Here is an 89,142-nt window from a genome sequence, read left to right as displayed (position 1 = left end):
CCCCAACGTGGATTTGGTCTGGCACCGCCGGGGGGCCCCGCCTAAACGTTTCGGCGGGCCCCTCCTGCGTTCCTCGTCAGTGCTGAACCGGGATGATCCCCGTCAGCCACTTGAAGACCTCGGGAAGCATGTTGCTCCAGACGTCCGTGGTGTGCGGGCCCGTCATCTCCTGGACGGTGACCGTGGTCGGCGCCTTGGCGGCGGCCTTCACCGCGAGACCGGACTCGTAGCCGTCACCCTTGTTGCCGGCCAGGAACAGCGCGACCTTCGGCGGGGTGGCGGCGGTCTTCAGGATGTTCAGCGGGTTGGAGATCTCGCGCAGGTGGGGGTCCTTCGCGGTGAGCGAGGCGTCCTCGGCGGCCGGGTCGTTGTACCCGGAGAGGCTGATGCCGGCGCGGTACCGGTTGGGGTGCGCCACCGCCAGCTTCTCGGCGCAGTGGCCGCCGGCGGAGTAGCCCGCCACGGCCCAGCGGTCGGCGGAGTCGTCCACCCGGAAGTTGTCCAGGACCATCTGCGGGACGTCCCGGGTGAGCCAGGTCTCCGCGTTGACCTTGCCGGGGACGTCGGCGCAGCCGGTGTCGGTGGTGTTGCCGAGCAGCAGGGTGCGCGGGGAGACCAGGATGAACGGGGAGACCTGGCCGTTCTGCATCAGCGGCTTCAGCTTGGTGGTGACGTGCAGCGAGCCGTACCAGGTGGAGGAGGAGCCCGGCCAGCCCGGCAGCAGTTCGACGACCGGGAACTTCTTGTCCTTGTACGCCGGGTCGTCGTACTGCGGCGGGGTCCAGACGACGACCTCGCCGTCCACGCCGGACACCTGGCCCTTCAGGTCGGTGGTCTTGACGTCCTTGGGGACCTTCGGGTCGTCGACCGACTTGAACTGCTGGATGACCTTGGGCCGGTCCTTGGCCGTCTGGTCCGGAGCCCCGTTCGGGTCCTCCTTCGGCACCGTCGGCACGGCCCGGATGTGGTTGCCGGTGCCGAGCAGGTCGTCCCAGCTGCCGTAGATCAGGTTGGCGTTGTTGACCATCACGAAGACCATCAGCACGGCCGTGATCTGGGTGAAAAGAATCATGATCAGCCGGGTCAGGAACTGCAGCGGCTTGGGTCCGCGCACCCGCCCCCAGAGCAGCATGGCAACCGCGATCGAGATCGGCACGAGGATGATCGTGAGGATCAGAAATGGCTTACCAGTTAGTTGCATCTACTTCTCGTATCCGGGTTGCAGGCTGACCGGGCTCCGCTAGCCCGGCACGCTCTCCGATGGGATCAGACGGTCTCGAACGGGAGATCAGTTCTTCTTAAACCTGGTGGAAAGCTGAGAGGAACGTCACATTTTGCTGGGAACCGGCTTGGTGCGGGGACAAGTCTGCCATTCGCCAGTACCGGTACGTCTAACGGGTCCTGGCCTCACCGGGCACCGCGCGGACTTGGCGCACCGTCACCCGCGCGGCGGTCCGGCGGCGGTGCGCGCGTGACGACCCGGCCGCCGCCCCCCGACACTGGTAGGCATGCCACGAACCGTAATGACGCTCCTCGCCCTCACCCTGCTGGCCGCCGGGTGCAGCAGTACCGGCGGTCTGCGCGCCGAACAGGCCCGCAACCGGGAGGCGAGCAAGGCGGGCGGCGCGGTCGACACCCCTCGCTGGACGGTCGCTATGGTCACGCACGCCGGCGCGGGTGACTCCTTCTGGGACACCGTCCGCAAGGGTGCCGAGCAGGCCGCGGCCAAGGACAACATCACCTTCCTCTACTCCAACGACGCGCAGACCCAGGGCCAGGTCCAGCTGGTCGACGCGGCGATCGACCAGAAGGTCGACGGACTGCTGGTCTCGCTGGCCAAGGGCGAGGCGATGGCCGCCCCGCTGGCCCGGGCGAAGGCCGCGGGCATCCCGGTGATCAGCATCAACTCCGGCCAGGAGTTCTCGGCCCGCTTCGGCGCCCTCACCCACATCGGCCAGGACGAGACCACGGCCGGCCAGGCCGCCGGGACGGCGCTGGGCACCCGGGGCCGCAAGGACGTCCTCTGCGTGATCCACGAGCAGGGCAACGTCGGCCAGGAGCAGCGCTGCTCCGGCGCCAAGAGCTCCTTCGGCGGGCAGCTCCAGACCCTGTACGTGGACGGCGTCAACCTGCCCGACGCCAAGGCCGCCATCGCCGCCAAGCTCCAGGCCGACCCGGCCCTGGACACCGTCCTCACCCTCAGCGCCCCGCTCGCCGCCACCGGGCTGCAGGCGATCCAGGACGCCCGGCGCGGCGTCGAGCTGGACACCTTCGACCTCAGCACCCAGGTGGTGAGCGGCCTCCAGGCCGGCACGATCGGCTTCGCCGTGGACCAGCAGCCCTACCTCCAGGGCTACGAGGGCGTCGACCTGCTCTGGCTGTACCGCTACAACCTGGACGCCCTCGGCGGCGGGAAACCGGTGCTCACCGGACCGCAGGTGCTCACCAAGGACGACGCGAGCGCCCTGGCCCAGTACGTCGCCCGGGGTACCCGGTGAACACTGAGGTGCTCGCCCACGAGCGGCCGCTGCGGCGGCACCACTCCCGGCCGGAGCTCGGCGCGCTGCTCGCCGCCGCCGTGGTCTTCGTCTTCTTCTCCGTGGTGGCGGAGAGCTTCCTGCGGCCCGCCTCGATCGGCACCGTGCTCTACGCCGCCTCGACGATCGGGATCATGGCGGTCCCGGTGGCCCTGCTGATGATCGGCGGCGAGTTCGACCTCTCAGCCGGGGTCGCGGTGACCACCGCCGCGCTGACCTCCTCGATGGTCTCCTACCAGTTCACCGCGATCACCTGGGTCGGGTCGCTGGTCTCGCTGGCGGTGGCCCTGGGGGTCGGCGCACTGAATGGCTGGCTGCTGTCCCGGACCGGCCTGCCCAGCTTCATCGTCACGCTGGGCACCTTCCTGATGCTCACCGGCGCCAACCTGGGCGTCACCAAGCTGGTCTCGGGCACGGTCTCCACCAAGTCGATCGCCGACATGCAGGGCTTCGCCTCCTGCCACTGGCTGTTCGCCTCCCAGTTCACCGTGGGTGGACTCACCGTGAAGGCCACGGTCTGGTGGTGGCTCGGCCTGGTGCTGCTCGGCAGCTGGATCCTGCTGCGCACCCGCTTCGGCAACTGGATCTTCGCGGTCGGCGGAGACGCGGCGGCCGCCCGGGCGGTCGGGGTGCCGGTGGCCCGCACCAAGACCTGCCTCTACCTGGGCGTCGGCTTCTGCGCCTGGGTGCTCGGGCAGCACCTGTTGTTCTCCTTCGACACCGTGCAGTCGGGGGAGGGCGTGGGCAACGAGCTGATCTACATCGTGGCGGCGGTGATCGGCGGCTGTCTGATCACCGGTGGCTACGGCTCGGTGGTCGGCTCGGCGCTCGGCGCACTGATCTTCGGGATGACCAGCAAGGGCATCGTCTACGCCCAGTGGAACCCGGACTGGTTCAAGTTCTTCCTCGGCGCGATGCTGCTGCTGGCCGCGCTGCTCAACTCCTGGGTGAAGCGACGGGCGGAACGGGGGCCGGGCCGGTGACACTGCTCGAACTGACCGAGGTCGGCAAGAACTACGGGGCGGTCCGCGCTTTGGAGGGCGTCTCGCTGGCGGTCGAGGCGGGGAAGATCAGCTGCGTGCTGGGTGACAACGGCGCGGGCAAGTCCACTCTGATCAAGATCATCGCCGGGCTGCACCAGCACGACGAGGGCCGCTACGCCATCGCCGGAGAGGAGGTCCGGCTCGGTTCGCCCCGGCAGGCGCTGGACCGGGGGATCGCGACGGTCTACCAGGACCTCGCCGTGGTGCCGCTGATGCCGGTCTGGCGGAACTTCTTCCTCGGGGCCGAACTCGGCAGGTTCCGCCTCGACGTCCCCAGGATGCGGGCCGTCACCCGCGAGGCCCTGGCCCGGATGGGCATCGACCTGCCCGACGTGGACCGGGCGATCGGCACCCTCTCCGGCGGACAGCGCCAGTGCGTGGCGATCGCGAGGGCCGTCCACTTCGGTGCGAAGGCGCTGATCCTGGACGAGCCGACCGCCGCGCTCGGCGTCAAGCAGTCGGGCGTGGTGCTCAAGTACGTGGCCGCCGCCCGGGACGCCGGGCTCGGGGTGGTGCTGATCACCCACAACCCCCACCACGCCCATCTGGTGGGCGACCACTTCACCCTGCTGAAACGAGGGAGGATGGCGGGTAGCCATCCGCGCTCGGAGATCAGCCTCGAACAGCTCACCACCGAGATGGCGGGCGGATCCGACCTGGCCGAACTCTCCCACGAGCTCGGCCGTACCGACCCGAAGGAGCGTCCGCCGACGTGACCGTGATCCCGAGCGGCACCGCCAGGCCGCCAGTGCTGCCCACCCTCTTCGGCCTCGGCCCGCGCAACGCCGACCGGCGGCGCCGGGCCCTGCCCGCGAGCGTGCTGCGCCTGCCCACCATCGGCGTGGACATCGGCGGCACCAAGGTGGTCGCCGGAGTGGTCGACGGTGAGGGCAAGGTGATCGACCGGCTGCGCACCGAGACCCCGGACAAGAGCAAGAGTGCCAAGGTGGTCGAGGACGTCATCGTCGAACTGGTCCTGGAGCTGGCCGACCGGCACGACGTGCACGCGGTCGGCATCGGCGCGGCGGGCTGGGTGGACGCGGACCGCTCGCGGGTCCTGTTCGCCCCGCACCTGAACTGGCGCAACGAACCGCTGCAGGAAGCCCTCAGCGAGCGGTTCCGCTTCCCGGTGATCGTGGAGAACGACGCCAACGCCGCCGCCTGGGCCGAGTGGCGCTTCGGGGCAGGCCGGGGCGAGGACCACATGGTCATGATCACCCTGGGCACGGGCATCGGCGGCGCGGTCGTCCGGGACGGCTTCGTCGACCGCGGAAAGTCCGGCCTGGCGGGCGAGTTCGGCCACATGCAGGTGGTGCCGGGCGGACACCGCTGCCCCTGCGGGAACCGGGGCTGCTGGGAGCAGTACTCCTCCGGCAACGCCCTGGTCCGGGAGGCCCGCTCGCTGGTCGAGGAGGAGTCGCCGGTGGTCGAACCGCTGCTCGCCCGCGCGGGCGGCTCCCGGGACGGGATCACCGGACCGCTGGTCACCGAGGCGGCCCGGGCGGGTGACCCGGTCGCGATCGAGTTGCTCTACGACATCGGCAACTGGCTCGGCGTCGGTATCGCCAACCTGGCCGCCGCGCTGGACCCCGGACGCTTCGTCATCGGCGGCGGTGTTTCGGACGCGGGCGACCTGCTGCTCGGCCCGGCCCAGGAGGCGTTCCGCCGCACCCTCACCGGACGCGGATTCCGCCCCGAGGCCCAGATCGTGCACGCGGCCCTCGGCAACGAGGCGGGACTGGTCGGCGCCGCCGACCTGGCCCGCCAGGTCGCGCGGCGCTTCCGCACCATCAAGCGCCGCCGCTCCGAGCGGGCACACCTCGGCTGAGCTGCGGAGGATCCGGGCTGCTGGTGCGGCTGCGGCTGTGGGTACGGGTGTGTGCCGGAGCGGACTGCCGGGGTGCGTGGAGCCCGGAGGTCCGCTCCAGCCGGTGCCGGTGCCGGTGGTGCCGAGTGAGCCGGTGTCGAGCCGGCCGCGCGGGCCCGGGGCGAGCCGGCTGGTGGAGCCGCTGACGGCAGGTCGGTCGTGGGATGGTCGTCGTAGCCGTCCCGGAGCTGCGGCCCGTAGTGGACGGGCAGGCCGCGGTCGATGCCGTCGACGGTGCCCCGAGGTGGTGGTCGAGCCCGGGCCCGGGTGTCCGGCCGGACGCCGTCGGGCAGTTGGGCGATGTCGGTAATCTCGCCGGTGACGTGGCCGCCGGGCGCGGCCCAAGGCACTCCGATTAGGTCAACTTCTGCTGGAGGCAGGTGAGTTGGCCCGGCGGGAGGATGCTCTCGCTCCCGGCTCCGACGCTTGGTGGCCCGGGCGTGCCGTCCCGCCCCGGATGAGTGGGTGCTGTCGAAGCAAACCCGTCGACGGGGTCGCGGAGCGACCGCGACCGTACCGGCCGGTAGTGGCGCAAAGGCGTCCCGATGCGGCGTTGTGGCGACCGCTCTCCGTGTGAAAGAACGGGGACTTGACGCTGCCTCAGGAGGCCCGCATGAGAGCTCTGGTCCGATTCGTCCCAACGCTCGCGCTGAGCACGGCCCTGATCTGTTCGGCCGTCGCCCCCGCGCAGGCCGAGGGTGCCGCACCGCCGAAGACGCCGGAGGCGGTCGGGTACGGCGGCGCCGTCGCCAGCGTGGACGCCGATGCCACGGCGGCCGGGATCGAGGTGCTGCGCCGGGGCGGCAACGCGGTGGACGCGGCCGTCGCCACGGCAGCCGCCCTCGGCGTCACCGAGCCCTACTCGACCGGTATCGGCGGTGGCGGCTACTTCGTCTACTACGACGCGCACACCGGAAGGGTCTCCACCATCGACGGCCGGGAGACCGCCTCCCGGAGCGCCGACTCCTCGCTCTTCCTGGAGAACGGCAAGCCACTGGCCTTCGCGGACGCCGTGACCAGCGGCCTCTCGGTGGGTGTCCCCGGCACCGCCGCGACCTGGCAGCGCGCCCTGGACCTCTGGGGCAGCCGCTCCCTCGCCGAGGCACTGAAGCCCGCCGAGCGGATCGCCGACCACGGCTTCCTGGTCGACCAGACGTTCCAGGACCAGACCGCGCTCAACCAGGACCGGTTCAAGGACTTCCCCGACACCCGGAAGCTCTTCCTGCCCGGCGGCCGACTTCCGGTCATCGGAAGCACGTTCCGCAATCCGGACCTCGCCGCCACCTACCGCGAGCTGGGCCGCGAGGGTGTGGACGCGCTCTACCGGGGCGATCTGGGCGCCGACATCGTCAAGACCCTCCAGCACCCGCCGGTGGACCCGGCCTCCGGACGCACCGCCCGTCCCGGGAAGGTGGACGCGGCCGACCTGGCGGCCTACCGGGTCGACCGCCGGCAGCCGACCCACGTCGACTACCGGGGCTACGACGTCTACGGCATCGCGCCGTCCTCCTCCGGGGGCACCACGGTCGGCGAGGCACTCGGCATCCTCTCGCACAGCGACCTCGCCTCGCTGAGCAGCACCCAGTACTACCACCGCTTCCTGGAGGCCAGCCGGATCGCCTTCGCCGACCGCAACCGCTGGGTCGGCGACCCGGGCTTCTCGGACGTGCCGACCCGGCAGCTGCTCTCACCGCAGTTCGCCGCCGCGCGAGCCTGCCTGGTCAGCCCCGACCACGCGCTGACCAGCCCGCTCGCCCCCGGCGACCCGCGCCACCCGGCGGCCTGCGCGAGCAGCGGCCCGGCCGTGCCGGAGACGTACGAGGGCCAGAGCACCTCGCACCTGACCGTCGCGGACCGCTGGGGCAACGTGGTCTCCTACACCCTGACGATCGAGCAGACCGGCGGCAGCGGCATCACCGTCCCGGGACGCGGCTTCCTGCTCAACAACGAGCTGACCGACTTCTCCTTCACCCCCGTCACCCCCGGCGTGCCCGACCCCAACCTGCCGGGCCCCGCCAAGCGGCCGCGGTCGTCCATCTCGCCGACCATCGTGCTCCGTGACGGCAAGCCGTTCTTCGCCACCGGTTCGCCGGGGGGCGCGACCATCATCACCACCGCGCTCCAGGTGCTGCTCGGCCGGATCGACCGCGGACTGACCCTGGAACAGGCCATCGCCGCACCACGGGCCAGCCAGCGCAACACCGCGCTCACCTATGCCGAGCCGGCGTTCCTGGCGCTGCCCGAGCGGACCGCCCTGGAGGCGCTCGGGCAGAGCTTCACCGACGGCGGCGAGATCGGCGCGGCGACCGGTGTCGAACGGCTGCCCGACGGTCGCTGGATCGCGGCGGCCGAACCCGTCCGGCGCGGCGGCGGTGCCGCGGCGGTGGTCCGGCCCAGCCACTGAGCACCGGGCCGGCCCGACGGGGCGCGGGAGGCTTCCAGCCGGTGCGCCGGACTCCTCCCGCGCCCCCGGGAGCTCCCGCACAGCCCCGGGCCCGCCCGGATCCGTGCCGGGCCCGGGCGTGCGGGGCCCCCGCTGCGGCCGGCCTGTCGGTGGCGGGCGGTATGTTCGGGGTGGGAGCCTCCTGGGGTTCTCCGTCCGTCGTCCGCACCAGCTCCGCACGCCCGGGAAGGCCGCCCGTGACCGTCCGAATCGCCACCTGGAACATCAACTCCGTCACCGCCCGGCTGCCCAAACTGCTGGAGTGGCTCGACGGTGCCAAGCCCGACGTGCTCTGCCTGCAGGAGCTCAAGTGCGCCACGGACAGCTTCCCCGCCGAGGCCGTCCGCGAGCTCGGCTACGAGGCCGCCGCCCACGGCACCGGCCGGTGGAACGGCGTCGCGATCCTCTCCAGGATCGGCCTGGACGACGTCGTCCGCGACCTGCCCGGGCAGCCCGGCTACCTGGCCGACGACGCGCTGCTGCCCGAGACCGAGCCGCGCGCCGTCGCGGCGACCTGCGGCCCGGTCCGGGTCTGGTCGGTGTACGTGCCCAACGGCCGCGAGGTCGACCACGCGCACTACCGCTACAAGCTGGAGTGGCTGGAGACGCTGCGCCGGGCCGTCCTGGAGGACGCCGCCGGGGCCCGCCCGTTCGCCGTCCTCGGCGACTTCAACGTCGCCCCGACCGACGAGGACGTCTACGACCGCGCCGCCTTCGAGGGCCAGACCCATGTCACCGAGCCCGAGCGCGCCGCCCTCGCCGCCCTCCAGGCGGTCGGCCTGCAGGACGTCGTGCCGCGCCCGCTGAAGTACGACCGCCCGTACACCTACTGGGACTACCGCCAGCTCTGCTTCCCCAAGAACCGCGGCATGCGGATCGACCTCACCTACGGCAACAAGCCCTTCGTCGAGGCCGTCAGCGACAGCTACGTCGACCGCGAGGCGCGCAAGGGCAAGGGCACCTCGGACCACGCGCCCGTGGTGGTCGACCTGGCGCTGTGACCGGGGCTCCGGCCGTCGCCGCCGGGCCCGTGGCCTACCCGAACGGGCCCGTGCGGTGGCCGTCGGTGTCGGCGCTGCCTAGCGTCGGGGGCGACAGGGCGTAGTCGTTCGACCACGTGGACGACCAAGTCCCCGGCTGCGCCCGAGAAGCTGGAGGTACGGGCATGCGCATTTCGCGTACCGCCGCAGCTCTGCTGGGAGGCTCGGCTCTGGTCGCGGTCGCGGTCCCGGCTGCACTCAGTTCCGCGGCGCCCGAGACGCCGGCCAAGGAGGCCGAACAGGCCCTGGTCAGCCCGGCCGCGGCGGCCCCCGGGGAATCGGTCACGGTCAGTGTCGCCTGCGGGAACAACGCCGAGAAGAGCGTCACCGCCAACTCACAGGCGTTCGCGACCGGCAAGGCGACCCTGAACGCCGACTCGGACGGGAAGTACAGCGGCACCGTGCGGCTGGCCTCCAAGGACGAGTTCACCAAGTTCGCGGCGGCCAAGTCCGGCAAGGACGCGGACGACTGGGGCGTCGACGGCAAGTGCCCCGACGGCAGCGGCTTCGCCGGGGCCGTCCAGGTCGCGCTGGCCGCCGCCGGTCCGAACGCGGGCCCGAACTCCGGCCCGAACGCCGCCCCCGGGTCCGGTTCGGGCGACAACGGCGGCGGCCACGACAACGGATCCGGTCGCGACAACGGGGCGGGCCGCGGCAGCGGCGAGTTCGGGGGCAAGTCGGGCGGGGCGGGTCGCGACAACGGCGGCGGCCACGAGAACGGCGGCGGCCACGAGAACGGGTCCGGCCACGAGAACGGGTCGGGCCGCGACAACGGCGGCGGCCACGAGAACGGCGGCGGCCACGAGAACGGGTCCGGCCACGAGAACGGGTCGGGCCGCGAGAACGGGTCGGGCCGCGACAACGGCGGCGGCCACGACAACGGGTCAGGCCGGGACAACGGCGGCGGCCGTGACAACGGGTCGGGCCATGGCGGCGGTCACGGCCACGACAGTGAGTCCGGGCGCTACCCGCACGGCGGAATGGGCACCGGCCTCGGTGGTTCGATCGCCACCGACCCGCGGCAGCTGGCCGCCGGCGGCGCCCTGGTCGCGGCCGGGATCGGCGGCTTCTGGCTGCTGCGCCGCCGCACCAACGCCTCCGACCAGGACGGGGCTCAGCGCTGAGCGGCTGGGTGCAGGCCTGCACCAGGCGCGGGCCGCCTGACGCAGGCCTGCACCCAGCCTCCGGTGATCCGTCGGTGGACCTTCGTGCTCAGCGCCCCGTGGAGTGGACCGGGGCGCTGAGCGGCGTCCGGGCTCCGTGCGGGCCTGCCTCCGCCGCCGTGCCGTCCGCGGCCCCCGCGGCCTTCGGGGAGTCGGCCGACTGGGCGCGCAGGGTGCCGACGGCCAGCAGGTACTGGGCCGCGATGTAGGTCGCCATGATCCAGAACTCGTGTCCGGGAAGCTCGCGCCAGCCCGCCAGCTGAGTGGCGATCAGGGTGTCCGAGAGCAGGAACAGCGCCCCGCCCAGACCGGTCCGCCAGCCGAGGCCGGAGGAGGTCACGGCGGTGGAGGCGAGCAGCAGGCTGTACAGCGCGACCGGGATCTTCAGATCGCCGAGGCCGGGCCAGAGCTGACTCACCATGGCCGCCCAGGCCGCCGCGTACGCCGCCGCGATCAGCGCGGTGCGCCGGCGGTCGTCCAGCGCGCCCTGCTTGACGAACATCGTCACGTAGCAGACGTGCGCGGCCGCGAAGGAGCCCATCCCGGCCAGGAAGGCGGTGTCGCCACCGACCTGGAGCAGGACGTCGCCGCCGGTGCTGGCCGCCAGCGCCGAGGTGAGCAGCCTGGGCGTCCGCTCGGCCCTGGCCAGGGTGTGCGCGGCGAGCAGCGGCATCAGCGCGGGCTTGGTGGCGAGCTGCAGGGCGCTCGCGCCGGTGGCGATGGCGCCGAGATGGGCGGCGGAGGTGGCGGCGAGTCCGCCCAGCAGGCCGCGGGCGGTGCGCAGGCGTCGGGTGATGGTCATGCGGCGGTGCCCTCCGGGCGGTCGGTCGGGGTCGGCTTCCAGCCGGGGCCCTTGGTGAGGTGGCGGACCCGGTCACCCCAGGTCTCGGCCTTGGCGAGGTCCCGGGCGATCGAGACGTACTCGTGGGTGGCCACCCGGAGCGGGTTGAAGGAGTTCAGGTCCTTCGTCAGTCCGAAGACCGGCCTGGTGGTCTCCGGGGTGAAGCTGCCGAACAGCCGGTCCCAGACGATCAGGATGCCGCCGAAGTTGCGGTCCAGGTAGCCGCCCTGGGAGGCGTGGTGCACCCGGTGGTGGGACGGCGTGTTGAAGACGTACTCGATCGGGCGCGGCAGCCGGTCGATCCGCTCGGTGTGGATCCAGAACTGGTAGACCAGGTTGGCCGAGGAGCAGAAGGCCAGCGCGGCCGGGTGGACGCCGGCCAGGATCATCGGCACGTAGAAGGGCCAGACGGTGGCGCTGGTCCAGGGCTGGCGGAGCGCGGTGGAGAAGTTGTAGTGCTTGCTGGAGTGGTGCACCACGTGGCAGGCCCAGAGGATCCGGATCACGTGGTGGCCCCGGTGCGACCAGTAGTAGCAGAAGTCCTGGGCCAGCAGCATCAGCGGCACGGTCCACCAGAGCACCGGGACCCGCAGCGGCGTCAGCTCGTAGAGCACGGAGTAGATCGCCACGATGGGGATCTTCCACCCGGCGTCGAAGAGCAGGCTGCCGAGACCCATGGTGAGGCTGGTCGCGGTGTCCTTGACTCCGTAGCCCTGCTCGTCCTCGTCCGGATGGAACCGGAGCGAGACGATCTCCAGGACGGTGAGCAGGACGAAGGCCGGTATCGACCACAGCACCACGTTGGGCAGGTTCGGCATGACCTGGACGATAGGCGACGTGGGCGGCCTGCGGAAGGGGTTGTTACCGGTGCGTAGGATATTGCGTTCGAGAGTGCCGTCCGGTGCCCGCGGTGAAATCCCCGACCGGGCCGGATGGTGCCACCGGCGAGCTCACCCACCGTCTAGTCTGGTGTGCGACATGGAGCAGTACGAGTACGCGACCGGCGCCGGGGAGGTGGCCGGCGGCGTGGCAGGCGGGCGCGGGGTGGGAGCGGGGCAGCTCACCGCCGACGCGCGGGTCGACGTACCCGGCGGGACGGGCACCGGTGTCCTGGTCGAGGCCGAGGTGTCCGACGGCGGCCGGACGGCGGTGCCCGGTGGGATCGGGGACGTCGGGGCGGAGCGGCTCGCGGAGCGGCTCGCGGCGGCCGAACCGGGTGTCGCGCACGACCTCTTCGCGGCGGCCTTCGGCCTCTACGGGGCGCGGCACTTCGGCGGGGTGCTGGACTCCGGGCAGGCCGCGGCGGCCGGGACCAGTTGGTGGCACGGGCCGAGCGTGCGGCTTCCGTCCGGGCTCAGGTCCCGTGCGGGACGTCCGGTGCAAGGTCCGCGCCGGGCCCGCCGGGTCGCTGCCGACGTGCTGCCGGGCGCGGTCCCGGCCACGCGCGGCCGCCATCGCAAGCCCGAGCGTTCGCCCGGTGCCACCCCGCAGCAGATCGCGATCGAACGGCGCACCGCCGCACGGCTGTTGGTGGCGCACCCGGTGGTGACCGCAACCGGGCCGCACGGGGCGGGGTTCCCGCTGGTCCGTCGGCACGCGGACTGGCTGGCGGAACGGTTCCTCACGGTGCTCGGCTACCCCCTGACGATCGGTCACTCGTACGCCCGGCTGCACAAGGCCGGGCTGCCGGGCCGGGGGCTGACCGGGTTCGAGCCCGCCGGGTACGCCTGCCTGGTGCGGGCGCTGGCGGCGCTGGCCGACGGGCAGCCGGCCGGCGTGGACGAGCCGGCGGTCCGGCAACTGCTGGACGAGTGGCAGGTGTTGACCTGGAGCGAGGACGGCCGACCGGTGGTCGACCGCGAACTCGCCCGCGCCCTCGGCCCGCTGGCCGCCCCGCCCGCGGCCGGCCCGGCCCTCTCCGTGCGGCGGCGGCTCGCCGAGGCGCCCGTGGTCCTGCTGGACGAACTAGGCCCCAAGGAGCGCGGCTGGCTGCTGGAGCACCAGCACACCGAGGCCGAGCTGTTCGCCGACTTCCTCGGGCTGGAGGCGGAGATCAGGAGTGAGGGCGTCGCCCTTCTCGACCCGGCCGACGAGCTCACCGACCTCGCCCTGCCCGGCACCGGCACGCTCGCGCAGGCCGCCCTGCTGCTGGTCGAGCGGCTGGTGGAGGACCTGCGCCCGCTGCCCGAGGAGTCGGCGCCCCCGGCGGTGCTGATCCCGGACGCGCTGATAGACGGCGCGCTCGGCGACATCACCGACGAGTACGGACTGGCGGCGGGTTGGCGCCGCGACTACCTGGCGGACCTGACGGCCTTCCGGCGCGACGCGCTCGACCTGCTCCACCGGATGCAGCTGATCGCTCCGGCGGGGCGGGCCTGGCTGCTGCGCGCCCCGGCCGCGCGCTATGCGCCGCCGCTGGAGGTGCACCGGGCGCCGGGCTCGGGGCGGCACTCCCGGCCGGGGTCGGGGGCCCAGCAGGAGCTGTCGGCCTGAGGACGGCCGTGTGCGGCTGCGGCCGCCGGGCCGAGCAGGCGTTTCGGGGTGCCTGCCCGCAGGGGTGCGGGTGGTGTCCGCAGGCCCGTGCGCCGCTCGGGTACCGCCCGGGGCTGCGGGCCGGGCGGCTCAGCGGGCCGGGGCGCTGACGGCGAGGGTGTCCTGGCGGACGGACTCGACCGTGGCGGCGACGCCGAGGCTGCCCAGGGCGATCGAGGCGGCGACGGCGGCGCAGGCGAGGACGCGGCGATGCCGCTGGGGGAGCGGGAACCGGTCCGGAGGAAGGGCCTGCGGGGCCGAGGTCGGCTGAGCGTTCATGTCAGAGAGCATTCCAGGAGGGTGTTAAACGGTGACTACGTCCGGGTGAAGTCTGGGCGGGGGCTCGGCGTCGGGACATCTGTGCAGGTGGCGGGCGGGTGCGCGGCCGGTGGACGGGGTGTGCGGCGCCGCCGGCCGGGGCCGCGCGGGGTGCGCCGTCCGTTCGGGGCGTGAAGGCGGCGGCCCCGGTGGCGGCCGCGCCGGGTGCGTGAGCCGTCGGGCCCGTACGGGATGCGGCTGCCGCGTCGGTCGCGGGCGCGGAGCAACCGGGGGACACATGCGGCCAGCAGTTGCTGGGTCATGCCGTAGAAGAAGATCGGCAGCAGCACGGCCGGGTGGCTGCCGAACTGGCTGCCCGCCAGGGCGGCGGCCGCCGTGGTGTTGTTCAGGCCGGTGGCCAGGGTGAGCGCGGCGGTGGAGTCCCGTTCGATGTGGGCCCGGCGTGCGGTGAGCCAGCCGACCAGGAAGGGGAGGGCGCACACCGCGCCGCCCGCGAGCAGGGCGAGGGCGACCAGGCGGGGCTCGGGCCGGCGGTCGATCTCGCCGAAGACCCCGGCGGCGTTGAGGTAGGTCAGCCCGAGCGCGTTGAGCAGTCCGAGCAGCCGCAGCCAGGGCAGGACGGCGGCGCGGAACCGTCCGCCGGCCAGGCCCCGGGTGAGCCGTCGGGCGGCGAGTCCGGCCAGGCAGGGGACGGCCACCCAGAGCGCCATGAACCCGCAGGTGGCGTCGGATCTGGCGAGCGCGTCCAGTACCTGGCGCGGGCCGCCGGTCTCCGGCTCCCCGGCGAGGACCAGCCCGAGCGGCACGGTGAGCGGGCTGAGCAGGGTGGTCGCCAGCACCAGGCCGAGGCCGAGGGGTGCGTTGGCCCGGGCCTTGGCGCCCCAGGTCTGGGTGGCCCCGGCGACCGGCATGGTGGCGGTCAGGGAGAGCCCGACCACCAGCCAGAGCGCCTCGTGCCGGTCGGGCCAGCAGCCTGCGGCCCGCTCGGCGCCGAGCAGGACGAGCATCCGCAGCACCAGTGCCACCCCGAGCCCGGCCAGCAGCAGTCCGGGGCGCAGCAGCGCGCGGGCGACGTCCGCCGCACGGACCTCGAAGCCGCCGATGAACATCGCGGCGAGCAGCATCAGCATCGGCGGACTGGCCCCGGGCACCGGGTGGCAGTGCCTGATCAGGGCGGCGGCCCCGGGGAGCGCGAGGCCGAGGGCGCAGGCCGCGACGGTGGCGACGGCCAGGTGGGCGCGGACGGCCCGGTCGGTGGTTGCGGCCCGGCGGCCGGGCAGGGGTGCGCGCAGTGCCGCGGGTACGCGCGCGGGGTCGGCCGGAGCCGGGTGTCCGGCTGCGTGCGAGGGGCCCGTCGGGCGGGTCGAGCGCGGCAGTACGGACGCTCGTAAGGACATCGTGCGGGCCTTCTCGGCAGCTCGGGCGGGTGGTGCGTCGGCCAGCATGCCACTGATCTGACTGTCTGTAATGCTGGGTTGCGGTCGGTGACCGGACGGAAGTGCCCCGTCCGGTCCGCTTCGGCCGGACGGGGCACGGGAACCGCGGCATCCGGCAGCTCGTGGGCGGGTGCCCGGATTTCACCCGGACGGGGGACGCCGGGCGCTGTGCCGTTCGGCCACCGCCTCGCCTCGCCTCGCCTCGCCGACCGCGACCCGGACGGCGTCCCGCAGGCCGTGGGTCGGATGCGGTCGGAAGGGACCGGCGGCCGGGTCGGTGCGCAGTTCCCTGGCCGGGGCCGGGCGGAGCGCCGGCGTCACCACCGCGAACGGCAGCGCACGCCCGGTTCGCTCCCCGTCCTCCGCCCCGGCACGCCGTGAGGGCCGCACCTCGCGGGAGGTGCGGCCCCTGCGGCGCCGGTCGGCGAACGCTCAGGCCGCGTACGGGACGGCGGCCGGGCGGGCCGTCGCCAGGTACCCGGCCAGCGCGTCGCGGCTCCGGGTGAGGGTGTCGATCCGGCCGTCCAGGTCGGCCAGTTCGGCGTGCAGGGTCGCCAGCAGGTCGGGGCAGGCCTCCAGGGCGGGCAGCGGCCCGGTGGCGCACGGGAGGATCTCGGCGATCACCCTGGTGGAGAGGCCGGCCGCGAGCAGGCCGCGGATCTGACGGACCCGAACCTGGGCGTCGGCGCCGTACTCCCGGTACCCGCCGGAGGTGCGCTCCGAGCGGAGCAGGCCCTGCTGCTCGTAGTACCGCAGCAGGCGGGTGGAGACGTCGGTCAGCTTGGCGAGTTCCCCGATGCGCATGGGTGGGCCAACGCGGCCGTGCGTCCGGTTGTTCCAGGTGAACGGCGAGGTCACCGGTGCTGCTCGGCGAGGAAGTCCCGGAGGGCGGCCAGCAGTTCGGGGCCGCGTTCGACGGCGACCAGGTGGCCGGAGGCGAGTTCGAGCAGCCGGGCGCCGGGAATGCCCTCGGCGAACGTCCGGTGCTGGGCCGGGACGGAGAGGGTGTCCTCGGTGGTGCTGATCACCAGGGTCGGTGCCGTGATCCGGGCCAGGTCGCCGGTGACGTCCACGGTGCGGACCAGCTCGAACTGCCGGCGCAGGCCGAGCGGGGTGCTCGCGACCATCACCTCGGTCAGCAGGGCGAGTTCGCCCATGGAGTGCCGGTCGATCCACTCCGCGCTGAACGCGAACGGGATGTTGAACCTGGCCCGCAGCTCCGGGCTGAGCCGCTCCGCCTCCAGCAGCGAGTCGACCAGCAGCCGGATGTGCGAACCGGTCCTGGCGACCCCGGCTATCAGCACCAGCGAGCGCACCCGCTCCGGGTGCCGGACCGCGGCCCGGACCGAGACCGCCGAGCCGAGCGAGAAGCCGACCAGGTCGAAGGTCTCGTGTCCCTCCTCGACGGCCGCCCCGACCAGGCGGTCCGCCAGGTCGTCCAGGGTGAGCGGGCCGGGTTCGAGCGGAGTGCCGCCGGAGCCCGGGTAGTCCGGCGCCACCACGGAGTAGTGCTCGGCGAGCGGTCCGATCAGCGCACCCCAGTTCGCCTCGGCGCCGCCGCCCGCGCCGTGCGCGAGGACGAGGCCGGGGCCGGAGCCCTTGGTGATCCGGGAGAGCGGGCGGGACGTCATGGTGTGCTCCTCGATGGGTCGTCGGGTGCGCAGGCCGGGACTGCCGGTGCGCGGTGCCTTCACTGAGGACGGTAGAGGTTGACACCCGTGTCAGGGTCAAGCCGTCCGCTGTCGGAGCCCTCCGGATCCGCCCTATCATCCGGAGCATGACAGGGCGGCGCCGAGCCCCCAACCACCCTCCGGGTGCTCGTGATCGCGCCGTCTCCCATCCGGGGTTCCCGTCCCACCCAGACCGGAATGGATGCGAGCGATGAACGAGTTCGAGTACGACCGTGAGCAGCGGGCGGCGCAGACGGCTTCCCGCGGTGGACTTCCCACCGGCAGCGGGCTCCCCTCCGGCGGCGTGGAGTCGTCCGCCCCGGTGGCCGGGATCGTCAAGCCGCTGCCGCCCGAGTGGTTCGTCCCGCACGAGACCAACGCCGAGATGCGCTGGGACACCCTGCGCGAGAGCTGTACCGGCTTCCACGTCCCCACCGAGCGGTTCTTCGTCCGCAACCACACCAGCACCCCGGTGATCGACCCGGACACCTGGCGGCTCACCGTCACCGGCGACGGACTGCGCGGACCCGCGGTCAGGTTCGGCCTCGCGGAACTCAGGCGACTGCCGGTCACCTCGTTCAGCTCGGCCGTCGAGTGCGCGGGCAACGGTCGCAGCTTCTTCGCCACCCAGCAGGGGCACGGCGTCCCCGGTACCCCCTGGGCACTCGGCGGCATCGGGGTCGCGAGCTGGCGCGGCGTGCGGCTGGCCGAGGTGCTGCGGGTGGCCGGACTGCGCCCCGAGGCGGTGGACGTGATGCCGGTCGGGCTCGACCCCGACTACGTCACCTCCGACGGCCGGAACCTGGGCCACGTCCGCCGCCCGCTGCCGATCGGCAAGGCACTGGACGACGTCCTGCTGGCGTACGAGATGAACGGCGAGCCGCTGACCCCCGATCACGGCGCGCCGGTGCGGCTGGTGGTGCCGGGCTGGGTCGGGATCGCCTGGATCAAGTGGGTCGGCACCATCGAGGTCGCCGCCGAGCCGCTCCACTCGCCCTGGAACACCGAGTTCTACCGGATGTTCGGCCCCGACTACCCGCGGGAGGGCGGTGCGCCGCTCGCCGGTCAGGTGGTGAAGAGCGCCTTCGAGCTCGCCCGGGGCGCCGAGCTCGCCGTCGGCGAGTGCCACCGGCTGCACGGCCGCTCCTGGTCCGGTGCGGCGACGATCCGTCAAGTCGAGGTGAGCACGGACGGTGGTCGCGGCTGGCAGCCCGCGCGGCTGCTGGACCGGCCGGACGCCGGCACCTGGACCCGTTGGAGCTTCGACTGGCGGCCCGCGTACCCGGGCCCGTACACGCTGCTGGCGCGCGCCGGTGACCAGGAGGGAAACACTCAGCCCCGACGGTCCCCCAACAATCGCGAGGGCTACCTGTTCGACGCCGTGGTGCTGCACCCCGTGATTGTTGTCTAGACCACATGCGGTGAGCTGGCCACTACTCCTGGTAGGGTGCCGGGCTGACGCGTTCTCAATCTGTGAGCAGTCCTTAACGTCGATGAGACTTTGATGAACAGGGGCCTTTCGGGTGCGGATCGGTACAGAACTGCGTCTAGCCTCGGCTGCGGGGCAACTGGCCGTGTACGGTCCGTAGCCGCCTTTGGAAGATCCGCAGTCCACGAGACCGAAGAGCAGGTTGATGGAATCACGTGAAGTAGCGGACTTGAGTCTGCCGCAGCTCGGGACCACACCCGGGCTGGCGGGCGGGGCGCTGTGGCCGGTGACCCCGGCCGCCCCCGCACGGACCCTGATCGACGTGATCGAGGCCGCCGCCCAGGCGCACCCGGGCGCCCCCGCGCTGGACGCGGGAGCCGTGGTACTCGACTACCGGACGCTGCTGGAGCAGGTCGACGCGCTCACCGGACGCCTCGCGTCCCTCGGCATCGGCCGGGGAGACCGGGTCGGTGTGCGCGTCCCCTCCGGGACAGCCGACCTCTACGTCGCGATCCTCGCGACACTGCGCACCGGCGCGGCCTACGTGCCCGTCGACGCCGACGACCCCGACGAGCGGGCCGCGATGGTGTGGGCGGACGCCGGAGTCTGCGCCGTGCTGGGCGCGGAGCTGGTCATCACGACCGACTCCTGCAGACCCGCCGGCGGCCGACCCGGCGCGCCGACCCCGGACGACGACGCCTGGATCATATTCACCTCCGGAACCACCGGACGCCCCAAGGGCGTTGCGGTCAGCCACCGCTCCGCGGCGGCGTTCGTCGACGCCGAGGCCCGACTGTTCCTGCGCGGCCGTCCGCTCGCCCCCGGCGACCGGGTGCTCGCCGGGCTCTCGGTCGCCTTCGACGCCTCCTGCGAGGAGATGTGGCTCGCCTGGCGGCACGCCGCCTGCCTGGTCCCCGCCCCGCGCTCGCTGGTGCGGGCCGGTGCCGACCTCGGGCCGTGGCTGGTCGAGCGACGGATCACGGTGGTCTCCACCGTGCCCACCCTGGTCGCGCTCTGGCCGACCGAGTACCTGGAGCAGGTCCGGCTGCTGATCCTCGGCGGCGAGGCGTGCCCGGAGGAGCTGGTCGGCCGACTGGCCGCCCCGCACCGCGAGTTGTGGAACACCTACGGTCCGACCGAGACCACGGTGGTCGCCTGCGCCGCGCTGATGACGCCGGGTGAACCGGTACGGATCGGCGCACCGCTGGACGGCTGGGAGCTCGCGGTCGTCGACGAGCAGGGCAAGCCGGTCGCCTGGAACGAGACCGGCGAGCTGCTGATCGGCGGCGTCGGCACCGCGCGCTACCTGGACCGGGCCAAGGACGCCGAGAAGTTCGTCTCCAGCCCGTACCTGCAGAGCACCCGCGTCTACCGCAGCGGCGACCTGGTCCGGGCCGAACCCGAGGGGCTGGTCTTCGTCGGCCGGGCCGACGAGCAGGTCAAGCTCTCCGGGCGCCGGATCGAACTCGGCGAGGTCGACGCCGCCCTGCAGGCGCTGCCGGGCGTCCGCGCCGCCGCCGCGGCGGTCCGCAACACTCCGGCCGGCGGACAGGTGCTGGTCGGCTACCTGGTTCCCGACGGGGCCCCCGGCACGCCGTTCGACACCGCCGCCGCCCGGCTGGCACTGCTCGACCGGCTGCCCCAGTCGCTGGTCCCGGTGCTCGCCCTGGTGGACGACCTCCCGACCAAGACCTCCGGCAAGGTCGACCGCAACGCCCTGCCCTGGCCGCTGGCCGACATCGCCCCGACGGCGCCCACCGGCCCCGCCCTGACCGGTACGGCCGGCTGGCTGGCCGGGAAGTGGCAGGAGCTGCTGGGTCTGCCGGTGGCCGGGGACAGCGACTTCTTCTCGCTCGGCGGGACCAGCATCGCGGCCGCCAAGCTGGTCTCGGTGCTGCGCACCCGTCACCCCGGCGTCTCCGTCGCCGACGTGTACGCCCACCCCACCCTGCTCGCCCAGGCCGCCAGGCTCGACGAGCTCGGCGGGCCGCTCGGCCACACGCGCCTGGTGCGGCCCACCCCCCGGCGGGCGGGTGTGGTGCAACTGGCCGTCCTCACTATGCTGTTCACGGTCAGCGGCCTGCGCTGGGTGCTGGCCCTGGCCGCGCTCGACAACCTGGCCGTGCTCGGCAACCTGACCGGACGGACGCTGGCCTGGGCCCCGTACACGCCGTGGTGGCTGATCATCGCCGGCTGGCTGGTGCTGTACAGCGCGGCCGGGCGGCTGGTGATCGGGGCGAGCGCGGCCCGGCTGCTCACCGCAGGGCTGCGGCCGGGCAGTTACCCCCGGGGCGGCGCGGTCCACCTCAGGCTCTGGGCCGCCGAACGCGCGGTGGCCTCCTTCAACGTCGCCTCGGTGATCGGCACCCCCTGGGCCCGCCGCTACGCGCGGATCCTCGGCTGCCAGGTCGGCGAGGACGTGCACCTGCACGCGATGCCGCCGGTGACCGGACTCGCCCGGTTCGGCGACGGCTCCAGCATCGAGCCGGAGGTCGACCTGGCCGGCTGGTGGCTGGACGGCGACGTGCTGCACCTGGGCGGTGTCGAGATCGGCACGGGCGCCCGGGTCGGCACCCGCAGCACGCTGATGCCCGGCGCCCGGGTGGGCGACTGGGCTGACGTCGCCGCCGGCAGCTGCGTCCTCGGCGAGGTCGCCGCAGGTCAGCACTGGCACGGCTCCCCGGCCCGCCCGACGGCGGACCTGGGCCCGGCGGGCACCGGCTGGCCGCTGCCCCGGCACCGCCGCTCCCGGCTCTGGAACGCCGCGTACGGGGTGGGGCTGATCGGCTTCGGGCTGATGCCGCTGATCGCCGCACTGCCCGCGCTGGTCCTGCTGCTCTCGCTGCTCGACCGGGAGCGCACCCTGGCCACCGCGATGGTCCAGCTGCTGATCGCCACGCCGCTGGCGGTGCTGCTCTCGATGGTCTGCTACGCACTGCTGCTGGTCGGCACGGTCCGGCTGTGCAGCCTGGCGATCAAGCCGGGGCACCACCCGTCGCTCGGCCGGGTGGCCTTCTCCGTCTGGGTCGTCACCCGTCTGATGGACACGGCCCGCAGGTCGCTGTTCCCCCTCTACGCCAGTCTGTTCACCCCGGTCTGGCTCCGGCTGCTCGGCGCCCGGATCGGCCGGCGGGTGGAGGCCTCCACGGTGCTGGCCCTGCCCGGTCTGATGAAGGTGGACGACGGGGCGTTCCTCGCCGACGACACCCTGGTGGCGCCGTTCGAGGTGCGCGGCGGCTGGCTGCGGCTCGGGCCCTCGCAGGTCGGCCGGCGGAGCTTCGTCGGCAACTCCGGCATCGTCGGACCGGGTCGCACGCTCCCTGACAACTCCCTGGTCGGGGTGCTCTCCGACGCGCCCCCGCAGGCCGAGGCCGGGTCCTCCTGGCTGGGACGCCCCGGCTTCTCGCTGCCCCGGGTGGCCCGTACCGACGACCCCGGCCACACCTACGACCCGCCCCGGCGGCTGATCGTCGCCCGGGGGGCGGTGGAGCTGTGCCGGTTCGTGCCGGTGGTGCTCGTCGCGCTCCTCGGCGACCTGGCCTTCGGGGCGCTCCAGGAGCTGATCGACCACGACGGCCGGGCCGCGGCCGCCGCGTGCGCCGGGCTCATCCTGATAGGAGCCGGGCTGGCCGCGCTGATCACCACGACGGTGGCGAAGTGGGTGCTGATCGGCCGCTTCAAGACCGGTGAACACCCGCTCTGGTCCAACTTCGTGTGGCGCAACGAGCTGTACGACACCTTCGTCGAGGAGCTGGCGATGCCCTGGCTCGGCCAGGCCATCATCGGCACGCCGTTCCTCAACGTCTGGCTCCGCTCGCTCGGCACCCGGGTCGGGCGCGGGGTGTGGTGCGAGACGCACTGGCTGCCGGAGACCGACCTGATCACCATCGAGGCCGGCGCGAGCATCAACCGTGGGACGGTGCTGCAGACGCACCTGTTCCACGACCGGGTGATGCGGCTGGACACCGTGCACGTCGGCGCGGGTGCCACCACCGGCCCGCACTCCATCACACTGCCGGGCTCGAACCTCGGTACCGGGGTGTCGGTGGGGGCCGCGTCGCTGGTGATGAGCGGTGAGTCGATGCCGGACGGCACCCGCTGGCTCGGTAACCCGGTCGCCGCCTGGCCGGAGCCGGTGGCCGCGGGTGGTGCGTCCCGGCTGGTCGGCAGCGGCTCGGGCCGGGGCCGCGCACGCTCCCGGGGTCAACGGGGCACCGAGCGGCGGCAGGTGGGCAGCGGCGTCTGACGGCGCCTGACGGTGCAGTACCGGTTGCCGCCGGAGTCTGACGGTGCGGCACCGGTTGCCGACGGCGGGTGGGGCTTTCGGGCCCCGCCCGCCGTTCTGTCGGGGGCACCATGCGCCGCGGGTCGCCCGCGAGCCTTGCCCGCACGCCTTTGACCTGGTGGTCGCCGAATGCACGCGGTCGGCCGGGCGGAATCCCCGTGTTCCCCGGGGGCCACGGGACCGCTCCGTACCGTCAGACCGCCACCGTCAGACCGCCTCGTACGGGGTGAGCACCAGGCGGACCACGTCCTCCAGGCGGCGTCGGGCGTCGTCCAGCGTGGTGCGACCCGTCACCCAGGCGGTCAGTTCGCCCTGCCAGGCGTGGCCGACGATGTGCCGGACCACGTCGCCCGCACCGGGCGGGACCTGGGCCATCACGGCGTTCAGCGCGGCGTCGTCGGCCCGGACCAGACCCTGCAGCGCCTCGCTCGCGAACGGGTCGGTGGAGGCCGCGACCGACACCCGCAGCCGGGCGAGCTGGGGCTGCCGCTGGTAGGCCCGCATCCCGTGCCGGACGAACCGCACCACCCGGTCGGTGCCGGTGGGACCGCCGCGCGGGCCGCGCAGTTCGGCCACCAGGTCGGCCAGCAGCAGGCGGTGCCAGTCGGCGATCGCGGCGGCCAGCAGGTGGTCCTTGGAGGAGAAGTACCGGTACGCGGTACCGAGCGCGACCCCTGAGCGCTCGGAGACCTGCTTCATCTGCAGGCGTTCGACCCCGGTCTCGTTCACCAGCGCGAGGGCGGCCGAGAGCAGATTCCGGCGGCGTTCGAGCTGACGGGGCGACATCGCCTCGATCGGGCGTGGTGACAGGTCAACCTTGGTCACCCGCACCATGATACGGGGCGGCCACCCGGGAGCGAACGACGCCTGATCAGCGCACTGCCCGCGCGAGCGGGCCGCAGGCCCCGGCCGGGGCCGTGCCCGGCCGGCCGCGGACCCGGGCTACGGCTGTGCGGGGCGCGGCTGCAGCTCGCGGACCAGGGCCTCCTGCACCGCGGAGGCGACCAGTTCGCCGTCCCGGTTGTAGAACTCGCCGAGGGTCAGACCGCGCCCGTCGGAGGCGGACGGGCTGCGCTGTGCGAACAGCAGCCAGTCGTCCGCGCGGAACGGACGGTGGAACCACATCGCGTGGTCCAGCGAGGCCAGCATGATCCGGGCCGGCTCGGAGCGCTGCATCCGGGGCGGCTGGACGTGCAGCGCGGCCGTCGAGGCGAGCGTCAGGTCGGAGAGATAGGTGAGCGCGCAGACCTGGACCAGCGGGTCGTCGGCCGGCAGCGGGGTGCCCGCCCGGAGCCAGACGAACTGCTGCGGCACACCCGGGAGTTCCGCCGGCACACCGGGTGCGTCGGCGGGGACGAAGCGCATGTCGAGGGCGCGGAAGCCGCTGCTGCGGGCGTAGTCCTCCGGGGACTTCGCGGCCCAGAGCGGGAACGGGTCCGGCAGCTCCTCGGGCCCCGGCACCGGAGGCATGGTGCGCTGCCGGGTACCGGCCTCCTCGGGCAGTTTGAAGGAGGCGGAGAGGGTGAAGATCGCCTCGCCCCGCTGCACCGCGGTGACCCGCCGGGTGGCGTAGGAGAATCCGTCGCGGGCCCGGTCCACCTCGTACTCGATCGGGCGCTGCGGGTCGCCGGGCCGCAGGAAGTAGCCGTGCAGGGAGTGCACCGTCCGGGCGGGGTCCACCGTCCGCCCGGCGGCGGTGAGGGCCTGTGCCGCCACCTGGCCGCCGAAGGTCCGGGTGGGCGCTCCGGCATGGCAGCTGCCCCGGAACAGGTTCTTGTCCAGCTGCTCGATCCGGAGCAGCTCGATGAACGAACCCACGGTGCCGCGGTCCGGGGCTTCCTGGCTGATGGCGTCGGTCACCTGCCCATAGTGGCAGACGAGGGCCGTCCGGCGGTGTGACCTGGGTTACCCGGATTCCCATTTCAGGCGGTGGAACGGGTTCCAGAAATGCCGGGTGACCGGTGTCCGGCTCCGACACTGCGGAGCGCTGTCGGCGCGGTCGGGTCGCCGGGCTGCGCGGCCGCGGGGTATCGACCCCGCCGCTGCGGCGCGGTGCCCGGCGGTCCGTCCTGGGCCGGGGCGGCACCCGGTGGTCAGACCGTGACCTCGTCGTCCTCGACCTGGTGCCCGGTGACCGGGGTGGCGAGGTCCGGTACCAGTGGTTCGGCTCCCCTGGGCACCGCCGCGACCGCGCGCCACCAGAGCCGGAGGGCGGGTGCCTCGGCGGGTTCGAACGGCCGGCCGGGTACGGGCACGGCGAGCCGGGCACCGAGCGCGTGGGCGGCCGCGACCGTGCGTTCGGCGGGTTCCTCCCAGGGGTGCGGGGCGAGGTTGAAGGTGCACCAGTGGATCGGGAGCATCAGCTGTCCGCCCAGGTCCAGGTGGGCCCGGACGCCTTCCTCCGGAGTCATGTGCACCTCGGGCCAGAAGTCGCTGTAGGCGCCGATCTGCACCATGGTCGCGTCGAACGGACCGAGCTCCTCGCCGATCCCGGCGAAGCCGGGGAAGTAGCCGGTGTCCCCGCTGTGGAAGACCCGGTGGTCGGGCCCGGCGACCGCCCAGGAGGCCCAGAGCAGGTGCGGGCTGGTCCTCGGCCCCCGGCTGCAGTAGTGCCGGGCGGGTGCGGCGGTCAGCGTGAGCCCCGCCACCTCGGCCGACTCCCACCAGTCCAGCTCGACGATCCGGTCGGCCGGCACGCCCCAGTGCTCCAGGTGCGCGCCGACGCCGAGCGGGACGGCGAAGACCGCGGCGGAGCGGGCCAGGGCCCGGACGGTGGCCATGTCGAGATGGTCGTAGTGGTCGTGCGAGATCACCACCACGTCCACCGGGCCCAGCTTGGCCAGCGGGACCGGGACCGGGTGCAGCCGCCTGGGGCCGGTCCAGGCGAACGGGGAGCAGCGCTCGCCCCAGACCGGGTCGAACAGCACTCGGCGGCCGTCCAGCTCGGCCAGGACGGTGGCGTGGCCCAGCCAGGTCAGCCGCAGGCCGGAGGCGGGCGGTTCGGCCAGTTCGACCGGCTGCAACCGGTGCACCGGGATGGCGGCGGCCGGCACCCGGCGTGGCCGGTTGGCGGTCAGCTGGGAGTGGGTGAGCTCCAGCGGTGAGCGGTCGTAGACCAGCCGCCGGGTCGGTACGGGGTTCTGGAAGGCGCCGTCCGCGAAGTTCGGCGAGGCGAGGACCCGGGCCAGCCGGTCGCCGGCCGGCTCCGCGCCGAACGCGTCGGCACGGACCTTGCGCCAGGTGTGCCGCGGCAGGTCGCGGAGCGGTGGGAGGCCGGGACCGAGGCCGGTGGCGGTGCCGAGCTGCGTGGTCAGAGTGGTGAACCGGGAGATCCAGGAGACGGAGCTGGGCACAGCACCTCCATGGGCACGCAACAACGCGCGAACGCAGCGGCACGGACGCGCGGGACGACGCGTACGGGCGGGTAGGGGACCCACCGCCGTACGACGTGCATCTGACCGGACCTTACCGTTCCGGCGGCGGTCGAACCCGGTGAACGGGGTACCGAGCACGCCGTTCGGTGGACCGTGCGCGCGGCCGGGCACAGGCGCCAACTGCCGCCGTCGAGCGGGCGTGCGCGCCTGCGGCGGTGGTGTCCGCCGCGGGCGCGCACGGGGTGCACGCGGGGGCGCGTGGGCCGGGCCGAACCGCTCGTCGGCCAGCCAGGTCTGCAGCAGGTGCACGCGGGGGCGCGTGGGCCGGGCGTGCGGTGGCAGAGTGCACGTGGTGGGTCGGGTGGTACGCCCGGCGTGCCGGCTCAGGCCGCGTAGAACCGGGTGATGGTCTCGGCCACGCAGTGCGGCTTGGGGCCGGTCTCGCTGCCGATGGTGAAGCGGACCACCGCCTGGACGCCGCCGGTGACCTCGGTGGCCGAGAGCAGCTCGGCCGTGGCCCTCACCGCCGTGCCGACCGGCAGCGGGGCGGGGAAACGGACCTTCTCCGAACCGTAGTTGAGGGCCATCCGGACGCCTTCGACGCCGTAGCACTCCTTGGCCAGGACCGGGATCAGCGAGAGCGTCAGATAGCCGTGCGCGATGGTGCCGCCGAAGGGGCTGTCCTTGGCGCGGTCGGGGTCGACGTGGATCCACTGGTGGTCGCCGGTCGCCTCCGCGAACAGGTTCACCCGGTCCTGGTCGATGATGTGCCACTCGCTGGTGCCGAGTTCGGTGCCGACGGCTGCGGTCAGGTCGGCGAGCGAGGCGAAGGTCGTCACAACGTGCTCCTGAGGGGTGCTGCTGGCTGGACTCCGGTTCCGCAGAGTATGCCTACTCGGGAGTCACCTGTCAGGAGGTGCGTTCCGGACGGGCTCCCCGGGCCGGCCGGTGAGGAGACCAGGGCGGCTCGGCCGGTCAGGAGAGCCGGACGGCTCGCCCGGCGGGGAGCAGCAGTCGGCCGCTGACCAGCTCGGGCGTGATCAGCACGAACAGCTGCTCCTGGCCGCTCACCCAGGGGCGCGGACCGGTGCGCAGCAGGTGCTCGTGCAGGCCGGGGTCGCGGACCGGCTCGGCGTGGCCGTGGACCAGGACGGACCAGCCGCTCCTGTTCACCGGGTCGAGCTGGTCGGCCTGGAAGGCGGCCACCGTGCCGTCGAGTGCGCGGGTGACGGTGGTCCCGGCGCGCAGGGCCAGCACCAGCCGTCCGTCGGACCCGACCTCGAAGGCCACCGGGAGCACGGCGGGCAGCGCCTGCTCGGTGTACACCACGCGTCCGATGGGCACGGTGCCGAGCAGGCGCAGACACTCGGCCTCGCTCAGGGTCTCCACGCGGTTGTCACGGTCCATGGCACCGATCGTGCCGCCCCCTCCGTTGTCCCACCAGGGCCCATGGTCCCTGAGCTGCGTCGATTCCCGGCCGTGGACGGCGGTGGCGGCTCGTGCGGGCGATGGCACCGGTTCGCGGGCGCCGCGGCGGTAGCTTGTCGGCGGTAGGCCGGGTAGTCCGCGGCCGTCGCGGGGCAGATCGGCACCGAGGGGTCGCGGCGACGGCGGGCGGGCGAGCCGGGTGCGCGGGTCGGCGTTGTGGGGGAGGGGGCGGTGCGGATGGGCGGCGGCATCGAACTGGTGGTGATCGGTGCGGACGGCGGGCCCGAGCGCGCCCACGGAGGATCCGCGCGGGCGGCCCGGGGGGCGGCGCTGCTCGCCGAGGTGCTGCCCGGACGCTGCTTCGACACCGGCACCAAGGGCTGCCGGGTGACCCTGGTGCCCCCGCACGCGGACGCCAACGCCATGCTCACCGCCCTGCGGTCGGCGGCCCAGAGACCCGCCCGCTGGCTGGTGGTCTGCCTGCTCGGCCAGCTGGTGGTCGATCCGCGCGGCCGGCGGCTGGCGCTGGTCGCCGGCGGCAGCACCGCCGACAACGCCTACCGGCGCGGGCTGGCCTGGGACTGGGTGGTCAGCACCATGGTCCACGGCGAGGCCGAGGACACCCTGCTGCTGGTGGACGCGGTGGCGGACCGGGAGGCGTGGGCCGCACTGGAGCGCGGCGGGGAGGACGGTGCGGGAGAGCTGCTCGCGCACTCGCGGGTGCCGCTGTGGGGGCGGGTCGGACGGTTCGTCACCGGGCGGCGCGGACGGGACGCCGTACTGCCGGGCGGGGAGGGATCGTTCGCGTGGGCGCTCGCCCGGGTGCTGGAGCACGGCCTACCGGGAGCGCCCGCGGCCGTCGGGCCCGCCGAGCTCCAGCCCGCGGTGGAGGCCGAATTGGGCCCCGGGCCGGGGCCGACCGGTGCCCGACTGCTCGTTCCCGGCCAGAACGGGCGGCTGCTGATGCGCAATCGGGCCGCCGTGCGGGGTGCATTGGCCGGATTGTCGCTTTCCGAGGAACTGTTGGCAGTTCTGTGGCGGGAAAGTGCCCCAACGGATCCGCCTTCCGCGTAAGGTCAGGGGGCCCGAGGTGTTGCCGGGAAGGGGCGGGTGGCGAAGAATCGATGCCCCGGAGCAGCACTGCGGGACGGCGGAAATCTTCTGGCGGCCATCGCAACGGATGGGGTCGGCCGCGATGAGGTGGGGCGATGCGGCAGCGCGGAAATGTGTTGCGCCCTGGGGTGGTTGGGATCGGTGGCATGGTTCTGCTGACGGTACTCGCCGCGTGCAGCGGTGGGGGATCGGCGGGTTCCACGGACCGGCTCGCCAGCCCTGGGGCCAGTGTTGCGACTGTGGCTCCGGTAACTCCTTCGGGTGGTTCGGGTCCGGAGACGATCGCACCGACCGAAGGTCCCGAAGGAGCGGTCGGCCGAGTGGTTCTGAGGACGTATCAGAGTTGGTGGGACGCCAAGGTCGATGCTTTCGGGCGACTCGATTCGGACGGGGCTCAACTCAGCGTGTACTCGGGCGGACAGGCGCTCAGCGACTCGATGGCAAGTCTGCATCAGCTGCACGAGGCCAAAATGGTGATGATCGGTCTGCCGCGAACTTCTCCCCGGGTGAGCCAAGTCGATCTGAAAGCCAATCCCCAGGCCGCCGTGGTGGAGGACTGCCTGGACGTGTCCGAATGGCACCAGGCCGACGCGGTGAGCGGCGCGACGAAAGATCCGCAGCAACGCCTGTCCCGCTATCTGGCAGTGACCAAGCTGCGAAAGTCCGGTAACAGCTGGCTCATTGTGGAAGTCACTCGTGAGGTGGGACGGACATGCTGAGGCCCCTTTGGCGTCTTCTCGTTGCCGCGGTTGTCCTTTTAGGGCTTGCGGCAGCGCTCAACCCGGTAGCGACGGCCGACCCGTCCGGTGACCCCAGCGGTGGTGTTACCGGATGCAAGAACCTGTACATCTGCATCGTCGTCACCGAACCCGGCGGGGGAACGCCCGGCGGTGGCGGCGGTAGCGGGGGCGGGAGCACCGGGGGTGGTGGCGGCGGGGTGCAGATGTGCAGCTGGAACGGGCAGCAGTGGCCCTGCTGGGACGACGATCTCGGGTGGTTCAGCTCCTCGGACGGGTGCTACTACCACCGGATGAACCAGCAGCCGCCCGCCGGTGCCAAGGAGTGGGGCGGCCACGACCCGTCCGAGGGGGCGGTGTACGAGGTCAACTGCCGGGGGGTCGACGGGCAGTTGACGCCGAAGGACCCGATGTTCTTCGCGCAGCCGCCCGGCGGGGAGCCCCCGCCGGACCGGCCGTACGACCTGGGTCTGAAGGCGTTGAAGACGATCCGGCTGGCCGCGCCCGTGCTGCACGCCGCCCCGACCGGCACCGCGGTGGTCGGCGTCCCGGTGTGGCTCTGGTACGACCGGGACGCCGCCACCACGGGCCCGCTGAGCGCCACGGCCAAGGGGCGGCAGATCAGCGTCACCGCCACCGTCACGCTGGTCGGCGTGCACTGGGACACCGGCGACGGTGCGGGCGTGGACTGCACCTCGGCCGGTACCCCGTACCACGCCGACGCCGGGGGCTCGCCCTCGCCCGACTGCGGCCACCTCTACACGACCGGCTCGGCCGGGCAGCAGGACGGCAGGTACTACCTGACCGCCACCCTGGACTGGAAGGTCACGGCGGTGGTCAGCGGGACCGGCGAGAAGGTGTTCGCCTTCGACTTCCCGGTCACCAGCGACCAGCCGCTCCCGCTGCGGGTCGGCGAGGTCCAGGTCCTCAACTGACCGTCGGCACCCGACCGCGCCCCACAGACAGCCCCCCGTACGAAAGGCCGTAGCCCGGTGGAGAACCGAACCTTCGCGTCGCCGAGCCCCGGCACCGCCACCCTCGTGCCCGAACCGGCGCGGGCGGTGCCGCACACCCCGCCGCGCACCCTGCGGGCCCGGCGCCGCAGGCCGGCCGTGCTGGCCATGGCGGTGGCGCTGATCGCGGCGGGCGGACTCGGCGGCGCTGTGCTCTACAACAGCACCGGCCAGCGGATCGCCGTACTGGCGCTGGCCCGTGACGTCCCGATGGGACAGGCGCTGACCGCCGACGACGTGGTGGTCGCCCGGATCGCCGGGGACCCGGCCTTGCGTCCGCTGGACGCCAGGGACCGGGAGCGCACCGTCGGGCTGCGCGCCACCACCGACCTGCGCCGGGGCGCGCTGCTGGTCAAGGCCGACGTCACCGCGGACCCGGCGGTGGAGCCCGGTCAGCAGATCGTCGGCGTCGCGGCCAAACGCACCCAACTGCCCGCCACCAGGCTGCAACCCGGGCTGAGGGTCCTGGTCGTCGCGACCCCGGACCAGAGCCAGGGCGGAACCACCCGGACACCGGACACGATGGCCGCCACCGTGGTCACGGTCGGCCGGGTGGACTCGGACGGCGGCCAGGTGGTCGACGTCGCCGTGCCGCCCGCGGACGGCCCCCGGCTGGCGGCCTGGGTGTCCACCGGCAGGTTCCAGGTGATCCTGGCACCGCGGACAGCCGGTGCCGGCGCTCCCGGCCCGTCCGGCGCCGCGCCCGGCACCCCCTCGTCCGGTGTCTCCACCGCGCCCTCCAGCGGCGCGTCACCGAGCCCGAGCGGCGCCGGCGGAGGTGGCAACTGATGGCCGTCGTCGCCGTCGTCGGCGGACCGGGCGCACCGGGCGCCACCACCGGCGCGCTCGCGCTGCTGCTGGCCTGGCCGCTCCAGCCCGGCCGCCGGGTCCTGCTGGTCGAGTGCGACCCGGACGGCGGCGCCGTGCTGGCCGGTGCCCTGGAGGGCCGGGTCGAGGCCGTGTACGGGCTGCGCAACCTGGCCGTCGCCGACCGGCGCGGCCTGCTCGCCCAGAGCCTCTGGGAGCAGCTGATCGACCTCTCGCCGGCCGGCAACGGCGAGCGGCTGCTGCTCCCCGGACTGACCGACCCCGCGCAGGCGCCCGGCCTGGCGTACACCTGGGAACCGCTGGTCGAGACGCTGCACGCGCTCGAACCGCAGGGCTACGACGTCATCCTGGACCTCGGCCGCTCCGGCGCTGCCGGGGCCGGGGCGGTGCTCGCCCGCCGGGCCGACGTGGTCGCCGTCACGCTGCGCAGCACGCTGCGCGGACTGAGCAGCGCCCGTCCCCGGCTGGCCGCGCTCCGCGAGGAGCTGGACGCCTCCGGCACCGGTGCGGACGCGCTGGGACTGCTGCTGGTGGCCGAAGGCCCTTACCCGGCGGCCGAGGTGTCCCGGCAGTTCGCGCTGCCCGTCCTCGGACTGCTCCCGTACGCCCCGCGCTTCGCGCGGGTGCTCTCCGACGGCGGTGACACCACCGACCGGCGGTTCGTCCGCTCGGAGCTGATGCGCACCGCCCGGTCGGCCGCCGACCAGATCCAGTTGCTCGTCCGGCGCCGCCGTCAGCGGCTCGCCCCGGCCCAGGACCCGGCCCCGCTCGGCCCGCCGGTGCAACCGGGCTGGTCCGCGCCGGTCCAGCCCGCGCCGTCGGGCCGGCCCGGCACGCCCTACCAGCAGCCGGGACAGCCGCCGGTACCCGCCCCGGACGCCGTCGCCGCGCCGCAGCCCGAGGTGCATCCGCTGGCCTACCCCGGTCCCGCGCCGGCCCCCGCGCCGTACGTGCCGCAGCCGCCCGCCCCCGCGCCGTTCCAGCCGCAGCCCCCGCAGCAGACGGCGTACGGGGAGGTGCTCCGTGCGCGGTAGCCCCCTGCACAAGGGTCCGGGCGGCACGGTGGACCCGGCCGCGCTGCCCTGGGCCACCGTCCAGCCGGTGGTCGCACCGCCGGCTCCGGGGACGCCCCCGCCCGTGCGGCCGGCCGCCGTGCCCGGCGGCTCCTTCACCCCGGGACCGGTCCGCGGCACGGGCGCGCCCGCACTCCAGCCCGTCCCGGCCAAGCCCGCGGTGGACCCGCGGGTCGCCCGCGAGCTCAAGCGCCAGGTCGCGGCCGAACTGCACCAGCAGCTCTCCCGGCTGGCCGACGGATCCGGCCTGGAGGCCGACCGGGCGACCCGGCGCCAGCGCGGCCGCGCGCTGATCGAGGAGGCGGTCGCCCGCTGGTCCGACGCGTACGCCCAGACCCACGGCATCCCGCCCACCAGGGACCAGGACCGGGCGCTCGCCGAGGCCGTCTACGACCTGCTGTTCCGGGCCGGGCGGCTCCAGCCCTACCTGGACGACCCCGAGATCGAGAACATCCTGATCAACGGCTGCGACGACGTCTGGGTCTCCCGGGTGCACCAGCCGCTGCGCCAGGTGCCGCCGGTGGCCGACACCGACGAGGAACTGGTCGAGCTGCTCCAGGACCTGGCCCGCCAGCACGGCGGCGGCGAGCGCAGCCTCTCCACCGCCAGCCCGACGCTCGCGCTGCGCCTGGAGGGCGGGATGCGCCTGCAGGCGCTGACCGAGGTCACCCCCCGCCCGTACGTCGCGATCCGGCGCCACCGGGTCGCCTCGGCCACGCTCGCCGACCTGGTCCAACTCGGCACCGTGGACGCCACCCTGGCCGCCTTCCTGGCCTCGGCGATCCGGGCCAGGAAGAACGTGATGATCACCGGTACCCAGGGCGTCGGCAAGACCAGCCTGCTGCGTGCGATGGCCGCCGAGATCCCGCCCGACGAGCGGATCGGCACCCTGGAGTCGGAGTTCGAGCTCTGGCTGCACACCCTCGGCCACCTGCGCCAGGTGGTCCCGATGGAGGCCCGGGAGGGCAACGGCGAGCGCGTGGACGGCCGGATCGCGGGCGAGCTGACGATCGGCGAGCTGATCCCGGCCGCCCTGCGGATGACGCTGTCGCGGATCATCGTCGGTGAGGTCCGCTCCGGCGAGGTCGTCCCGATGCTGCGGGTGATGACCAACGGCGAGGGCGGTTCGATGTGCACCCTGCACGCGCGCGGCCCGCACATGGTGGTGGACCGGATCGCCGAACTCTGCCTGGAGTACGGCGCCCACATGACCGACAGCCTCGCCTACCGCCTCACCGCCAACGCCGTGGACCTGATCGTGCACGTCGCCATGGTCGACGAGACCGCCGTCGGCGGCCGCCGCCACCGCTTCGTCTCGCACGTCCTGGAGGTCACCGGCCTCGGCGAGAACGGCCGGCCCGCGATGAACACCGTCTTCGGGCCGCGTCCCGAGCACGGCGAGCCCCGGGCCGTCCCGCACACCCCGCCGAGCTGCGTCGACGACCTGCGCCGGGCCGGCTTCGACGCGGCGCTGCTCCAGAACCCGTACGGGAGCTGGGGCGCACCGCTGTCGCTGCGGATCGGCGGCCTGCGGTGATGCTCCTCTTCGTGCTCTGCGGCCTGCTGGTGGCGGGCGGCGCGGTCGCGCTGGTGGCCGGTCTGCTCGGCGGGCCGCCCGGGGAGCCCGACCGCAACCCGATGAGCGGGCGGCTGCACACCTTCTGGTACGGCGCGCCGGGCAGCCCGACGGCCCAGGTCGCCCGGCTGCGCCGGATCCAGACCGGGCTGGCCCTGGCCGGGGCGCCGACCGCCTGGCTGTTCACCGGCGTCCCGCTCACCGCCGTGCTGGTCCCGCTCGCCGTCTTCGGTCTGCCCTGGCTCTTCGACGCCACCCGCTCCGACACCCGCCGGATCGAGCGTCTGGAGGCGCTCTCCGAGTGGACCCAGCGCCTCGCCGACGTGCTGCTGCTCGGCGTCGGCCTCAACCAGGCGATCCTGACCAGCCGTCGTACCGCCCCGCCCGCCCTGGAGAGTGAGATCGCCGAGCTCGCCGCCAGGTTGCAGTCCCGCTGGCGCCCCGAGGACGCGCTGCGCGCCTTCGCGGACAGCCTCGCCGACGCCACCGCCGACAAGGTGCTGGCCGCGCTGCTGCTGCGGGCCGGGGACAGCGGTCCCGGGCTCGCCCGTGCGCTGGCCGACCTGGCCGAGTCGGTCCGCGAGGAGGTGCGCCAGCGCCGGGCGATCGAGGCCGACCGGGCCAAGCACCGCACCACCATCCGCTGGCTGGTCACCATCATCGTGAGCGTGCTGGCGGTCGGCTCGTTCAACAGCCACTACACGGCGCCGTACGGGACGTTCGTCGGCCAGGTGGTGCTCGGCGTGGTCGCCGCCGCCTTCGTCCTGGTGATCGCCTGGATGCGTTCGCTCGCCCGCCACACTCCGCCGCCCCGCCTGCTGGAGGTGGACCGGCGCAGCAAGGCCGGCCGGCTGCCCGGCGCCGAACCGGAGGAGTCCCCCGACCCGTTGCTGAAGGAGGCGCGGTGATCTCGCCCTGGGCCGTGCTGGCCGGCGCCGTCGCGGCCGGCGGCATCGCGCTGCTCGCCGCCGAACTCCGCCCGTCCCCGCCGGATCTGGGCCAGGCGCTGGACCGGCTGCACCGGGTGCCGTCCGAGCAGGCGGTGGACGGTGAGGACCGGCAGTCCTGGTACGACCGCGTCGGGGAGCGCTCGCTCGGTCTGCCCGGTACCCGGATCCCGCACCAGCAGCTGGCGTTGATCGGTCGTACCCCGGCCCGCTTCATGGCGCACAAGCTGCTGTTCGCGCTGATCGGCCTGCTGCTGCCCGGGTACCTGGCGGCGATGGCGCTGGTGGTCGGGTTCGGCCTGCCGGTGGCGGTGCCGCTGCTGCTCGGACCGGCGCTGGCACTGCTCGGCTGGCTGGTGCCCGACGCGATCGTGGCCGGTGAGGCGAAGGAGGCCAGGACCGAGTACCTGCACGGTCTGGTCGCCTACCTCGAACTCGTGGCGCTGGAACGGGCCGCGGACTGCGGTCCGGCCGAGGCGCTGCGGCGGGCGGCGTCGGTCGGCCGGGGCACCGTCTTCCGCCGGATCCGTGACGCGCTGGAGCGCGCCGCCACCGACCGGCTGCCGCCCTGGGAGGGGCTGGACGCGCTCGCCGTCGAGCTCGGCCTCACCCCGATGCAGGACGTGGCCGACATCATGCGGATCTCGGGCACCGACGGTGCCGCCGTGTACGACACCCTGCGGGCCAGGGCGAAGAGCCTGCGGGGCGAACTGCTCGCGGAGGAGCTGGCCGGCGCCAACGCCGACAGCGAGCGGATGGTCGCACCCGGTTCGGTGCTCACCCTGCTGATGACGGCGCTGATCGTCTTTCCGGCCCTCTACCAGATGCTCAACGTTGTCTAGCCGCCCGCCGCTTCGTCTGGAGACCAGTCACCATGAACCGAACCCGGAACCTGCTCGCAGCGCTGCTGCTGCCCCTGCTGCTGCCGGTGCAGCTCGCCGTGTCCGTCTTCTTCCACTACCGGATGGGCCGGGTCCGCGCCGCCCGGGCGGCCGGGGACCGGGGTGCGATCACCATCGAACTGGCCCTGGCGGTGGTCGGGTTGGTGGTGGTCGCGGGGATCATCGTGGGAGTCCTCTACAGCCTGGCCGGGAAGGTCAAGAACAAGGTGAACGACACCCCGATCGATGTGCCGAACCCGACGTGATCCGGCGTCCCGGCCGGGCCCGGCCGGGACGCCGCTCGGGCCTCACCCGGTCGCCCCGCGTCCGGTCGGGCCGCATCCGGTTGTTCCGCGTCCGGTCGGACCGGTTCCGGTTCCGGTCGGGCCGGGAGTGCGACCGGGGGTCGATGACGCTCAGCCTGGCGATCGTCTTCCCGGCCGTGCTGCTGATGGTGGTGCTCGTGGTGCAGGCCGCGCTCTGGTGGTACGCGAGCCAGGCCGCGCTCACCGCCGCCCGGGAGGGTGCCGACGCGGGCCGGATCAGGGGCGGTACGCCGCAGCGGGCCGTCCAGCGGGCCTCGGACTTCCTGGACCGGCAGGGCAGTCTGGCCGAGCGGGTGGAGGTCGTCCCCGGCGGGGACGCGCAGATGTTCAGCCTGCGCGTCTCCGTTCGGGCGCAGAGCCTGCTGCCCGGGATGTCGGGGATGACGATCGTCCGCCAGGTGACCGCCCCGCGCGAGAAGTTCGTCCCGCAGGGCGGTCAGCCGTGAGCCGGGCGGCGGACCGCGGAAGCGTCGCGGTCGAGGCCGCCCTGATCATCCCGGCGGTGGTGCTCTTCGTGATGATCGCCGTGGTGGCCGGGCGTATTCAGACCACCGGCGGGGTAGTGGATGCGGCAGCACGTTCCGGCGCCAGGGCGGCCTCGCTCGCCCGGAGCCCGGAAGGCGCACGGCAGGCAGCGCAGGATGCGGCGCAGGAGGTGTTCCGGGACCAGCGGGTGCCGTGCAGCGACGCCTCGATCACCCCGGTCGAGTACGGCACCATCGACACACCGACCGGCCAACTCACCACCGTCAGCGTGACGGTGAGCTGCAAGGTCGCACTGGACTACCTGTCGGTGGGGGGAGTGCCGGGGAGCAGGACCATGACCGGCCGGTTCACCTCGGTGATCGACCGGTACCGGGGAACCGGATGACCGGGCGCTGAGCGGAAGAACGCAGCATCGGGTTCAACCACCTGGTGGGGGAGGGGAATTGATGCCACGCCTGAACGGACGTGGGAGGAACGCGGCGCCGGATGCCGGGGCGGTCTCCACCTTTGTGGCGATCTGCGCCGCCGGACTGGTCGTCGTGGTCGGCATAGTGCTCGACTGCGGCGGACGGCTGCGGGCGATCGAGAACACCGACGCCCGTGCCCAGGAGGCCGCCCGGGTGGTCGGCCAGCAGCTCGACGAGGCGGCGGTGCTGCGCGGCGACGGCTACTCGGTGATCGGCGCCCGCCGGCACGACCTCGACGTGGCCACCCGCGCCGCCGACGCCTACCTCGACCAGTACCACCTGAGCGCTGACGTCAGCTTCAAGGACGACCACACCGTCCAGGTGAGCATCGACACCACGTACCGCACCGCGCTGCTCGGCGCGATCAACGTCAACACCCTCCCGGTGCACGGCCAAGGCACGGCCACCCTGGTGCACGGAGTCACGGAAGCGGAGAACGGCTGATGGCCGCGCCACGAGCCAGGCACCACGCCCACGGCACCCGTACGGACTCGCCCGCCCACGGCGGCGCCCCGGGCTCGCCCGGGCCGGACCGCCGGCGGCCGGTGCCGCTGCGCCCGAACCGCCGCGGGCGGAGCGCCGGTTCGCTGGCCTCCGCGCTCGGCGCGCTGATCGCGCTGGCCGGCCTGCTGGTCGGCCTCCCGGCGCTGCTGCTCTACGGCACCCTCGCGGTCCTGGGCATGGGCGACCCGTCGAGCGGCGGGTTCGTCGCGATGCTCACCGGACCCGACGACGGGCGGCTCTTCCTCTGGGCACTGGTCGCGGTCGGCTGGATCGCCTGGCTCTGCTTCGCGCTGTCCGTCCTGCTGGAGGTCCCGGCCCAGTTGCGCGGCCGGATCGCCCGCCGGATCCCGGCCTTCGGCTGGAGCCAGCGGATCGCCGCCGGACTGGTCGGCTCGGTCCTCGCGATCCTGCCCGTCGCGGGCGGCGCCTTCGCGGCCACCCCGGAGAAGGCCCACGCGGCACTCGCCCCGGCCCAGTTGACCGCCCGCGCGCCGTACGCCGCGCTGCCCGCCGCGCCCGTGGCCCCGGCCCTCGCCCCGGCGGCCGACCGGCACCCGACCTACACGGTCAGAGACACCCGCCCGGCGGACAGCCTCTGGTCCATCGCCGAACACCAACTCGGGTCCGGTGAGCGCTGGGTGGAGATCGCCAAGCTCAACACCGGGCGAACGATGGACGATTCGGGTGCCAGGTTCGACGCCGACCGGCCCATCCAGCCCGGCTGGAACCTGCTCATGCCGGGCGATGCCAAGGCGGACGGTCCGGCGACGGGCACGTCCGCCGGGACGCCCCCGGGGAGCGGCGCCGGCTCCACGACGACACCTGCGGGCGGGCAGCACGCCAACGTCACGGTGCACGCGGGCGACACGCTCTCGGCCATCGCCGAGCGGGAGCTGGGCTCGGCCGAGGACTGGCCCAGGCTCTTCGAGGCCAACAAGGGCGTGAGCACACCCGACGGGGAGCGGCTGACCGACCCGGACGTGCTGGCGCCCGGCATGGTCCTCGCCATCCCCGGCGTCCAGCCCCCGGCCCCGGCCCCGGACCCCGCCCCGGCAACTCCCGCCCCCGGGACGCCCGGCACGACGCAGTCGGCCCCGACCCCGAGCACGCCCGGCTCCGGCCCGACCCCGACGCCAGGACCGACCACGGGCCACGGCCCCGCCGTGCCGCCGTCCAGCGCCGGGCCCTCGGCCCCGTCCGAGCACAGGTCGCCCACTGCCGAGCCGAGTTCGGCCACCAAGGCGGCGGTCCCGAGCGACGACTACAGCGTCGCGCTCGCCACCTCCACCGTCGGAGTGCTGCTCGCAGCGGTACTGATCGGAACCGTGGGCCGCCGCCGGGGTGACCAGCAGCGGGCCCGCCGCCCCCGGCACCGCATCGCCCTCCCGGCCGGTCCCGCCGCCGACTTCGAGGCCGAACTGAAGGTGCGCCAGAGCGACACCGGCCTCGACCTGCTGAACCGGGCGCTGCGCACCATGGCCCGCAACACCGTCCGGACCGGCAAGCGCCTGCCCGCCCTGGTCGCCGTCCGGGTCACCGCCGGACGTACCGTCGAGCTCCATCTCGCCGGCCCCTGCGCCCCGATCGCACCCTTCCGGGCCGCCCACGCACCGAACGTGTGGTGGTGTCCCGAGGACTCCCCGGAACTGCTGTCCACCACACAGGCGGCCAAGACCTCGGCGCCGTACCCGGCCCTGGTCACCCTGGGCACCGCGCCCGACGGGGCCGTGGTGCTCGCTGACCTGGAGACCGTACGGCTGATGCACCTGTCCGGGCACCCGGACGACGCGCGGGACGTGCTGCGCACGCTGGCGGTCGAGCTGGCGCACAGCCCGCTCGCCGACCGGCTGCACCTGCACCTGGTCGGGCTCGCCGAGGACCTGCCGCTCACCGGCCCGGCGGTGGAACGCGTCCACCGGTACGACACCCTGGAGGCGGCGATCGCGGCGCTCGGCCCGCGGACCGCCAAGGCCAGGGCCACCCTGGTCGCCGCCGAGGCGGCCAGCCCCCGGGACGCCCGCAGCCGGGGACACGCGGACGAGTCCTGGGTGCCCGAGATCGTGCTCTCCGCACAGCCGCCCGGTGGGAGCCTGCCCGCCGAGCTGGGACGCCTGCTCGACGGCACCCCGCGCACCTGCCTCGCCGTGGTCACCCGGGCACCCGAACGCGGCACCGGCCCGGTCGCCCGCTGGACCCTGCCCAGCAGCGGGACCGCCACCATCCCCGGCCTGCACCTGACCGTCGAACTCCAGAAGCTCGGCCCGGAGCAGTACGACCACATCGGTGAGCTGCTCCGGGTCGCCTGCGACAACACCCAGCACCCCGCGCCCGACTGGACCCTCGACGGTCCCGGCGGCGACTTCGACGCCGAGGAGATCCCGCTGCCCCCCGTGCCGGTGCTGGCCACCGTCGGGGCGTCCTTCGGCGCGACCCTGGCGCTGCCGGTGGATCTGGCCGGGGCACAGCTGGTCACCCGGGTGATCGGGACCGGTGCCAGCCCGTTCGCGGGCACCGACCCGACGGTGACCCCGGCCCCGCGCCCCGCCGGGGCTTCGGCCGCCGCGCCCGGTGCTGGTGCGCCCGGCGCCGCCGGAGCCGCCGTCGCCGAGCCCGGCGCTGCGGGCGCCGCGACCGCCCCCGAGGCCCGCGAGGACGGCCGGGCGGCCCCGGCCGTGCCGCTGCGACCGTCCGCCCGGCACAGCGCCAACGGGATCGGCTTGCACAGCAACGGTTCGGTGCCCGGCTCACCTCCGCTGCCCGCCGGTGCCGCCGGTGCCGCCGGTGCCGGCGGGTCCACCGTGCCCGCTGCGCCGGCCGTGCGTCCGGTGCGTCCCGCGATCCCGCCCGTGCCGCCGATGCGGCCCGTCTCGCCCGTGCGGCCGGGATCCGACCTGCCGTCGGCGCCGGATGCCGAGCCCGTGCCCCCGGCGTCCCCCGCCGCCCCGGCTGCGCCCCCCGAGCCCGTGCCGATGCACGACCCGGCGCCCCCGGCGGACGCCTTCGGCGGCCCGGCCGACCAGGCGCGCCCGGCGCCGGTCACCCCGGTCCACCCGGTGGCACCGGCGTACCCCGTACCGTCGGCGTCCGGCTCCACCCGCAGCGACAGTGACGACCTGCTCGCGATCCTGCGCTCCCCGGAGGCGCACGCGGCCCGCACCGCCCCCCGGATCCGACTGCTCGGACCGGTGGACGTCCTGGGCGCGGCCGGTCCCGCCGAACCGTCGGCCGTCTCCCGGCTGACCGAGCTGGCCGCGCTGCTCGCCCTCCGGCCGGGCGTCGAACACGGTGCGCTGGACCGGGCACTGCACCCGGGCGCCGCGCACCTGGCCGCCGAACACCCGGGCTCCGAGTCCCACGGCTCCGGGGCTGCGGCGGACCGCCCCGGCACCCCGTTGCCCGCCAAACTCGCCGAACTGGCCACCTGGTTCGGCAGCTCCGCGGACGGCCGGGCCTTCCTGCACCCGGACGCGCCGGACGGCTACGCCTTCGCCCCGGCCGTGACCTGCGACTGGGACGAGTTCCGCAGTCTCTACCGGCGCGGTATGCGCAGCACCAGCAGCACCGCCGACGCCGCGCTCGCGCACGCCCTCGCCCTGGTCCGCGGCGCCCCGTTCGCCGAGGCCCCGACCACCGCCTACGCCTGGGCCGAGGCCGAACGCCAGGACATGCTCGCCGCGATCGTCGACACCGCCCACGAACTAGCCGCCCGCCGCCTCCAGTACGGTGACCACCGCAGCGCCGAGGCCGCCATCTTCCGTGGCCTGGCCGTCGCCCCGGACATCGAACTCCTGCACCGGGACCTCTTCTACACCTACGCCTCGGCCGGTGCCCGTGACCAACTGGTCCGAGCCGTCAACCGACTGGACGCCCTCAGCCGCCGAACCGGCCGCGATCTGGACGCCGACACGGTCGCCCTGCTCCGCGACCTGCTCGCCGGCAGTTGACCGTCCGGGCCGGGCCGGGTCGGGCTGAGCCGGGCCCGGCCGCGCGGAAGCGGGGTCGGGCTCGGCCCGGGCGCACCGGGTGTCTGAGCCGGAACCGGAGCCGGTGCGTGGCTGCCGGTTCAGCGCGGGCTGGACCAGGCGCTGATGCCCAGCTTTCCGGTGGTGCCGAGGTCGATCAGGATGGCGATGCTCTGCGCCCGGTCGCCGGGACGAGGCGTGATCTCCAGGTAACTTCCGTTGACCGGAGCGGAGTTGACGTCCGTCACGGTGTTCCTCCAGGTCAGCCCGAACACCGCGCGCTCGCCGGGCTTCAGGGTCAGCGGCGTGGGCCCGGCGTCGAAGCGGTCGATGACGGCGATGGCGGAGGCGCCGTGGCTGACCGCGATGTCGAACGGCTCCCGCCGGTCGTCCAGGACGCGGACGGTCGGGTAGCCGTTCAGGGCGTAGGGCCGGGTGCCGCAGTTGGTCAACTCGACGGTCATGGCGCGCAGTCCCATCGCCGCGTCGGGCTCGCCGGCCCGGAGGACGACCCCCGAGGCCGGGCACGGCTCGGCGGTGGCGGTGGCGGTGGCGGTGGTGGCGGTGGTGGCGGCGGTGGCGGTGGAGACGCTGGGGGCCGCTCCGTACGGGACGCCCAATGTGTCGGCGTGGACCCGGGGCGGGAGCGGCGCGGTAGCGGTCGCGCCGGAGGCGGACGGTCCGGGGACGGCGGGGGCGGACGCGGCGGGCGCGGGCCCGCCTGCTGCCGACCCGGTCGCGGCCGCTGACGTCGACCCGCAGGCGGTGAGCGGACCGGCCGCCGAGAGCAGCAGGCAGACGGCGGCGAGCGAGTTCCGACGAGTCCTGGCCGTTGTCGTATCCATCTGCTCATCGTGCCACAGTCCTTGACTCTCCCTTTGCCCGATTGGCGCAGGACTTCCCCTCGGGTGCGCCCGCGATCAGGGGGTGGCGAGGGCGAGTTCGGGCCGGAGGCGCCGACGAGCGGGGGCCGGGAAGCCTGGCGGTGTGCCAGGAGGAGCGGCTCTGCCGGCTGTTCGCCGTGGCCGGCCGGAGCCGGCGCCCGGGGCGGCCGATCCCGCGTTCGGACCGTCCGATCCGGCGTTCGGATCCCCGGACCTGCGGTTCGGCCGCCTTCGGCCGGTGTGCGGGGCGACGGCGGCGCGCGTCCGTCCGGAAGCGGCCCGATCGAGGGGCCCGGCCTGGCTCGCCCATGGGATCACACCGTAAGGTGGCGAGATCGCGCGTGGTGAAGGACACCACGGCGGGAGATACGGACCTCGCGTGAACCGCGGGGCGGGGCGGGAGACCGGCGGTGGCGGACCTCACATCGACCTCCGGGAGTGGCAACAGGCCTCCCGGCACCGGCGATACGGCCCCGCTTCCCCCGTACCCCACGGCCCCGCCGACCGTGCCGGGCGCTCCGAGCGCCCCGCCGACCGTGCCGGGTCCGCCGGGCCCGCCGACGGTTCCGGCCGGTTACGCCGAGGCACAGCCGTACCAGGGGGAGGCCGGGCCGGCGGCCGAGCGCACCTCCGTCCTGCCGGGCCCCGACGGTCCGGACGGACCGATGCCCTCGACAGGGTGGACCGGCTTCATGCCCGCGATCCGGCCCCAGCAGCCGGCCCCCGCCGTTTCCGCCGCCCCTGCCGCGTCCGCCGTCCCGGTGGCGGTGGGGGCGAGCCCGGGGCTCGGCGGCGGGCCGCGCGGCCGGATCCTGGTGGTCGAGGGCGGTTACGGAGCGTCAGGTCGACGTTCCTGGGGGCGCAGCGGTTCGGCGCAGGCGCCGGTGCTCTCGGCGATGCTGGCCGGTGTCTCGCCGTCGATCCTGCTGGCGGCGGACGCCGTGGACGCCGTCCACCTTCCCGGCGCCAGCGACCCGCAGAGCGTCCTCGCCCACCTCAGGGCCGCCGCCCGCCACGCGGGACCGCTGCTCGTCCACCTCGGCGGCCACCTGATCGCGGACCGGCGCGGCGGCCAGGTCTACCTGACGCTGCGTGACTCCAAGGCGGGCACGATCCGCCAGGACGGCCTGCCCTGGTCGGCCGTCGCGGCGGAACTGCGGCACCGCCCGGCCGAGTGGGACACCCTGGTGATCGCCGACCTGAGCGCGGACCAGGCGGTCTGGCCGCAACTCCAGGGCACCATCTCCCCGTTGACGGACGGTGTGCCGCTCTGGGCGGTCGTCGCCCCCGACCCGGAGCAGATCGGCACCTTCACCCGCGCGTTGATAGAGGCACTGCACGGCGGCCGTCCGGGGGCGGAGCCCGTCCTGACGCCGGAGCAGCTGCGCCAGCAGGTGCACTCGGTGCTGCGGCCCGACGTGATCATCCACAGCTCGCACCCGGCCGACCGGCCGCTGTTCCGCAACACCTCCCGCCAGTTGGGCGAGGCGGAACCGCGGCCGTACGACGGGCCGCGCCCGGCGGCGGTGCTGCCGAAGCCGCCCGCGCGGGCGGCCCGCCAGCGCCAGGCGGCGGCGAACCGCGTGATCCTGTCCAAGGGTGCGGCGGTGGCCGGGGCGCCGGAGCCGACGACGCAGCGGGCGGCGTCGCGCGGACCGGTCTCCCTGCTCAAGCCCGGTGTCCCGCCGACGCCGCCCCGTCCGGTGCGCCCGGTCTCCCTGCTGAAGGCGGCACCGCAGCAGGTCTCCCGGGCGCCCGGGTTCGAACCCGCCGAGGCGGGAGTGCCCTCGGTGAGCCTGTCCAAGGCCGGTCCTCTCCCCGTGGCGGCGGAACCGGCGCTCCAGCCACAGCCGCTGCCGGAACCGCAGCCGTACGAGCCGCAGCCGAACGAACCGCAGCCGTACGAGCCGCAGCGACACGAGCCTGCCGGGCCCGTCGCCCTGGTCGACCTGGGGAAGTCCCCGGCCCCGGCCCCGGAGCCGGCCCCCGCTCAGGTGGCCCCGGCCTCCGAGTCGGCCCCCGAGGCCGATCCGCTCGTCGAGTACCGCGAGGCGATCGGCCGCATCGTCCGCAGCGCCGATGCGGGCGAGCACGAGAGCGCCGCCGAGCTGGCGCTCGAACTGGAACAGCAGGCGGTGTCCGCCCATGGACCGGTCGCGCCGGCGGTCCTGCAGGTCCGTCAGGTCCGCGCCCACGTGCTGCGGCTGTCGGGCCGCCCGGAGCTGGCCGCCGAGCTGTACCGCGAGGTGGCCCTGACGCTGCTCCGTGCCGAGGGACCGGAGCATCCGGAGACCCAGCGGGCGGCGACCAACGCGGAGGCGTGCTGGCGCTCGATCAAGGACCGGACCGAGGCGATCAGGGTGGCACCGGAGATCATCGAGCTCCGCGCCTATCTGCCGGGGCCGGAGGGTCGCAAGCTCCGCGCGGCCGAGCGCTACCTCAAGCAGCTGGTGACGGCCGAGATAGAGACTCAGCTCTGAGGGCTGTCTGACAACTCCCGCCGCGCTCCCGACGCCGGGCGCCCGCCGCCGCGCGCTGATCCGCCGCGAATTGCCGGACAGCCCTTGGGGCCCGTCAGCGCCCGGCGATGGCGTGCACGAACCGTGCCCCGTCGATGGTGCCGAGCCCGCTCGCCAGGTCGTAGCCCCGTACGGCCTGGTAGCCGTCGACGCCGCCCCAGGAGTTGTTGCCGGACGTCACGTCGACGATGCCGCTCTGCCGTGCGGGCAGCCGGCTCAGGCCGTACATGCGCCAGTTGAGCTGACCGAGGCGGTGTCCGGCGAGCTGGTCGGCGAGTGCGACGATGCCGGAGAAGATCGGGGTCGCCTCGCTGGTGCCGCCGGTGAGGTGCCAGCCGACGTGGGCCGGGTCGTAGGACTCGTACGTCCAGGCCGCGCCGTCCACCGCCGCGCTCATGCTGATGTCGGGGGTGCCCCGGTGGTCGCCGGTGACCTGGGAGACTCCTGCCTGGTACCAGGGGCGGGTGAAGACGCCCGAGATGCCGCCGCCGCTGGCGCCGTACTTGTCGTGCCAGACCCCGTCGGGCGCGGTGCGGTTGCCGCTGTCGTCCAGGGTGAGCTGGGTGCCGCCGACCGAGGTGACCAGCGGGTCGGAGGACGGCCAGGAGTCCACCCGGTGCGGGTAGAGGCCGCCCGGGCCCTCGGTGGAGTCGGTGGCGCCGTTGTCGCCCGAGGCGGCGAGCACCGTGACGCCGTGCTGGGCGGCGGCCTTGAAGGCGTACCGCAGGTTGGTGAGGGAGCCGAAGGCGCCCTTGTCGAAACCGGGGAAGGTGTTCTCGGTGGCGCCGAAGCTCTGTGAGACGACATCGGCCCGGCCGGCGTCGATCAGGGCCTTCTCGGCGTCCATCATCTCCGGCAGGCCGGTCACCCCCTCGGTCTCGGCCACCGGGGTCTCGACCAGCACGATGTGCGCGTCCGGGGCGATGGCGTGGGCGTACTCGACGTCCAGGGTGCTCTCGCCGGCCCAGCCCAGGTGGTCCTGGTTGGCGGGGTCGAAGGGCGGCACCTTGCCCCACTTGACCACCTCGACCTTGGTGTCGGGGATGCCCCACTGCCGGTCGAACGTCTCCAGGTCGTGCTGGATGGTCGGCGAGCCGAAGGAGTCCACGATCACGATGGTGCGGCCCTTGCCGGTGATGCCCTCCCGGTAGAGCGGGTCGAGGTGGTACGCCGTGCGGTACTGCAGCGGTGAGTAGCAGTGCAGGCCGACCTTGGCGACGCAGGCCGAGGTGGCCATCGGCGTGTTCAGCCCCAGGGCGCTGATGTGCCCGGCGGAGGCCGGGCGGACGTGCACCGCCGTGGGGGCGGCGGCCGTGCCGCCCGGTCCGGCGCCGGCGGTCAGTGCGGCGGCTCCGGCGGCGAGCAGCGCCGCGGTGCGGACCACGGTGGAGTGGCGGGGACCGTGGCCGACGGGAAAGGCACCCATGGGACTCCTTCGGAGCGACGGTTCGACGGACTCCGACCGTGGACGGTCGGCCCCGTCATCTCATCGGTCCGGGGACGTTCGGGCCATAGTCGGATCGGAGGTGCCGGGTGGCCCCTACCGGCCACCTGAATAGGTAAAGGCCGACCCAGGCTTTGGCAACGCCACACCGGGATCGGCCATCTGACGGACAGCCCGTCACCTGTTTCAGCGCGCTCCGCCGTTCACGTACAGGGTCTGGCCGCTGACGTAGGAGGCGTCCTCGCTCGCCAGGAAGGCGACCACGGAGGCGATCTCCTCGGGCTGTCCGACCCGGCGCAGCGGGGTGCGCTCGGCGACCTCGGCCTGGTGCGACTCGGGCGTGGCACCGACCCGCTCGGCGGTGGCGGCGGTCATCGAGGTGGCGATGTAGCCGGGGGCCACCGCGTTGACGTTGACGTTGTAGGGGCCCAGTTCGATCGCCAGCGTCGCCGTCAGCCCCTGGATGCCCGCCTTGGCGGCTGCGTAGTTGGCCTGGCCCCGGTTGCCGAGCGCCGAGCGCGAGCTGAGCGAGACGATCTTGCCGTACTTCTGCTTCACCATGTACTTCTGCGCCACGTGGCTGCAGTTGTAGGCGCTGGTCAGATTGACCGTCAGGACGGCGTCCCAGTCCGCCTTCGGCATCTTGAAGAACAGGTTGTCCCGGGTGATCCCGGCGTTGTTGACCAGGATGTGGATCCCGCCCAGCTCCTCGGCCACGGCGGCGAAGACGGCCTCCACCGCGTCGTAGTCGGCCACGTCGCAGCCGTACGCCCGTGCCGTCCCGCCCTTCGCGGTGATCGCCTCGGCCGTGCCCAGGGCCCGCTCGGCCGTCAGGTCCACCACGGCGACCGTCGCCCCCTCCTCGGCCAGCCGCAGCGCGGTCGCCGCGCCGATCCCCTGCGCGGCGCCGGTGACCACGGCGACCCTGCCTGCAAAACGTGCCATGCCAACTCTCCTCGGTAGCTTCGGTAGCTTCGGTAGCTTCGGTGGCTCTGTCTCTGCGAACGGTGGCCCGGGCCGGCGCCCGGAGCCTGCGGACCCGGGTGGTCAGACGCGCTCGACCACGACGGCGCTGCCCTGGCCCACGCCCACGCACATCGTGGCCAGGCCGCGCCGGGCGCCGGTGCGCCGCATCCGGTGCAGCAGGGTGGTGAGGATGCGGGCCCCCGAACCGCCCAGCGGGTGGCCGAGCGCGATGGCGCCGCCGCTCGGGTTCACCAGCTCCGGGTCGAAGCCCAACTCCCTTACGCAGGCCAGCGCCTGGGCGGCGAACGCCTCGTTGAACTCGGCCTCCTCGATGTCCGACACCTGCCAGCCGACCCGGCCGAGCAGCTTGCGGGTCGCGGGGACCGGACCGATGCCCATCACGTCCGGGTGCACCCCGGCCGAGGCGCCGCCGACGTACCGGCCGAGCGGCTCCAACTCCAGCTCGCGCAGCGCCTCCTCGCTCACCAGCAGCAGCCCGGCCGCGCCGTCGTTCATCGGCGAGGCGTTGCCGGCGGTCACCGTGCCGCCCTCCCGGAAGACCGGCTTCAGGCGGCCCAGCTTCTCCAGCGTGGTGTCCTCGCGGATGCTCTCGTCCTGGCCGACAATCACCCCGTCCGGCCTCGTCACGGGCAGGAGTTCGGCGTCGAAGTGCCCGTCCTTGCGGGCGAGGGCCGCCCGCTGGTGGCTGCGCAGCGCGAACTCGTCCTGCTGCTCCCGGGTGACGCCGTACCGGGTGGCGACCTCCTCGGCGGTCTCGCCCATCGAGAGCACGCCGTGCAGCTCGGGCATCCGGGGGTTGGTGAGCCGCCAGCCGAGCCGGGTGTCGTGGGTCTCGATCCGGTGCGGCAGCGCCTCGTCGGGGCGGGGGAGTACGAACGGGGCGCGGCTCATCGACTCGCAGCCGCCCGCGATCACGATCTCGGCCTCGCCGGAGCCGATCGCCCGCGCGGCCGTGGTGACGGCCTCCATGCCCGAGGCGCAGAGCCGGTTGAGCGTGGCGCCGGGCACGGTGTCCGGCAGCCCGGCGAGCAGGACGGCCATCCGGGCGGCGTTGCGGTTGTCCTCCCCGGCCTGGTTGGCGGCGCCCCAGTAGACGTCGTCGATCCTGGCCGGGTCCAACTGCGGTACCTGGTCGAGCAGTCCACGCAGTACGCCGGCCGACAGGTCGTCGGGCCGTACGGTGGACAGTGCGCCGCGCAGCCGCCCGATCGGGGTCCGGCGGGCGGCGGCGAAGTAGACGGGACGCACTTCTTCGGGCTCCTCTACTGTCTCTGCTGATTCTGCTGGTGGATCCGCGGACCGGTGGGGCTGCGGATACCGGTGGCTCCTGGGCCGCGGGTGGATCGGGTGGGCTCCGGGCGCCGGGTGGGTTCCGGGCGTGCGGTGGATCGGGGACCGCGGCCGGTTCAGAACGCGTTGATGCCGGTCAGCGCCCGGCCGATGAGCAGCTTGTGGATCTGGCTGGTGCCCTCGTACAGGGTCATCACCCGGGCGTCGCGCAGCTGCTTGCCGACGGGGTACTCGTCGATGAAGCCGTAGCCGCCGAAGACCTGGAGGGCGTTGTTGGCGGCCCTGACCGCCGCCTCGGAGGCGAACAGCTTGGCCACTGAGGACTCGGTGGCGAAGGGCAGGCCGCGCTCGATGTGGTCGGCGACCCGCCAGGTCAGCAGCCGGGCCGCCTCGACGTCCACCGCGATGTCGGCGAGCAGCTCCTGCACCAGCTGGTGGGAGGCGATGGGCTTGTTGAACTGCTCGCGCTCCTTGGCGTAGGCGACCGCCGCCTCCAGGCAGGCGCGGGCGATGCCGACGCAGCCGGCCGCGACCGACATCCGGCCCTTGGCGAGCGCGGCCATCGCCACCGTGAAGCCCTTGCCCTGTGCCCCGAGCCGGGCGCTGTCGGGCACCCGTACGCCGTCCAGCGACAGTTCTGCGGTGGCCTGGCCGCGCAGGCCCAACTTGCCGTGTATCTCCCGGCGTTCGAAGCCCGGCAGATCGGTGGGGACCAGGAAGGCGGTCACCCCGCGATGGCCCTGCTGCTCCGGGTCGCTGCCGCCGGTGCGGGCGAAGACCAGGGCCACGTCGGCCCAGGTGCCGTTGGTGATGAACATCTTGGTGCCGGTGATCAGCCAGTTGTCGCCGTCCCGGACCGCCCGGGTGGTGAGGTTGGCGGCGTCCGAACCGGTGCCCGGCTCGGTCAGCGCGAAGCAGGCCAGCGCCTCGCCCGAGGTCAGCCTCGGCAGCCAGTACCGCTTCTGGTCCTCGGTGCCGAAGCTGTTGACGGACTTGCCCACCAGGCCGAGCGAGACCGAGACGATCCCGCGCACCGCCGAGTCGCCCCGGCCCAGCTCCTCCAGCACCAGGCAGTACGCCAGGTGGTCGCCGCCACTGCCGCCGTACTCCTCGGGGATGGTCAGCCCGAGGAAGCCGAGCTCGGCCAGCTTGCCGACGATCGCGCGGTCCACCGACTCGGCGCGGTCCCAGGCGGCGGCGTGGGGGACGATCTCGCGGTCGGTGAAATCGGCGGCCAGCTTGCGTACGGCGGCCTGCTCCTCGGAGAGCTCCAGGTTCATCGCGGTGGACCCCTCGTTCTCGTCTCTTCCTTGCCCGAGCGGGCGGAACGAATAAACTAGCGGCGCAAGTTTTTTCCTGGACTGTAGCCCGCCGGACCCGGCTCTGGGAAGAGGCGCCCGGAGGGCGGCTGCGAGAATGACCCGCCGAACACACATCCGCAGGAGGCGATGATGGCGCGCCCGCGCACCCCGCTGCTCAGCCGCGACCGCATCGTGACGGCAGCGCTCGCGCTCGTCGACGCCGAGGGCCTCGAAGCGCTCTCCACCCGCCGCCTGGCGGCCGAGCTCTCGGTCAGCGGACCGTCGCTCTACAACCACTTCGCCACCAAGGACGAGCTGCTCGACGCCGTGGTGGACACCGTGATGGGCGAGGTCGACCTCGGCATGTTCGGCACCGACACCGACACCGACACCGACACCGACACCGGTACCGACACCGACACCGGTACCGGCACCGGCACCCGCAGCGGCGCGGACTGGCGCAGCGCCCTGCGCGACTGGGCCCGCTCCTACCGCGCCGCCCTCTCCGCCCACCCCAACATCGTCCCGGTGCTCGCCCAGGGGCCCGGCCGCCGGCCCAATGCGCTGCGCCTCGCCGACGCGGTCTTCGGCTGCCTGGTGGACGCGGGCTGGCCGCGCGGGCAGGCGACCCGGATCGGCGCGCTGATGCGCTACTTCATCACCGGCTCGGCGCTCGCCTCCTTCGCCGCCGGGTTCCCCGAGGACGCCCAGCTCTACGCTGCCGAGTACCCCCACCTCGGCGAGGCCCACCTGCTCGCCGAACACCGCCGCAGCATCGACGACGGAGCGTTCGAGACCGGGCTCCAGGCGCTGCTCGACGGTCTCGCCCTGCGCTTCCCCGCTCCGGACGCCACGAGCTGAGGCGGCGGGCCGGTCCGGTGCGCGCGGGGCCGGTCGTCGCGGACGGGCCCGCCCGTGCGGTGCGCGAGCCCGTTTCGCACGGGCGGGCCGAGGACGCACGAGGGGCCCGCACCCTGCGGTGCGGGCCCCTCGGTGGGCGTGGGCGGGCGGGTCAGCCCATGTCCTCCAGGCGGACGCCCTTGGTCTCCTTCATGAAGCGGGCCACGAAGACGATCGACAGCGCCGCGAACGCCGCGTAGATCGCGTACGTCGCCGAGAGGTTCCAGCGGGACATCGACGGGAACGACACCGTGATCGCCCAGTTGGCGACCCACTGCGCCGAGGCGGCCACCGACAGGGCGGCGGCGCGGATCCGGTTCGGGAACATCTCGCCGAGCATCACCCAGACCACCACACCCCAGGACAGGGCGAAGAAGAGCACGAAGGCGTTGGCGGCGACCAGGGCCACCGTGCCCTGGAGGTCCGGGATGTGGACGTTGTCGCCGCTGCCGGTCGCCGAGCTGAACGCCCAGGCCGCCGCGCCCAGCGAGACGGCCATACCGGCCGAGCCGATGACCGCGAGCGGCTTGCGGCCGATCCGGTCGACCAGCAGGATCGCGACCACGGTGCCGACGATGTTGATGATCGAGCTGGAGAAGCTGATCAGCAGCGAGCTGCTCTGGTCGATGCCCACGGACTGCCAGAGGATCGACGAGTAGTAGAAGATCACGTTGATGCCGACGAGCTGCTGGAAGACCGAGAGCCCGATGCCGACCCAGACGATCGGCAGCAGGCCGAAGCGGCCGCCGAGCAGGTCCTTGAAGCGCGGCTGGTGGTCGGAGGCGATCAGGCCCTGGATCTCGGCGATCCGCGCGTCGGTGTCGACGCCCTCGCCCTCGACCTCGCGGAGCACCTTGCGGGCGTCGGCCAGCCGGTCCGCGGAGATCAGGTAGCGCGGCGACTCGGGGATCATCGAGGAGAGCACGAAGTAGACCACGGCCGGGATCACGCAGATCCCGAGCATCCACTGCCAGGCCTCCAGGCCGAGCAGGTGGCCGCGGGTGTCACCGCCGGCCGACTCCGCCAGCACCCAGTTGACCAGCTGCGAGATGGCGATGCCGAGCACGATCGCGGCCTGCTGGAAGGAGGCCAGCCGGCCCCGGTACCTGGTCGGCGCGACCTCGGCGATGTAGGTCGGGGCGATCACCGAGGCGATGCCGATCGCGGCGCCGCCGAGCACCCGCCAGAACGCCAGGTCCCAGGCGGCGAAGGGCAGCATCGAGCCGACCGCGCTGATGGCGAACAGAACGGCCGCAACCTTCATGACTCGAATGCGGCCGTAGCGGTCGGCGAAGCGTCCCGCCAGCGCGGCGCCCACCGCGGAGCCCAGCAGCGCGGAGGAGACGATCAGGCCGGTGACACCGTCGCCGATGCCGAACCGGTCCTTGATCCCGGACACCGCGCCGTTGATCACGGAGCTGTCGTAACCGAACAGGAAGCCACCGAGAGCGGCGGCTGCGGTGATGAAGACGACGAAGCCGAGACGGTCCGGGGCCTGCGCCCCGGACCGTCGGGGCTGCTGGGTGACGCTCACGATGTGACTCCTGTACTCAACGCTGAGGCGCTGAGATAGTAACCACATCGTTTAAAGCTTGTACATCAGACCCCAGCTGTCACCGCAGACTCTTCAAGACTTGAACAAAGACTTTCCATCGGAGCCATTGCGGGAACATCTGCGGAGATCCGCCGGGCGACCGGCCCGTCGCCGTCAGGCGTGTGGTCCGACCGGCTCCGCCAGCGACAGCCCGAACCGCCCCTGCTCGTCGGTCCACCACTCGGTGAGCCGGAACCCGGCCGCCGTCAGCTCGTCGGCCACCCGGGTCCGCCGGAACTTCGCCGAGACCTCCGTCCGCAGTTCCTCACCCTCTGCGAAGTGCACCGGCAGGCTGAGCGCACCCACCTTCACCGTCTGCGGCCTGCGCGAGCGCAGCCGCATCTCGATCCACTCGGCGGCCGGGTCCCAGGCCGCGACGTGCTCGAACTGCTCCGGGTCGAAGTCCGCCGACAGCTCGCGGTTCACCACGGAGAGCACGTTCCGGTTGAAGGCGGCCGTCACCCCCGCCGCGTCGTCGTACGCGGCGACCAGCACGGACGGCTCCTTGACCAGGTCGGTGCCGAGCAGCAGCGCGTCGCCCGGCTCCAGTTCGCGGCGCAGCGCGGCGAGGAACTCGGCCCGCTCGGCGGGCAGCAGGTTGCCCAGGGTCCCGCCGAGGAAGGCGACCAGCCGGGGCCCGTTGCCGGGCGGCAGCCCGAGGCGCTGGGTGAAGTCGGAGACGATCCCGTGCACCGCGAGGCCCGGGTACTCCTCGGTGAGGGCCGCTCCCGCCGCCGCCAGCGCGCTCTCGCTGACGTCCACGGGCGTGTACACCCGCAGGCTGCCCACGTCGCGCAGCGCGTCCAGCAGCAGCCGGGTCTTCTCGGAGGAACCGGACCCCAGCTCCACCAGGGTGCGGGCCTTGGTGACGGCTGCGATCTCCCGGGCGCGGGCGGTCAGGATCTCCCGCTCGGCCCTGGTCGGGTAGTACTCGGGCAGCCGGGTGATCTCCTCGAACAGCTCGCTCCCCCGGGCGTCGTAGAACCACTTCGGCGGCAGCCACTTGGGGCTCGCGGTGAGACCGTGCTGCACGTCGTGCCGGAGTGCGCGGCTGACGTGGTCGGCCGGGAGCAGTCTGGTGAGGTCGAAGGTGCCCATGGTGCGGAGTTCCTCTCACGGTGCTGTGGGTCGAGCGGTGTCCATGGAGTGGGTCGGTGCTCAGCCGAGGGGCCGGACGGTCACGCCGCCGCGGTCGGCGAGCAGCAGCGACCGGTCCGGCGGACGGATCCAGCCGGGCAGGTCGTCGTGCGGCTCCGAGGCGAGGACCACCGAGTCGGGCCCCGTCCGGTAGCAGAGGCTGTCGCCCCAGACCGTGGCGGCGATCGAAGTCCCGTCGGTGAGCAGCAGGTTGAGCCGGGCATCGGCGCAGTGGTCGGCGGTCTCCCGGACGGTGCGGGCGAGTGCGGCGTCCAGGGGGTCGCCCGCGCGCAGCCGGTGCAGGGTGAGCGCCCAGAGCAGTGCGGAGTCGCTGCCGGCCGCCAGGTTCAGCAGTTCCTCGGGCGGCAGCAGGGCGGCCAGCTTGCCGAGCTGGTGCGGCCAGCCGGGCAGTACGCCGTTGTGGCTGAACAGCCAGCGCTCGGCGCCGAACGGTGCCGCCGCCGCCTCGCCCGCCGCGCAGCCGTCGGTGGCGGAGCGCACGGCGGCGAGCAGGGCGCCGGTCCGCACCACCCGGACGAGGTCGGCGAAGGAGGGGTCGGCCCAGACCGGCCCGGCCCGCCGGTAGCGGGCCGGGACCGGGTCGTGGTCGGCGTACCAGCCGACACCGAAGCCGTCCGCGTTCATGCTGCCGTACTGCTGCAGGCGCGGCGCCCAGGACTGCCGGTACAGGCTCGCGGGCGGGTCGAGCAGCAGCTGCCCGATCGCCACCGGCGGCCCCAGGTAGGCGAGATGGCGGCACATCAGGTCTCGTCCACCGAGACGGCGGTGCGGAATCCGGAGAAGATCTGCCGGCGGATCGGGTAGTCCCAGTTGCGGAAGGTCCCCCGGCAGGCCACCGGTGCGACGGCGAAGGAGCCGCCGCGCAGCACCTTGTACTCCGGGCCGAAGAACACGTCGGAGTACTCCTTGTACGGCCAGGCCCGGAAGCCCGGGTACGGCAGGAAGTCGCTCGCCGTCCACTCCCACACGTCGCCGATCAACTGCCGTGCCCCGTGCGGTGACTCGCCCGCCGGGTAGCTGCCGACGGGTGCCGGCTGGAGGTGGCGCTGGCCCAGGTTGGCCCGGTCGGCGGTGGGTTCGGCGTCGCCCCACGGGTAGCGGCGGGAGCGGCCGGTGGCGGGGTCGTGCCGGGCGGCCTTCTCCCACTCGGCCTCGGTCGGCAGCCGCCGCCCGGCCCAGCGGGCGTAGGCGTCGGCCTCGTACCAGCAGACGTGCAGCACCGGTTCGTCCCCGGGCACCGGTTCGGTCACCCCGAAGCGGCGCCGCAGCCACCGGCCGCCCTCGCGCTGCCAGAACAGCGGGGCTTCGAGACCGGCCCGCCAGCGGTGCTCCCAGCCCTCGGGCGTCCACCAGCGCGGGTCGTCGTAGCCGCCGTCCGCGATGAACTCCTGGTAGGCGGCGTTGCTCACGGGGGTGGTGTCCAGCCGGAAGGCGGGGAGCGAGACTTCGTGGGCGGGGCGCTCGTTGTCGAGCGACCAGGGCTCGGTGTCGGTGCCCATGGTGAACGGGCCGCCGGGGACGAGCACTTCGGCGGGCCGCCGCCCGGGGTCGGCGGCCGGCGGCGGGGGAGCGGAGAGGGCGGCCGGGCCCGGTCTGAGCTGATGGGTGATCAGCATGGTCTCGTCGTGCTGCTGTTCGTGCTGGGCGATCATCCCGAAGGCGAAGCCCCGGTCCAGCAGCGGCACCCCTTCGAGCGGACTGGAGGTGAGCAGGTCGAGGACCCGGCCGCGTACCTCGTGCGCGTAGGCGCGGGCCTCGGCCGGCGGCAGCAGCGGCAGGGTGGGCCGCGCGGCGCGCGGGTGCTCGAACGCGTCGTAGAGGGGGTCGATCTCGGGGTGCATCGGATCGCGGCCGCCGACGTTGCGCAGCAGCCAGAGCTCCTCCTGGTTGCCGATGTGCGCGAGGTCCCAGACCAGCGGCGACATCAGCGGGGAGTGCTGGGCGGTCAGGTCCCGGTCGTCCACGCAGTCGGTGAGCGCGGCGGTCCTGGCGCGGGCGGCCAGCAGCTCGGCGGCTATCCGCTCGCGCAGCGGTTCGGGGTCGGTGCACTCCGGCGCGGCCGGCGGGAGACGGTCGGCGTTCAGCATGGTGCGGTCTCCAGGGGGACGGGGTGGACACCGGCCCTAAGGGCGTCCAGCTGGTCGTCGGCGGGACATCGGCCCCGCGCGGGGTAGCGTTCGGCGAAACCGGTGAGCGCGGCGCGCAGCCGGCCGCTGCCGGGCCGGCGGGCGAGGGCCTGCTCGGCCGCGGTGAAGCAGGTCAGCGCGGCCCGGCGCAGCGCGGGGTCGGCCATCGCCAGGGTGGCGGCCCGCCGCCACAGTTCGGAGCGCGGCGGCAGCAGGCTGGAGCTGTCGAGCACCTCCAGCGCGTCGAGCGCGGTGTCGGCGGCGACCGGGTCGTCCAGCAGCCCGGTGACCAGCGCGAGCGGGGCCAGCCAGCCGTTGCCCGGCTGGGCGTCGATCATGCGGAGTTCCAGGTGGCCGCGCGGGCGGACCGGCGGGAACAGCGTGGTGCAGTGGTAGTCCAGGTCGGCCAGGGTCGGCGGGCGCTCGCCGTCGCCGCCGCGCAGCCACTCGCGGAAGGTGCGCCCGGTGGGGGCGGCCCAGGAGCGGCCGCCCTCGCGGCGGACGCAGAGCAGCTCGGCGTCCAGGACGTAACGGGCCCAGTTCCCGCGCGGGTCGCCGTCGGCGAGCCGGGGAGCCAGGGTGCGGGTCGGATCCATCCGGGACCAGACCATCTGCCGGGTGGAGCGGTGACCGGTCGGCCTGCCGTCCAGCGAGGGCGAGTTGGCGAAGGCGGCGACCAGCACCGGGCCGAGCCGGTGCAGCAGCTGCCAGCGCGCCGCGTACGAGGACGGGCCGTGCGCGGCCCCGGCGTCCACGCAGACCTGGAAGGACGCGGTGCCGCACATCATGATCCGGCCCCACGGGCCGGTGCGGTCGAAGTGCCGCTCCATCGCCAGGTATCGGGGGTGGGAGAGCTGCATCCGCCGCTCGCGGGCCAGCGGATCGGTACCCGTACCGGTGAGGCGCAGGCCCTGGGAGGCGAGTGCGGCCCGCAGGGTGCGCTGGTCGAGCAGCAGGCCCTCGGCGCAGTCTCCGGGGCTGTCGGCGGGCGGGGAGCTGAGCTCGACCTGCCCGCCGGGTTCGCGGGTGAGACGGGAACCCGCGGGGAACAACGGGCCGTTCGGACCGGGGTGTCCGCCGTCGGGATCGGTGGGCAGTGCCGCCAGGGCCCGCTCCACCCGGTGCGGTGCCACCGCCGATCCGGGGTTCTCGGCGTCGTGGACGAACCACTCCGCCTCCACACCGACCAGCCTGGGCGGTCCGATCTTGAAGCAGATCGCGGCCAGATGCCCCTCCGCGTTCGCCTCGGTCAGCGGCGGCACATCGGTGCGCGGGGGTATGTCCGTCAGGTGGTCTGTCAGCGTTTCGGTCACCGGACTCACCTCGGTCGGTGGCGGGGGCGGCGCTGTCGGGGGCGCTTGCTTCGGTCGTACGGCTGTCACCGGACTCACCATCCTCAAGCCGCGGTCGCGGCCCGGTTCTTCCTGCCTCAGTCTGCTACGAATCAAACATCTGCGCCGACCGGTTCGGGCCGGTCTCCGGCGGAGCGGCAGCTCGGTGCGGGGCGCCCGGGACCGCTCGATCCCGGGGTGCGGGGCCGGTCAGCGCCCGGGAGCGGGATCGGTCAGACGGGTGAGCGCGGTTTCGAGCAGCGGCCGGGGCAGGGCGTAGTTGAGCCGCAGGCACCCCCGTCCCAACGGCCCGAAATCGGCGCCGTCCGAGAGCTCCACACCCCGTTCCGCCAGCAGGACCTCGCGGGCCCGGTCGGCCGGCAGGCCCAGCGCGGCGGCATCCAGCCAGACGAGGTACGAGGCCTCGGGACGGGAGAGCACTGCGCCGTCCGGCAGCGCGGCCAGCACCAGGTCGCGCGCGGCGACCAGCTCGCCGAGCAGGCCGTCCAGCCACGGGCCGCCGTGCTGCAGCGCGGCCCGCTGCACCACCTGTTCGAGCAGGCCGCCCTCCCAGAGGCCGTGACCCGCCATGAGGGCGGTCAGCCGCTCCCGCAGAGCGCCGTCCGGCACCAGGGCGAAGCAGCTCGGCACGCCCGAGGTGTTGAACGTCTTGCCGACCGAGTTCAGCGTCACCACGTGCCGGGCCGCCTCCCCGGCCACGGCGACGGCCACCGGCTGCGGCAGCCCGTGGTCGGGATGGACGAGGTCCCCGTGCACCTCGTCCGAGACCAGCAGCCCGCCGGCCGCGGCGGCCGCCCGGGCCAGGGCCCGGATCTCGTCGGCGGTCCAGACCCGCCCGGACGGGTTGTGCGGACTGCTCAGCACGATCAGATCGGTGCCGTCCCGGGTGAGCCCGGCCACCGGCAGCCGGTAGCCGAGCGCGTCCGCCGCCAGCGGCACCGGGCGGCACCGCAGCCCGGCCGCGTCGCAGATCTGACGGAATCCGATCCACTCGGGTGCGGGGAACGCCACCGGCCTGCGCGGCCCGGCCGCCTCGAACAGCAGCCGCAGCGCGGTCCGGGGACCGAACGGCAGCAGCAGCACCCAGTCCGGATCCACCACCACCCCGTGCCGCTCCAGGTACCAGGCGGCGACCAGCTCCCGCCCCGCCGGGTCGCAGACCGTGTACCCGTACGCGGGGTGCCGGGCCCGCTCGGCCAGCGCGGCACCGATCTCCGGCGGGCCCGGCAGGTCCATGTCCGCCAGCCCGAGCGCGATCCGCCCCGCCCCGGCACGGGCCCACTTGATGCTTCCGGTACCGCTCCGGTCGAACCCCTCCACCAGACCTCCCCACGGGACGGCTGCCTGCCGCACCACACGCTAACCCCCGTACGGCCCGGAGGTGTTGTGCACGGCCGAGACGGCCCGCCGAGGACCGCGCGCGGTGCCGTACGCTGCGGTGTCCGAAAGGGGAGGGACCATGAACGAGACCAGGCACGCGGGGGACGAAGTCACCCTCTTCGTGGCACGCCGGGTGGAGCCGGGACACGAGGAGTCCTTCGAACGGTGGGCGCGGGCCATCCTCGACAGGGCCACCGCACACCCGGGCAACCTCGGCACCGGCCTGCTGCGCCCCGCCGGGCCGGGTGAGCCCTGGCACCTGCTGCTGCACTTCCAGGACGACGCGGCCTTCGAGTCCTGGCAGCAGTCCCCGGACCGGGCCGACTGCTTCGCCAGGATGGACGGGCACCACGTCGAGGTGGCCCGGCGCGAACTGCACGGCATGGAGGGCTGGTTCGCCACCACCCCGGCCGGGGCCGGGTGCACCCCGCCGCCGCGCTGGAAGATGGCCGTCGCCTCCACGCTCGCCATCGCACCGCTCACCGTCAGCGCGAGCCTGCTCGTCACGCCCCACCTGGCGGACCTGCCGGTGGTCCCGCGCACCCTCCTCATGGCACCCGTCATCAGCGTCCTGATGACCTACCTGGCCCTCCCCGCCGTCACCCGCGCCCTCCGCCGCTGGCTCTTCCCGGCCTGACCCCACCCGGTCACCACCCCGGGGGCAGCACCTCAGGAGCACCACTCAGGGGCGCGGGGGACTGCGCGGGCAACCAGGCGAGTCCGTTGGCATCCCGGTGACCCGTGAGCCGGGCACCACCTGCCCCAGGGGGAAGGGCAGCGCCCCTGGAGGTGCCTGCTCCTGAGGCGCTTGCCCCGGAAGCGGGCGGCGTTCGGCGGTGGGGGTTCGTCCCGGTCGGCTGGGCCGTGCCCGGACCTGTCCCAGCTGTCCCGGCAGCTCCACCAATCGCACCATTTGGGCCACCCGGCTTGCAGGCGGTCAATGATGATAGGAAGATCTTGACGCCTTACTGTCCGCTCCAGCTCCGGAAGGGTTGCCGCCATGGGACGACCGAACTGGGTCCCCGCCGGAACTGATCTCGACAAGCCGAACGCCGCCCGGGTCTACGACTACTACCTCGGCGGCTCCCACAACTTCGAGGCGGATCGCGAAATGGCCCGCCGGGCCATCGAACTCTGGCCCGACCTGCCCGCCATCATGCGCTCCAACCGGGCCTTCCTGCGCCGGGCGGTCCAGCACGTGGCCGAGGCGGGCATCAGCCGGTTCCTGGACATCGGCTCGGGCATCCCGACCTTCGGCGCCGTCCACGAGGTGGCCCGGGGCATCCGGCCCGAGGCCCGGGTGGTGTACGTGGACCGCGACCCGGTCGCGGTGGCGCACAGCCGCCTGCTGCTGGCGGACGACCCGCTGAGCGAGGTGGTCGAGGCCGACCTGCGCTCGGTCGAGGACCTGCTCTCCCGCCCCGAGGTCGCCGAACTGCTGGCCGCGGGCGAACCCGTCGCGGTGCTGCTGGTCGCGGTGCTGCACTTCGTCACGGACGACGACGAGCCCGCCAGGCTGGTGTCCGCACTGCGCGACGCCCTGCCGCCGGGCAGCGCGCTGGTGCTCAGCCACGCCTCCACGGAGGGCCGCCCGGACCAGGCCGGACCGCACCAGGACCTCTACCGGCGCACCCCGACCCCGCTCACCATGCGCGGCCGTGACCGGATCGTGGAGCTGTTCGACGGCTTCGACCTGGTCGAACCGGGCGTGGTCTACCTGCCGGAGTGGCATCCGGACAACCCCGAGGGGATCGGCCCGCACCCGGAGTGGATGTCCGGTATGGCCGGGGTCGGGTTCCTGCGGTGAGCACGGCTCCGCCGGAAGGGACCGTCCCGCCCGAGCGGCACGGCCGGACGGGCGGACGCGACCGCACCGGCGGGCACGACAGCACGGACCTGCGCCACCCGGCCCTCCCGACCCACCCGGTTCACCCAGCTCACCCGGCCCACCCGACTCACCCGGCTCATCCGGGCCACCCGCACCAGGGTCGCCCGGACGCCCAGCCGGACTCCTACGAGAGCGCGACCCGCTTCCACGAGGAGTGGGCCCGGCTGCTCCGGGCCGGCCACGGTGCGGCGATCCACCCCGGCATCCTGCGCAGACTGGTCTCCCGGACGGCGGGGCTGCTGCACCGCGCGCAGCTGGAGCAGCCGTTCCGGCCGGACCTCGCCGCCGAGGCGGGCGCCCTGCTGGTGGACGCGCAGTTCACCGACCCGGCGGTGCTGGCCAGCGCGGTCGAGCTGCTCCAGACCCAGCCGCTGGACGGCCGGGCCCCGGCGCTCTGCGGAGCCTTCGCGGCGGGCTGGGCGGCGGCGCTGCGCGAACGGACCCTGCGCGAGCAGGAGGCCATCCGGCTGGCCGCCGACACCGCGCGCCAGGAGATGGAGAAGGCCCTGCGCGCCTCCGAGGCGCGGTTCCGGGCGCTGTTCGAGAGCGCGGCCATCGGCATCGGCCTCGGCGACGTGGACGGCAACATCCTGGCGGTCAACCGCGCCCTCCAGGAGCTGTTCGGCGCCCGCCCCGAGGACCTCCAGGGGCGCCGGGTCGGCGATCTGGTGCACCCCGAGGACACCCCCGGCGTCTGGGAGGCGTACGAGGAGCTGATCTCCGGCAAGCGGGACTACTTCCAGTTCGACAAGCCGTACTACCGGCACGACGGCGAGGTGGTTTGGACCCATCTGACCGTCTCGCTGATCCGTGACGACGACGGCAAGCCGGTCTACCAGGTGGCCATGCTGGAGGACATCACCGACCGCTACCGCCTCCAGGAACGGCTGCGCCACCAGGCCACCCACGACCCGCTGACCGGGCTGCCGAACCGGGTGGCCTTCTTCGAGCGCCTGGAGAAGCTCTTCGAGGAGCCCGAACCGGGCGCCCGGTTCGGACTCTGCTACGTGGACCTGGACGGGTTCAAGGTGGTCAACGACAGCCTCGGCCACGACACCGGCGACCAGTTGCTGGCGGCGGTGGCCGGCCGGCTGGAGGCCGCGCTGACCCCACTCGGCCACCTGGTGGCGCGGCTCGGCGGCGACGAGTTCGTCGTCCTGCTGGAGAACTGCCGGGGTGAGCAGGAGGCGGTCGCGGCGGCCAAGACGGTGCTGGCGGCGCTCGCCAAGCCGGTGCTGATCGGGGACCACCGGCTCGCGGTCGGCGCCAGCGTGGGCGTCCTGGAACGGCAGGTCGCCACCACCACGCCGGGCGCGGCCGTCCGGGCCGCGGACCTCACGCTCTACCGGGCCAAGGAGGCCGGGCGCGGCCGCTGGACGCTCTTCGACCCGACCGAGAACGCCCGCGCGGTGAGCCGCTACACGGTCTCGGTCCGGATGCCCGTGGCGCTGGACCGGGGCGAGTTCTTCATCGACTACCAGCCGCTCTGCTCGCTCGCGGACGGTTCGCTGGCCGCGGTCGAGGCGCTGGTGCGCTGGCGGCACCCGGAGTTGGGCGTGCTCGGTCCCGAGGAGTTCATCGGGATCGCCGAGGAGACCGGCCTGATCATGCCGCTCGGCCGCTGGGTGCTGGAGCAGGCGTGCACCCAGGCTGCCGCCTGGGTGAGGGAGTTCGGCGACGCCGCCCCGCAACTGAACGTCAACCTGGCGGTCCGGCAGGCCCGCAGCCCCGGACTGGTCGGCGACCTGGAGCGGATCCTGCGCTCCACCGGACTCAGCCCGCACAAGCTCCAGTTGGAGATCACGGAGTCCACCGTGGTCGGCCCCGAGGACGAGGCGCTGAAGTCGCTGCACGCGGTGGTGGACATGGGAGTCTCGCTGGCCGTCGACGACTTCGGCACCGGCTGGTCCAACCTCGCCTACCTGCGCGACCTCCCGGTCTCCGGCCTGAAGATCGCCGGCTCCTTCGTCGGCGACCTGCACGACCCCGGCAAGGACACCCACCTCGGCTGGCGGATCATCAGCGGACTGGTCTCGCTCGCCCACAGCCTGGGCCTGACCGTCACCGCCGAGGGCGTCGAGAACGGGGCCGATGCCGATCGGCTGCGGCTGATGGGCTGCGACTGGGCGCAGGGCTGGCACTTCGGCCGCCCCGCCCGCCCGGCCGACATCGCCCGCCGCATCGCGGAGAGCAACCTCCCGCCGCGTCCCTGAACGGTCCGGTCCGCACCGCGCGTACGCCGGTGCCTCGCGTCGTGCGTACGCCGGTGCAAACCCTGCCGTATCGGTGAGAATCGGGACAGAATCCCTTGACGCGGTGTGAATGATCTGCCAATGATGGAGCTCGGCGCCGCTCCCGAGTGCACTGCCCGGAGCGTGGAGGCTCGCCGGACGACCACGCAGACCCACCGCCCGGACGGTGCACCCCTGCCGCGCACCGCCCGGCCCGGGTACGCCCTCGGGGTGTCGACGTGCCCGTCGTGGGACACCCCTGAACCACCGCGACGCCTGGTGCGCTTCCCGTGTCGGGTCGGCAGCGCACCGGCGTCCGCGGGTCCCGAAGTGGCCGCCCCGCACGGGCGGCTCCCGGTGCCGGGTCCCGAATGGTCCCTGCGGGAGCGGCTCAGGCGCCGACCGGCAGCAGCGGGATGCCGTGGCCCCGGGTCAGTTCGGTGCCGGCCGCCTTGGTGCGCAGGTAGCGGACGTTGCTCTCGGAGAGGTGGACGCCGGTGGCGACGCGTTCGGTGACCGCTATGCCGAGGGCGGTGAGCTGGGCCGCCTTGTCGGGGTTGTTGCTGAGCAGGCGGATGCCGGCGGCGCCGAGGGTGGTGAGCATCTGGGCCGCCGCGGTGTAGTCGCGGCCGTCCTCGGGCAGGCCCAGGGCGGTGTTGGCCTGGTAGGTGTCGAGCCCGGAGTCCTGCAGGGCGTAGGCGTCCAGCTTGTTGTAGAGGCCGATGCCCCGGCCCTCCTGGCGGAGGTAGAGGAGGTAGCCGCCGCTCTCCGCGATCCGCTCGACGGCCTCGCGCAGCTGGGGGCCGCAGTCGCAGCGGTCCGAGCCGAGGACGTCGCCGGTGAGGCACTCGGAGTGCAGCCGGACCAGGGGCGTGTCGGTGGGTTCGCCGAGCCGGAGGGCAAGGTGCTCGGCGCCGTCGGCCAGGCCGTGGAAGGTGTGGACCTCGGCCTCGACGCGGTAGCCGTCGCCGAAGGTGAGCGGGATGCGGACCCGGGAGCGGACGGTGGCCGGACCCGGCCGGGAGCCGTGCTGCTGGTGCTCGGGGTGGGGCATGCCGGGCCTCCGGTGGTCGCCAGGTGGCTGGGCGCCACGTGGTGGGTCGCAAGTGTTTCGAACTCGAAACGGCTGGTCGGCTCGACCGTACACTGTGGTTCGAATTTGAACAACTATGGTTCTCTCCGGATCCGCGCCGGCTCCTCGGGCCCCGTTCGGCTCAGCATCCCCGTCCGCCCGTGCGACCCCGCACGCAAGCTGGTGGAGGGGTGCTGCCGAGCGTAAGGAAGAGCATGTCCAAGGCATTCGGATTCGTGGCCTACGGCGGGCCGGAGAACCAGGAGTTCCTCGACCGTCCCATCCCCTCGCCAGGCCCGGGTCAGCTGCTGATCGCGGTCCGGGCCGCCGGGGTGAACCCCGTGGACTGGAAGATCCGGCAGGGCCGTCTGGGCACCGGGCAGCCGCTGCCCGCCGTGCTCGGCTCCGAGGCGTCCGGGGTGGTGCAGGCCCTGGGCGCGGGCGTCGAGGGCTTCGCGGTCGGCGACGAGGTGTTCGGCAACACCGCGGCCGGCGGTTACGCCGAGCACACCCTGCTGGACGCCGCGACCACCGCGCACAAGCGGCCCGACATCAGCTTCACGCAGGCGGCGGCGCTGCCGGTGGCCGCCGCGACCGCGTACGACGCGCTGCGGCAGCTGGATCTCAAGGCGGGGCAGACGGTGCTGATCCTCGGCGTCGCCGGCGGTGTCGGCAGCGTCGCGGCCCAGCTCGCCAAGGGGCACGGACTGACCGTGCTCGGCACGGCGGGGGACCGCAACCGGGCCTACGTGGAGTCGCTCGGCGCCGTCCAGGTCAGGTACGGCGACGGCGTGGCCGAGCGGATCCGGGCCCTCGCTCCGGACGGTGTGGACGGGATCGTCGACCTGGTCGGCGGCGACGACGCGCGGGCCGTCGCGCCGCTGCTCAACGACCCGGCCAAGCTGGTCTCCGCCGTCGACCCGACCACCGCCGCCGAACTCGGCGGCGCGTTCGTCCGGCGCAGCCGTGGCGCCGACACGCTCGAAGCGCTGGCCAAGCTGGTCGCCTTCGACGCGCTCGACCAGCACATCGCCGCCACCTACCCGCTGGAACACGCAGCCCGAGCCCTCTCCGAGGTGGAGTCGGGCCACGTCCGCGGCAAGCTCGTCCTCGACATCGGCTGATCGGAGGCCCACCGTGAAGATCACCACCCCCACCGTCAACGCGCCCTGCTGGGTCGAACTGGGCACCTCCGACCCCGAGGCCGCCAGGACCCTCTACCGCGAACTCTTCGGCTGGCGGGCGGAGAGCGACCCGCGCGAGGAGGTGGACGGCTACACCCGGTTCTTCGTCGGCGACGCCCCGGTCGCCGCGATCAGCCCGATCTCCTCGCCCAAGCAGCGGACCGCCTGGCTGGTCTGCTTCGCCTCGGAGGACGCCGACGCCACCGCGGCGGCGGTCGCCACGGCCGGTGGCAAGGTGCTGAAGGAACCGACCGACCTCCGTGACGACGGCCGCTTCGCGGTGCTCGCGGACCCGTCCGACGCGGTCTTCACCATCTGGCAGGCCAACGCGTTCAAGGGCGCCGGCCTGCTCAACGAACCGGGCTCGCTGGGCTGGGTGGAACTCGCCACCCGGGACACCGCCGGTGCCAAGGAGTTCTACAGCCGGGTCTTCGGCTGGAGCGTCACGGTGAGCGAGATGTACACCCAGTGGGGCCTGGCGGGCGACGACTTCGGCGGCATGCTCGACATGGCCGAGCAGTTCCCGCCGGACGTGCCGCCGTACTGGATGCCCTACTTCGCGGTCGCCGACGTCGACCTGACCGCGGAGCGGGCTGCGGGGCTCGGCGCGACCGTCATGCTTCCGCCGACGGATGTGCCGGGCGGCCCGCGGTTGGCGGTGTTCCACGACGCGCAGGGAGCCAGGTTCGGCATCCACACCGCGGGCGCCGAGGGCTGAGGCTCGGGGCCCGGTCGGGCACGGGCTCAGGCGTCGGTGGTGGTGCAGGAGGACTCGGTGGCGGGTGCGGCCGTCGCCGGGTCCTCGGGCGTGCGGCGGGGGCGGAGCAGGGCGAGGGCGGCGGCGCCCAGGGTGACGGTGACGGCCGACACCGGCGCCCAGTCGCCGAGCCGGTCGTACCAGGTGCGGGCCGCCGGGTCGGCGAGCGGGACGCGGACGGTGAGTGCGCCGTCGGCCGAAGTGCCCAGGTGGGCCAGGCGGCGGCCCTGCCGGTCGTAGGCCACCGACTCGCCGGTGAGGGCGGCCTGGACCACCGGACGGCCGGTCTCCGCGGCGCGCAGCGCGCCGAGCGAGGCGTGCTGGGCGGGTGCCCAGGTGTGCTGGAAGGTCGAGGTCGACGACTGGTAGACCAGCATCCGGGCGCCGTCGTCCGCCGCCGTGCGGGACATGTCGGGGAAGGCGGACTCGAAGCAGATCAGCACTCCCAGCGGCAGCGGGCGGCCGTCGTGGGCGCCGGCCTGGACGAGGTGGAAGCCGGTGCCCGGGATCCGGTTCTCGCCCGCCGCCCTGCTGACCCCGGCGATCCAGCCGAGCACCGGCCGCAGCGGGATGTACTCGCCGAACGGCACCAGGCGGATCTTGCGGTAGCGGGCGGCGATCCCCTCGGGCGTGACCAGGACGGCGTCCTTGGAGATCCGGCCGTCGGCCTTGCGGGCGTCCTCACCGACCAGGAGCTGGGCGCCGGTTGCGGTGGAGAGGCTGCGCAGCCGCTCCACGGTGGCGGTGTCGCGGTCCAGGTCGTCGGTGGTGCTGCTCTCGGCCCAGACCACCAGGTCCAGCGGCTGCCCGATCAGGCGGGTGGTGATCCGGACACCGGCGTCGAACCGTGCGTCGGGGTCCGCGGTGCCGCCCGGCTGGACCAGGGCCACCGTCGCCTGCCCGGCCGGGGAGGGCTGGGTGCGCAGGGCGAACAGCAGCGGTCCCGAGGCCACCGCGAGGACGGCCACCCCGGCGGCCAGTACCCGGACCGACATCTGACGGTGGGTCAGGAAGATGACGACCCCGGTGTTGGCCGCCGCCACGGCGGCGCTCACCAGCCACGCACCGCCGACCGAGGCCAGCGCCAGGACGGCCGGGTGCTGCCACTGGCTGGCGCCGAGCAGCGCCCACGGCCCGCCGAGCGCGTGCCAGGAGCGCGCGTACTCGCCGCTCAGCCAGACGGAGGGGACGACCACCAGCGCACCGAGGGCCCGCCAGGGGGTGAGCGGCGGGTGGAGCAGCCGCCGGACCGCGAGCCCGAGTGCGGCCTGCAGCGACCCGAAGAGCACGGCCAGCAGGAGCAGTGCCGGGCCGATCGAGGGGACCAGCCAGTACATCGCGGCCAGGATGAAGCCGGCGCCGAACCACCAGCCCCGAACTGCCGCCTCCCGTCCGCTCGGTGACCGCTGCATCAGCAGCAGGCCGGGCACCAGCACGACCCAGGCCAGCGCGGACAGGCCGGGCACGGGGAAGGTGAGGACGGGCAGTGCGCCGGCGAGGAGCGCCGCGAGGCGGGCGGAGCGGGGCGTCATGCCCCGATTGTCCGCCCGAACGGCACGACTGCCCAGGTCACCGACGTCGGTGTGTCACGACCGAGGCCCACGGGGGCGACCTGGCCGTTCCACCGGGCGCGGCAGGAGGTCCGGGGCCGCCCGGGCGCGGGGGCCGTGCGAGCGGCCGGCCACGAACGTGGCGGGCCGGAAGCACAGTTCCCGCGCCGCGGGGCCTGCCCGGCAGCGGCTACCCGTTGCCCTCCAGGTCACCCTCGGTCTCCAGGAAGGCGGTGCGCAGCGCGTCGATCAGCTCCGGGTCGGGCTCGGCCCACAGGCCGCGCTCCGCCGCCTCCAGCAGACGCTCGCTGATGCCGTGCAGCGCCCACGGGTTGGCCGCACCGAGGAACTCGCGGTTGGTCGGGTCGAGGACGTACTCCTGGGTGAGCTTCTCGTACATCCAGTCGGCCACCACGCCCGTGGTGGCGTCGTAGCCGAACAGGTAGTCCACCGTCGCGGCCATCTCGAAGGCGCCCTTGTACCCGTGCCGGCGCATCGCCTCCAGCCAGCGCGGGTTGACCACGCGGGCGCGGAAGACCCGTGCGGCCTCCTCGGTCAGGGTGCGGGTGCGGACCGTCTCGGGCCGGGTCGAGTCGCCGATGTAGGCGGTCGGGGCCTTGCCGGTGAGGGCGCGGACGGTGGCCACCATGCCGCCGTGGTACTGGAAGTAGTCGTCGGAGTCCGCGATGTCGTGCTCGCGGGTGTCGGTGTTCTTCGCGGCGACGGTGATCCGCTTGTACGCGGTCTCCATCTCCTCACGCGCCGGGCGGCCGCCCAGGTCGCGGCCGTAGGCGTAGCCGCCCCAGACGGTGTAGACCTCCGCCAGGTCGGCGTCGGTGCGCCAGTCGCGGCTGTCGATGAGCTGGAGCAGGCCCGCGCCGTACGTGCCGGGGCGGGAGCCGAAGACCCGGACGGTGGCCCTGCGCTCGTCGCCGTGCACGGCGAGGTCCGCCTGGACGTGGGCGCGGACGAAGTTCTGCTCGTCCGCCTCCTCCTGCCGGGCGGCCAGGCGCACCGCGTCGTCCAGCAGGTTGACCACGTGCGGGAAGGCGTCCCGGAAGAAGCCGGAGATGCGCAGCGTCACGTCGATGCGCGGGCGGCCCAACTCCTCCAGGCCGATGGCCTCCAGGCCGGTGACCCGGCGCGAGGCGTCGTCCCAGACCGGGCGGACGCCCAGCAGGGCGAAGGCCTCGGCGATGTCGTCGCCCGCCGTGCGCATCGCGCTGGTGCCCCAGAGCGAGAGGCCGACCGAGGGCGGGAACGCCCCGTCGTTGTCCGCCCGGTAGCGCTCCACCAGGGAGGCGGCCAGCGCCTGGCCGGTCTCCCAGGCCAGCTTGCTGGGGACGGCCTTGGGGTCGACGGAGTAGAAGTTGCGGCCGGTCGGCAGCACGTTGACCAGCCCGCGCAGCGGCGAACCGGACGGCCCCGCCGGGACGAACCCGCCGTTCAGCGCGTGCAGGACGGCGTCCAGCTCGTCGGTGGTCCGCGCGAGGCGGGGGACGACCTGGCGGGCGGCGAAGTCCAGTACGTCGCGGACCGCCTCGGGGTGGCCGGCGGCGACCTTCTCGACCGCCTCCGGCGCCCAGTCCTCGGCCTCCATCGCCTCGACCAGGGCGCGCGCCCGGGCCTCCGCCGCGTCGGTGGCACCGAGGGTCAGCGCGGCCTCGTCCAGGCCGAGCGCCTCGCGCAGACCGGGCAGCGCGCTCACGCCGCCCCAGATCTGCCGGGCCCGCAGGATGGCGAGCACGATGTTGATCCGGTCCTCGCCCGTCGGGGCCTGGCCGAGGACGTGCAGGCCGTCCCGGATCTGGGCGTCCTTCACCTCGCACAGCCAGCCGTCGACGTGCAGCAGGAAGTCGTCGAAGCCGTCGTCCTCGGGGCGCTCGTCGAGGCCGAGGTCGTGGTCGAGCCGGGCGGCCTGGATCAGGGTCCAGATCTGGGCGCGGATCGCGGGCAGCTTGGCCGGGTCCATCGCGGCGATGTTGGAGTGCTCGTCGAGCAGTTGCTCCAGGCGCGCGATGTCGCCGTAGGAGTCGGCGCGGGCCATCGGCGGGACCAGGTGGTCGACCAGGGTCGCGTGCGCGCGCCGCTTGGCCTGGGTGCCCTCGCCCGGGTCGTTGACCAGGAAGGGGTAGACCAGGGGGAGGTCGCCGAGGACGGCGTCCGGGCCGCAGCCGGCCGACAGGGCGGCCGTCTTGCCCGGCAGCCACTCCAGGTTGCCGTGCTTGCCGAGGTGGATCACCGCGTCGGCGCCGAAGCCGCCGTCCTGCCGGGAGGCCGCGATCCAGCGGTAGGCGGCCAGGTAGTGGTGGCTCGGGGGCAGGTCGGGGTCGTGGTAGATGGCCACCGGGTTCTCGCCGAAGCCGCGCGGCGGCTGGATCAGGACCAGCAGGTTGCCGGAGCGGATGGCGGCCAGCACGATGTCGCCGTCCGGGTTCTGCGAGCGGTCCACGTACAGCTCGCCGGGCGCCGGGCCCCAGTGCTGCTCGACCTGCTCGCGCAGCCCGGCGGGCAGCTCGGCGTACCAGCGGCGGTAGTCGGCGGCGGGGATGCGGACCGGGTTGCGGGCCAGCTGCTCCTCGGTCAGCCAGTCCTGGTCGTAGCCGCCGGCCGCGATCAGGGCGTGGATCAGCGCGTCGCCCTCGTGCGAGTCGTCGTCGGCCGCGTCCAGGCCGGGCAGGTCCGTGCCGAGGTCCATGCCCTCCGCACGCAGGCGGTGCAGCAGCCGGACCGCGCTGGCGGGGGTGTCCAGGCCGACGGCGTTGCCGACCCGGGCGTGCTTGGTCGGGTACGCGGACAGCACCAGCGCCAACCGCCGCTCGGCGGCCGGGATGTGGCGCAGCCGGGCGTGCCGCACCGCGATGCCCGCGACCCGGGCGGCCCGCTCGGGGTCGGCGGCGTAGACGGTCAGCCCGTCCTCGTCCAGCTCCTTGAAGGAGAACGGGACGGTGATCAGCCGGCCGTCGAACTCGGGGACGGCCACCTGGGTGGCGGTGTCCAGCGGGGAGAGGCCGTCGTCGCTCGCCTCCCAGGCCGCGCGGGACCAGGTCAGGCACAGCGCCTGGAGGATCGGGCGGTCGAGCCCGGCGAGTGCCCCCGCGTCCCAGGCCTCCTCGTCGCCGCCCGCCTGCGCGTCGGCCGGGCGGGTGCCGCCGGCCGCGAGCACGGTGGTGACGATCGCGTCCGCCTGGCCCAGCTCGGCCAGCAGCTCGGGCTCGGCGCCGCGCAGCGAGGAGCAGTACAGCGGCTTCGGGCGGGCGCCCTGGTCCTCGATCGCCCGGCACAGGTCCTCGACGAAGGCGGTGTTGCCGCTCATGTGGTGGGCGCGGTAGTAGAGCACCGCGATGACCGGGCCGTCCGCGTTCCGGGGGGTGCGCTCCAGCGGGCCCCAGGCCGGGGCGGAGGCGGGCGGCGCGAAGCCGTGCCCGGTGAGCAGCACGGTGTCGGAGAGGAAGGCGCCGAGCTCGGCCAGGTTGGCCGCGCCGCCGTGCGCCAGGTAGGCGTGCGCCTCGGCGGCGATCCCGGCGGGCACCGTGGACAGCTCCATCAGCTGGGCGTCCGGCGCCTGCTCACCCGTCAGCACGACCACCGGGCGCGGGCCCGCGAGCAGCGCGTCCAGGCCCTCCTCCCAGGCCCGGCGGCCGCCGAGCAGCCGGACGACCACCAGGTCGGTGCCCTCCAGCAGGGCCGGCAGGTCCCCGGCGGTCAGCCGGGCGGGGTTGCCGAGGCGGTAGCCGACCGGGCCCCGGGAGGCACGGGCGCTCAGCAGATCGGTGTCCGAGGTGGAAAGCAGCAGGATCATGCGAAGGCCCTCCCGGCCAGGTCGGTGCTCCGAGCCGAAGGGCGCGCCGCCGCCGAGGACGATGGGCGGCAGGCGAGCGGCGAAAGGGGGAGCGAGGGAGCGGAAAACGTCAGCGTCGGCTCAGGGCGCCCGGAGCGTCTCCGCGGCCCGGCCGGGGCCGGGTCCGAGGGCGGGCGGGTCGCGGCAGCCCGTACGGGCACGCGGCAGCGCATAGGTCTCAGGCCTTCCTCGGGGTCCGCGCCCCGGGGGGTCCCCCCGGCCGGAGGCCGGGGAAGCATGGAGGACGGCAGGAGTTCCTGGCTCCCACGGCGTGAACCGTGGTCACAGTGGCGGGACCGCACCGGGTTTGCACCGGTTTCCTCCCCTTGGCGCCGTCGCTGGCGTGGACGGCCCACCAGGACCGTCCGGGAGCATCGTACGGGGTGGGGCTGAGCTGGGGGAGTGCCGACCGGAAGTGTGATCGGCGGGACGCTGCATCCGGACCGGCAATCTGTATGCTCGCCGCCATGCCACCCACACCCGACGCCGCCGCAGCGGGCCCCGGTGCGCCCGACCGCGGTCGTTCGGACGCCTGCCCGGGGGCCCTTCGTCTGCATACCGCCGACGACGGCGCGCTCGCCAGGATCCGCGTCCCCGGCGGCCTGCTGACGGTCCGTCAGGCACTCGCGCTCGCCGACGCCGCCGAGGAGCTGGGCGACGGCGAGCTGGAGACCACCTCGCGCGGCAACGTCCAACTGCGCGGCCTGCCTTCGGACTGCGGCCGCGAACTCGGGAGCCGGCTGCGCGCCGCCGGGCTGCTGCCCTCGGACACCCACGAGCGGGTCCGCAACATCGTCGCCTCCCCGGCCGCCGGGCTCGACGGGCTGGGCCACGCGGACGTGCAGTCCTGGGTGCGCGAGCTCGACCGGCGGCTCTGCGCGAGCGGGCCGGCGGCGCAGCTCTCCGGCAAGTTCCTGTTCGCCCTGGACGACGGGCGCGGTGACACCGCCGCCCTGGACGCCGATGTGACATTGATCGCAACCGCGGACGGCGGCGCCCTGCTGCGCCTCGGACGCGCCGCCACCGCCCGCCGGGTGCCCCCCGGTCAGGCGGTCGAACACGCCCTCGCCGCCGCCGAGGAGTTCCTGCGCGCGCTGCGGGCCACCGGCACCGCGGCCTGGCACCTGCGTGAGGTGCCGCAGCTGCTCGACCCGGGCCCGGAAGCCCTGCCCGCGCTGCCGGGCGCGACCCCGGCGCCGGGCGTGCTGCCCGGCGGCCTCTCGGTCGGCCTGCGCTTCGGCCGGGTCGGCGCCGCCCAGTGGCGGACCCTGGCCGCGGCCGCGGCCGACGGGCTCCGGCTGACGCCCTGGCGCGGCGTGGTGCTGCCCGGCGCGCCCGCGGAGCGGCTGCCCGTCCTGGCGCGCGCCGGGTTCCGCACCGACCCCGGCTCGGCCTGGGAGCGGGCCAGCGCCTGCACCGGCCTGCCCGGCTGCGCCAAGTCGCAGGCCGACGTGCGGGCGGACGCCGCACGGGCGTTGGACGCGGCGGCCCCGGGCGGCCTGCCCGTGCACTGGTCGGGCTGCGAGCGGCGCTGCGGACATCCGGCGGGGGAGTGGGTGGACGTGCTCGCCACTGGGCAGGGCTACCGGGTGACCCGGATCGGTACGTCGGTGGAACCCCCGGCAGCAGCACGCCCCTTGTCAGCGAACGTGACGACAGAGCAGATGGCCGAGGCAGTGGCCGAGGCCCGGAGGACGAAGTGATCGAGTACGAGAAGGACGGCGCGGCCATCTACCGCCAGTCCTTTGCCACCATCCGGGCCGAGGCCGAACTGGCCCACCTGCCCGCCGACGTGGCGCAGGTCGCCGTGCGGATGATCCACGCGTGCGGCATGACCGACCTGGTCGAGGACCTGCTCTGGTCGCCCGGCGTGGTCGCGAGCGCGCGCGCCGCGCTGCACGCCGGTGCGCCGATCCTGTGCGACGTGTCGATGGTCGCCAGCGGTGTCACGCGCAAGCGGCTGCCCGCCGACAACGAGGTGGTCTGCACCCTCTCCGACCCCTCGGTGCCCGAGCTGGCGAAGAAGATGGGCAACACCCGCAGTGCCGCCGCGATGGAGCTGTGGCTGCCCCGGCTCGAAGGCGCGGTGGTCGCCGTGGGCAACGCGCCGACCTCGCTGTTCCGCCTGCTGGAGCTGATCGAGGCCGGTGCCCCGCGCCCGGCCGCCGTGATCGGCGTGCCGGTCGGCTTCATCGGCGCCGCCGAGTCCAAGGAGGCACTGGCCGTGCACCCGTCCGGGCTGGAGCACCTGGTGGTGCGCGGTCGGCGCGGTGGCAGTGCGATCGCCGCTGCCGCCATCAACGCGATTGCGAGCGAGGAAGAGTGACGGACCATCAGGAGATCGGCACCGGACGTCTCTACGGTGTCGGGCTCGGCCCCGGCGACCCGGAGCTGGTGACCGTCCGCGCCGCCGCGCTGATCGGCCGGGCGGACGTGGTGGCCTACCACAGCGCCCGGCACGGCCGCTCGATCGCCCGCTCGATAGCCGAGCGCTACCTGCGTGGTGACCAGATCGAGGAGCAGCTGGTCTACCCGGTCACGGTCGAGACCACCGACCACCCCGGCGGCTACCGGGGCGCGCTGGACGAGTTCTACGAGGAGGCCGCCGCCCGGCTGGCCGCCCACCTGGACGCGGGCCGCACCGTCGTGGTGCTGGCCGAGGGCGATCCGCTCTTCTACGGCTCGTACCAGCACATGCACAAGCGCCTGGCGCACCGGTACCCCACCGAGGTGGTGCCCGGTGTGACCTCGGTGAGCGCCGCCGCCGCTCGGCTCGGCACCCCGCTGGTCGAGGCCGAGGAGGTGCTGACCATCCTGCCCGGCACCCTCCCCGAGGAGGAGCTGACCGCGCGTCTGGCCGCCACCGACTCGGCGGTCGTGATGAAGCTCGGCCGGACCTTCCCGACCGTGCGGCGGGCGCTGGAGCGGTCGGGCCGGCTGGCGGAGGCCCGGTACGTCGAGCGGGCCACCATGGCGGGCGAGCGCACCGCGCCGCTGGCCGAGGTGGACCCCGAGAGCGTGCCGTACTTCTCGGTCGCGGTCCTGCCGAGCCGGGTCGGGCTCGCCCCCGTCGAGCCGGGCGCCGTCGAGCCGGCTGATGTCGAGTCGGCCGCGGTGCCGACCGTCGTCGATCCGGTCGCTGTCGGCGAGGTGGTGGTGGTCGGTCTCGGGCCGGCCGGACCGCTCTGGCTGACCCCGGAGGCGCGCGGTGAACTCGCCGCCGCCACCGACCTGGTGGGCTACACCACCTACATCGACCGGGTGCCCGTCCGCCCCGGCCAGCAGCGGCACGGTTCCGACAACAAGGTCGAGGCCGAGCGCGCCGAGTTCGCGCTCGACCTGGCCCGGCGCGGACACCGGGTGGCCGTGGTCTCCTCCGGCGACCCGGGCGTCTTCGCGATGGCCACCGCCGTGCTGGAGGCCGCCTGCGAGGAGCCGTACCGCTCGGTGCCGGTGCGGATCGTGCCCGGCATGACGGCCGCGCACGCCGCCGCCTCCCGGGCCGGTGCCCCGCTCGGCCACGACTACGCGGTGGTCTCGCTCTCCGACCGGCTCAAGCCCTGGGAGGCGGTGGCCAAGCGGCTGCGTGCCGCGGCCGAGGCGGATCTGGTGCTCGCGCTCTACAACCCCGGTTCGCAGAGCCGCACCACCCAGGTCGGCCTGGCCCGCGACCTGTTGCTCGAACACCGCGCGCCCGACACTCCCGTGGTGATGGCCCGTGACGTGGGCGGCCCGACCGAGCGCGTGCGGACCGTGCCGCTGGCCGAACTCGACCCCGCCCAGGTCGACATGCGGACCATCCTGCTGATCGGCTCCTCGCAGACCCGGGCGGTCCGCCGGGACGACGGCACCGAGGTGGTCTGGACCCCGCGCCGCTACCCCTCGGCCTGAGCCGGCTCCGGCGGAGCGTCGGTCAGCCCCTGACGCTCCGCCGGAAGACCGCTTCGCGGCAGTGGCACCGCCGTCCGATAACCGGTCGGCGGGCGGCGGTCCGCCCGCTACCATCGCGGCTCATGACAGCCAACGCCGAGACGGCGGAGATACTCGACAGCGCCCTCGCCCGGATCACCGCCGGGTACGTCTTCCCCGAACGCACCGCCGCCATCGACACCGCGATCCGCGGCCACCTCGCCGCCGGAGCCTACGACGGCCTGACCGCACCGGAGTTGTGCGCCGCGGTCACCGCACACCTCCAGGAGGCATGCCCCGACAAGCACCTGAGGCTGCTCCACCAGGAGGAGCCGCAGTCGATGGAGGAGGAGCCGGAGGAGCTCGCGCAGGCGAACTTCGAGGCGATGGCCCTGGCGGCGAACCACGGTGTCCAGCGGGTCGAGCGGCTCGACGGCAACATCGGCTACCTGGACCTGCGCATGATCGGGGAGCCCGGCCCGGCCGCCCGCACCTTCGCGGCCGCCATGGAGATCCTCGCCCGCACCGAGGCCCTGGTCATCGACCTCCGGCAGAACCGGGGCGGCTCGCCCGAGGGCGTCGCCCTCTGGTGCAGTTACTTCTTCCCGGACGGCGACACCCACCTCAACGACATCTACGACCGGGTCACCGACTCCACCCGGCAGTACTGGACCTCCACCCACCTGCCGGCCCCCCGCTACCTCGACCGGCCGGTCTACGTGCTGACCAGCGGCTTCACCTTCTCCGGCGGCGAGGAACTCGCCTACAACCTGCTGGTCAACAAGCGCGCCACGCTGATCGGCGAGACCACCAGGGGCGGCGCCCACCCCACGGCCCGGATCGCCGTCAGCCCGCACATCACCGTCACCGTGCCGACCGCCCGCTCGATCAACCCCGTCACCGGCACCAACTGGGAGGCGGTGGGCGTCGTACCGGACATCGCCGTCCCGGCCGACCAGGCGCTGGAGGTCGCCCTCCGGGAGGCGGCGAGCCTGCTCGCCGGGTAGCCCGTGCGGGGGCGGGCGGCCCGCCCCCGACCGTCCGGGCGGTGGGTGTCAGGGGGCGAGGCCGGCCAGCCAGGCGAGGGCGCCCGGGACGTCCGGGGTGGCCGGGACGCCCCGGGGCAGCTCGGGGCGCCGGACGATCACGACCGGGAGGCCGAGTTCGCGGGCGGCCGTCAGCTTCGGAGCGGTGGCCGCACCGCCGCTGTCCTTGGTGACCAGGACGTCGATCCGGTGCTCGCGGCAGACGGCCCGTTCACCGTCCAGGGTGAACGGGCCCCGGTCCAGCAGGACCTCGGTGTGCGGGGGCATCGGTGCCTCGGGGGCGTCCACCGAGCGGGCCAGGAAGTAGTGGCCGTCGAGGTGCGCGAAGGCGGCCAGCCCCTGACGTCCGGTGGTCAGGAAGACCCGGCGGCCCAGGCCGGGCAGTGCGTCGGCCGCCTCGGCCAGCGAGTCCACCGGATGCCAGCGGTCCCCGGAAACCGGCACCCAGCTGGGACGCCGCAGCGCCAGCAGGGGAACATGTACCTCGGCGGCTGCCTCGGCCGCATTGCGGCTGATGGTTCCGGCGAAGGGATGGGTGGCGTCGATGAGCGCGTCCACGTGCTGCTCGCGCAGCCAGGCGGCCAGCCCCGACGGTCCGCCGAACCCGCCGATCCGCACCTCCCCGGCGGGCAGCCGGGGCTCGGCCACCCGGCCCGCGAGCGAACTGGTCACCCGCAGCGGTGGCGCACCCGCCGGCTGTCCGGCGGCGAGCCGCTCGGCCAGTCGCCGGGCCTCCGTGGTGCCGCCGAGGATCAGGACGTGCCGCACGGGCATGGGAACTCCAGGGGATGTACGTGGCTGAGACGGGAGGCCGCGCCGCACAGCTCAAGAGCAGCGGGCTGCGGCACGGATGGACGACGGGCGCCTGCGCGACGGCGGCGACCGCCGCCGCGTACACGGCACTGCTGACCGGGGAGTTCCCCGACCCGGTGACGATCACGCTGCCCAAGGGGCAGCAGCCCGCCTTCGCCCTCGCCGTGGAGGAACTCGGCTGTCACGGGCAGGAGTTGACGGATCGTCAGGAGGGTGTCGGGGGGCGCGCCTGGGCGATGGCCGGCGTGGTCAAGGACGCCGGGGACGACCCGGACGTCACCCACGGCGCGCTGATCCGGGCCACCGTCCGGCACGCGCCGCCCGGGAGCGGGACGGTCTTCCGCGCCGGGCCCGGCGTCGGCACGGTGACCAAGGCCGGACTGCCGCTGCCCGTCGGCGAACCCGCGATCAACCCGGTGCCCCGGCAGATGATGCGGGACACGGTCGCCGAGATCGCCGCCCGGCACGGCGGCAGCGGGGACGTCGAGGTCGAGATCTCCGTCGACGACGGCGAGCGGATCGCCCGCTCCACCTGGAACCCGCGGCTGGGCATCCTCGGCGGCCTGTCCATCCTCGGCACCACCGGCATCGTGGTGCCCTACTCCTGCTCCGCCTGGATCGACTCCATCCGGCGCGGTGTGGACGTCGCCCGCGCCGCCGGGCGCACCCACGTCGCCGGGTGCACCGGCTCGACCTCCGAGCGGGTCGCCACCGCCGTGCACGGGCTGCCCGAGGACGCCCTGCTCGACATGGGCGACTTCGCCGGGGCCGTCCTCAAGTACCTCAAGCGCCATCCGGTCCCCAGGCTGACCGTCGCCGGCGGTTTCGCCAAGCTCTCCAAGCTCGCCGCCGGCCACCTCGACCTGCACTCCGCCCGCTCCCAGGTCGACAAGGGCTACCTGGCCGAACTGGCCGAGCGGGGCGGCGCGGACCCGGCCCTGACCGCCGCCGTCGCCGCGGCCAACACCGGTCTCGAAGCGGTCCAGCTCTGCTCGGCCGCCGGGGTGCCGCTCGGCGACCTGGTCGCCGAGGCCGCCCGCGCCACCGCACTCGGCGTGCTGACCGGTGCGCCGGTCGCGGTCGACGTCATCTGCATCGACCGCGCCGGAAACATCGTCGGCCGGGCCGCACCGGCCGGTGGAACCCACCGGAGCCGACCCGGCCGGCCCGGCGCCGACTAGCTGCCGCACGGCTCGTGCGGCCGCTCGCGTTCCGGTGAGTACAGGTGGCTGTCACGGAACTGTTCGGCCCCGAGGGTCCGGCCGACCAGGATGACGGCGGTCCGCAGCACCCCGGCCTCCTGCACCCGCGCCGCGATGTCGCCGAGCGTGCCCCGCAGCACCAACTCGTCCGGGCGGCTGGCCATCGCGACCACGGCGGCCGGGCAGTCGGCGCCGTAGTGCGGCAGCAGCTCGTCCACCACGCTGTCCACGTACCGCGCCGCCAGGTGCAGGACGAGCAGCGCACCGCTGCGCCCGAGGGTGGCGAGGTCCTCGCCCTCCGGCATCGGCGTGGCCTGCCTGGCCACCCGGGTGAGGATCACCGTCTGGCCGACCGTCGGCACGGTCAGTTCCCGCTTCAGCGCCGCCGCCGCAGCGGCGAACGCGGGCACGCCGGGCACCACCTCGTACGGGATGCCCGCCGCGTCCAGCCGGCGCATCTGCTCGGCGACGGCGCTGAACACCGACGGGTCACCCGAGTGCAGTCGGGCCACGTCCAGCCCCTCCTCGTGGGCGCGGACGATCTCGGCGATGATCTGGTCCAGGTTCAGCTGGGCGGTGTCGACCAGCCGGGCGTCCGGCGGGCACTCGGCGAGCAGCTCGCGCGGCACCAGGCTGCCCGCGTACAGGCAGACCCCGCTGGCGGCCAGGATCCGCTGGCCGCGCACGGTGATCAGGTCGGCGGCGCCGGGACCGGCTCCGATGAAGTGGACGGTCATCAGGTGTGCGCTCCCTGGGTGTTGGTGCGGGCCTGGTGCCGGCCCGTGCTCTGCGGTTCTTCGGGTGCTGCGGGGCCGGCCGGCCCTGCGGGGCCCGTCGGCGCTCCCGGCTCTGCCGGTCCTCCGGCCTCTGCCGGTGCCGCCGGGGCCTGCGGTTCTCCGGGTTTGACCACCGACCACTGGGTCACCGGCATCGCCTGCCGCCAGCCGGTGAACCCGCCGACCGGTACGGCGTGCGCGACCGCCAGCCGCAGCAGCTCGCCGCCGTGCCGGCGGTACCAGGCGGCCAGCAGGGCTTCCGACTCCAGGGTGACCGTGTTGGCGACCAGCCGTCCGCCGGGCGGCAGCGCGTCCCAGCAGGCCTCCAGCAGGCCGGGTGCGGTGAGCCCACCGCCGATGAACACCGCGTCGGGGGTGGGGAGTTCGGCCAGGGCAGCGGGCGCGGGGCCGGTCACCACGGCCAGCCTGGGCACACCGAGCGCGGCCGCGTTCCGGGCGATTCGTTCCGCCCGGACCGGGTCGCGCTCCACGCTGACGGCCCGGCAGGAGCGGTGTGCGCGCAGCCATTCGATCGCGATGCTGCCCGACCCGCCGCCGACGTCCCAGAGCAACTCACCTGGCACCGGCGCCAGCGCGGCCAGCGTCGCCGCCCGGACGTGGCGCTTCGTCAGCTGGCCGTCCGACTCGTACGCGTCGTCGGGCAGGCCGGGCACCAGCGACCGCCGGGGCGCGCCGGGCGCGGCCGCGCACTCGACGGCGATCAGATTGAGCGCGGCCCCGGGCCCGTACGGCCAGTCCTCGGCGCAGCCGTCCGACTGCCGCTCCTGCGGGCCGCCGAGGTGTTCGAGCACGCGCAGGCGGCTCGGGCCGTAGCCGCGTTCGGTGAGCAGCGCGGCGACGGCGGCCGGGGTGCCCGCGTCCGCGCTGAGCACCAGCAGGCGACGGCCCGGGTGCAGGGCGAGGGTGAGCGTGTCGAGCGGCCGTCCGACCAGGCTGACCACCTCGGTGTCCTCCAGCGGCCAGCCGAGCCGGGCGCAGGCGTACGAGACGGAGGACGGGTGCGGAAACACCCGCAGCCGCTCCGGGCCGACCGTCTCGGCCAGGGCGCGGCCGATGCCGTGGAACATCGGGTCACCGCTGGCGAGCACCGCGAGGCGCCGGTCCGCGTGCTCGGCGAGCAGGCCGGGAACGGCCGGACGCAGCGGGGAGGGCCAGGGCAGCCGGGCGGCGACGACCTCGGGCGGGAGCAGCTCCAACTGGCGCGGGCCGCCGATCACGGTGTCCGCCGCGCGCAGCGCCGCCCGTGTGGGTTCGGCCAGTCCGGCCCAGCCGTCGGCGCCGATCCCGACCACGGTGACCGGACCGGTGGCGGCCCGCCCTTCGGCGGCCGGAGCGGTGGCGGCCGGCCCGGCCGGGTGCGCGTGGTCCGCCGGTCCTGGCGGCACGGGCGGCGTGGCGGTGGCCAACGGGCTACTCCTCTGCTGGTGGTCCGGTGCTGGTGGTCCGGCTGCCGGGCGGGTCACGGTCCGCGCAGGTCGAAAGGGGCAGGCCGCAGCCTACCCGGGCCCGTACGGGCCGCTGCGGGCGCCTGGATCACCCGGGTCGGGACAGGTGGGGACATTCCGGACCCGGGCACGCGCGGTCCGGTCGTCGGAGCGGCTCGCGGCGGGTATCAGCCAGGTGCTGAGCCGTGGAGCGAGAGGAGCGGCCGATGGGTGGCACGGGCCGGACGGGGGCGTGGGTGGTCGACCGGGGGCTGCGGTGGGTGGCGCGCGAGGTGCCGGAGCCGGGGCGGTACGGGGTACTGGTGGCGGTCTCGGTGTGCGGGGTGTGCCGGACCGATCTCCACCTGGTCGAGTGGGACCTGCCGACGCACCTGCCGGAGTGCACGCCGGGTCACGAGATCGTCGGCCGGGTCGTCCGGACCGGGCCCGCGGTGACCGGGTTGGCACCGGGGGACCGGGTCGGAGTGGCCTGGCTGGGGCGGACCTGCCAGGTCTGCCGGTACTGCCGCTCCGGCCGGGAGAACCTGTGCCCGCACTCCCGCTACACCGGGTGGGACCTGCACGGCGGGTACGCCGGCCTGGTGGTCGCCGACAGCCGCTACGTCTACCGGCTGCCGCCCGGCATCCCCGACGAGGAGTGCGCGCCGCTGCTCTGCGCGGGCATCATCGGCTACCGGGCACTGGCGCGGGCCGAGCTGCCGCCCGGTGGACGGCTGGGCGTCTACGGCTTCGGCGCCTCCGCACACCTGACCGCGCAGCTGGCGCTGGCGCGCGGCGCGACCGTCCACGTGTTCACCCGGTCCGAGGAGGCGCAGCGGCTGGCCCTGGCCCTCGGGGCGGCCTCCGCGCAGGACGCGTACGCCGGCTCCCCCGAACCGCTGGACGCGGCGATCCTGTTCGCGCCGGTCGGGTCGCTGGTGCCGGTCGCGCTCGAAGCACTGGACCGGGGCGGGACCCTGGCGATCGCCGGGATCCACCTCACGGACGTGCCGGCGCTCGGCTACCGGCGGCAGCTGTTCCAGGAGCGCACGCTGCGCAGTGTCACGGCCAACACCCGGGCGGACGCCCTGGCCTACCTGGCCGAGGTGACGGCGCACCCGCCGGTGGTGCACCTCCAGAGGTACGCCATGGCCGAGGCGGCCGAGGCACTGGCGGACCTGGCGGCCGGCCGGATCACGGGCGCGGCGGTGCTGGTCGCCGACGGCCGGGCGGACGCGGTCCGGCCGGGCCCGGGGTGACGGGTCCGGGGTGACGGGGCCGGACGGTGTTGACGTCGGCGGGGCGGCGGGCGGCTCGGGCGCCGGCCGGGGGTGCGGCAGGGGGCGGACGGAGTCTGCCGGGGCCGGACCGGGGCCGGTGGGTCCGGCCGGCCCCGCCGCTGACGGCCGGGTGCCGGTCAGAAGGACGAGTTGTAGCGCTCCAGGTAGGCCGCGAGCTGGGCGATGTCCGCGTCGTCCCAGTCGGCGAGGCGGTCCAGGAAGGCGATCCGGCGCTGCTCGTGAGCCGCGCGCATCGCCTCCAGACCGGTGGGGGAGGGGCGCAGGATCTGGCCCCGGTGGTCCTCGGGATCGGTCTCGCGGACCAGGTAGCCGAGCTTCTCCAGGGCACCGACCTGGCGGCTGACCGTCGACTTGTCGAGCATGAAGTAGGCGGCCAGGTCGGCCCCCCGGCAGCCGCCGCGCTCGGTCATCAGGTCGAGCATGCTGAACGCGACCAGGGACAGTTCGGGGTGCAGCTCGGCGGCCCGGCTGCGGGCGCGTCGGGCGAAGGCGGTGAGCTCGCGCTGGATCGACCGGAGGGAGTCGTCACGGGAGGGTGATGCGGCTTTCTCGTTCACGGTTGTATAGTACATCCAGGTGGGTTGCAGATACCAACCTGTCCGGACTTTCGGTTGCATTTGCCAACCAGTTGCCCGGTCGCGAGATCACGAGAAGGACCGTACGGACCATGACCGCACCCCAGGGGACCGCACCCGCCGGCCCCGCCGTCGCACAGTCCGCCATCGAGCGGGCCGCCGCCCCGAAGGCCACCGCCGCCCATGCCGCGCACGCCGCCCATGCCGCACCGGCCCTGTGGCGCAGCCTCGGGCACATCGCCGTCCACCTGCTCACCCCGCTGCTGATGTGCCTGGGCATGGCGCTCGCCTACCTGGGCGCCTTCCACCAGCCGGAGCCGCACCACCTGAAGGTCGCCGTGGTCGGCACCACGCAGCAGGCCCAGGTGCTGGCGCAGACCGTCAAGGACAGGGCGGGCGACGCCCTCGACGTCACCACGCTGCCCGACCGGCAGGCCGCCGAACAGCAGCTGCGCGACCGGAACCTGGCCGGGGCGTTCGTGCCGGGCGGCAAGCACCCCGAACTGCTCGTCGCCAAGGCCGGCTCCGACACCTCCGCGATGGCCGCCGAGGCGGTGTTCCGGACCGTCACGGCCCAGCAGGGTGTCCCGCTCGCCGTCACCGACGTCGCCCCGCTCAGCAGCGGCGACCCGACCGGCCAGGGGATCTTCTTCCTGCTGGTCGCACTGAGCATCGGCTCGTACGGCAGCGTGGCCGTGATCGGTGCGGCGGGCGCGGCGGTGGGCATGCGGGTGCGTGCGCTGGTCGGCCTGGTGACCTCGCTGGCCGTCAGCCTGATCGGGATCGTCACTGCAGGCCCGCTGTTCCACGTCGTCGACCACCACTGCCTTGCCGTCTGGGCGCTCGGCTGGCTCTACTCGGCGGGCATCATCGCGGTCGGAACCGGTCTGCACACCTTCCTCAGGCGCTGGACCACGCTGACCCTGATGGTGCTGTTCGTGATGCTCAACTTCACCAGCTCCGGCGGGATCTACCGCCCCGAGTTGCAGAACGGCTTCTTCGGCGCGCTGCACGCGTTCTGGAACGGCGCGGGCTTCGTCGAGGGCGCGCGCAGCATCCTCTACTTCGACGGCGGCGCCGGACTCGACGGCCGGGTGCTCTCGTTGGTGCTCTGGTTCGTGGCGGGTCTGGCGATGCTCGTCGTCGCAGGCGTGTACGAGCGGCGGCAGGCGCTCCGGGCATCCCAGGCGTCCCAGGCGTCCCCGGTGTCCCGGGCATTCGCGGCGCCCCGGGTGTCTGCGGACCGGGCGGCTGCCGAGCCGGCGGACCGGGCGGCGGACGAGGAGGAGATGGAGGAGGCCGTCGGTGTCTGACACCCGGATCAGCCGTTTCCGGGCGAGCGCCCCTGGCGGGTTCCGGCGAGCGGCAGGCGGGCGACCAGCAGGGCCCCGCGCTCGGACGATTCGGCGGTGAGGGTGCCGCCGTGGTGGCCGGCGATGTCGCGGGCGATGGCGAGGCCGAGCCCCGTGCCGCCGTGGTCGCGGCTGCGGGCGTCGTCGAGGCGGGTGAACCGCTCGAAGACCCGGGCGCGGTCCGCGTCCGGGATGCCGGGCCCGTCGTCGAGCACCTCCAGCACGGCGGTGCCCTCGGGATGGGTGCGCAGGGTGAGTCGGATCTGCTGCTCGGCGTGGCGCTGGGCGTTGTCCAGCAGGTTGGTGAGCAGCCGGGTGAGCCAACTCCGGTTGCCGGTCACGGTGATGTCCGGCTGGAGCCGGGTCAGCACGGCGATCCGGTCGGCGGGCCGGCCGGCGACGCCGGCCCGGCAGAGTTCGGACAGGTCCAGGGGCTCGGTCTTGACCGGGTCGGCGGCGTCCAGCCGGGCGAGCAGCAGCAGGTCGGAGGCCAGGTCCTGGAGCCGGACGGTGTCCTCCAGTGCGTCCTTGACCAGGTCGGGCCAGAGCGCCGGGTCCGGGTGGGCCGTGGCGACCTCGAGCTGGGTGCGCAGCACGGTGATCGGGCTGCGCAGTTCGTGCGAGGCGTCGGCGATGAACTGGCGCTGCCGGGCGCCCGCCTCCTCCAGCCGGTCGAGGGTGCTGTTCATGGTGCGGGCGAGGCGGGCGATCTCGTCCTCGGCGGCCGGGACCGGGACGCGCCGGTGCAGTCGGTGCTCGGTGATGTCGGCGACCTCGGCGCGGATCGCCTCCACCGGGCGCAGCGCCCGGCCCGCGACCCACCAGGTGGCCCAGGCGACGGTGCCGAGCACCAGCGGCAGGCCGACGGCGAGTGCGGCCTTGGTGATCTCGTCGGCCGCGTCCGCATCGCGCAGTGAGGTTCCGGCGTAGATGGTGAGCGGGCCGCTGGGGGTCTGCGTGGTGACGGCGACCAGGCGCTGGTCGTGGTCGTCGTCCACCGGTCCGCCGGACCAGGTGGTGCGGAGGGTGCCGTCCGCCGGGCGCAGGTCGGCCACCGGCGGCTTGCCCGCCAGGTTCTGGCTGGCGGCCACCACCCGGCCGTCGGCGTCCACCGCCTGGATGAAGTCGGCGCCGTGGGCCAGCGGCACCAGATCGGGAAGCCGTCCCTGTGCGGCCAACTGTGCGACGGTGTCGGCCTGTTGGGCGGCGGCCCGCTCGGCGTTGCGGCTCAGGTTGGCGTGCAGGATGGCGAGCAGCGCGAGGGCGGCCGTGCCGAGCGCGACCGCCACGACCGCCGTCGCGCCGACGGTCGCCCTGGCCCGGACGGAGTCCGGCCACAGGCGGCGCAGGGTGCGCAGGGCGCGGGCGCGCAGCAGGGTGCCGAACCGGGCCGGACGGTTCCGGCCGGCTGCGCTCACTCCCGCACCCCCGGGCCGCGGTCGCCGGACGGACCCGCCGCCGGGCGGGCCTCAGCCACCGTCGGCCGCCAGGCGGTAGCCCGCGCCGCGGACGGTCTCCAGCGCCGAGCGTCCGAAGGCCGTGTCGATCTTGCGACGGACGGCGCTCACGTGCACCTCGACCAGGTTGAGGTCCGCCTCGAAGGCCGAGTCCCAGACCTGGTCGAGGATCTCGCGCTTGGGCACCACCTCCCCGGCGCGCCGGGCGAGGTACTCCAGTACGGCGAACTCCCTTGCCGTGAGCCGGACTTCGGCCCCGCCCCGGGTGCAGGTCCGGCGGGCCGGGTCGATCGCCAGGTCGCCGACGGCGAGCGTCTGCGGCAGTCGGCGGCCGGTGCGGCGGTGCAGGGCGCGCAGCCGGGCGACCAGGACGACGTACGAGAACGGCTTGGAGAGGTAGTCGTCGGCGCCGGTGTCCAGCGCCTCCGCCTCGTCGTACTCGCCGTCCTTGGCGGTCAGCATCAGGATCGGCGTCTCGTTCCCGGCCGCGCGCAGGCGGGCGCAGACGCGGTAGCCGTTGAGCCCCGGCAGCATGATGTCCAGCACGATCACGTCGTAGTCGCGCTCGATGGCCAGCCACAGGCCCTGGTGACCGTCGTGGGCGACGTCCACGGTGAAGCCTTCGGCCTGCAGGCCCCGTTGCAGGGCCTGGGCCAGCCGTTTCTCGTCCTCGACCACCAGTACGCGCACGGGGTCCAGGGTCGCACACCGTCCCGGCATCGGCTGAAGCCGTCTTCAGCATGCTTCAGGCCAGCTTCAGCAATGCCTGGCCATGCTGGGCGCCGAGCGGTCGGCGCAGGTCCGGCCGCCTGAGGAGGAACACCAGTATGTCCCAGTCCGTCCCCCCGGAGTCGTTCGAGGCAGCCGGGACCGCTGCGGAGCCGGTCGCTGCCGCCAAGAAGCCGTTCCGGGACCGGTACCTGCGTCTGCCGAGGCGTCGGCCCCGGCTGCTGGCCGTGGGCGCGGCCGTGGTCGTCCTGGGGGTCGCAGGAGTGGGAGCCGCCGCCGTGGTCCACCACGGTCTGGAGCACGAGGGCGGTCGGCACGGCCACTTCGCCGCCGGGCACGAGGGCGCGGGCGAGGGCCACCACGGCGAGGACGCCTCCAAGTCGGGCGAGGACGCGTCGAAGCCCGGTGAGGGTGGCCACTCGCACGGTCACGGCCGGAGCGGCCACGGCGACGGCGAGGGCGGCGGCCTCCCGGGCGGAGACCGGCCCACCGGCGGCGCGGAGCTCGCGCCCGCACCGGTCCCGGCCGTCCCGGCGGACCAGGCGGTCGCCAAGGCCGTCGCCGCCGTCCCCGGTGGCAAGGCCGACGCGCTGCGGGTCGTCGGCCAGCAGGGCGGCGGCAGCGCCTGGGCGGTCGAGGTGCTCGGTGCGGACGGCGTGCGCCACCTGGTCACCGTGGACGGAACGGCCGGTTCGGTGACCGGCAACACCGTTCTCGCCTCGGCGGCGGGTCAGAACTGACCGCTGCCTCCCTCCGCCGCCCGCGCCGCACCTCGCGCAGTGCCGGGCGGCATCCGTACCCCCGGTGAGCAGCGCCGGGAGAACCACCCGGTCCGCCACGCCCCCCCAGCGGCCTCCCCACCGCTGCGGCGGGCCGGGTGGACGGCGGCCTCCGGCCCGGGAGCAGCGGGTGTGGCGGCGCTGCGCAGGGCCTCCGGGCGTTCCGGCCGGTCACCCCGTCGCAGCCGGAAGTCCAGCCCCCCGGCGGCCGACTGCGCTCGCGGCCTGAGCTCGCCGGGCACACCTCTTCCCTCGTTCAGACGTCCGCCACCGCGTAACCGAGCAGGCGGGCACGGTCGGCCGTCGCCTCGAAGTCCGCCGCCGGATCGAGCGCACCGACCGTCCGACGGTCCAGCGGGGCCCCGGCCAGGAGCGCAGCGACGGCCTGCCGGTCGACGGGCCGTTCGTAGTAGTACTCGGCGTCCGTGCGGACGGCCTCGGCGCTGCCGTCGGTCAGCACTCCGAAGAGCCAACCGGCTCCGTCGGTCTCCTCGGGCGCGAACTCCACCGGACCGCATTGCCACGAGGTCGCGCCCGTCTCGCGCCACGCGCACACCGTCGCGTCGAAGAAGCCGTCGAACTGCAGCTCCGGAGCGGCCGGGTAGTGCGCCAGCGCGGTGGGCAGGCCCTCCAGCAGCCCGGGCCAGTGCGCCCTGGGCCACTCCCGCCACGGCGTGGCGTCGCATTCGTGGTCGAAGCCGTAGAGGAAGGCCCCGGCCGGATCGAAGACGATCCCGTACAGATCACCGGAACCGTTCTCCATCGTGGCCAGATCCACGCCCGCACGCCAGTTCGGGATGTAGTCGTACCTCGGGGCGAAGCCGTCGAGGACGACGTCGAGCAGTGCCGGCGCCCGGCAGCGGGCACGCAGGACGTCGGGATCGGCCAGCGCGGACACCAGCTCGTGTACGTTCATGGCGGACATTGAACAGGCCATTGCCGACCGAGTTCGAAATGCCGTTGCCGACGGAAGCGGCCGCATACGACCCTCCCGGTATGGACCTTCCACAGCAGGTGATCGAGCTGGACGACCTGACGCTGCGCCGCTTCGACGGCGAGGCGGACCTTCCGGAGCTCCTCCGGGTCATCGAGGAGTCGTTGGAGCACCTGCGCCCCTGGATGGCCTGGGTCGCCGAGCACAGCCCGGTCAGGACCAGCGACTTCCTGGCCCGCCGCGCGGAACGCTGGGCGACTGGTGGGGAGTTCACCTATGTGATCGTGCTGAACGGCGCGATCGTCGGTGTCTGCTGGCTCCTCCGGCGCGACGACGCCCCGGACAACGGCCGCGAGATCGGCTACTGGCTGCACCCCGCCGCCACCGGCCGCGGAGTGGCCACCCGGGCCGCCCGCGCCCTGGTCGCGCAAGCCTTCCGCCTCCCCGGCGTCGACTGCGTCGAGGTCGTCCACGACCCGGCCAACCGCGCCAGCGGAGCCGTCCCGGCCCGCCTCGGCTTCACCGAACACCTGCGCCGCCCCGCCGAGCGCCTCGCCCCGGCCGAGACCGGCGAGGATCAGATCTGGCGGCTGACCCGCCAACAGGCGGACGGCGCGGTCGCAGAGGTCTGCCGACCGGCACGGGGAGAGCTCCGGAGCCGGGGTCGCTGACGGTGGCGGATCTCCCGCCGGCCGGCACCCTCACGGGCGGGCGGCGCGAGCAGCCCCACCGGCGGTGCCGTCGTTCGAGGTCGTTCCGGGGCCGGTGTGGAGGACTTCGCGGGCCCGTCCGGCGGCGCGGGCGATGCTTTCGCTGATGAAGTCGGGGAAACGGACCGTCGAGGTCGGACGGTCGAGGCATCGGGCGATCTCGGCGTAGGGGGCTGCCGGTCGGCCCCGGTGCGATCCGCCGGTGCTCCTGCCGGGCGAGCCCGCGTCCCGGCACCGCGGTCTCCCCGGTGATCCTCCCTGGCGGTCCCCGATTCCCCGCCATAGCGTTCACTTCTCATCCATTGCAACGACCTGGACGATTGTCGTTGCATTGCTCTTTGGCTCATTGCAACACTTTGCTGCCATTTACCTGCGAAGATGCCAATTTAAGGCAACGAGTGCGTTGCGTAGTTATCGAAAGCAACGTAGCGTTTTCTGCATCAGAAACAACGAGCGAGCGCAGGAGAGCACGATGCAGAAGTTCGACACCCCAGCCCCGATCTCCGCCGTCCTGGACATCCCCGCCGGACGCGTCCAGTTGATCGCCGCCGACCGCACCGACACGACCGTCGAGGTCCGGCCGGCCAACCCCGCCAAGAGCCGCGACGTCAAGGCTGCCGGGCAGACCACCGTCGCCTACGCCGACGGCGTCCTGCGGATCCACACCGCCGAGCCCACGAACCAGCTCTTCGGCCCCTCCGGATCCCTGGAGGTCACCGTCCAGCTGCCCGCCGGCTCCCGCATCGAGGCCAGGACCGCAAGCTCCGAGCTCCGTGGCGTCGGCCGCCTCGGTGACGTCGTCTTCGAAGGCGCGTACCACCAGATCAAGATCGACGAGGCCGAGAGCGTCCGCCTCACCGCGATCGACGGCGACGTCGAGGTCGGCCGGCTGGGCGGCCCCGCGGAGATCAGTACTGCGAGGGGCGACATTCGGATCGCCGAGGCCGTGCGCGGCGCGGTCGTGCTCCGCACCCAGTCCGGCGACATCTCGGTCGTCGCCGCCGCCGGCGTCTCGGCCGCCCTGGACGCCGGCACCGGGTACGGCCGCATCAGCAACGCCCTCAAGAACGACGGCACCACCGACCTCGACATCCGCGCCACCACCTCCCACGGTGACATCAGCGCCCGCAGCCTCTGAAGGAGCGGGGCCAGGAGCATCCGGCCGGGCCCACCGCGATCGAGAACCCCGCCGGTCGTCACCGACGACTCGGCCGTCCGTCCCCAGGGGCCCGCGATCCACGTGCAGGGCCTGGAGAAGTCGTACCAGACGTCCAACGCGACCAGGAGGATTCCCAATGACGCTGTCAAGCTGTCTTGAGGGGCTCTCGGGAGCTGTCTCACGCCGCAGCGGCAGCTGGCTCGGGTGGCCGGGCATC

At 74.1% G+C, this 89,142-nt stretch carries 73 protein-coding genes and 1 riboswitch; of the genes, 40 read left to right on the top strand and 33 right to left on the bottom strand.

Annotated elements, in window-relative coordinates; translation table 11 throughout:
• Positions 1 to 76: 76 nt before the first annotated feature.
• Positions 77 to 1,156 (bottom strand): alpha/beta hydrolase, encoded by a 1,080-nt coding sequence (locus ACFC1R_RS22460; RefSeq protein WP_375941226.1) that lies wholly within the window; start codon positions 1,154 to 1,156, stop codon positions 77 to 79.
• Positions 1,157 to 1,508: 352 nt separating this feature from the next.
• Between ACFC1R_RS22460 and ACFC1R_RS22455 the strand changes: the two genes are divergently transcribed.
• The 7 genes from ACFC1R_RS22455 (at position 1,509) to ACFC1R_RS22425 (ending at position 10,054) form a co-directional block, all read left to right on the top strand.
• Complete coding sequence (locus ACFC1R_RS22455) at positions 1,509 to 2,498, top strand: substrate-binding domain-containing protein (protein WP_375941224.1); 990 nt, start codon at positions 1,509 to 1,511, stop codon at positions 2,496 to 2,498.
• Positions 2,495 to 3,520, top strand: coding sequence for an ABC transporter permease (locus ACFC1R_RS22450; protein WP_375941222.1), 1,026 nt, complete (start codon positions 2,495 to 2,497; stop codon positions 3,518 to 3,520). The genes ACFC1R_RS22455 and ACFC1R_RS22450 overlap by 4 nt, the downstream gene beginning before the upstream one ends.
• Entirely contained in the window at positions 3,481 to 4,296 is an 816-nt protein-coding gene (locus ACFC1R_RS22445) for an ATP-binding cassette domain-containing protein (protein WP_375941235.1), read from the top strand. The genes ACFC1R_RS22450 and ACFC1R_RS22445 overlap by 40 nt, the downstream gene beginning before the upstream one ends.
• A gap of 2 nt (positions 4,297 to 4,298) precedes the next feature.
• The gene (locus tag ACFC1R_RS22440; protein WP_375941233.1) at positions 4,299 to 5,408 is read left to right on the top strand and encodes an ROK family glucokinase; all 1,110 of its coding nucleotides are present in this window, start codon (positions 4,299 to 4,301) and stop codon (positions 5,406 to 5,408) included.
• Positions 5,409 to 6,060: 652 nt separating this feature from the next.
• Positions 6,061 to 7,851 carry a gamma-glutamyltransferase gene (gene ggt / locus ACFC1R_RS22435; RefSeq protein ID WP_375941220.1) on the top strand — a complete coding sequence of 597 codons (1,791 nt, stop codon included), beginning with the start codon at positions 6,061 to 6,063 and terminating at the stop codon, positions 7,849 to 7,851.
• A gap of 236 nt (positions 7,852 to 8,087) precedes the next feature.
• Positions 8,088 to 8,891: an exodeoxyribonuclease III gene (locus tag ACFC1R_RS22430; protein ID WP_375941218.1), complete on the top strand. Its 804-nt coding sequence runs from the start codon at positions 8,088 to 8,090 to the stop codon at positions 8,889 to 8,891.
• Between the two features lie 164 nt (positions 8,892 to 9,055).
• Positions 9,056 to 10,054 (top strand): hypothetical protein, encoded by a 999-nt coding sequence (locus ACFC1R_RS22425; protein ID WP_375941216.1) that lies wholly within the window; start codon positions 9,056 to 9,058, stop codon positions 10,052 to 10,054.
• A gap of 88 nt (positions 10,055 to 10,142) precedes the next feature.
• Here ACFC1R_RS22425 and ACFC1R_RS22420 read toward each other — a convergent pair whose 3' ends face one another.
• On the bottom strand, positions 10,143 to 10,895 hold the full coding sequence (locus tag ACFC1R_RS22420) for a lysoplasmalogenase (RefSeq protein WP_375941214.1): 753 nt from the start codon (positions 10,893 to 10,895) through the stop codon (positions 10,143 to 10,145).
• Positions 10,892 to 11,752 carry a sterol desaturase family protein gene (locus ACFC1R_RS22415; RefSeq protein WP_375941213.1) on the bottom strand — a complete coding sequence of 287 codons (861 nt, stop codon included), beginning with the start codon at positions 11,750 to 11,752 and terminating at the stop codon, positions 10,892 to 10,894. The genes ACFC1R_RS22420 and ACFC1R_RS22415 overlap by 4 nt, the downstream gene beginning before the upstream one ends.
• Before the next feature lie 160 nt (positions 11,753 to 11,912).
• On the opposite strand from ACFC1R_RS22415, the gene ACFC1R_RS22410 reads away from it, so the two are divergent.
• Complete coding sequence (locus ACFC1R_RS22410) at positions 11,913 to 13,427, top strand: DUF2398 family protein (RefSeq protein WP_375941212.1); 1,515 nt, start codon at positions 11,913 to 11,915, stop codon at positions 13,425 to 13,427.
• 129 nt (positions 13,428 to 13,556) lie between these two features.
• Here the strand turns inward: ACFC1R_RS22410 and ACFC1R_RS22405 are convergent, their stop codons facing one another.
• From ACFC1R_RS22405 to ACFC1R_RS22390, 4 genes are all read right to left on the bottom strand, one after another.
• Positions 13,557 to 13,745: a hypothetical protein gene (locus ACFC1R_RS22405; RefSeq protein WP_375941210.1), complete on the bottom strand. Its 189-nt coding sequence runs from the start codon at positions 13,743 to 13,745 to the stop codon at positions 13,557 to 13,559.
• 35 nt (positions 13,746 to 13,780) lie between these two features.
• Positions 13,781 to 15,190 (bottom strand): hypothetical protein, encoded by a 1,410-nt coding sequence (locus ACFC1R_RS22400; protein WP_375941209.1) that lies wholly within the window; start codon positions 15,188 to 15,190, stop codon positions 13,781 to 13,783.
• Positions 15,191 to 15,613: 423 nt separating this feature from the next.
• Complete coding sequence (locus tag ACFC1R_RS22395) at positions 15,614 to 15,985, bottom strand: MerR family transcriptional regulator (protein WP_375941207.1); 372 nt, start codon at positions 15,983 to 15,985, stop codon at positions 15,614 to 15,616.
• Positions 15,986 to 16,035: 50 nt separating this feature from the next.
• Entirely contained in the window at positions 16,036 to 16,812 is a 777-nt protein-coding gene (locus tag ACFC1R_RS22390; RefSeq protein WP_375941205.1) for an alpha/beta fold hydrolase, read from the bottom strand.
• Positions 16,813 to 17,062: 250 nt separating this feature from the next.
• Here ACFC1R_RS22390 and ACFC1R_RS22385 point away from each other — a divergent pair, with 250 nt between their 5' ends.
• Together ACFC1R_RS22385 and ACFC1R_RS22380 are read left to right on the top strand one after the other, a co-directional pair.
• A complete protein-coding gene (locus ACFC1R_RS22385; protein ID WP_375941203.1) occupies positions 17,063 to 18,262 on the top strand; it encodes a sulfite oxidase in 1,200 nt (399 codons plus the stop codon).
• A gap of 223 nt (positions 18,263 to 18,485) precedes the next feature.
• Positions 18,486 to 22,526 (top strand): Pls/PosA family non-ribosomal peptide synthetase, encoded by a 4,041-nt coding sequence (locus tag ACFC1R_RS22380; protein WP_375941202.1) that lies wholly within the window; start codon positions 18,486 to 18,488, stop codon positions 22,524 to 22,526.
• Between the two features lie 246 nt (positions 22,527 to 22,772).
• Here ACFC1R_RS22380 and ACFC1R_RS22375 read toward each other — a convergent pair whose 3' ends face one another.
• The 5 genes from ACFC1R_RS22375 to ACFC1R_RS22355 form a co-directional block, all read right to left on the bottom strand.
• The gene (locus tag ACFC1R_RS22375; protein ID WP_375941201.1) at positions 22,773 to 23,390 is read right to left on the bottom strand and encodes a TetR/AcrR family transcriptional regulator; all 618 of its coding nucleotides are present in this window, start codon (positions 23,388 to 23,390) and stop codon (positions 22,773 to 22,775) included.
• A 117-nt stretch (positions 23,391 to 23,507) separates the two neighbouring features.
• Positions 23,508 to 24,425: an acyl-CoA thioesterase gene (locus ACFC1R_RS22370; protein WP_375941199.1), complete on the bottom strand. Its 918-nt coding sequence runs from the start codon at positions 24,423 to 24,425 to the stop codon at positions 23,508 to 23,510.
• Between the two features lie 233 nt (positions 24,426 to 24,658).
• Positions 24,659 to 25,819, bottom strand: a complete 1,161-nt coding sequence (locus ACFC1R_RS22365; RefSeq protein WP_375941231.1) for an MBL fold metallo-hydrolase — start codon at positions 25,817 to 25,819, stop codon at positions 24,659 to 24,661.
• 503 nt (positions 25,820 to 26,322) lie between these two features.
• The gene (locus tag ACFC1R_RS22360; RefSeq protein WP_375941197.1) at positions 26,323 to 26,778 is read right to left on the bottom strand and encodes a MaoC family dehydratase; all 456 of its coding nucleotides are present in this window, start codon (positions 26,776 to 26,778) and stop codon (positions 26,323 to 26,325) included.
• Positions 26,779 to 26,914: 136 nt separating this feature from the next.
• Positions 26,915 to 27,346, bottom strand: coding sequence for a pyridoxamine 5'-phosphate oxidase family protein (locus ACFC1R_RS22355; RefSeq protein ID WP_375941195.1), 432 nt, complete (start codon positions 27,344 to 27,346; stop codon positions 26,915 to 26,917).
• Between the two features lie 258 nt (positions 27,347 to 27,604).
• On the opposite strand from ACFC1R_RS22355, the gene ACFC1R_RS22350 reads away from it, so the two are divergent.
• From ACFC1R_RS22350 to ACFC1R_RS22290, 13 genes are all read left to right on the top strand, one after another.
• Positions 27,605 to 28,441, top strand: coding sequence for a hypothetical protein (locus ACFC1R_RS22350; RefSeq protein WP_375941193.1), 837 nt, complete (start codon positions 27,605 to 27,607; stop codon positions 28,439 to 28,441).
• A 359-nt stretch (positions 28,442 to 28,800) separates the two neighbouring features.
• Positions 28,801 to 29,199 (top strand): hypothetical protein, encoded by a 399-nt coding sequence (locus ACFC1R_RS22345; protein WP_375941191.1) that lies wholly within the window; start codon positions 28,801 to 28,803, stop codon positions 29,197 to 29,199.
• 224 nt (positions 29,200 to 29,423) lie between these two features.
• On the top strand, positions 29,424 to 30,152 hold the full coding sequence (locus ACFC1R_RS22340; RefSeq protein ID WP_375941189.1) for a hypothetical protein: 729 nt from the start codon (positions 29,424 to 29,426) through the stop codon (positions 30,150 to 30,152).
• A 57-nt stretch (positions 30,153 to 30,209) separates the two neighbouring features.
• Complete coding sequence (locus ACFC1R_RS22335) at positions 30,210 to 31,019, top strand: SAF domain-containing protein (RefSeq protein ID WP_375941187.1); 810 nt, start codon at positions 30,210 to 30,212, stop codon at positions 31,017 to 31,019.
• Positions 31,019 to 32,092 carry a hypothetical protein gene (locus ACFC1R_RS22330; RefSeq protein WP_375941185.1) on the top strand — a complete coding sequence of 358 codons (1,074 nt, stop codon included), beginning with the start codon at positions 31,019 to 31,021 and terminating at the stop codon, positions 32,090 to 32,092. Before ACFC1R_RS22335 ends, ACFC1R_RS22330 begins: the two co-directional genes overlap by 1 nt.
• The gene (locus ACFC1R_RS22325) at positions 32,082 to 33,668 is read left to right on the top strand and encodes a CpaF family protein (protein ID WP_375941183.1); all 1,587 of its coding nucleotides are present in this window, start codon (positions 32,082 to 32,084) and stop codon (positions 33,666 to 33,668) included. Before ACFC1R_RS22330 ends, ACFC1R_RS22325 begins: the two co-directional genes overlap by 11 nt.
• Complete coding sequence (locus tag ACFC1R_RS22320) at positions 33,668 to 34,615, top strand: type II secretion system F family protein (RefSeq protein ID WP_375941181.1); 948 nt, start codon at positions 33,668 to 33,670, stop codon at positions 34,613 to 34,615. Before ACFC1R_RS22325 ends, ACFC1R_RS22320 begins: the two co-directional genes overlap by 1 nt.
• Entirely contained in the window at positions 34,612 to 35,496 is an 885-nt protein-coding gene (locus ACFC1R_RS22315) for a hypothetical protein (RefSeq protein WP_375941179.1), read from the top strand. Before ACFC1R_RS22320 ends, ACFC1R_RS22315 begins: the two co-directional genes overlap by 4 nt.
• Before the next feature lie 32 nt (positions 35,497 to 35,528).
• Positions 35,529 to 35,801: a hypothetical protein gene (locus tag ACFC1R_RS22310; RefSeq protein WP_375941177.1), complete on the top strand. Its 273-nt coding sequence runs from the start codon at positions 35,529 to 35,531 to the stop codon at positions 35,799 to 35,801.
• A 143-nt stretch (positions 35,802 to 35,944) separates the two neighbouring features.
• A complete protein-coding gene (locus ACFC1R_RS22305; protein WP_375941175.1) occupies positions 35,945 to 36,307 on the top strand; it encodes a TadE/TadG family type IV pilus assembly protein in 363 nt (120 codons plus the stop codon).
• The gene (locus ACFC1R_RS22300; protein WP_375941173.1) at positions 36,304 to 36,732 is read left to right on the top strand and encodes a TadE family protein; all 429 of its coding nucleotides are present in this window, start codon (positions 36,304 to 36,306) and stop codon (positions 36,730 to 36,732) included. Before ACFC1R_RS22305 ends, ACFC1R_RS22300 begins: the two co-directional genes overlap by 4 nt.
• A gap of 61 nt (positions 36,733 to 36,793) precedes the next feature.
• Complete coding sequence (locus ACFC1R_RS22295; RefSeq protein ID WP_375941171.1) at positions 36,794 to 37,258, top strand: hypothetical protein; 465 nt, start codon at positions 36,794 to 36,796, stop codon at positions 37,256 to 37,258.
• Positions 37,258 to 41,262 carry a LysM peptidoglycan-binding domain-containing protein gene (locus ACFC1R_RS22290; RefSeq protein WP_375941169.1) on the top strand — a complete coding sequence of 1,335 codons (4,005 nt, stop codon included), beginning with the start codon at positions 37,258 to 37,260 and terminating at the stop codon, positions 41,260 to 41,262. The genes ACFC1R_RS22295 and ACFC1R_RS22290 overlap by 1 nt, the downstream gene beginning before the upstream one ends.
• 119 nt (positions 41,263 to 41,381) lie before the next feature.
• On the opposite strand, the gene ACFC1R_RS22285 is transcribed toward ACFC1R_RS22290, so the two are convergent.
• Positions 41,382 to 42,125: a DUF4232 domain-containing protein gene (locus tag ACFC1R_RS22285; protein ID WP_375941167.1), complete on the bottom strand. Its 744-nt coding sequence runs from the start codon at positions 42,123 to 42,125 to the stop codon at positions 41,382 to 41,384.
• A 704-nt stretch (positions 42,126 to 42,829) separates the two neighbouring features.
• Here ACFC1R_RS22285 and ACFC1R_RS22280 point away from each other — a divergent pair.
• Positions 42,830 to 44,644: a hypothetical protein gene (locus ACFC1R_RS22280; protein WP_375941165.1), complete on the top strand. Its 1,815-nt coding sequence runs from the start codon at positions 42,830 to 42,832 to the stop codon at positions 44,642 to 44,644.
• Between the two features lie 94 nt (positions 44,645 to 44,738).
• Here the strand turns inward: ACFC1R_RS22280 and ACFC1R_RS22275 are convergent, their stop codons facing one another.
• From ACFC1R_RS22275 to ACFC1R_RS22260, 4 genes are all read right to left on the bottom strand, one after another.
• Positions 44,739 to 46,109, bottom strand: a complete 1,371-nt coding sequence (locus tag ACFC1R_RS22275; RefSeq protein ID WP_375941163.1) for a S8 family serine peptidase — start codon at positions 46,107 to 46,109, stop codon at positions 44,739 to 44,741.
• A 204-nt stretch (positions 46,110 to 46,313) separates the two neighbouring features.
• Positions 46,314 to 47,072: a 3-oxoacyl-ACP reductase FabG gene (gene fabG, locus ACFC1R_RS22270; RefSeq protein ID WP_375941161.1), complete on the bottom strand. Its 759-nt coding sequence runs from the start codon at positions 47,070 to 47,072 to the stop codon at positions 46,314 to 46,316.
• Between the two features lie 102 nt (positions 47,073 to 47,174).
• The gene (locus tag ACFC1R_RS22265) at positions 47,175 to 48,362 is read right to left on the bottom strand and encodes a thiolase family protein (RefSeq protein ID WP_375941159.1); all 1,188 of its coding nucleotides are present in this window, start codon (positions 48,360 to 48,362) and stop codon (positions 47,175 to 47,177) included.
• Positions 48,363 to 48,520: 158 nt separating this feature from the next.
• Positions 48,521 to 49,684, bottom strand: coding sequence for an acyl-CoA dehydrogenase family protein (locus ACFC1R_RS22260; protein WP_375941157.1), 1,164 nt, complete (start codon positions 49,682 to 49,684; stop codon positions 48,521 to 48,523).
• Positions 49,685 to 49,855: 171 nt separating this feature from the next.
• Here ACFC1R_RS22260 and ACFC1R_RS22255 point away from each other — a divergent pair, with 171 nt between their 5' ends.
• Positions 49,856 to 50,566 (top strand): TetR/AcrR family transcriptional regulator, encoded by a 711-nt coding sequence (locus tag ACFC1R_RS22255; protein ID WP_375941156.1) that lies wholly within the window; start codon positions 49,856 to 49,858, stop codon positions 50,564 to 50,566.
• 151 nt (positions 50,567 to 50,717) lie between these two features.
• On the opposite strand, the gene ACFC1R_RS22250 is transcribed toward ACFC1R_RS22255, so the two are convergent.
• The 6 genes from ACFC1R_RS22250 to ACFC1R_RS22225 form a co-directional block, all read right to left on the bottom strand.
• Positions 50,718 to 52,142, bottom strand: coding sequence for a sugar porter family MFS transporter (locus ACFC1R_RS22250; RefSeq protein WP_375941229.1), 1,425 nt, complete (start codon positions 52,140 to 52,142; stop codon positions 50,718 to 50,720).
• Positions 52,143 to 52,313: 171 nt separating this feature from the next.
• Positions 52,314 to 53,297 (bottom strand): L-histidine N(alpha)-methyltransferase, encoded by a 984-nt coding sequence (gene egtD / locus ACFC1R_RS22245; RefSeq protein ID WP_375941154.1) that lies wholly within the window; start codon positions 53,295 to 53,297, stop codon positions 52,314 to 52,316.
• Positions 53,298 to 53,357: 60 nt separating this feature from the next.
• Positions 53,358 to 54,098, bottom strand: a complete 741-nt coding sequence (gene egtC, locus ACFC1R_RS22240; RefSeq protein WP_375941152.1) for an ergothioneine biosynthesis protein EgtC — start codon at positions 54,096 to 54,098, stop codon at positions 53,358 to 53,360.
• The gene (gene egtB / locus ACFC1R_RS22235) at positions 54,098 to 55,444 is read right to left on the bottom strand and encodes an ergothioneine biosynthesis protein EgtB (RefSeq protein WP_375941150.1); all 1,347 of its coding nucleotides are present in this window, start codon (positions 55,442 to 55,444) and stop codon (positions 54,098 to 54,100) included. Before egtB ends, egtC begins: the two co-directional genes overlap by 1 nt.
• Entirely contained in the window at positions 55,438 to 56,796 is a 1,359-nt protein-coding gene (gene egtA / locus ACFC1R_RS22230; protein ID WP_375941148.1) for an ergothioneine biosynthesis glutamate--cysteine ligase EgtA, read from the bottom strand. Before egtA ends, egtB begins: the two co-directional genes overlap by 7 nt.
• A gap of 228 nt (positions 56,797 to 57,024) precedes the next feature.
• Positions 57,025 to 58,155, bottom strand: coding sequence for an aminotransferase class I/II-fold pyridoxal phosphate-dependent enzyme (locus ACFC1R_RS22225; RefSeq protein WP_375941146.1), 1,131 nt, complete (start codon positions 58,153 to 58,155; stop codon positions 57,025 to 57,027).
• A 139-nt stretch (positions 58,156 to 58,294) separates the two neighbouring features.
• Between ACFC1R_RS22225 and ACFC1R_RS22220 the strand changes: the two genes are divergently transcribed.
• From ACFC1R_RS22220 to ACFC1R_RS22210, 3 genes are all read left to right on the top strand, one after another.
• The gene (locus ACFC1R_RS22220) at positions 58,295 to 58,852 is read left to right on the top strand and encodes an antibiotic biosynthesis monooxygenase (RefSeq protein WP_375941144.1); all 558 of its coding nucleotides are present in this window, start codon (positions 58,295 to 58,297) and stop codon (positions 58,850 to 58,852) included.
• A 363-nt stretch (positions 58,853 to 59,215) separates the two neighbouring features.
• Positions 59,216 to 60,022 carry an SAM-dependent methyltransferase gene (locus ACFC1R_RS22215; protein WP_375941142.1) on the top strand — a complete coding sequence of 269 codons (807 nt, stop codon included), beginning with the start codon at positions 59,216 to 59,218 and terminating at the stop codon, positions 60,020 to 60,022.
• Positions 60,019 to 62,316 carry an EAL domain-containing protein gene (locus ACFC1R_RS22210; RefSeq protein ID WP_375941140.1) on the top strand — a complete coding sequence of 766 codons (2,298 nt, stop codon included), beginning with the start codon at positions 60,019 to 60,021 and terminating at the stop codon, positions 62,314 to 62,316. The genes ACFC1R_RS22215 and ACFC1R_RS22210 overlap by 4 nt, the downstream gene beginning before the upstream one ends.
• Positions 62,317 to 62,725: 409 nt before the next feature.
• On the opposite strand, the gene ribA is transcribed toward ACFC1R_RS22210, so the two are convergent.
• Positions 62,726 to 63,388 (bottom strand): GTP cyclohydrolase II, encoded by a 663-nt coding sequence (ribA, locus tag ACFC1R_RS22205; RefSeq protein ID WP_375941138.1) that lies wholly within the window; start codon positions 63,386 to 63,388, stop codon positions 62,726 to 62,728.
• Between the two features lie 233 nt (positions 63,389 to 63,621).
• On the opposite strand from ribA, the gene ACFC1R_RS22200 reads away from it, so the two are divergent.
• Both ACFC1R_RS22200 and ACFC1R_RS22195 read left to right on the top strand, forming a co-directional pair.
• Entirely contained in the window at positions 63,622 to 64,530 is a 909-nt protein-coding gene (locus ACFC1R_RS22200) for an NADP-dependent oxidoreductase (protein ID WP_375941136.1), read from the top strand.
• Between the two features lie 13 nt (positions 64,531 to 64,543).
• Positions 64,544 to 65,308 (top strand): VOC family protein, encoded by a 765-nt coding sequence (locus ACFC1R_RS22195; RefSeq protein ID WP_375941134.1) that lies wholly within the window; start codon positions 64,544 to 64,546, stop codon positions 65,306 to 65,308.
• 26 nt (positions 65,309 to 65,334) lie between these two features.
• On the opposite strand, the gene lnt is transcribed toward ACFC1R_RS22195, so the two are convergent.
• Both lnt and cobN read right to left on the bottom strand, forming a co-directional pair.
• On the bottom strand, positions 65,335 to 66,879 hold the full coding sequence (gene lnt, locus ACFC1R_RS22190; protein ID WP_375941132.1) for an apolipoprotein N-acyltransferase: 1,545 nt from the start codon (positions 66,877 to 66,879) through the stop codon (positions 65,335 to 65,337).
• 208 nt (positions 66,880 to 67,087) lie between these two features.
• Complete coding sequence (gene cobN, locus ACFC1R_RS22185; protein WP_375941130.1) at positions 67,088 to 70,699, bottom strand: cobaltochelatase subunit CobN; 3,612 nt, start codon at positions 70,697 to 70,699, stop codon at positions 67,088 to 67,090.
• A gap of 267 nt (positions 70,700 to 70,966) precedes the next feature.
• Positions 70,967 to 71,119, bottom strand: a riboswitch (cobalamin riboswitch).
• 86 nt (positions 71,120 to 71,205) lie between these two features.
• On the opposite strand from cobN, the gene ACFC1R_RS22180 reads away from it, so the two are divergent.
• The 4 genes from ACFC1R_RS22180 (at position 71,206) to ACFC1R_RS22165 (ending at position 75,654) form a co-directional block, all read left to right on the top strand.
• Entirely contained in the window at positions 71,206 to 72,441 is a 1,236-nt protein-coding gene (locus tag ACFC1R_RS22180) for a cobalamin biosynthesis protein CobG (protein WP_375941128.1), read from the top strand.
• Positions 72,438 to 73,064 carry a precorrin-8X methylmutase gene (locus ACFC1R_RS22175; RefSeq protein WP_375941126.1) on the top strand — a complete coding sequence of 209 codons (627 nt, stop codon included), beginning with the start codon at positions 72,438 to 72,440 and terminating at the stop codon, positions 73,062 to 73,064. Before ACFC1R_RS22180 ends, ACFC1R_RS22175 begins: the two co-directional genes overlap by 4 nt.
• Entirely contained in the window at positions 73,061 to 74,629 is a 1,569-nt protein-coding gene (locus ACFC1R_RS22170; RefSeq protein ID WP_375941124.1) for a precorrin-2 C(20)-methyltransferase, read from the top strand. Before ACFC1R_RS22175 ends, ACFC1R_RS22170 begins: the two co-directional genes overlap by 4 nt.
• Positions 74,630 to 74,751: 122 nt before the next feature.
• Positions 74,752 to 75,654: a S41 family peptidase gene (locus ACFC1R_RS22165; protein WP_375941122.1), complete on the top strand. Its 903-nt coding sequence runs from the start codon at positions 74,752 to 74,754 to the stop codon at positions 75,652 to 75,654.
• Positions 75,655 to 75,702: 48 nt separating this feature from the next.
• Here ACFC1R_RS22165 and ACFC1R_RS22160 read toward each other — a convergent pair whose 3' ends face one another.
• Entirely contained in the window at positions 75,703 to 76,467 is a 765-nt protein-coding gene (locus tag ACFC1R_RS22160) for a cobalt-precorrin-6A reductase (RefSeq protein WP_375941121.1), read from the bottom strand.
• A 20-nt stretch (positions 76,468 to 76,487) separates the two neighbouring features.
• On the opposite strand from ACFC1R_RS22160, the gene ACFC1R_RS22155 reads away from it, so the two are divergent.
• Entirely contained in the window at positions 76,488 to 77,687 is a 1,200-nt protein-coding gene (locus tag ACFC1R_RS22155; protein WP_375941119.1) for a cobalt-precorrin-5B (C(1))-methyltransferase, read from the top strand.
• Here the strand turns inward: ACFC1R_RS22155 and cobM are convergent.
• Together cobM and cbiE are read right to left on the bottom strand one after the other, a co-directional pair.
• Positions 77,684 to 78,445 carry a precorrin-4 C(11)-methyltransferase gene (cobM, locus tag ACFC1R_RS22150; RefSeq protein WP_375941117.1) on the bottom strand — a complete coding sequence of 254 codons (762 nt, stop codon included), beginning with the start codon at positions 78,443 to 78,445 and terminating at the stop codon, positions 77,684 to 77,686. The genes ACFC1R_RS22155 and cobM overlap by 4 nt on opposite strands.
• Positions 78,445 to 79,797: a precorrin-6y C5,15-methyltransferase (decarboxylating) subunit CbiE gene (cbiE, locus tag ACFC1R_RS22145; RefSeq protein WP_375941228.1), complete on the bottom strand. Its 1,353-nt coding sequence runs from the start codon at positions 79,795 to 79,797 to the stop codon at positions 78,445 to 78,447. Before cbiE ends, cobM begins: the two co-directional genes overlap by 1 nt.
• A gap of 359 nt (positions 79,798 to 80,156) precedes the next feature.
• On the opposite strand from cbiE, the gene ACFC1R_RS22140 reads away from it, so the two are divergent.
• Positions 80,157 to 81,188, top strand: a complete 1,032-nt coding sequence (locus ACFC1R_RS22140; protein ID WP_375941115.1) for a zinc-binding alcohol dehydrogenase family protein — start codon at positions 80,157 to 80,159, stop codon at positions 81,186 to 81,188.
• A gap of 158 nt (positions 81,189 to 81,346) precedes the next feature.
• On the opposite strand, the gene ACFC1R_RS22135 is transcribed toward ACFC1R_RS22140, so the two are convergent.
• On the bottom strand, positions 81,347 to 81,787 hold the full coding sequence (locus ACFC1R_RS22135) for a MarR family winged helix-turn-helix transcriptional regulator (RefSeq protein ID WP_375941113.1): 441 nt from the start codon (positions 81,785 to 81,787) through the stop codon (positions 81,347 to 81,349).
• 110 nt (positions 81,788 to 81,897) lie between these two features.
• Here ACFC1R_RS22135 and ACFC1R_RS22130 point away from each other — a divergent pair, with 110 nt between their 5' ends.
• Complete coding sequence (locus tag ACFC1R_RS22130) at positions 81,898 to 83,118, top strand: hypothetical protein (protein ID WP_375941111.1); 1,221 nt, start codon at positions 81,898 to 81,900, stop codon at positions 83,116 to 83,118.
• 8 nt (positions 83,119 to 83,126) lie between these two features.
• Here the strand turns inward: ACFC1R_RS22130 and ACFC1R_RS22125 are convergent, their stop codons facing one another.
• Both ACFC1R_RS22125 and ACFC1R_RS22120 read right to left on the bottom strand, forming a co-directional pair.
• On the bottom strand, positions 83,127 to 84,575 hold the full coding sequence (locus ACFC1R_RS22125) for a sensor histidine kinase (RefSeq protein ID WP_375941109.1): 1,449 nt from the start codon (positions 84,573 to 84,575) through the stop codon (positions 83,127 to 83,129).
• Between the two features lie 51 nt (positions 84,576 to 84,626).
• Positions 84,627 to 85,304, bottom strand: coding sequence for a response regulator transcription factor (locus ACFC1R_RS22120; RefSeq protein WP_375941107.1), 678 nt, complete (start codon positions 85,302 to 85,304; stop codon positions 84,627 to 84,629).
• Positions 85,305 to 85,441: 137 nt separating this feature from the next.
• Here ACFC1R_RS22120 and ACFC1R_RS22115 point away from each other — a divergent pair, with 137 nt between their 5' ends.
• The gene (locus tag ACFC1R_RS22115; protein ID WP_375941105.1) at positions 85,442 to 86,083 is read left to right on the top strand and encodes a hypothetical protein; all 642 of its coding nucleotides are present in this window, start codon (positions 85,442 to 85,444) and stop codon (positions 86,081 to 86,083) included.
• Between the two features lie 295 nt (positions 86,084 to 86,378).
• On the opposite strand, the gene ACFC1R_RS22110 is transcribed toward ACFC1R_RS22115, so the two are convergent.
• Positions 86,379 to 87,038 (bottom strand): hypothetical protein, encoded by a 660-nt coding sequence (locus ACFC1R_RS22110; protein ID WP_375941103.1) that lies wholly within the window; start codon positions 87,036 to 87,038, stop codon positions 86,379 to 86,381.
• An 80-nt stretch (positions 87,039 to 87,118) separates the two neighbouring features.
• On the opposite strand from ACFC1R_RS22110, the gene ACFC1R_RS22105 reads away from it, so the two are divergent.
• Together ACFC1R_RS22105 and ACFC1R_RS22100 are read left to right on the top strand one after the other, a co-directional pair.
• Positions 87,119 to 87,727 carry a GNAT family N-acetyltransferase gene (locus ACFC1R_RS22105; protein ID WP_375941101.1) on the top strand — a complete coding sequence of 203 codons (609 nt, stop codon included), beginning with the start codon at positions 87,119 to 87,121 and terminating at the stop codon, positions 87,725 to 87,727.
• 511 nt (positions 87,728 to 88,238) lie between these two features.
• Complete coding sequence (locus ACFC1R_RS22100; RefSeq protein WP_375941099.1) at positions 88,239 to 88,904, top strand: DUF4097 family beta strand repeat-containing protein; 666 nt, start codon at positions 88,239 to 88,241, stop codon at positions 88,902 to 88,904.
• The last annotated feature ends 238 nt before the right edge of the window (positions 88,905 to 89,142 follow it).

The organism is Kitasatospora sp. NPDC056138 (assembly GCF_042264695.1).
GTDB lineage: Bacteria > Actinomycetota > Actinomycetes > Streptomycetales > Streptomycetaceae > Kitasatospora.
Note: the sequence above shows the minus strand (reverse complement) of the source record. Positions and strands in the feature narration are given on the sequence as shown.

Bases quoted from the DNA above. Each gene is read 5' to 3' on its own strand.
- ACFC1R_RS22200 (WP_375941136.1), top strand. From the start codon at position 63,622: ATGTCCAAGGCATTCGGATTCGTGGCCTACGGCGGGCCGGAGAACCAG.
- ribA (WP_375941138.1), bottom strand. From the start codon at position 63,388: ATGCCCCACCCCGAGCACCAGCAGCACGGCTCCCGGCCGGGTCCGGCC.
- ACFC1R_RS22425 (WP_375941216.1), top strand. From the start codon at position 9,056: ATGCGCATTTCGCGTACCGCCGCAGCTCTGCTGGGAGGCTCGGCTCTG.
- ACFC1R_RS22215 (WP_375941142.1), top strand. From the start codon at position 59,216: ATGGGACGACCGAACTGGGTCCCCGCCGGAACTGATCTCGACAAGCCG.
- ACFC1R_RS22110 (WP_375941103.1), bottom strand. From the start codon at position 87,038: ATGAACGTACACGAGCTGGTGTCCGCGCTGGCCGATCCCGACGTCCTG.
- ACFC1R_RS22295 (WP_375941171.1), top strand. From the start codon at position 36,794: ATGCCACGCCTGAACGGACGTGGGAGGAACGCGGCGCCGGATGCCGGG.
- fabG (WP_375941161.1), bottom strand. From the start codon at position 47,072: ATGGCACGTTTTGCAGGCAGGGTCGCCGTGGTCACCGGCGCCGCGCAG.
- ACFC1R_RS22255 (WP_375941156.1), top strand. From the start codon at position 49,856: ATGGCGCGCCCGCGCACCCCGCTGCTCAGCCGCGACCGCATCGTGACG.
- cobM (WP_375941117.1), bottom strand. From the start codon at position 78,445: ATGACCGTCCACTTCATCGGAGCCGGTCCCGGCGCCGCCGACCTGATC.
- ACFC1R_RS22310 (WP_375941177.1), top strand. From the start codon at position 35,529: ATGAACCGAACCCGGAACCTGCTCGCAGCGCTGCTGCTGCCCCTGCTG.
- egtB (WP_375941150.1), bottom strand. From the start codon at position 55,444: ATGCTGAACGCCGACCGTCTCCCGCCGGCCGCGCCGGAGTGCACCGAC.
- ACFC1R_RS22355 (WP_375941195.1), bottom strand. From the start codon at position 27,346: ATGGACCGTGACAACCGCGTGGAGACCCTGAGCGAGGCCGAGTGTCTG.
- ACFC1R_RS22100 (WP_375941099.1), top strand. From the start codon at position 88,239: ATGCAGAAGTTCGACACCCCAGCCCCGATCTCCGCCGTCCTGGACATC.
- ACFC1R_RS22385 (WP_375941203.1), top strand. From the start codon at position 17,063: ATGAACGAGTTCGAGTACGACCGTGAGCAGCGGGCGGCGCAGACGGCT.
- egtC (WP_375941152.1), bottom strand. From the start codon at position 54,098: ATGTGCCGCCATCTCGCCTACCTGGGGCCGCCGGTGGCGATCGGGCAG.
- ACFC1R_RS22400 (WP_375941209.1), bottom strand. From the start codon at position 15,190: ATGCTGGCCGACGCACCACCCGCCCGAGCTGCCGAGAAGGCCCGCACG.
- lnt (WP_375941132.1), bottom strand. From the start codon at position 66,879: ATGACGCCCCGCTCCGCCCGCCTCGCGGCGCTCCTCGCCGGCGCACTG.
- ACFC1R_RS22320 (WP_375941181.1), top strand. From the start codon at position 33,668: ATGCTCCTCTTCGTGCTCTGCGGCCTGCTGGTGGCGGGCGGCGCGGTC.
- ACFC1R_RS22115 (WP_375941105.1), top strand. From the start codon at position 85,442: ATGTCCCAGTCCGTCCCCCCGGAGTCGTTCGAGGCAGCCGGGACCGCT.
- ACFC1R_RS22180 (WP_375941128.1), top strand. From the start codon at position 71,206: ATGCCACCCACACCCGACGCCGCCGCAGCGGGCCCCGGTGCGCCCGAC.
- ACFC1R_RS22380 (WP_375941202.1), top strand. From the start codon at position 18,486: ATGGAATCACGTGAAGTAGCGGACTTGAGTCTGCCGCAGCTCGGGACC.
- ACFC1R_RS22405 (WP_375941210.1), bottom strand. From the start codon at position 13,745: ATGAACGCTCAGCCGACCTCGGCCCCGCAGGCCCTTCCTCCGGACCGG.
- ACFC1R_RS22390 (WP_375941205.1), bottom strand. From the start codon at position 16,812: ATGACGTCCCGCCCGCTCTCCCGGATCACCAAGGGCTCCGGCCCCGGC.
- ACFC1R_RS22260 (WP_375941157.1), bottom strand. From the start codon at position 49,684: ATGAACCTGGAGCTCTCCGAGGAGCAGGCCGCCGTACGCAAGCTGGCC.
- ggt (WP_375941220.1), top strand. From the start codon at position 6,061: ATGAGAGCTCTGGTCCGATTCGTCCCAACGCTCGCGCTGAGCACGGCC.
- ACFC1R_RS22420 (WP_375941214.1), bottom strand. From the start codon at position 10,895: ATGACCATCACCCGACGCCTGCGCACCGCCCGCGGCCTGCTGGGCGGA.
- ACFC1R_RS22280 (WP_375941165.1), top strand. From the start codon at position 42,830: ATGCCCTCGACAGGGTGGACCGGCTTCATGCCCGCGATCCGGCCCCAG.
- ACFC1R_RS22220 (WP_375941144.1), top strand. From the start codon at position 58,295: ATGAACGAGACCAGGCACGCGGGGGACGAAGTCACCCTCTTCGTGGCA.
- ACFC1R_RS22410 (WP_375941212.1), top strand. From the start codon at position 11,913: ATGGAGCAGTACGAGTACGCGACCGGCGCCGGGGAGGTGGCCGGCGGC.
- egtD (WP_375941154.1), bottom strand. From the start codon at position 53,297: ATGGGCACCTTCGACCTCACCAGACTGCTCCCGGCCGACCACGTCAGC.
- ACFC1R_RS22455 (WP_375941224.1), top strand. From the start codon at position 1,509: ATGCCACGAACCGTAATGACGCTCCTCGCCCTCACCCTGCTGGCCGCC.
- ACFC1R_RS22165 (WP_375941122.1), top strand. From the start codon at position 74,752: ATGACAGCCAACGCCGAGACGGCGGAGATACTCGACAGCGCCCTCGCC.
- ACFC1R_RS22330 (WP_375941185.1), top strand. From the start codon at position 31,019: ATGGCCGTCGTCGCCGTCGTCGGCGGACCGGGCGCACCGGGCGCCACC.
- ACFC1R_RS22305 (WP_375941175.1), top strand. From the start codon at position 35,945: ATGACGCTCAGCCTGGCGATCGTCTTCCCGGCCGTGCTGCTGATGGTG.
- ACFC1R_RS22290 (WP_375941169.1), top strand. From the start codon at position 37,258: ATGGCCGCGCCACGAGCCAGGCACCACGCCCACGGCACCCGTACGGAC.
- cobN (WP_375941130.1), bottom strand. From the start codon at position 70,699: ATGATCCTGCTGCTTTCCACCTCGGACACCGATCTGCTGAGCGCCCGT.
- ACFC1R_RS22340 (WP_375941189.1), top strand. From the start codon at position 29,424: ATGTGCAGCTGGAACGGGCAGCAGTGGCCCTGCTGGGACGACGATCTC.
- ACFC1R_RS22160 (WP_375941121.1), bottom strand. From the start codon at position 76,467: ATGCCCGTGCGGCACGTCCTGATCCTCGGCGGCACCACGGAGGCCCGG.
- ACFC1R_RS22285 (WP_375941167.1), bottom strand. From the start codon at position 42,125: ATGGATACGACAACGGCCAGGACTCGTCGGAACTCGCTCGCCGCCGTC.
- ACFC1R_RS22105 (WP_375941101.1), top strand. From the start codon at position 87,119: ATGGACCTTCCACAGCAGGTGATCGAGCTGGACGACCTGACGCTGCGC.
- ACFC1R_RS22130 (WP_375941111.1), top strand. From the start codon at position 81,898: ATGACCGCACCCCAGGGGACCGCACCCGCCGGCCCCGCCGTCGCACAG.
- ACFC1R_RS22275 (WP_375941163.1), bottom strand. From the start codon at position 46,109: ATGGGTGCCTTTCCCGTCGGCCACGGTCCCCGCCACTCCACCGTGGTC.
- ACFC1R_RS22140 (WP_375941115.1), top strand. From the start codon at position 80,157: ATGGGTGGCACGGGCCGGACGGGGGCGTGGGTGGTCGACCGGGGGCTG.
- ACFC1R_RS22350 (WP_375941193.1), top strand. From the start codon at position 27,605: ATGGGCGGCGGCATCGAACTGGTGGTGATCGGTGCGGACGGCGGGCCC.
- ACFC1R_RS22415 (WP_375941213.1), bottom strand. From the start codon at position 11,752: ATGCCGAACCTGCCCAACGTGGTGCTGTGGTCGATACCGGCCTTCGTC.
- ACFC1R_RS22395 (WP_375941207.1), bottom strand. From the start codon at position 15,985: ATGCGCATCGGGGAACTCGCCAAGCTGACCGACGTCTCCACCCGCCTG.